The sequence below is a fragment of the Rhizobium sp. PK7-22 genome, assembly GCF_056530405.1.
This window is the reverse complement of the sequence record NZ_CP096514.1, coordinates 57,672-170,466: the sequence shown is the minus strand read 5'-3', so window position 1 is coordinate 170,466 and position 112,795 is coordinate 57,672. Positions and strand designations below refer to the sequence as shown.

Here is a 112,795-nt window from a genome sequence, read left to right as displayed (position 1 = left end):
TCACCAAGTCTCTGGCCAAGGGCGGACGGATTTCCTCCGTTGTCCCGATGGTCCCGCATGTCGATCACACCGAGCACGACGTGGACATCTTGGTCACCGAGCAGGGACTGGCGGATCTTCGCGAACTGGCGCCACGGGAGCGCGCCCTGCAGATCATCGAGCACTGTGTTCATCCCGATTTCCAGGAAGCACTCTCCGACTACTTTGGCCGCGCCTGCGCTCGAGGTGGCCATACGCCACATCTTCTGGAAGAGGCACTGTCCTGGCATGAGCAGGCTCGAACGATGGGCACGATGGTGCCAACGACGTAGGTGCAGGATTGAGGCAATTGACAGCCTGCATCTGGTAATTCCGGGCTGAAGCGCTAGTTTCCTGCCGTCATGAAGCCTGCCGCGAGATGTAACGTTTGTCTTGAGCCGGGTGGACGACGTCAACGCCGCCCGCCGGGATCTTTCAATGACCGCGTCCGCAACCGCATTTCTCAACCATGACGGCGAACTTGCCCGGCTGATCGCCGCGTTCGACTGGAGCGGCACGTCGCTGGGGGCGATCACTCAGTGGCCCGAGGGGACCAAGGCCGTGGTCTCGCTCATCCTGCAGTCTCCCGTTCCGATCGTAACCCTGTGGAACGAGGATGGGGTGATGATCTACAACGACGCCTATTCCGTGTTCGCGGGCGGACGACACCCGCAACTTCTTGGCTCCAAGGTGCGCGAGGGCTGGCCCGAAGTTGCAGAGTTCAACGACAATGTCATGAAAGTCGGGTTGACCGGTCAAACTCTCGCCTATGCCGACCAGGAGCTGACGCTCCACCGGCGCGGGGCTCCGGAGCAGGTCTGGATGAACCTCGACTACTCGCCGATCATGGACGATTCCGGCGCCCCCGTCGGCGTCATGGCCGTCGTCGTCGAGACTACAGGCAAGGTGCGGGCGGAACGGCAACTGCGTGGAGAACGCGAGCGGCTGCGCAAGATGTTTGAGCAGGCGCCCGGGTTCATGGCGACCCTAGTCGGTCCGGATCATGTGTTCGAGGAAGCGAATTCTGCCTATCTGTCGCTGGTTGGCAACCGGCCGATCTTCGGCAAGCCGGTCCGGGAAGCCTTGCCGGAGATTGTCGGACAAGGCTTTGTCGAGATGCTTGACGAGGCGCGGGAGACGGGACAGCGCCATATCGGCCGCAGCGTACCTGTCGCGCTTGCGCGCACGCCCGGATCTCCTCCGGAAGAACGGTTCATAGACTTCGTATTCCAGCCGATTCTGGACGAAGGCGGTCACACAGAGGGGATTTTCGTTCAAGGGAACGATGTGACAGAGCAGCGCCGAGCGGAGTTCGCACTGCTGCGCGAAAAACGGCATCTTGAAGTTCTGAACAGACTGGGGGCGGAGCTTGCCGCGGAACTTGACGTGGAGAAGGTCGTCCAACTGACAACCGATGCAGCGGTCGAACTGACCGGCGCAGCTTTCGGAGCATTCTTTTACAATGTGTTCGATGAGACGGGCGAGAGCTACCGGCTCTATGCTCTCTCGGGCGTCGACCGAGCGGCATTCGAGAATTTTCCGATGCCGCGCAACACGCAGGTTTTCGCACCGACCTTCAAAGGCGAAGGCGTCGTCCGTTCCGGAGATATTCTCGCCGATCCGAAATACGGCCATTCGGCCCCGCATTTCGGAACGCCCAAAGACCATATCCCCGTTCGCAGCTATTTAGCCATTCCCGTGATTTCCCGGTCGGGCGAGGCCATCGGCGGACTGCTGTTTGGCCATCCGGAGCCGCACCGCTTCGAGGAGGAGCATGAACGACTGCTGGTCGGTGCTGCTGGCCAGGTCGCGATTGCGCTTGATAATGCACGGCTTTTTCAAGCGGCGCAGAACGAGCTGGCCGAGCGGCGGCGCGCAGAAGAAGCTTTGCAGGAGCTCAATGCCCGCCTCGAGCAGAAGGTCGCGGAAGAAATCTCCGAGCGCCTGAAAGCTGAGGAGGCGTTGCGGCAAAGCCAGAAGATGGAGGCTCTCGGGCAACTGACTGGAGGCGTCGCCCATGACTTCAACAACCTGCTGCAGGTGATTTCCGGCAATCTGCAGCTTCTGTCCCGCGATGTCGCGGGCAACGACCGGGCCGGACAACGGGTCGAGAACGCTCTGTCCGGCGTCCAGAGAGGGAGCAAGCTCGCCAGCCAGTTGCTGGCGTTCGGGCGCCGCCAGCCGCTGGAACCGAAGGTGGTCAATGTCGGCCAGCTCCTGCGCGGCCTGGATGATCTGCTGCGGCGGACGCTCGACGAGGACATCGACATCGACATCGTTACGGACGGCGATCTCTGGAACACGTTCCTCGATCCGACGCAGATCGAGAACGCTCTGCTGAATCTGGCCATCAATGCTCGTGACGCCATGGACAACGGCGGCAAGTTGACCATCACGGCAAGCAATGCGGTTCTCGATCAGGTCTATACCAGGCAGGCAACGGATGTTGCTCCCGGAGACTATGCCCTGTTGACGGTTGCCGATACCGGAACCGGGATGAGCCAGGACGTGCTTGCGCAGGTCTTCGAACCATTCTTCTCGACGAAACCGGTGGGAAAAGGGACCGGCCTCGGGCTGTCCATGGTCTACGGCTTCGTCAAGCAATCCGGCGGGCACATCAAGATCGACAGCGAAGTCGGCCAAGGAACGACGGTAAAGCTGTACTTCCCCCGCATTCGTCGCCGGGAGGATGCCATCGCGGCTCCCGATGACGGGGCCATTGCCGGCGGGACCGAAACAATTCTTGTCGCCGAAGATGACGAGCAGGTCAGGGCAACGGTCGTGGAGATGCTCAGCGATCTCGGCTACCGTGTCCTGAAGGCGAAGGATGCGGCTGCGGCGCTCCAGGTTGTCGAGAGCGGGGAGGCGCTCGACCTCGTCTTCACCGACGTTGTCATGCCAGGGCCAGTCAAAAGCACGGAACTGGCCCGCAGGGTGCACGAGCTCTGTCTAGACACCGCCGTCCTGTTCACCTCCGGATACACCCAGGATTCGATCGTCCATGACGGCCGCCTCGACGCAGATGTCGATCTCCTGTCCAAGCCGTACTCGCGGGAAGCGCTGGCACGCAAGGTGCGTCAGGTGCTGAACAATCAACTACATCGCAATCGTACCCGCGCCACAGCCGAGACCGGCGATGCGGCTGCCACGAAACTGGATCCTACTGCCATGCCTGTCTACCGCGTTCTGCTTGTCGAAGACGACTTCCTGATCCGCATGAGTACTGCTGACATGCTGGCTGACTTGGGCCATCAGGTCGAAGAGGCAGCCAATGCCGAGGAAGCGCTGACGTTGCTGGAGAGCGGCAGCTTCGACATCCTGATGACCGACTATGGTCTTCCGGGCCTTAGTGGTGGCGAATTCGCACGCAAGGCCCGGAGCCTTGCGCCCGAGATTGGCGTTGTCTTCGCCACGGGAAGAGACCGGATCCCGGACGATGGGGCCGTGGAGGGCGCTGTGCTATTGAAGAAGCCGTTTGTCACCGAGGAAATCGCACGCGCATTTTCCGAGATGCGCAGCGCGAAGGTCTGATCGTCCAGGCGCCGAGCGCCCGGGCGGCGGCTCTCTTCACCACCAATGATGGAAGTGATGCACGGGCCCGTGCCCGGCTCCGACCGACAGGTCATCCGCGCGGGCAATCGCTGCGGCGATATAGGCTTTTGCCTCCGTCACCGCCTGCAGCGGGTCCAGTCCTTTTCCGAGCTCGGCCGTGATGGCGCTTGATAGCGTGCAGCCGGTGCCGTGGGTATTGCGCGTCTCGCTCCGCCTGCCTTCCAGCCAGGTGAGCCGGCTCCCGGTAGCGAGCACGTCTGGACTTTCGTCTGACGGAAGATGGCCTCCCTTTATCAAAACCGCACGTGGCCCCAGCGCCAAAAGCCTTTCGGCCTGACGGGCCATCGTTGTTCGATCCCCGGCCTCCGCTTCGCAGAGCAGCGCGGCGGCCTCCGGCAAATTGGGGGTGATCAGGGTCGCGAGCGGAAGCAGCCGCCGGTTCAGGGCCTCCACTGCATCCGCGGCCAGAAGCGAGGCGCCGCCCTTGGCGACCATCACCGGATCGACGACAATCGGAACGCCCTCGCCATGTTTCGAGAGGGCATCGGCCACGGCTTCGGCAATCTCGGCCGTTGCGATCATTCCGATCTTGACCGCATCCACACGGACGTCTGCGAAGACGGCGCGGATCTGATCGGCGACGAAGGATGCCGGCACGAGATGCACGCCGGACACTCCTTGGGTGTTCTGGGCTGTCAACGCCGTGATCACGGCCATGCCGTAGGTACTCCGCGCGGCAAACGTCTTCAGGTCCGCCTGAATGCCGGCACCACCGGACGGATCAGAGCCTGCGATGGACAGGATATTTGCGATCATCGGCGCGCCTCCTCGATTTCCAGGGCAAGAGAACGGGCCGCGGTCTCCGGATCCGGCTGGCCGCAAATGGCCGACACCACGGCAAGGCCATGCGCTCCGGCTGCAAGAACCGGCGCGGCGTGCCCCTGTTTCAGCCCGCCGATGGCGACGGCGGGGACGGGCGCTACGGCCACGATACGCGCGAGGCCATCGAAGCCTATCGGCGTCTTGTGGTCCGGCTTGGTGCCCGTGGCAAAGACCGGGCCGATGCCGACGTAGTCGACGAGACCCGCGTCCACCCGGCGCGCCAGTTCCACCGTCTCCACCGAAACTCCGAGGATCATCGTCTCTGGAATGCGTCGGCGTACTGCCGCGGCGGCAAGGTCGCTCTGGCCGACGTGGATGCCCTGGGCGCCGAGCGCGATGGCAGCCTCAACGTCATCGTTGATGATCAGGGGAACACCGGTACCGGCAAGCGCCTGCTGCAGCGCCCGACCGGTTTCGATCATGGCAGAGGTGGCCGCCGTCTTGTCCCGCAACTGCACCATGGTCACGCCACCGGCAACGGCCATTCTTGCGGTTTCCACCATTCCGATCCCGCGGCAGAGTTCGGGATCGAGCACCAGGTAAAGAGAGAGATCAAAGCGCTTCATAGCATGGTGATCCTTGCTTCGGCATCGAACCTCTCGCTGCCGAGCGCCGACAGAGCATCCAGAAACAGGGGCTGGAAGGATCCCGGGCCGCGGGCCTGTCCTCCGGCATCCTCGCCGCTGACGGCAAAGAGCGCGAGTGCTGCGATCGTCGCCTCGAAGGGCTGGTCCGGGGTGCTGGCGGCGAAGGCGCCGACCAGGCAGGTGAGCGCGCAGCCCAGTGCCGTCACCTTCGGCATCAGCGGCGACCCTCCTTCGATCATGGCGGATCTGGTGCCGTCGGTGACGAAATCGACATCACCCGTCACGGCGACGACGCACCCATGGCGTCGTGCCAGCGTCAGCGCAGCGTTCCGTGCCGTCGTGGCACTGTCGCCGCTATCGACGCCCTGGCCACGGGATGCTTCGCCAGCCAAGGCCATGATTTCGGAGGCATTGCCGCGCAGGATGGTGGGCTCCAGCGCCATCAGCTCAGCGACGACCCGCCTGCGGAAGCCGGTGGCGTAGTGGGCGACAGGATCAAGTACCCAGGGCTTTCCCGCGCCATTGGCCGCGTTCGCCGCTGCCAGCATGCCGGCCACGCCGCCGGCCCAGAGCGTACCGATGTTGATCGTCACGGCACCGGCGATCTGGGCGAACTCTCCAGCCTCTTCCTCGGCGCTGACCATAGCGGGCGATGCGCCCGCCGCGAGCAGTACATTGGCCGCTATGTTCATCGCTACATCGTTGGTGATGCATTGGACCAAGGGGTTGGTCTGGCGCATCCCCCCGAGAAGCTTGCCGCAAGAGGGTGTTGATATCGTCACTGGAAATGCCCTTTCTTGCGGGGCAGGCGCAGGCGCCATTTCTGAATTGCGCCGATGCGACTCCCTCCGCCAGCATGATCTGGTTCAGGTTCAAAGGGTCCATCTCAGCCCGCAATCGCGGACGCCCCTGTCAACGCGGAGATTTACAGGAAACGCTCCGATTGTCACCTGCCAATCCGGGCGATCCGGAAGCGTCTAGGCACTCTCGATGTCGCGGAGCAAGGCGAAGGCCTCATATGGCCGCAGGGTTACAGTTTCGCCGATCACGTCTCTATCGGCATAATTGCCGATGAGGCAGCGCCCACGCCCCTGCAACTCATCCGGGATCGTCACGGTCACCTCGTGCGGCCTGAAGTTGGCGAGAACGACCAGACGGTCGCCTTCCAGCGTTCGGCTATAGACAAAGACATCCTGGTGTTGATCGAGCCAGGACTGGTAGCGGCCGTAGACGATGACCTGATGGTGCTTTCGCAGCTCGATCAGCTTCCGGTAATGGCTCCAGATCGACTGGTCGTCGCCGACCTGCGTCTCGGCGTTCACGGTCGAGAAATTGGGATTCACCTCGATCCAAGGCGAGCCGGTAGTGAAGCCGCCCTGCGACGCACTGCTCCATTGCATCGGCGTGCGGGCATTATCGCGTCCGCTTTCATTGGCGCCCCGAATGAAATCGTCGGGAGACAAACCCGCCTCGACATGCAGACGGTGCATGTTGAGCGTCTCTATGTCCTTGTACTGATCGATCGAGGTGAACGGGACGTTGGTCATGCCGATCTCCTCACCCTGATAGACGAAGGGCGTGCCCTTCATCAGGTGCAGAACAGTTGCCAACATTTTCGCTGATTCCACGTGGAAGCCGGTGGTATCGCCATAGCGGGAGACGGCGCGTGGCAGGTCGTGATTGCCCCAGAACAGGGAGTTCCAGCCATCGTCGGCGAGCGCCGTCTGCCATTTGCCGAAGACGGCCTTCAGCGCAACGAGGTCAAACGGCCTTGGCCGCCACTTGCCGTAGGTCTCGTCCCAGAACTGGGTGACGTGCTCGAACTGGAAGACCATCGACAGTTCCTGCCGGTCTCGACCGGAGTAGAGCAGAGCGGATGTAGGCGTAGCGCTCCACGCCTCTCCCACGGTCAGCACGTCGCGGCTGCCGAAGGTCTCGCGGTTCATTTCCTGCAGATAGTCATGCAGATGCGGGCCGTCACTGGTGATACCGGCATCCACCTGCTTTCCGATCAGGTCGATGACGTCCATCCTGAAGCCGGCGATGCCGCGGTCGAGCCACCAGTTCATCATGCGGTATATTTCTGCCCGCACCTTCGGGTTTTCCCAGTTGAGGTCCGGCTGACGGCGCGAAAAGAGGTGCAGGTAGTATTCGCCGGTCTGCGGATCCAGCGTCCAGGCGGGACCGCCAAAGGTCGATTCGAGCGCGCTCGGCAGTCCGCCTTCCGCAGACGGTCGGCGCCAGACGTAGTAGTCGCGGTAGGGACTATCAGGCGAGCTTCGCGCTTCCCGAAACCAAGGATGCTCGTCGGATGTGTGGTTGACCACGAGGTCCAGAACGATGCCGATGCCGCGCTTCCTTGCCTCGACGACCAGTCGATTGAAATCGGCGAGCGTACCGAATTCCGGGGCAACGCCCTGGTAATCGGAGATGTCGTAGCCGTTGTCGTCCATCGGGGAGGTGAAGATCGGCGAGAGCCAGATCACCGTTATGCCGAGCGACTGAAGGTAATCCAGCCTGGAGATGATGCCAGGGATGTCGCCTACGCCATCGCCATCGCTGTCGCAGAAACTGCGGGGATAGATCTGGTAGACGGTGGCGGTGTGCCACCATTTGCGGTCGATCGCCGGCGTCGCAAGCGGCTGGGGTGCTGGCTGGCTCATGGACGGTCTCCGTTGCGGGGCTGTCGCAAACGAACGCTGCACAGCAGTCAGGGTTCCGCATGTCGGGAACATCAGTCTGGGCGGATGGTTGGAGGACTCGACACAACCGCAAGGAGGTTCCGATGAACAGCAAGCTCCCACCAGTCCCGGAAGAAAACCGCAGCCACAAGGGCTCAGGCGAACCGGCAACAGCGAACCCATCCGAGGCTGGCGCGATTGACCCTGGCGACAAAAACTTCGACAAGCAGGGTCAGCAGGGCAACACCAAGGTCAATACCACGAACCAGGGTTACCAGCAGGACCGTTGAAGCGTCAGTTCTCGGCTGCAGGCCATGCCGACGATTTCGGCATCTCAAGCCAGTTCTTGTGCCTGATCCGAGGACGCTGTGGCGGCCTCGCTCGCTTCATCACTGCTGCAAACGCGATTGCGCCCGCCTTGTTTAGCCCGGTAGAGGGCGCGATCGGCCCGGCGTAACAGTTCATCGGTGGTGGTTTTCTCGTCGGGCTCAAGGCTGAGGGCGCCGATGCTGATCGTCTGTCTTTGGGGGCTACCAGCAAGCGATGAGAGGTCCATCAACTTCACCGCCATCCTTGCTTGTTCGGCCGCGCGCAGAGCTTCCGTCGAGCCGGTGCCGGGCATCAGGACTGCGAATTCCTCTCCGCCGTAGCGTGCCACCAGACTTCCTTCGGCCCAATCACAGGACGCCAGGGCCGCGGCCACCTTCTTCAGGCATGCGTCTCCCATCTGATGCCCATAGCTGTCGTTGAACAGCTTGAAGTGGTCCACATCAATCAGCAGCAAGGAGAGCGGCTGCCTCTTCTCCGCGGCTTGTCTCAGGGAGGATGCCAGCTGCTCGTCGAGCTGACGTCGATTGGCAAGGCCAGTCAGACTGTCGGTGGTGGCAAGGACTGCGAGCCTCACGTTGGCATTCTCCAGCTCGCTATTCTTTTCCAGGATCTGCTCGAGCAGCATCTCGGACAACCGCTCAGCCTTCAACTGCCGCAGCCGCAGCTTCACCATCATGACAATGAACGAGATCAGGAAGACCAGGTAGACAAGCGCGGCGGGCGCCATGAGATAGGTGCCATCGAGAAAGGCTGCAGCGCTTATCGGACCGAGAATGAGCAGAAGGTTCAAGACGGCCGTCCCCGGCATCATGTAGGCCCGCGCGGCGACGCCCTGGGCGATGGCGCAGGCGACCGCCACAACAAGCAACTGCGTACCTTGCGTGGCGCCCATCAGGAGCACGCCTCCAGCCGCACCATAGCTGGCACAGGAAAACAGCGAGCCTGCCACGAAACGGTGGATCCACGCCTTTTGAAGGAGGTCTGCATCGCGCCGAGTGTAGTGCCACTGAAGCGTTGCCCTTAGTGCAAGTGATATCAGCACCGCTGCGAAGGCAATGAGGGCATTCAGCTTGGACCCAGCCATGGTGGCAGCGTTGATGGCTGCGAGCATCATCCCTGCAGTGGCCGCAAGGTGCGGCGTGAGGCTGAAGAGCTCCGCCAGCGTCTCCTGCTTCTGCTGATCCGAACTGATTTCGGCGCCGGAAAAAGCAAAGGGATTCAGCATGGATAGTGTCGGCATAGTCATCACTCCGCTACCCATGACTTAGCGATCGGTTGTTAACGGAACGTAAGGAGTCACCGGCATCTTGAGATTGGCACAGCTTTTTACCGGCCGCTGCGTTGAAACGTCCAGAGGCTAGCGCAACAGGCTTTGACCACCGTCAACAAAGATGGGAACACCGGTTACGTGACGGGCGCGGTGGGAAGCAAGGAAAAGGATGACGTCTGCCACGTCCACCGATGCACCAGCTTTGCCTTCGGTCAGCGGTATGTCGCCTTCCGACCATTCGACCGGGACTGCTGTCTCGTGTGCGTCCCTGATGTGGGTGTTGTCCTGGATATCCGTATCGATCTTGCCGGGGCAGACAGCATTGATGCGGATCTTGTGACGTCCGAGCTCTAGCGCAAGCTGCTGCACCATGGCCACCTGAGCAGCCTTCGTGGCCGAATATGCGGTCGCGCCCGGGGACGTAAATGTGCGGTTGCCGTTTATCGACGAGACGATGATGATCGAGCCGCCTCCGTGCGCCTTCATATGTGGCACCGTGGTGTTCAGCGTGAGATATGTGCCGCGGAGGTTGACGCGGATCGTCTGATCCCATTCCTCCGGCTTCAGATCGTCGATGGGCGCCCAGACGCCGTTGATGCCGGCATTTGCCACGACAATGTCCAGCCTTCCGTAGACCGCCACGATCTTCTCCACCGCAGCGTGCATGGCATCCTCTTCGGCAACGTCAGCATTCAGGGCAATTGCAGTGCCGCCCCTTGACGTGATTTCCGCCACCGTCTCGTCAAGCTCGCTGCGCGTACGACCAAGCACGCCGACTTTCGCACCTTCGCGTGCCAGCGTGACAGCCGTTGCCTTGCCGATGCCGGATCCGCCGCCGGTTACCAATGCTACCCGTGCCTGAAGTTCCATGCTGCTCAACTCTCTGCTGTTTGATGGCCGCCGTGCGGCGGCGCTCGGACGTGAGAGGATCGATCTACACGTCGAGACCGTGGTCCAGGAGCTCAAGCCCCTTCCGATATTTGTTGCCGTCAAGGCCCGCGCGTTCGGCTTCCCTCAGGTTGTCGGTGAGATCGGCGCGTTTCACCGTTCGCGCGAGCGCATCTCGTGCTCCGCGGCGGACAAGGTCGGCGTGATCCTCTCCCGGCCGTTTGGTTAGTGCGTTCACCGCTGCGATGACATCTTCGGCGAAGCCCGCCTGGCGCAGACGCGCCAGGCTCCAGTCCGGCGATCTTTCCAGGACGTCGTGAAGCCAGGCCACAGTTTTCTCCGCATCTCCAGACACAAAACCAGCGACCCGCGAGACATGGTCAATGACCAGTCCGCCGGTCTTTTTCGTCTGTCCCTGCAGAGACTGCTCCGCAATCTGTCGCGCCCTCTCGACACCCGCCGTCATGGCACTGTCCTCACGAGTCGGCTGGCCATGGCGGCTTCGAACAAGCGATCATATGGATCACGACAGAACAATCTCGCCGTCCTCCTCGCCTTGCCAATAGTGGATCCGAGTTGCGTGGACTTTGATCATTGCGATGCCCGGGGTCTCGATTCCGTTCTCGAACCATTTGTCGAGATCCGGGTTCCAATGGTCCTTAAATGCCGACCGGTCTCGAATGATCTCGGCTTTCCCTTCCACCGCGATCAGGAAGTGCTTGTCGCCCTGGAGGCCCAGAGAGACGTTGGCATCGCGCTCGATCTCGCCGACCATGTGGGAGTCTTCCCACGTGAAGTAGTAGGAGTCGCCATCGTAATCCACGTCGCGGTTGTTGCTCATCGGGCGGGCCGCGATGGCACCGTTTTCGGCGTGAGTGGACAACATCGTTATGTCAATATCGCGCATTACCGACGAAATGTCGGCCAGTGTCTTGCTGCTCATCAGGAAGCTCCTTTTTTGATGCGGCCACAACGGCAGGATCGGCGCATGTGTTCCGAAGTCGTGCCGGACAATTGAACTTGTCGGCGTTACGGGCGTTGTGGTGCCATCAATCTTGGAGGCTGATCTTGGACATTATCCGCATTCTGCTCGCATTTCTGCTGCCCCCGCTTGGGGTCTTTCTTCAAGTGGGGCTCGGCTTGCACTTCTGGCTCAACATTCTGCTGACGTTGTTCGGCTGGGTGCCAGGCATCATCCACGCCTTGTGGGTGATCCTGAAGAAGTAGGCCTTTATCGCAGCGGCAGGCTCACCAAGAGTTGAACCTGCCGCTGTACCAGGCCCTCACACCTGGAACCTCCTGTGTTAGGGTAGGCCACTGACGCTGCGAGGTGGCCATGCTTGCAACAATTGCATTGATGCTCAGTTTTTCGGCCGCACCGTCCCTGCTGGCTCAAACCACGGCGGTCGGTGAGGTGGACGTTGAGCTGGTTCTTGCCGTCGATGTCTCACGGTCCATGGATTACGAAGAAGTCCGAATACAGAGAGAGGGATATGTGGCCGCCCTCCGGCACCCCGACTTCTTCAATGCCGTCAGAAATGGCCTGATTGGCAAAATCGCCATCAGCTACTACGAATGGGCGGGCACTGTCGACGAAACCTCGGTGCTGGAGTGGCAGGTAATCGAGACTGCCGAAGACGCTCAAGCATTTGCTTCCAAGCTGGAAGATCGCCCCATCGCCACCCAACGGCGCACGTCCATCTCCGCGGCGATTGCCGAGGGTACCACGATGCTCCTCTCAAACGAATTCCGCGGTATGCGGCAGGTGATCGACATCTCAGGCGACGGACCCAACAATGTCGGGCAACCGGTTGCACCGGCGCGCGACAAGGCTGTTGACGCGGGTATCATCATCAACGGCTTGGCAATGATGCTGCGACCCTCCGGCGGCGCACCACTCGACAGCTATTATGAGGACTGCGTCACCGGAGGGCCCGGCTCCTTCGTACTGCCGGTCCACGAGATCGAGGATTTCGCCATCGCTGTTCGTCGCAAACTTGTCCTGGAGGTCAGCGGAAAAACGCCTGCCTCCGGCGTCCGCAAGGTCGCAGAAGACAGAACCGACTGCATGATCGGCGAGCGCCAGTGGCAGAACTACCTGGATCGGTAAACAGCGCCTCTTGTCTCCCGTCGAGCGGGCTCGTCCGAGACTCTCTTGCTTTTCGCGTCCATAGCCTGACGGGGCTTTGCCCAATCAGGTTGATCCAGACCGTGCCGATCTTTCCAATCGACACTCGTGTGCCTTGACGGTTACACGGCCGCGGCTACCTAACGTTCCATGGTAAAGCAAGACGTCGTGGGCGATCCGCTCTTTGAAGAACTCGCCGACAATGCTCCCGTCATGATATGGCGCGCCGGTACAGACAAGCTCCGCGATTTCGTCAACGCGCCGTGGTTGCAATTCACCGGCCGCCCGTTGGAGAAGGAGCTGGGTGCGGGGTGGTTGGAGGGCGTTCACCCGGACGATCTGGACCGTTGTCTTGAGGTCTATCGCGCCGCTCTCGACAGCCGCGAACCGTTCTCGACGGACTACAGGTTGCGGCGCCACGACGGTGCCTATCGGTGGGTCACCGACAATGGCAATCCATTCAACCGCAACGGCCAGTTTGCCGGCTATCTCGGGTCCTGCATCGACGTGCATGACCAGAGGGGAATCGAGAACGGCCAAAAGGATCTGCTCAGCGAGCTCAACCATCGGGTCAAGAACGTTCTGGCCACCGTACAGGCGCTGGTGCGGCAGAGCCTTTCGTCTGCTGCCATGCCGAAGGACGCGGAACAGCGCCTGACAACCCGTTTGATGGTGTTATCGACCACGCAGGAACTGCTGGCCGACAACGGCTGGCGGGGAGCAGAGCTGAAACGGCTCGCAGAACGCATTCTCCGCCTCACCGCTCCTGGTGCCGACCGAATCGTCGTCGATGGGCCGGAAGTCTTCCTGGTGCCGGCGCAGATGCAATCGCTCGCCATGGCGTTCGGTGAGCTTGGCCTCAACGCGCGCCAGCACGGCGCCTGGTCGTGCGGCGAGGGGCGAACAGAGCTTCGCTGGGAATGGCTTGAGCCGGACCGGCTTCACTTTCGGTGGCAGGAGTTCCATGGCCCGGCGGTCTCCATCCCGCAAAGACGTGGCTTCGGCCTGCGTCTCCTGCAGGGGATGCTGCCCGGCGAGGCGGGCGGCAAGACCGATATCCGGTTTGATCCCTCCGGTTTCTTCTGCGACGTAGCTTTGAACATTGCCAAACCGCCGGAAAGCAGTAGATCATCATGAAGCGGTCTGCGGCAGACGACGACATACTGACGGCAACCCCGGCAATCGCCTGATGCGTTTGAACATGGTGTGACCCGCGGAGAGAACCATGACATGACCCATCAATCCAGCCTGAGCCAGGGACAGGTTTCGCCAACATCGCAGGCCTCGCGACAGTTCCTTGTCGGCCTTGGCCGCGGCGGGGCCGGAGCCCTGATCTTTGGCCTTCCGATGCTGATGACGATGGAGCTGTGGTCGCTCGGCTTCTACATCGAGCGTTACCGGCTGCTTCTGTTGATGCTTGTCAACATACCTCTGCTTGTCATCCTCGCACAGCGGATCGGATTTGAGGAAACCTCCACCTGGCGCGAAGCCATACGGGACGCCACCGTCGCCTATGCCATTGCCATCGTCATGAGTGCTGTCGTCCTGTTCCTGCTCGGTATCGTCAAGCTCGAGGTGCCTGCCACCGAGATGCTTGGGAAGATCGCGATACAGGCTGTGCCCGCCAGCATCGGCGCGCTGCTCGGGCGCTCGCAGCTGGGCGGCCAGCAGGACGACGAGCCGTCGGAGGAGGAAGGCGAGACGGAGGGCGAAGTCATCACGAGCTACGGCCGCGAGCTTTTCCTGATGGCGATCGGCGCGCTGTTTCTCAGCCTGAACGTGGCGCCGACAGAAGAGATCATCCTCATCTCGTATAAGATGACGCCATGGCACGCTCTGGCCACCCTGGCGCTCTCCATCCTGATCATGCATGCCTTCGTCTATGCCGTCGCCTTCCGGGGCGCGCATCAGCTCAGCCGCGGCACCCCCCGCTGGCACGCCCTCGTGCGGTTCACATTGCCGGGCTATGTCATCGCGCTTGCCATCAGTCTCTACGTCCTCTGGACCTTCGGGCGACTGGACGACACTGCATCGACGCAAGTGCTGATGGCGGCGATTGTTCTCGGCTTTCCGGGCGCCATCGGCGCAGCCGCAGCCCGTCTGATCCTGTAGGAACCCCAGATGACGATTACCTCGAAGAGCCGCCATACGGAAGCGAGCAAGCCAGATTGGCTTGAATGGGTAACGGGCATCCTGTCGGCAATCCTCGTGCTGGGGATCGTGGGCTGGATCGCAGGCCAAGCCATCCTGGATCGGGATACGCCGCCCGAATTCCGGTCGACGATCCATTCCACCCAGGCTGTGGCCGGCGGATTCCGGGTCGAGTTCGAGTTGTTCAACGACGGATCGACCACGGCCGCCGCCGTGGAGGTGCGCGGCGAAGTGCTGAGTGGCGCCTCCGCCCTGGAAAGCGCCCAGGTCACCTTCGATTACGTTCCTGGGAAATCGAGTGCGCGGGGCGCACTTCTGTTTGCCGAGGACCCAGCCGGGGGAGAGATCCGGATCCGCGCCGTCGGCTATACCGATCCCTGAAGCCCATTCAATACGGTAGCCCGACGTAGTTTTCCGCCAGTGCGGTCGAGGCAGCCGTCGAATGCACCAGATAATCGAGCTCCGCTTCCTGGATCTTCTGGCCGAAGCCTTCAGTGTCCGGGAAACGGTGCAGCATCATGGTCATCGACCAAGAGAAACGCTCCGCCTTCCAGACGCGCTTCAGTGCCCGCGGCGAATAGGCCTCAATGCCTGCGGTCGACCGCTCGCCGTAAAACTCCTGCAGCCCTTCGAAGAGATAATGGACGTCGCTGGCGGCGAGGTTCAGGCCCTTGGCGCCGGTCGGCGGGACGATATGGGCTGCATCCCCGACCAGGAACAGCCTCCCGAAGCGCATCGGCTCGGCCACGAAGGATCGCAGTGGCGCGATGGATTTCTCGAATGAGGGCCCGGTGACCATGGCCTCGGCATGGGCTGGCGGCAGGCGACGGCGCAGTTCGTCGTAGAAGCGGTCGTCGCTCCAGTCCTCGATCTTCTCGTCCAGGGCGCACTGGACGTAATAGCGGCTGCGGGTTTCCGAGCGCATCGAGCAGAGGGCAAAGCCGCGCGGATGGTTGGCGTAGATCAGTTCGTGGCTGACTGGTGGCACGTCCGCTAGGATGCCGAGCCAGCCGAAGGGGTAGACCTTCTCGAAGGTCTTGATCGCCGCTTCAGGAACCGACTTGCGGCTGATGCCGTGGTAGCCGTCGCAGCCCGCAATGAAATCGCAGTCGATGCGGTGGGTCGTGCCGTCCATCTCGTAGGTGACATAGGGCTGGTCGCCTGCGAACTCGTGCGGCGTCACGTTGACAGCGTCATAGATCGTGACGCCCCCCGTCGCCTCGCGCTTGTCCATCAGGTCGTGGGTGACTTCCGTCTGGCCATAGACCGTCACGCGCTTGCCGGTCAGGCCGAAGAGGTCGATCCGGTGGTCCTGCCCGTCAAATGCCAAAAGAACGCCGTCGTGCGGCAACCCTTGCGCATGCATCCGGCCGCCGGCCTCGGCGCGGTCCATAAGGCCGACCATGCCCTCCTCGAGGACGCCGGCGCGCACACGGCCGAGAATGTAGTCCTTGCTCACGCGGTCGATGACGACGTTGTCGATGCCGGCATTGGTGAGCAACTGTCCGAGCAGCAGGCCCGAAGGCCCGGAGCCGATGATGGCGACCTGGGTGCGCATGTGATGGATCCTCCCTGAACTTGCGAAATGCTAATCGGCTGGAGGGGCAGCGGAAATGGACTTTCGCACCCTGTTATGGGACTATTGGAACATGGACAGGAGAGGCTTGCGATGGATCGGCAGGTTCCGACTTTCGACCTTTACGGCGAGCATGACGCGCAACGCCCTGATTTCTGGGTGCATTGCGAGACAATCGCCGCCCGCAGCAGCACCTATCAATGGGAAATAGGACTGCATCGCCACGAGCGGCTGTTCCAGCTCCTGTACATTCGAAACGGCGCCGGTGACGCCCTCTTCGAGGGGCGGACGGTTACGCTCGCGCCCCCATGCATCGTGGTGATGCCGCCTGGGATCAGCCACGGCTACCGTTTTTCCCGCGACGTGGAAGGTTTCGTCATCACCGTGGTCGCCGATCAGTTGCGGTTGATCGCTGAGCTTCAGAAGCGGCCTCAGGATTGGCTGACGACGCCCCACGTTCTGTCGCCTGAGGGGGAAGATGGCGGCTACATCGACGCGACCATCGTGCGTATTGCCGAAGAGTTCGAGGCACGTCGGACGGGCCGCAACGATCTCATCGATGCCTATATCACCACGGTGCTGATACTGATCGGCCGGCGTGCGGCGCCGCAACCAGCCGATGCCGGGAAGGATGCGCGCCAGCTCCGGGTCGAAACGTTGAAGGAGCTGATCGGCAGACATTTCCGCGAGCATCTGCCGGCAGCGCATTATGCCGGGCTTCTCAATCTTTCACCGACGCATCTAAACCGGATCGTGCGCGCCGTGACGGGAGCCTCGGTGCATGATCTCATCATGGCGCGTGTGATCGACGAGGCGCGGCGGGCGCTGGTGTTCACACCCTCCAGCATCCAGCAGGTCGCCGACACCCTCGGTTTTTCGGATGCCGCCTACTTTTCCCGCTGTTTCCGCAACAGGACGGGTCAGACCCCCGGTGCCTTCCGCCGAAGCGAGCGGCAGAAGCTCAGTGCGGCATGACTAGCGGATCAGGATTGCGCGGAAGTCATTGACGTTGGTGCCGGTCGGGCCGGTGACGAAGAGATCGCCGATCGCCTCGAAGCCGGAATAGCTGTCGTTGCCGGCGAGAAGTGAGCGACCGTCGAGGCCGTATGCTCGCAGGCGTCGGGCCGTCGTGCCATCGACGAAGGCGCCGGCGTTGTCCTGCGATCCGTCGATGCCATCGGTGTCGGCGGCAAGCGCGGTCACCGGAGAGCCATCGATTGCAAGGGCAAGCGCCAGAGCGAACTCGCCGTTGCGGCCGCCGCGGCCGACTTTACCGCGTAAGGTCACCGTCGTTTCGCCTCCCGACAGCAGAACCGCTGGGCGCGGGAAGGGCCGTCCCCGCAGGACAACCTCCCGGGCTAGCGCCGCATGCACCAGCGCCACATCGCGCGCTTCGCCTTCCATGGAGTCCGAGAGTATGACTGCCTGAAGACCGTGAGCTTGTGCAGCCTGTGCCGCCGCTTCCAGCGAGACGCCTGCCGAGGCGACGACATGATGTTGATTGCGGGCAAAAACCGGGTCATCCGGCTGCGGCGCATCGGCTGCGGAGGAGTGAAAGTGCGCGAGCACCCTGTCGGGCAGTTGCAGGCGATATTGCTGGATGACATCCAGGGCATCCTGTCGGGTCGTGACATCGGGGACGGTCGGACCGGAGGCGACGAAGGCGGGATTGTCTCCCGGTATGTCCGAGACGATGAGGGTCACAACCCGTGCTGCCGTGGCGGCAGCAAGACGCCCGCCCTTGATGGTGGAAAAATGCTTGCGCACGACGTTCATCGCCGAGATGGGGGCGCCGGAGGCGAGCAGCATCTCGTTCAGCGCGATCTCGTCGGCGAGATCGGAGCCTTCGGGCGGGGCGGGAAGGAGAGCGGAACCGCCGCCGCAGATCAGGGCGATGACGAGGTCGTCCTTGTCGAGGCTGCGGATGGTCGCCATCAGTCGACGGGCTCCGGCAAGGCCGGCCTCGTCGGGAACCGGATGAGCGGCTTCGACGATCTCAATGGAGCGGGTCGGACAGCCGTAGCCGTAGCGGGTGACGACGACGCCGGAGAGCGGCTGTGGCCACAGGCTTTCCAGCGCGGCCGCCATTTGCGCAGTACCCTTGCCAGCCCCGACCACGACGGTGCGCCCCTGTTGCGGCGGCTCGGGCAGATGCGCCCGAATGCCGGTCAGCGGATCGGCAGCCGCGACCGCGGCGCGGAAAAGCGCCGTTAGCAGATCCCTGTCATCCATCCAATCCTCCCTCACCAGCCGCCCACGCTCCCGGTCCGATCGCCCTGGTTGTTGCCGGAACAAACTCCGGGGCGACGGGTTGTCCGTGGAACCCTGCATCGAGGAGCACGAGAGCATGAGCGAATACCTCACGCAAGCCAGTTATCCGGGCGAAATCGATATCAACGGAAATCGCTCGCCTGCGTCCTACAAGCTCAAGGCCAGCAAGGAAGACGATGGGTCGATCCATGTTGCCATCAGTCTGACCGCACCACGCGACTGGCTTTTGAAGCACGGCTTCAGCCAGGAGGCGACGCTGCTGCGCAAGGGCGGCGAGACTGTTCCCGTGCGATCTGAAGATGCCGTGGACGTGACTGATAACGTCGCCATCACGCTGCGCGCCGACGACGTTGTGTGCGCTGACATGGACGAACTCAACCGTTCCTATCCGGAAGTCGCGGAGAGCTGATTTCTCGCGCACTTGGTCCTTCGCGCGACCGTGTATTCTCCCTCTTTAAAGGCGGGCTTTCGTGCTCCGTGGCGTGGCCAACAGAAGATTGGTCTCGCTGGCGGTAATGCCGGGCATCAGTCGGATGCGCCTCAGGACGCTGTCGAAGTCTGCCAGCGTGGCGGCGCCCAACTCTGCGATCAAATCCCAGCGGCCGTTCGTCGTGTGAATGGATGAAATCTCGGGGAGGGCACCCAGAGCGGAAATCACCCGATCCGTCACCCGGCCTTCGATCTCGATCATCATGATGCCGCGAACCGGCAGCTCCACCGCGTCGGCCCGCAGGATGACCGTGTAGCCGAGGATGCTGCCGTTTTCCTCCAGTTTCTCCATCCGGCCCCGCACCGTCGCGCGCGATACGCCGATTTCGATGGCCAGATCGGAAATGCTGCGACGAGCGTTGTGGCGCAACAGCGTGATCAGCTTGCCGTCAAGATCATCCATATCACTTTGCTCATTTCGACTGCCGTTTTGCTAACATCGGACCAGAAGATTGGCAATTCTGACTATTCAGATTGCCATGCCGATATGTTCTCCTGTGCTCAAAGGAGAACGCAATGCATTGCAAATTGATCGGTATACCCCTGCAGGACGGTGCGTCGCAGCTTGGCTGCGAAATGGGACCCAGCGCCTTGCGCGTCGCCGGGCTTGCTGCGGCACTGGCCGATCTGGGGCATGAGGTGAGCGATCTCGGCAATCTGTCGCCACCGCCGACGCGCGACGTCGCGCATGCAAATTCCGCGGTCCGAAACCTGCCGGAAATCGTGGCCTGGACGGAACTGCTGGCGGATGTCGCCTACCGCGAAAGCGCAGAGGGCATGCCGATCTTTCTGGGCGGCGACCACGCTCTTTCGGCGGGCACGGTGTCGGGAGTCGCACGCCGCGCCGCCGAAACGGCCCGGCCCCTTTTCGTTCTCTGGCTCGACGCCCATACGGACCTGCACTCGCTGACATCCACCGAAAGCGGCAATCTGCACGGCGTGCCGGTTGCCTATTTCACGGGTCAGCCCGGCTTCGACGGGACGTTCCCGCTGCTTGTCGCACCGGTCGATGCCGCCAATGTCTGCATGATCGGCATCCGCAGCGTTGATCCGGCCGAGCGGGCAACGCTTTCAAAAGCCGACATCACCATCCATGACATGCGCTCCATCGACGAACATGGCGTCGCGGCACTGCTGCGCGGTTTCCTCGAGCGCGTGGCCGATGCCAACGGTCTTTTGCATGTCAGCCTGGATGTCGATTTCCTCGATCCAGCCGTGGCGCCCGCCGTCGGCACGACGGTTCCCGGCGGCGCCACCTTCCGAGAGGCACATCTGGTGATGGAAATGCTGCACGACAGCGGCCTCGTCTCCAGCCTCGACCTCGTGGAACTCAATCCCTTCCTCGACGAGCGCGGGCGCACCGCGACCCTTCTCGTCGACCTGACGGCCAGCCTGATGGGCCGCAAGGTTCTCGATCGTCCGACCAGGAGCTTCTGATGCCGACCCCGAGCCTCAACCTCGTCCCCTTTGTCAGCGTCGAACACATGATGGATCTGGTGCTCGAGATCGGCATCGATCGCTTCCTGGTGGAGCTTGCTGGCACTATCGAGGACGACTTCCGGCGCTGGGAGGCCTTTGACAAGACGGCGCGCATCGCCTCCCATTCGACGGAGGGCGTGATCGAGCTGATGCCGACGAGCGACGGGCGGCTGTACGGCTTCAAATACGTGAACGGTCATCCGAAGAACACCAGGACGGGCAAGCAGACGGTGACGGCATTCGGCGTTCTGGCCGACGTCGAGACCGGCTATCCGCTGCTGCTCTCGGAGATGACGATCCTCACAGCGCTCCGGACCGCTGCCACCTCGGCGGTCGCGGCCCGTCATCTGGCACGCCCGGATTCGCGCACCATGGCGCTGATCGGCAATGGTGCCCAGAGCGAGTTTCAGGCGCGCGCCTTCCATGCCCTGCTCGGCATCGATCGGCTGCGATTGTACGACATCGACGCTGCGGCGACGAAGCGCTGCATCACGAACCTGGAGGGGCTGGGGCTCGACATCCGGGCCTGCGCCACGGCGGAAGAGGCGGTGGAGGGGGCCGACATCATCACCACGGCGACGGCCGACAAGCAGTGCGCCACGATCCTGTCGGACAACATGGTCGGGCCCGGGGTGCACATCAATGCCGTCGGCGGCGACTGCCCCGGCAAGACGGAACTGCATCGCGACATCCTGCTGCGGTCCGATATCTTCGTCGAATACCCGCCGCAGACGCGGGTCGAGGGAGAGATCCAGCAGCTGGCCGACGATCATCCGGTCAGCGAACTCTGGCGCGTCATCATGGGGCAGACGCCTGGCCGCTCGTCCGACAGCCAGATCACGCTGTTCGACAGTGTCGGTTTCGCGACGGAAGATTTCTCCGCCTTGCGGTATGTCCGGGAGAAACTCCGCGGCACCGGGCATTTCATCGAACTGGACCTGCTGGCAGATCCGGACGAACCCCGCGACCTCTATGGCATGTTGCTGCGCCGCCAGGCCTGGCTGAAGCAGTCTCAACCGGCGGATAGCGGACGCGTCTAGCGCCGGGGCATGATCTCCTCTGCCGCCTGGCGGATCGTCTGCATCAGGATCGCCTGCGGTGCGGAGGGCGGCGTGTCGGCCTTCAACGTCAGCCCGACCGGTCCCTTGGTCTCGCTCGTGTCCACCGGAAGCGCCACGAGCAGTCCTTCCGCAAGATCGTTGGAGACGACGCCCTGCGAGATGATCCAGACGGCATCGCTGGCGCGGACGAAGGCACGTCCGAAGGCATGGGACACCGTCTCCACCTGCGTCGGAATGTTGCCGACGCCGTTGGCGATCAGCAGTTGCTCGACCACCGGTCGGATGACGGAGCCGCGGGTCGGCATCAAGACTGGATAGCCGGGGAGGCCTTCGAAGACCGAGCGACCGCCGTCAAGAAGGGGATGTCCGGCTCGCACGGCAAACACCACCTGCTCGGAATAGAGATGCTCGAACGAGAAGCCGGTCATCTTCTCCGGTGCGGCAAGGCGGCCGACGACGAGATCCAGGTCGCCGACGCGCAGTTGTTCCAAGAGGACGGCGTTTTCACCGGTGACGATCTTGATGCGGCTGCCGGTCGCCTCCTGCAGGAAGAGCGTCATCGCGCGGGGCATAATCCTTGTGGAGACCGTCGGCAGCGCTCCGACGCGGACGGGTGGCGCTGAATCGGAAAGTTCCTGCGAGACGGAATCAATCCCCTGCTTCAGCGCCGACAGTGCTGCGCCGGCGTGCCGCAGGAAGACTTCGCCATAGCGCGTGATGCGGATTCCCCGACCGTCGCGCTCGAAGACCGCGACGCCGAGAGCCTCTTCGAGCTCCCGGATCGTCTTGGTGACGGCGGGCTGGCTGACATGCAGGACATTGGCCGCCTTGACGACGCTTTTCTGCCGGGCAACTTCAAGAAATGTATGCAGGTGCCGAAACTTAACCCGAGAATCGATCAACAGTCATAACCCTCCGGTTAATGGAAGCGTCTCGAAAGTCATTTTACCTAACCAGAATTATGGGGCATTGTATATCAGGGAGGAATTGGTTCATGCAGTTTGTACGCATCGAAGGCGTGGCGATCGCCTATGACGTGACCACGGCGGATCCCGCCAACCCCGTCCTCGTGCTGGTGAATTCGCTCGGGACCGATGCCCGCATCTGGCACCTCGTGGTGCCGAAGCTTGCCGAAGACTTCACCGTCGTCACCTATGACAAGCGCGGCCATGGCCTGTCGGATCTCGGCAATCCGCCCTACCGGATCGAGGATCACGTCGCCGATCTCGCCGGGCTGCTCGACCATCTCGAATTCTCCGATGCCATCATCTGCGGCCTGTCGGTTGGAGGGCTGATCGCACAGGGGCTCTACGCGCAAAGGCCTGATCTGGTCCGAGCGCTGGTGCTTGCGGACACCGCGCACAAGATCGGTACCGCCGAGATGTGGGACAAGCGCATTGCGGCTATTGAAGCCGGTGGCATCGCGTCCGTCCTGGACGACGTCATGTCTCGCTGGTTCACCGAGCCTTTCCGGGTTTCCGAGAACGCCGCCTACTCCGCCTATTGCAACATGCTGCTTCGCCAGCCGGTTTCCGGATATACGGGCACCTGCGCCGCGATCCGGGATGCGGATTTCACCAGGCGAACACAGGCCATTGCCGTTCCTACTCTCTGCATCGTCGGCGAGCAGGATGGATCGACGCCGCCGGATCTGGTGCGGTCGCTTGCCAATCTGATTCCGGGCGCGCAGTTCGAGGTCATCGAGGGGGCGGCGCATATTCCCTGCGCCGAAGCGCCTGCCGCTTTCGCTGCCGTCGTGCGCAGCTTCATCGTCAACGACGTCAAGGACTGAGATCATGGACGACACTCCTTCCCAATCGGAGCGCTATCGCCAGGGGCTGGCGACGCGCCGCTCCGTTCTCGGCGAGGCGCATGTGGATCGCGCGCTGGCGGGGCAAACTGATTTCGACCGCTCCTTCCAGACCTTCATCACCGAAGGGGCCTGGGGGACGGTGTGGTCCGGACCGGGCTTTTCCAAACGGGAGCGCTCGATCGTGACGATTGCCTTGCTGGCGGGGCTCGGCCACCACGAGGAGGTCGCCATGCATGTGCGCGCGACTGCCCAAACGGGTGCGACAAAGGACGACATCTGCGAGGCGCTGATGCATGTGGCCGTCTATGCCGGCGTGCCGGCGGCCAATCATGCCTTCAAGATCGCAAAGGCGGTCTACGCGGAAATGGAAGCAGAACAGGAGGCCGGACAAGACACCGGGGGAGATCACGATGAGAAACGCACCGCCTGAGACGACACCCTTCTTCGCCCGCGACCGGGAGATGCAGCCGCCGGCCTATACGCCCTGGTACAAGACCACCGTTCTGCGGTCGCCGCAGCGGGCGCTGATTTCGCTCGAAGGCACGAAGAGCGAGATCACCGGCCCGGTCTTCGGGCACAATATCATCAACGAGACCGACAACGACCTGATCGTCAACTACGCCAAGCCCGGCGAGGGGCCGATCGGCCAACGGATCCTGGTGCATGGCCGGGTGCTGGACGAGCGTGGGATCGGCGTGCCCGGCGCGCTGGTGGAGTTCTGGCAGGCCAACGCCGGCGGCCGCTATCGGCACAAGAAGGAAACCTATCTCGCGCCGCTCGATCCCAATTTCGGAGGCTTCGGGCGCACCCTCACCGACGAGAACGGCTTCTACTGGTTCAAGACGATCAAGCCCGGCCCTTATCCATGGCCGAACGGCGTCAACGACTGGCGTCCGGCGCATATCCATTTCTCGGTCTTCGGGCACGGCTTCGCGCAGCGGCTGGTCACGCAGATGTATTTCGAGGGCGATCCGCTGATCTGGATTTGTCCGATCGTCAAGACGATCCCGGACGAGGAGGCGATCAAGCAGTTGATCGCGCCACTCGACATCAACGCCAGCATTCCCCACGACATGAACGCCTACAAGTTCGACATCGTGCTGCGTGGCCGCCGCTCGACGCTGTTCGAGAACCGCAAGGAGGGCAACTGACATGGTCCAGCCACTCGGCTATCTCAAGGAATCGGCGTCGCAGACAGCCGGTCCCTACGTCCACATCGGTTGCACGCCGAACTTCACCGGCATCCATGGCGTCTATGACCAGGATCTCGGCTCCGGCTCGATGGTCAGCGAGCAGACGCGCGGCGAGCGGATCACCATCCGCGGCCATGTCTTCGACGGCGCCGGAACGCCGCTGAAGGACGCGCTCGTGGAGATCTGGCAGGCGGATGCAGACGGCTTCTACAACAGCCCCTCCGAAACGCGCGGCACGGCAGACCCGAACTTCTTCGGCTGGGCCCGTTGCCCGGGAGACATGGACACCGGCGAATTCGTCTTCGAGACGATCAAGCCGGGCCGCGTGCCCTTCCGCGACGGCAGGCCGATGGCGCCACACGTCAACTTCTGGATCGTTGCGCGCGGGATCAACCTCGGCCTCAACACGCGCATGTATTTCTCCGACGAGGAACAGGCGAACGGGGAAGATCCGATCCTGATGCGCATCGAGCACCGGGTTCGCGTGCCCACGCTGATCGGCAGGCGTGAGGGGAACACGGTGACTTTCGACATCCACCTCCAGGGTGATAAGGAAACGATCTTCTTCGACATCTGATCGGACGCCGATGACCCTATCCGCCTTCAGCCATCCCTATCTTTGCGGTCTTCTCGGTGACCAGGAGACCGCAAGGCAATTCTCCGCGGAAGCGGAAATCGCGGCCATGCTTGCCTTCGAGCGGGCGCTTGCCAATGCCGAGGCTGCGGCGGGCGTCATTCCGGCGGCAGCCGCGGAGCGTATCAACGCCGCGTGCGGCTCTTTCGTGCCGGATATGGCAGCCCTGGGCGCCGGTGTCGCCAAAGATGGTGTCGTCGTCCCCGAGCTGGTCCGGCAGTTGAAGGCTGCCGTCGGCGCAGAGGCGGGCAAGCACGTCCATATCGGCGCCACCAGCCAGGACGTGATCGACACTGCCCTGATGCTGCGGCTCCAGCGGGTCAGTACACTTTTCGTGAGCCGGCTCGAAGACCTTGATCATCTCTTCCGGGATCTCGACGATCGGTCCGGCAGCCGCACCCTGATGGGCCACACGCGCATGCAGGCGGCAATCCCGATCACCGTGGCGGACCGGATCCGGGCGTGGCGGGCGCCGCTCCAGCGGCATCAGGAGAGGCTGGAGGCGTTTTCGGTTGAAGGCTTTCCGGTTCAGTTCGGGGGGGCCGCGGGCACGCTCGACAGGCTCGGCGACAGAGGTGTCGTGATCCGTGCCGCCATTGCTAAAGAACTGGGGCTTGCGGATATGCCGCAATGGCAGAGCCAGAGGGATGGCATTGCCGAATTCGGCGGGATCCTGTCGCTCGTTTCCGGCAGCCTGGGAAAATTCGGGCAGGACGTGGCGCTTCTGGCGGAACTTGGCGGAGAGATCGAACTTTCGGGTGGCGGCGGGTCCTCGGCCATGGCGCACAAGCAGAACCCGGTGTCCGCAGAAGTCCTTGTCTCACTGGCGCGTTTCAATGCGGTGCAGATTTCGGGTCTGCACCAGTCACTGGTTCACGAGCAGGAGCGCTCCGGAGCGGCCTGGACGCTCGAATGGCTGCTCCTGCCGCAGATGGTCGTCGCCACAGGCGCGTCGCTGAGAATCGCCGCCGAACTTGTCCGAAACATCCGATCGTTCGGCCGCGCCTAACATAACCATTTCAATATGGTTTGCCGCCAGTAATTCATTTTACATTACCCCTTTGTGTGGCAAAGTCCCCGCACCAAGATGCTGATACGAGGACGTCTGAGCACAGGCGGTCGGCCAGGGAGGAACCATGAAGAAGCTCATCACCGCAACCATTGCAGCTGTCGTTCTGTCGAGCGCGGCCTATGCCGACACGATCAAGGTCGGCGTCGTCGGGCCGTTCTCCGGTCCGTTCGCCCTTCAGGGCAAGAACTTCAAGGCGGGTATCGACGCCTATTTCGCGCTGAACGGCAATACCGTCGGCGACGATACGATTGAAGTCATCTACCGCGACGTGCCGCAGGCAGATCCGGCGCAGTCCAAGGCGCTTGCCCAGGAACTGGTCGTCAAGGAAGGCGTGCAGTATCTCGCCGGCTTCTACTTCACGCCGGATGCCATGGCGGCGACGCCGATCCTGGAGCAGGGCAATGTGCCGATGGTGGTGATGAACGCCGCAACGTCCGCCATCGTCACCAAGAGCCCCTACGTCGTCCGGACCTCGTTCACAACCTGGCAGACATCGACCCCGATCGCCAAGGTCGCCAAGGATGCCGGCGTCAACAAGGTCATCTCGATCGTCAGCGACTACGGTCCGGGCGTCGATGCCGAAAATGCCTTCAAGGCAGCCTTCGAGAAGGAAGGCGGCGCTGTCGTCGAGGCCATCCGGATGCCGCTCTCGACCAACGACTTTTCGCCAATCATGCAGCGGGTGAAGGATTCCGGCGCGGAGGCAGTGTTTGCCTTCCTGCCGTCCGGTCCGACGACCCTCGGCTTCGTGAAGGCCTTCAACCAGAACGGCCTCAAGGATGGCGGTATCAAGCTGTTTGCGCCGGGCGACCTGACGCAAGAATCGGATCTGCCGGCGCTCGGCGATTCCGCCCTCGGGATGCAGACGACCTTCCACTATGCGGTTTCGCATGATTCCCCGGAGAACATGGCCTTCGTCGAGGCGGCCCGCAAGGCCATCGGCAATCCGGCCGAGCTCTCGTTTCCGGCCATCGGCGCCTTCGATGGCATGTATGTCATCACCAAGATGATCGAGGCCACCGGCGGAGAGCAGGATGCCGCGAAGGCGGTCGACGCGGTGAAGGGCCTATCGTGGACGAGCCCCCGCGGTCCGGTCACCATCGACCCGGAAAGCCGCCACATCACGCAGAACATCTATCTGCGCGAAGTCACCAAGGCGGAAGACGGCTCCTATTTCAACAAGGAGATCCAGACCTTCGAGAACCAGGGTGACCCAGGTCTCGCGGCTGCCAAGTAACATCATCTAGGCATTTCGTCAGGCGTGGGAGCGGATGCCGGTTCCGCGCCTGACGTCGAAAAGGGAGAGAGTGGCGCCGATGCAGACCGTGTTCAGCATAGCCGTCGACGCGCTGGCCTACGGAATGGTGCTGTTCGTGATTTCGATCGGCCTGTCCGTGACCATGGGATTGATGCGTGTCGTCAACCTTGCCCACGGCGCCTTCGCCATGATCGGCGGCTATATCGCCTCCTACGCCGCGCGCGACCTGGGGGTCGGTTATGCGGCCGCGGTGCTGCTTGCGGTCGTCGGCACGGTGTTGATTGCCATCCCCATCGAGCGCTTCCTGTACCGCCGCATCTATGGCGCGCCGGAACTGACGCAGGTGCTGATGACGATCGGCATCACCTTCTGCGTCATCGGCATCGCCAACTTCGTCTTCGGGCCGACGCTCAAGACCATTCCGCTGCCGGAAACGCTGCAGGGATCCATCGACCTCGGCTTCCGCTCCATTGCCACCCACCGCATCTTCGCCATAGCCTGCGGCCTTGCCGTGGCTGGCGGCCTCTGGTTCCTGATCGAGCGCACCGCCTTCGGCATCAAGATCAGGGCGTCCGTCGACAATGCCGGCATGGCGGCGGCGCTCGGGGTTCGGACCGAGATCGTCTATGCCGTCAGCTTCGCCGTGGCGATCGGCCTGGCGGCCTTCGGCGGCGTGGTGGGCGCGGAGCTCCTGCCGGTCGAGCCCTATTACGCCTTGCGCTACATGGTGACCTTCCTCGTCGTCGTATCGGTGGGCGGCGCAGGGTCCATTCTCGGCGCCCTGCTCGCCTGTCTCCTCCTCGGGGCGATCGATACCACCGGCCGATACCTTGCACCCGAGTATGGAGAGTTCTTCTTCTACCTCGCGGTCATCATCATCGTGATCCTCTTCCCCCGCGGTCTTGCCGGGCGGTTCAAATAATGGCTGCAAGCATGAATGATCCGATCCTTGCGGGCCCGCCGGTCCGCCGAAACATCCTCGGCAGCCTGATCGGCATTGCTGCTATCATCGCTGTCGGGATCATCGGCTACTACCTTTTCCCGAACAACCTGGCGCTGCTGACCCGGATCATCGCGATCGCGTTCCTGGTGCTGTCGGTCGATCTGGTGACGGGCTATTGCGGGGTTGCGACGCTGGGGCACGCCGCGCTCTTCGGTGCGGGCGCCTATGCGGCCGGTATCGCCTCGGCGCACTACGGAATATCGGACCCGCTGCTGATGACGGTCGTCGGCGCGCTTGCCGGAGCGCTGGCCGGGCTGGTCTCCGGCCTCATCATCCTTCGGGCTCATGGACTGCCGCAACTGGTGCTGTCGATCGCCGTCATCCACCTGTTCCATGAAGCCGCCAACAAGGCTTCCTCCTGGACCGGCGGCAGCGACGGCCTGTCGGGCATTGCGCCTGCCGCATTGCTCGGCATGTTCGAATTCGACCTCTGGGGGCGGACCTCCTACGTCTACGGGCTTGTGCTTCTCCTCGTCGTCTTCATCCTGCTCCAGATCCTCGTGCGCTCGCCCTTCGGCATGCTGGCGCGCGGCGTTCGGGAGGATCCGGTGCGGATTTCTGCGATGGGCGCCTCCGTGCAGTCGGTTCTGCTGCGGATGTACGTCATCTCGGGTCTCGTCGCCGGCATCGGTGGCGCGCTGAATGCCATCTCCACGCAAGTCGTGGGGCTCGACAGCCTGTCCTTCACCCTTTCGGCGGAGTCGCTCGTAATGCTCGTGCTCGGCGGGACAGGCAGCCTCTTCGGGGCGCTGATCGGGACGGTGGTCTTCATGTGGTTCGAGGACGTCGTTTCCGCCGCCAACCCGTTCCACTGGCTGACCATGGTCGGGGCGCTTCTGATCGCCGTCGTTCTGTTTGCGCCGAAGGGGCTCTACGGGACGGCCGCTGCCTTTGCCGAACGGATGAGGGGACGGCGCGCATGAGTGCCTTGTTCGAAGTCAACAGCCTCAACAAGAACTTCGGCGGGCTCGCGGTCACCAACAATGTGTCGCTGTCGCTTTCGGCAGGCGACCGCCTCGCGCTGATCGGCCCGAACGGGGCTGGCAAGACCACCTTCGTCAACATCGTCACCGGCACCCTGCCGCCCAGTTCCGGCAGCGTGCATCTCGCCGGGCGGGATGTCACCCACCTCAGCGCCATGCAGCGCGTCCGGCTGGGCCTGGTGCGCTCTTTCCAGGTGACCCGGCTTTTCTACGAGATGACCCCGGAAGAACATGTGGCGCTGGCAATCCTGCAGCGGGAGGGCAAGTCCGGCCGGGTGATCGGACGGTACCGGAACATGCCGGCCGTGATGGAGGAAGTGCGCGATATCCTCGACCAGCTCGGCCTGCTGGCGCTATCCCACCTCAAGGTCCGCGAGATCGCCTACGGGCAGCAGCGCCTTCTGGAGATCGCGCTGGCGCTGGCACTGAGGCCGAAGGTGCTGCTGCTCGACGAGCCCGCCGCCGGCGTGCCGCAGAGCGAAACGGCCCGGATCGAGCAGGCGCTGGACAGACTGCCGTCGGATCTGGCGGTGCTGATGATCGAACACGACATGGACCTGGTGTTCCGCTTTGCCAAGCGCGTCATCGTGCTGGCTGCAGGCACGGTGATCTTCGACGGATCGCCACAGGACGTCACACAGGACCCGCGCGTGCGGGAAGCTTACCTCGGGAGCTATGCGAATGCCGGCAGCGCCGCTTGATATCAAGGACCTGTCGGCGGGCTATGGTCCGACGCGGGTCATCGAAGAGGTCTCATTCTCCGTGCCGGCCGGTTCGCGGCTTGCCGTGCTCGGCCGCAACGGCATGGGCAAGACCAGCCTCTTTGCGACCCTGGCCGGGCAGACGCGCCGCTACGGTGGCGAGATCCGCCTCGGCGACCGCGACATCACCCGGGAGCCGAGCGCCGCTCGGGCTCTCCTCGGGCTTGGCTACGTGCCACAAACCCGGGATGTATTTCCGACCCTGACGGTCGAGGAGAACCTGTTCGTCGGTTTGAAGACCAGGCCGAAAACTGCGGTGGAAGAAGCCTACGAGATGTTCCCGCGGCTGAAGGAGCGGCGGCGCAACCTCGGCAGCCAGCTCTCCGGCGGCGAGCAGCAGATGCTGTCGACAGCCAGGAGCATTCTCGGAAAGCCGAGCGTGCTTTTGCTGGACGAGCCGCTGGAGGGGCTGGCGCCGGTGATCTGCGAGGAACTGATGGCCGCCTTTTCCCGGCTTGCAGCCTCGGGGGACATGACGATCCTGCTCGTGGAGCAGCGGATCCAGATGGCTCTCGATTTCGCCGACCACGTCATCATCATGGAACGCGGCAGGATCGCCTGGTCCGGCTCTCCGACGACGCTGGCGGGGGAACACGAGACCGTGGACCGACTGCTCGGCGTCGGCGGCCTTCACTAATAGATGGCCGCCCGCCGTGGGCTGCACTGAAGCTTAGACGCCGTAGCCTGACGCCGGTCCCTGCAGCACGATCACCCGGGTCTTGGGCGGCACGCGGCGGTAGAGGTCGATGATGTCCTGGTTCAGCAGGCGAATACAGCCGCTGGAGACCGCCTTGCCGATGGTCCAGTCCTCGGTGGTGCCGTGAATGCGGTAGAGCGTGTCCACGCCATTCTTGAACAGGTAGAGCGCACGCGGACCGAGCGGGTTCAGAGGACCCGGCTCCATGCCTGCCGCGAGCGGACCATAGCGTTCCGGTTCGCGTGCAATCATGTCCTGGGTCGGCGTCCAACGCGGCCATTGCCGCTTGTACTGCACCAGGGCCTCACCGGAGAACTCCAGTCCGGCCTTGCCGACGCCGATCCCGTAGCGCAGAGCCATTCCGTTTTCACCGACCAGGTAGAGATAGCGTGCCTGCGTATCGACCACGATCGTGCCGGTCGGTTCGGAGGTGCTGTAAGGGACCTCGCGACGAAGAAAAGCCGGATCAACGCGCGTCAGATCGGCCGCGTCGACCGGAAAGGGCTCTCCTTCGACGGCGGCGTACATGGACAGATATTCTGCCGGTATGGCCGGCTTCCTCACCACCGTCTCGCGGGTGGCCGTCGTGCATCCGGCAAGCACGAAAGGTGTCGATATCAGAAGGGCGCGGCGGGTCAGGTTCGGCACGGAGGAAAGTCCATCATTTCAGGGGAAGGGGAGGATCCGCTGTCGCTTATTGCGTTCCACGAATGCTGCAGACCCGCTGATAGTTGCCTCCCCCGGCAGGGGGCAACTCACAACACCTCACGGTTCCGTGACCGTCCTGATCGCCGCCTGCCGCCAGACTGGACGCTATGGGTCGATACTCACTGCAGCATAGGCTGGAGCGTCGATGCGACGGCCCGCAGGGATGTCAGAAACCGCTCCGCTAATTCCGTGGCGCGAAACTGCGCTGCCGGTGCACCGATATTGATGGCCGCTATCACCGCACCTCGGGAATTGACAAGCGGCACGGCGATGGAGCAGAGGCCGAGCTCCAGCTCCTGATCGATAACCGCAAAGCCCTGACTGCGCACCTGTGCCAGCTCGTCCGCCAACTGGTCAGGATCGGTCTTTGTCAAAGGGGTAAAGCTACGCAGCTCCGTTCGGCGGAGCAATTCGCGCGCATCCGGTTCCGGCAGAGCGGCCAGAAGAACTCGGCCCATGGAGGCACAATAGGCGGGCAGGCGGCTGCCGGCCATCAGATTGATGGACATGACCCGCCGCTGCGAGGCGCGCGCGATATAGACGATCTCGGTGCCGTCGAGGACACTGGCGGACGCACTCTGGCCGACCTCGTCCGACAGGCGATCGAGGAGAGGCTGGACGATCTGCGGCAAAGGGGTCGCCGAGAGGTAGGCATGGCCCAGCCGCAGGATCCGCGGCGTCAGGGCGAAGAACTTTCCGTCGTAGTCTGCGTAGCCGAGCTCCGCGAGGGTGAGGAGGCAGCGCCGTGCCGTGGCTCGATCAAGCCCCGTGGCCTTCGAAACGTCGGCGATGGAAAGGCGCGGGCTGGCTTCACCGAAAGCCTCGATCACCTTCAGGCCCTTGGCAAAACTCCCGATAAAATCCGTTTCTCGCATCGACTGCTCCTGGCCAGAGTTTGTGCGATATACAAACAAAAGTCAAATAACGCACAAAATCATTGACGACGGTTCCGTACGAGAGGCTAAGTGTTGCGACACCTGAACCACCGGGAGAGCATTTCGCATGGACAAGACAGTCGGGAGCACGGCGGAGGCCGTCTCCGCAATCCCTGACGGGGCCATCGTCATGATCGGTGGCTTCGGCGGATCGGGAGCGCCCATCGAGCTCATTCATGCGCTGATCGACCAGTATCGGAACACGGGGGGCCCGAAGAACCTCACGGTGATCAACAACAATGCCGGCAACGGGCGCATCGGCATTGCTGCCATGATCGACGCCGGCATGGTCAAGAAGATGATCTGCTCCTTCCCACGCTCCTCCGATCCGCGAGCCTTCACGGATCGCTACCTGGCCGGCGAAATCGAGCTGGAACTCGTGCCGCAGGGCACGCTTGCGGAGCGCATTCGCGCAGGTGGTGCCGGAATCCCCGCCTTCTACACGCCGACGGCCTACGGGACCGAGCTTGCGGAAGGCAAGGTGATCGCCGAATTCGACGGCCAGCCTTATGTGCAGGAGCGTTGGCTGAAGGCGGATTTCGCCATCGTCAAGGCGCAGCTCGGCGATACCTACGGCAACCTCACCTACAACAAGGCGGGCCGCAACTTCAATCCGCTGATGTGCATGGCAGCCGCGGTCACAATCGCACAGGTTTCCCGGATCGTGCCGGCGGGTGACATCGATCCCGAGCATGTCATCACTCCCGGCATCTTCGTCAACGGGGTCGTCGAGGTCGCCGATCCGCAACAGGAAGAAGAGCTCATCCGAGCCGGAGTGGCCTACGCATGACCCTCGATACCCGCGAAGACATCAAGCTCTCCAATGCCCAGATCGCCTGGCGTGCGGCGCAGGACATCGAAGACGACGCCTACGTCAACCTCGGCATCGGCTTCCCGGAAATGGTCGCGCGCTTCCAGCCGCCGGGCCGGCAGGCGATCTTCCACACGGAAAACGGCATCCTCAACTTCGGCGAGGCACCGCCCGCCGGCGAAGAAGACTGGGACCTGATCAACGCCGGCAAGAAGGCGGTGACGCTGAAGCCGGGGGCGGCCTTCTTCCACCATGCCGACAGCTTTGCCATGGTCCGCGGCGGACATCTGGATGTGGCCATCCTCGGCGCCTATCAGGTCGCGCAGAACGGCGACCTTGCCAACTGGCGGGTCGGCTCCAAGGGCGTACCGGCCGTCGGTGGCGCCATGGATCTCGTGCATGGCGCCAAGCAGGTCTTCGTCATCACCGAACACGTCACCAAGGACGGCAAGCCGAAACTGGTCGACACATGCACCTTTCCGCTGACGGGTGTCGGCTGTATCACCCGCGTCTATACGAGCCATGCCGTGGTCGACATCAAGGACGGCCGTTTCGTTGTGCGTGAAAAGCTTGCGGCGATGACCATGGACGAACTGCAGGCCATGACCGGCGCACCGCTGCACACGGATGGTCCCGTGGCCGAGCTCACCGTGCCGACACTCTGAAGGACCCAAGTCATGACGGAAGCCTATATCTGCGACTACATCCGCACCCCCATCGGCCGCTTCGGCGGCACGCTCTCCTCGGTGCGAGCCGATGATCTTGGCGCAGTGCCGCTGAAGGTGCTGATGGAGCGCAACGCCTCTGTCGACTGGGAAGCCGTCGCCGACGTCATCTATGGCTGCGCCAATCAAGCGGGCGAGGACAATCGCAACGTCGCGCGCATGTCTCTGCTGCTCGCTGGCCTGCCCGTTTCGGTCACCGGCACGACGATCAACCGCCTCTGCGGCTCCGGCATGGATGCCGTCATCACCGCGGCGCGCGCCATCAAGGCCGGCGAGGCGGAACTGATGATCGCCGGCGGGGTGGAAAGCATGTCGCGCGCGCCCTTTGTCATGCCGAAGGCGGACACCGCCTTTTCGCGCAACGCCGAAATCTACGACACCACCATCGGCTGGCGCTTCGTCAACCCGCTGATGAAAAAGCAGTACGGCGTCGATTCCATGCCGGAGACGGGCGACCATGTGGCGATCGACTTCAAGGTCTCGCGCGAGGATCAGGACGCCTTTGCAGTGCGCAGCCAGGAGAAGGCGGCAGTCGCGCAGGCGAATGGTCGGCTGGCCAAGGAAATCACGCCGGTCAGCGTGCCGCAGCGCAAGGACGATCCTGTCATCGTGGGCGCCGACGAGCATCCCCGCGTCACGTCCATTGAGGCGCTGGCCAAGCTGAAGCCGATCAACAAGATCGAGGGCGGCACGGTGACGGCCGGCAATGCCTCCGGCGTCAACGATGGTGCGGCTGCGCTCATCATTGCCTCGGAGGCAGCGGCGAAGAAATATGGTCTCACCCCGATTGCCCGCATTCTCGGCGGCGCGACGGCCGGTGTCGAGCCGCGCATTATGGGGTTTGGTCCCGCACCGGCATCGAAGAAGCTTCTCGCGCGCCTGGGCCTCAGCCAGGAGCAGATGGACGTGATCGAGCTGAACGAAGCCTTTGCCAGCCAGGGCCTTGCCACCTTGCGGGATCTGGGCATTGCCGACGACGACGGTCGGGTGAACCGCAATGGCGGCGCCATTGCGCTCGGCCATCCGCTGGGCATGTCGGGCGCCCGGATTGCCGGTACCGCCGCTCTGGAACTGCGGGAAACGGGTGGCCGCTACGCCCTCTCCACCATGTGCATCGGCGTCGGCCAAGGCATCGCCGTGGTGCTGGAACGCGTGTGACGTCCTCTCCTGAGGCAGATCCTGCAGCGGACAGTCCTACCAGGGGCGGTGGTCTTCGGAGCCGCTCCTGGATTGACCCACGCCGAGAAAATAGCCCACCAGCAGACCGACGGTTGCCGCGGCCAGCACCAGAGAGGTGGTGGCGGCGGGGTAATCGCGGGCGGCAGCGGCCGCCATGGCAGCATCGTCCCGCAGGGCGACGGCGGTGTCCTTGATGCGTTCGCCGGCGGTCGGCTGGTATTCCGGATCCCCGGTGTAACCCATTCGCGATGGTCGTGACATGGCGCTCTCCTTTCTCCGCTAATGGATCTGCCGCACCATCGGTTCCCTTCGCGAGATCGGCGTGGCAGGGATCAGCCGGCTAATCATCTGAGTAGAACGTACGTGCATCTTCAAACATCGCCCTGCGGTCCTCGTCGCGCGTGTAGAACATGTGGCCGCCGCGATAGACCTTCAGACCGAGCCGATCCCGTGCCAGATCCGGCGGCAGGTGGTCGATGACATATCGGCTCACGCCGTAAGGCGTCAGGATGTCGCTATAGCCATGGGCGATCATGAGCTTGAAGGAGGGAATGACGGAGAGCAGGTCGCGGATGTCGGTGGAAACGCCTGCCGTTGCCCGGCTGTCTCCGCCCCGGCCGCCGTTCCATTCCCAGCGGCGGTTCACGTCCTCGTTGAGGAGTGTGTAGGTCATGGGCGTGTCAAATCCCAGGGTGTCGCGCGCGTAGTCGGCAAAAGCCGAGCCATAGGCGCGGGTATAGCCGTCGAGCACGGGATCATCGTTTCTGCCGATGCTTGCCTCGGGGTAGGCGTCAGGAAGGCTCAGGCCCGCGTCATAGGGACTGACGATGCGACCGACCCCACCGGCCTCCTTCGCATAGGCATCGCTCACAAAGCCGCGCGTGCGCTCCACGACAGCCAGCGGCAGTCCTGTAAGGCCGGCGACGTGCGAATAGAATGCCTCTGCCTCCGGTCCTGTGGGCGCGGGGCCCGCGAGCGTCGTCAGATATTCGTTCATTGCAAAGCGTTCCGCTTCGCGCAGGGCTTCCCGGTCGAAGTTGCCTCGACGTTCCATCTCGGCTGCGGCAAGGGCGGGGAACTGCAGCGCGGAGGCGAGCGGATCCTGGTCGAGACCGAACAGGAAGCGTCCCTCGATCAGCGGCGAGACCATGATGATGCCGGCGGGAACCATGTTCTGGCTGTTCTTCATGGCGACGGCGACCTTGGCGGCGCGAAAGCCGCCATAGCTTTCGCCCAGCAGGTATTTCGGCGCCGCCAGCGCGTCATTCTTCTGAACGTAAAGGGCGATGGCCTTGGCGATGCTCTCGGCATCCTGGCGCACGTTGTAATAGCGCTCGGCAGCCTCGTTGTTGGCTGCCCGGCTCCAGCCGGTTCCGATCGGATCGATCAGAACGAGATCGGTGAAGGCCAGCCAGCTCTCCGGGTTGTCCTTCAGCTCCGGTCGGGTGCCATCGCTGTTTTCTCCCTGGAAAGGCAGGATCTTCGGACCGACAAGCCCGAGATGGAGATAGGCGGAGGCAGCGCCCGGTCCGCCATTGAAGGCGAAGGTCACCGGTCGGTCCGGGGCGCGGTCTTTTGCCTTGTAGGCGGTGTAAAAGATCTTGGCGGTTTCCTTGCCGTCCTGGCCATAGAGGCTCAGGGTCCCCGCCGTGGCCGTATAGGCAAGTTCGCCTTCTCCTGTTTGCAGGACATGCTCGGTGAGCGAGTCCGCTGGCAGGAGACCGAAGATGCCGTCTTGAGACTGCTGCTGCTGCACGTCATCCCGAGGCGGTTGCTCCTGACCCAGGGCGGGCAAGGCGAGCAATGGAGTGATCAGAACGAAGCAGGACAGGATGCGGTGAAAGAACAAGACGGTCTCCCTTGTTTGGTGCAGCGAGCACCAGGATGTAGGGCGCCCCGGTGGACAACTGCACCACTCGTCGGACGGATGTTTGTCCATCCTGGTCTTCTCGCGAAGACTTGATGAGAAACGCGTAGCGTCCTGCCGCTTCTCCGGCAGTCAGCGCATGGCAGCGACTTCGTCCGCCGTCACCAGACCCTCGCCGTTCCGGTCGATCCGGTCAAAGGCGAGCCCATAACGGCCCGCAGCCTTCACCTTCTGGGCCTGCGCTCGGCCGGCCTCCGCAAGTTGATCGATGAAGACCCTGAACTCGACCGGTGTCAGGGCACCGTCCCCGGTTTTATCGGCTCGGGCAAAGGCATCCTGCTGTCCCTGCACCGGCCCTGCCAGCAGCGCCGCCGCCAAAATAAGTGTCCACCTGAATTTCATGCACTCCCCCTCTTCGACAACTCCGGGACAACTATCTCCCGAAACGCCGTCCAAGAAAAGATCCGTCAGCTCGTTCCTCGCAAAGGGCTTGGCGACGGCGCAGCAGGGGGCATCTCTGAGGTTCCGAACGACAGTGGCTGGAGGTGGATGAGCCGCGGTTGGGCGACGGCTTCGAACGCCGAGCACCGGCCGATATAGATGAGGGTGGTATCAGCCATGCGCGACAGAACTTGCGCCAGCTCGTGCTGGGTCTCCTCTTCCAGCCCTTCCAGGATGTCGTCGAGCACAAGCCAGTCGGGCTCGATCAGCAGTGCGTTGGCGATCCGCAGCCGGATCTGGTCGTCCTCGGCGAGCTTTCGATCCCAACGCTCCAGAAGATCGAGCGCAGCAGCAAGGGGCGAAAGCCTTACCTCTTCAAGCACGGCCAGAAGCCGGTCTTCCTGAAAAGCTCCCGGATCGAAGGGGTAGGCCAGCGCCTCTCTCAGGCTGGCATGAGGGAAATAGCCCTTCTGCGGCATGAACAGCATTCTCCCATCGGTCGGCGTTGCGATCTCTCCGCTTCCCCATTCCCAGGCTCCCGCCAGCGCCTGGAACAGGAAGTGGCGGTCAGCTCCTGCCTCGCCGTTGATCATCAGCCGCTCACCGCGCCGGAAGATCTCATCGGTGTCCAGCCGCAGTCCGTGATTGCGCGATGAGCCGCCCTGCGCCGCATAGAGCTTCAGCCCCCTGAGCGCGATCGTTCCATCGCCGGTCGTCGAATAGCGGATGCCTTCCCGCTGCGGCTCCTTCTCCGGGGCGGTGAGGGCGTTTCGGAAGGTCGAGACCCGCATCAACGTCGCCTTCCAGTCGGCGATCTGGCGGAAATTGTCGACGTACCAGCGCAGGGCCGCATTGACCTGGTTGAAGGCGCCGACGGCCATCATCAGTCCCCCGAAAGTCAGGTTGCCGGCAAAATAGACCGGCGCCGCGATGAGAATAGGGGCAACGGTCGATAGCCAGCCGAAGCCTGCGGAGACCCAGGTGAGGTGCGTATACCCAACGGCCAGGCGGCGGATAACATGGAGGACCGTGCTGATTGCGCCATGGATGCGCTTGCGTTCGTTCTCCTCTCCCCTCGCCAGAGTGATGGCCACCAGGTTCTCGTTGGTGCGCATCAGGGCGAAACGCAGCTCCGCCTCCTTGGCATAGCGGTCGGCATTCAGAGCGGGAAGCCGGCGTCCGACAACGTTACTGAGCAGGGACGCCAGGCCGGCATAGAGCAAGGCCGCCCAGACCATGTATCCGGGTATGGCCACTTCTTCGCCGCCAAGGCGGAAGCGGAAGGTGTCGGAAATCACCCACAACACGCCGACAAAGCTGGCCAGCAGGATGGTAGAGTTGACCAGGCCGATCGCCAGCGATGTCGTCAACTCCGAGAGGTTGCGCGCGTCCTCGTGCAGGCGTTGGTCCGGATTGACACCGATGGCGCCGAGATGGGCCAGCTTGAGCGCGCGTCTGGGTTTGAGCCAGAGGTTGATCAGGTCGCGGGTCAGTCCCTCGCGCATGAACAGGGCCGTGATCTGGTTGAGCCAAGCCTGGACGACGTTGAGCACAAGAAGCGAGCCTGCGAGAACCGCGAAAACCTGCAGCTGCTGGACGAAGACGTCCAGGTCACGGCGTTCCAGGGCATTGAAGAAGGGGACGTTCCATTGGTTCAGGCGGTATTGCGCGTAGACCGTGGCAAGAATGACAGCGAGCAGCGCCACCGTATAGGTCAGGACGCGGTTTCGCACGCCGGATTGCCAGAAGGCGCCCAGCATCATGGCCATCTGCCGGGAGAAGGGGAGGGAAAACTCGCGAACCTCCTCGTTGGAGGCCCATATGGTGTCCTGATGCATCTCCCGATAAACCCCGACGGACTGGCCAACTGCGCATCATCTTGATATCCCACCACTGCTCAAGAAACGATGAAGCAGATCAAAGTCGCATCGCCCCGACTGTGCGCCGACCTGCTCCAACCGTGCCAACTTGTCCCGACCAATGCGGAGGCGATCAGGATCGACAGCATGCCGAAGAAGCAGAAACGTTTGAAGGATCGTGAGCGGCCGTCAAAAGAGGCTGAGCTGTCGCGGCTGGCAAAGCTGGAGAAGGCGTGGATCAAAGCGAGCACCGGAGAGCGGCTGCTGTTTCTGCAGACGGTTGCGGCCCAGGACGTCGAGGTATGGTCCGCCATCAATCCCGACAGGCAGCAGCTGATCGCCGACGGCCGCTATCTGTTTCCGTCGACGGTAACGCGGATCGAGCGGATCATGACGAAGCGGAGCGTTCGGCCCGACGGGGTTGCGTCCGAGATCGGGTATCCAGGTGAGGGAAAAGCACTGGTTCGGGCGCTGGCAAAGGGCGCAAGCCTGCGCCTGTCGATGGTGAAGGCGCTTGATGCGTGGCTTAAAAGGCAGGAGCGCGGCGACCAGTAACGTCGCCTCGAGTGAGCAATGGGCACAGTTGCATCCCTATTACATCTTGTTGCGCTTTCGCCTGCATTCCGTCTTTCATCTTGAAATCCTTGGCAGGAGAAACAGATAGATCACCGTTGTCTGCTTGTCAGGGAACGCGACGGGTGAGTGTCGATTGGTTGAAAGCAAAGAGGCCGCAGCATCATGAAAGTTCTGGTCCTGGAAGACGACGTGCTTCTAGCTATGGACGTTGAAGATCACCTGACTGAGCAGGGCGTGGGCGTGGTTGGGCCATACGGCCGGATACCCCAGGCCCTTGAGGCTGTGGAGCGCGTGCACCTGGATGGCGCCATTCTGGATCTGAACCTGAACGGTGAACTGTCCTTTCCAGTGATTGAGGCGCTGAAGGCCAAAGGCGTTCCGCTCATCGTATGCAGCGGTTACGCCGAACTACCGGAGCTGAAGTCGAAGCTTGCCGGCTTGCCTCTTCTTCCCAAGCCCTGGAACCCTCAGAAGCTCGCTAACCTGATGGACGAGCATTTTCCCGTAAAGCCGGAGCAGGGTGCTCGCAACGCGTAGCCTGGGGCGTTAATCGGCGGCTGCGAGTGGAAAGCTGATGTCGCAGAGCAGTCCCGTAGGATTGTAGCGGAGCGTCACGTCGCCTTCCAGCTCATAGCGGATACTGCGATCTATGAGCGTCGCGCCGAAGCCATGGCTTTCGGGCACGCGCACAGCGGGGCCATCAACTTCCTGCCAGCGTATAGCCACCCTATTTGCGGCACTCCGGTCCCAAGAGATCTTCACCACACCATGATCGTTTGAAAGCGCTCCATGCTTCACGGCGTTGGTGGCAAGCTCGTTGAGGACCATGCTCAGCGCAAGCGCTGCCTTGGGCGATAGCAGCGTGAGTGCCCCCGGCTCCAGTATAATGCGCGTGCCGTTACGATCCTGAGGTGCGATCGTTCGCTTGACCACTTGAAGGAGCTCCGCCTCACTCCAGTTCGTTTCAAACAGAAGAGCGTGAGCATCGGCCATTGCCCGCAATCTTCCCAGCAGGTTGTCGACATAGTCATCGACAGTGTCGCTGGTCTTGACGGTCCTGCGCACCAGCGACATGACCACCGCCATCGTGTTCTTGACCCGGTGACTTAGTTCCCGGACCAGGAGCTCCTTCTGGCTTTCAGCCCTTTGGCGCTCCACCCTTTCACGAGCCTCCGCCAGAGCGCGCTCGACTGCCGCCGGCAGTCGGATCAGCCGTTGCTTCAGCACGTAGTCCGTCGCCCCGCACCGAAACGAGTCAATCGCTACTTCTTCTCCCAGGACACCGGAGACGAAGATGAAGGGCACGTGTGGGACGGCCTCCCGGGCCATCTCCAGCGCGCTCATCCCGTCGAAGTCCGGCAGCGAGAAATCCGACAGAATGACATCGAAGTCAGCTGCCGCGAGTGCCTCTGCGTATTCTCGCCGATTCGTCGCATGATGAAGCACGGGCTGGGGGCTGATCGTCTCCAGCTGCTCACGGATCAACTCCGCGTCAAGACTACTGTCCTCAAGCATGAGGATGCGCGGTGGGCGCGGGGCCCTAGCTTGCGGCATTGTGCCGATATCCAGGTGGGGGTTCGTTCAAGAGCGCCCAGAAGACGCCAAGATCTTGAATCGCCTTGAAGAATTCGTTGAATTCGACAGGCTTGACGACAAAGGCGTTGACCCCGAGCTCGTAGCTACGCACGAGATCCTGTTCCTCGCGGGAGGAAGTCAACATGACGATCGGGATATGACGCAGCTTGGGGTCCTGCTTTACGCGCTCAAGGACCTCCAGGCCGTCGACCTTTGGAAGCTTCAGGTCCAGCAGGACTACGGTCGGGTCGCCCGCGTCCCGTTCGGCGTACTGGCCGGTCGAGAAGAGATAGTCCACTGCCTCTGCGCCGTCGCGTGCAATGACGATGTCATTGGCAAGCTGACATTTCTCCAAAGCGGCCAGCGTCAGTTCCAGATCGCGGGGACTATCCTCCACGAGCAATATCGGTCGCAGTTCAGGCAAGCGCGCGGCCTTTCTTCTCAGCTGTTGGCAGGGCGAAGGTAAAGGTTGCGCCCCTACCTTTTTCGCCGGTTGCCTTTACGGTTCCGTTGTGGCGTTCAACGATACGGCGAACGAGCGCAAGACCAATTCCTGTTCCGTCAAAGTCTTCGGCGCGCTGCAAACGCTGGAACACCCCAAAAAGTTTCGCTACGTAGGCCATATCGAAGCCGACGCCATTGTCCGAGATCGAATAGACGGTCAAGTCGTCCGCTGTCGAACCTTCAAGAGAAATGATCGCCGGCTCCCGATCACGCGTGTATTTCACGGCATTGTCGATCAGATTGTACCAGACTTGGCGCAGCAGTGTGGCGTCGCCCCAGGCGACAGGAAGGCGGTTTAGCTTCCATTCCACCTGTCGATCCGGCCGGCTCAGCATGACGCTCTTGATGACCTCCTCGACGAGCTTGTTCATATCGACCTTCTTCGCCGCTAACGATGCTCGTCCAAGCTGCGAGAAGTTCAAGAGATCGTCCACGAGGCGGCCCGCGGCCAACGCGGATTCCGAAATATTTCGCAGGTAATGCTGAGATTTAGCGTCGAGCGCAGTTTCTCGCTCCCGCAGCAGTTGTGCAAATCCAACAATATGGCGGAAGGGCGCACGCAGGTCGTGCGATACCGAATAGGAGAAGGCCTCCAGTTCCTTATTCGATCGGCGGAGCTCATTTGTCAGCTCGGCCAGTTCCTCCGCCTTGCGCAGGACAATGCCGACGATGGCAAGACGCAGATCGCGCGCTGCAGAGAGCTCAGATTCGGTCCATGGTATCGCCTGCTCATGAACCTGTTCACGCCAGGCCTCAAACGAGTTGCGCGGGTGAATTCGCCCTTCTTCCATTACGAGTTTATGCGGATTGCCGCCCCATTTCACCGTACTGACCAGTTCCTGTCGGAACCAGATGAGCCAGCTTGGGTAAAGCTCGGAAATGCGCACCGCCAAGACACCGCTTGCACATGCGGAGAATGCTGATGCCTGTGGCATTTCCGTCGCGAGGGAATGGCTGGCGTAGAGGTCAGCATCGCCTCGTTCTTTCTCGAGCCATTTGACGATGGTTCGGACGTGATCCTCGCCCGGACACTTGCCGACGGTCAGATAGTCGGTTTCCGTAATGATGGCCGCGCCATCGGCACGAACCTGAGCCAGCAGGTCGTCTCCTGCGCGTATCAGCTCCTCCGGCCAGCTTGTGCCGGACGACATCGAGGTGAGAAGGCGTGATGTAATCCGCCCGAGTTGAACGCGGCTGGCGGAGGCCACTTCACGCTGCTGTGCCGCGATGCGCATGGCAAGCGACTGGACGATGAGGTCGCAGATATCGCGCGTGACAATACTCACGTAGTGCGGCGCGGCGCTATGGCACGAAACCAGCCCCCAGAGCCGCCCTTCGATCATGATCGACACGGACATCGACGCGGCTGTCCCCATGTTGCGCATGTACTCAAGGTGGACGGGCGACACGCTGCGAAGCTGGGCAAAGCTCAAGTCCAGCGGCGCCTGTGTCTGAGGGTCGGCGGCTGGCACGATCGGAACAGCGTCATAAGTGGCATTGGGAATGATGCGGACCCGGTTGGTCGCATAAAGCGCCCGTGCCTGTGCCGGGATGTCGGAGGCTGGGAAGCGCAGATCGAGGTAGGAGGGCAAAGCGCCATTGCCGGCTTCCGCAACCACCTGCCCATTCCAATCCTCATCGAACCGATAGACGAGTGCGCGATCAAATCCGGTCAGCTTCTGGAGGAACCGGGCAGTCGCCTGCAGGGAAGATTCGATATCCACCTGATTCGTCAACGTCTGCACGAAGCTGCGAAGACTTGTGAATGTCTCCGATGCGCTTTGTGGCTCCTCCCGTTCGACTTCGACAATGATGGAGCGGTCTGAGCGATGAGCGACGGCGGTGAGACAATGCTCAGCTATCGAGATCTGAAGGGTCGGTTCCGGAGTCGGATGCCACCGGGAAATGGAATCAACCAAGCTGGCAAGGGCACCCCGCGGGCGTGCGCCGACCATGACGTCATCGCCGAGATGATCGCTTGTGTTGGTGCTTGCCTGAACGACGACCAAGTCCGTGGCACGCATCACGAAGAGCGCGCCATGTGGCTGGATCGCGCCCGGGATGTGGATCGGCTCGCGTTCACAGGCTTCAAGATCCGGTGTGGCGATATCTACGATTACTGTTCCTCCGCCCACCTTCCGATGGGTCGAACGTGTGTTGCGACAAAGGCGCCGGGTATCAGTCGCCAACGAGCGGGCCGCAGGATAACCATCGGACACACGATGTAAACACGCCTTCGGCTGCTCCGACTGGGTAGCTTAGCGCTCAGGCGAACTTCTGGGTGATGAAAAAGCCCATGACAGCTGCAAAGGACGTCAAGATTGTCCCCCAGGACATGTCAACAACCGTCATGATGATCGGCCAATTCTTCAGAGTCGCGAGATTGGTCATGTCATAAGTGCCGTACGCGATAAACCCGAGGATCGCGCCGGCGATCGCGGCTTGGCTCCAGCCACCGCCATTGAGGGCCGGCATCACTGCGAAATACACAACGCCCGCCACGTAGACGAGATAGAAGACTGCCGCCGCTACGAAATTCGGCTGATCCAGCATCATATTGCCGATCCAGCCGCGATAATAGGTTGTCGCTACCTTTCCGAGCCACAGGGCATCGATTCCGAGGAACACGATGGCGGTGGACACATATGCTACCACGGGCGTCAGCATTGTTGTTTCCTCATCGACAATCGGTCAGATCTTTAGAATCGGCTGGATCATGCGGACAATCCAACTCGTGAACCTCAGTGGCGCTTCGGTGACTGCCAGGCAAATGCAGTCTTCGCCTTCAGACGCGGTCGGCGTGTGCAGAAGATCGTCATCCGCTTCTTCTATGTCCCCACGCGCAAAGACGGTTTCTCCGTCACGAAAGCTGCCCGACAAAACCAGCGTCAGCTCGCGCCCGCTGTGCGTGTGCTCCGGCACGGGCTTGCCGGCGGGAATTCTCAAAAGACGGACTTGCGTCGAGGGGTCCTCGGTCGCAATTCGAATGTGATAGGCGCCGCGGCCCAATGCGCGCCACTTAAGACCCTCGACGTCGCTTCCCAAATAGGAGCGAAGTGGTTCAGGAATGACGGCAGCTGGCCGGCGTTCGCTCCGTGGCTGAGGCTTGCTTTCAAGCGGGGGTGCATTACCGACCTCAATACGGGCCCGCATCCGTTGCCACGACTCATCGTCTGAAACCGGCTCGACTGAGATCTTGTCGAGAAGAGCTCCGGCTGCGCCCTCCATCGCGTCAAGCTGGCGACGGCAGGCAGGGCACAAAGCCAGATGCGTGGCAACTGCAAGGCTCCAACCCTCCGACAGGGTGCCGGCTGCATAATCCAGCAACAGCTCGTCGCTGATGTGGTGATGAACACTCATCGCCGACCCTCCAAGGCATCGCGCAGCTTGGAAAACGCCAGCCGTATACGGGATTTCACCGTTCCGAGCGGCAGTCCCATCTGTTCGGCAATCGCGGAATGCGGCTTGTCTTCAAAGAAGGCCATCTTCAGCACATCCTGCTGCTCCGGTGGCAGTGTCGCCAGCGCGTTTTGAAGCAGCTTGGCTTCTTGCGTCTTTTCCAGTTCCCAGTCGGCCTGAGGTGCTTCCTCGGGCATCAATGCCTGGTCGTCAAGATCGAGAGCCGGGCGTTTGCGGCGATAGGCGTCTATGCGAATATTTCTTGCGATCGTGAAGATCCAGGCCGACGCATTACCGCGATCCGGATCGAACTGAGCCGCCTTGGTCCAAACCGAAGTCATCGTTTCCTGCATCAGTTCTTCTGCCGCCTGCCTGTCTTTCGTCTTCATCGCCATGAAAGCGCGAACCTTTGGCGCATAGAACCGGAACAAGGCTTCAAACGCTTTGACATTGCGGTGTTCTCCCACAGTCACGAGCAGGCGCGCCAACTCCGCGGGATCAACATCGCCGCCCTTGAGCTTGGGGGAATTGGATTGCGTCATGCCGATGTCACGCCTTAGGGATCGCCGCCGAAAGATGGCGAGCGTCTCGTTCTGGCATGTCTCCGACCCAATGTGAATGCTCAAGCTCATGGTCGCCTTTACGGCAGCCTTTCTGCTCCGGATCATTGGAAATTGTCTGCCGCAGAAAAAAATGCTCTCAGCAATCCGGCTACGCAGTGTAGCCGTAGATCGCAACACGACAGCAGAGAATTTGCGGGACATGGGGCAGAACAGCTTGGCCGACACGGCAGGAAAGCGCATCGCGGTTATCGGGGCTGGTATCAGCGGGCTTTCCGCCGCATGGCTGATGGCAAAGAGCCATGACGTCACTCTCTATGAAGCTGCAGGCCGACTGGGGGGGCACGCCAATACGGTGACGGTGCCCGCCGGGGAGGGCACGGTCAGCGTCGATACCGGCTTCATAGTCTACAACGAGCTCAACTATCCCAATCTTGTGGCGCTCTTCCAGCACCTGAATGTGCCGACAGCCGCTTCAGACATGTCGTTTGCCGCTTCGCTCGACGGCGGTGCCTTCGAATATTCGGGTACCGGCATCAGTGGCCTTCTCGGCCAGCGTAGCAATGTGGCCCGACCGCGGTTCTGGCGCATGATGTCGGACATCCTGAGTTTCTACAAAAAATCCCCGGAACTGCTCGCCGATCCGGCATTGGACGGCATCTCCCTCGGGGACTTTCTCGATCGTGGCGGCTATTCTCAGGCGTTTGTCAGCGATCATCTTCTTCCGATGGGAGCTGCAATCTGGTCGACCTCTTCCGGAGAGATGCGATCCTATCCGCTCAAGGCCTTCCTTCGCTTTTTCCTCAATCATGGACTGACCTCGGTGTCGGGAAGACCGAAATGGCGGACGGTCCAGGGGGGGAGCCGAGAATACGTGAAACGCCTCGAGAATGATTATGCAGGCACCATCCGGTTTAACAGCGCAGTCGTGGAATTGAAGCGCGACGGTGACCAGGTGGTCGTCGTCGATGCCGTTGGCGGCAACGAGCGGTTCGACGATGTGGTCGTTGCCACCCATGCGGACGACGCCCTTGCCATGCTGGTCGATGCTGACGATCTCGAGCGGCAGACCCTGGGGGCATTCCGCTATACGTCCAATACGGCTGTCCTGCACAGTGACCCGCGCCTGATGCCGAAGCGCCGGGCTGTCTGGTCGAGCTGGAACTACATCAGCGACAGAAAGGGGTCCGACAGCCTTCTCTGCGTGACCTACTGGATGAACCGGCTCCAGAATATCGATCCGCAGTATCCGCTGTTCGTGACGCTCAACCCTTGTCGTCAGATCCATCCGGATGCCATTCTCGGGACGTTCGACTATTCTCATCCACTTTTCGACGAGGCTGCGCTGCAGGCCCAGAGGCAGATCTGGGATCTTCAGGGTCGGCGGAATATCTGGTTCTGCGGCGCCCATTTTGGAAGCGGCTTCCACGAAGACGGGTTGCAGGCGGGCCTCGCCGTGGCGGAAGCGCTGACCGGGACACGCCGCCCGTGGCAGGTCGCCAATCAATCGGGCCGCATCTTCGCCCCGACCATGCTCGAGGCCGCCGAATGACGGAAGCTTCGGCGTTCTACCGGGGGGATGTCGTGCATCGGCGGCTCCGGCCGGCGTCGCACAAGATGCGATACCGGGTGTTTTCACTGTTGCTGGATCTCGATGAGCTCGAAGGACTGGACCGCCGACTTAGGCTGTTTGGTCACAACCGCGCAGCTGCCGTCAGCTTCCGGGATGCCGACCACGGAACCGGAGAGACGGGAACGCTTCGCAAATGGGTGGAAGATCACCTGGAGAGTGCCGGGGTCGGATGCGACGACATCCGTATCCGCATCCTTTGCTATCCGCGCATCTTCGGCTACGTTTTCAATCCGATTACCGTCTACTTCTGTGAAACGGGCCATGGGCGTCTGCTCGCAGTCCTTTACGAGGTCTGCAACACCTTCCACGAGCGCCATACCTATGTCATCCCCGTTCGCGATGGTGGGCAGCGCACGGTGAGGCATTCCTGCCAGAAGGAGATGTATGTCTCCCCTTTCGTTCCCATGGACTGCACCTATCACTTTCGCATCGGCCGCCCGGCAGAGGCCGTGATGATCGCGATCAACGAGAGCGACGAGGCAGGCCCGCTCCTCTACGCCAGCTTCGTCGGTGTACGCCGTCCCCTGACAGACTCGACGCTGCTGAAGGCGCTGGTCGCACTGCCGCTGATGACGCTCAAGATCATGGCTGGCATCCATTGGGAGGCGCTGAAGCTCTGGCTCAAGGGTGTGCCCGTCCACCGGCACAAGCCGAGCCTGCAGCGCAGGGCAAGTTCACTTGTTCCGGTCAATGAGTAAGCAGATGAGTCACGTTCCCGAAAGCCGCGTTTCCTTTGCCTCGAGATCAATGCCCATGTGGCAGAAGTCCCTTTGCCGCTGGGCAGAACGAATTGCCGTCGGGCACCTGACGGTGCGTTTTCCCGACGGGCAGGAGCGGCGCTTCTTCGGTGACGAGCGCGGCCCGACAGCGACGATCCAGTTGAACAATGCAAAGCCGGTGCGGCGGCTGCTCAGCGGTGGTGCGCTCGGGTTCTCGCGGGCCTACCTGGACGGCGATTGGGAGACGCCCGACCTGGGTGCGGTTCTGGAGCTGGTGGTTGCCAATGACCATGTCTGGCGGCCGGTCACGCTGGCGGGCCCGCTCAGGGCTGCCGTCGCCTTCCTCCAGCACCGGCTGCGCCGCAATTCGCGCGCCGGCAGCCGCCGCAACATCGCCTTCCACTACGACCTCGGCAATGAATTCTACCGGTTGTGGCTGGATGAGACCATGACCTATTCGTCGGCAATCTATACCCAGCCCGACATGACGCTTGCGGATGCGCAGCGGGAAAAATACCGGCGGATCCTGAGGGCCCTCAATATCGGGCCTGAGGATCATGTCCTGGAAATCGGCTGCGGCTGGGGCGGATTTGCCGAAATCGCCATCCAGGAGACCGGCTGCCGGGTCACCGGCCTCACGCTGTCGCGCGAGCAGGCAGCTTTTGCACGGGCGCGGCTGCAGCGGGAGGGGCTAGCCGACCGAGCCGATATCCGGCTGCAGGATTACCGCGACTGCGGCGGTTCGTTCGACAAGATCGTCTCGATCGAAATGTTCGAGGCCGTGGGCGAAGAAAACTGGCCTACCTATTTCGAGCGGGTGCGTGCGCTGCTGGCGCTAGGCGGCGAAGCTCTGGTCCAGACGATCACGATCGCCGAGGATCGCTTTGCGAGCTATCGGCGCAATGCCGACTTCATCCAGACCTACATCTTTCCGGGCGGCATGCTGCCATCGGTCACCGCCTTCTATGAACAGGCGACGGCGGCCAGGCTCTCTGTTCAAGACGAGTTTCGATTCGGAGAGGATTACGCCCGGACGCTTCTGGCATGGGACCGTGATTTCCGCGTCAACTGGCCTTCGATCGCCAAGTTCGGGTTCGATCAGCGGTTCTTCCGGATGTGGCATTACTACCTGCACTACTGTGCGGTGGGTTTCCGCACCGGCCGGATCGACGTGGTGCAGTTCAAGCTTTCGAAGCTCTGAACCTAAACGATCAGCGGCGCAGCATCTTGCGCGTGATCATGAACAGCAGCGGTCGCGGCAGGGCGTTCAGGAACTTGATGGCGACGGCCATCTTCCAGGGGAAGATAATCTCGAAGCGGCCGCTCTTAAGACCGTTCACAATCGATTCTGCCGCTTCGTCGACGCCGATCAGGAACGGCATCGGGAAATCGTTCTTCTGGGTCAGTGGCGTCTCGACAAAACCGGGGTTGACGACGGTCAAGCGCACACCTTCCTTCTCAAGCTCCGGGTATAGGCCCTCGCAGAGATTGATCAGGGCTGCCTTCGTCGCTCCATAGAAGGAGCCTCCCGGCAGTCCGACATATCCGGCCACGGAGGCGACGACCGCGATATGTCCGGCGCGGCGCGCGATCATTTTCGGGATGATAGCATCAAGGCAGTATCCGGTGCCGATGACGTTGAGGCTCATGACCTCGGCAAGGTCCTTGCCGTTGAAGCGGGTGGCGCTGTCGCGTTTGTAGCTGCCGGCGGAGAAAAGGGCGAGGTCGAGCGGCCCGAGCTTGTTTTCGATCTCGGCCGTTGTCGCGGCCACGGCATCCTGCTGTGTCACGTCGAGTGGAAAGGAATGAATAAGGCCCGGCCGAAGTGCCTCCAGTTCAGCAAGCTTGTCGGTGCTGCGGGCACTTGCGGCTACCCGCCATCCCTCGTCGGCCAGTCTGAGAGCAACAGCCCGGCCGATACCAGAGCTTGCGCCCGTGATCCAAGCGATCTTGCTTGTGCTGGAGGGAGAGGTGTCTGGGGAAGCCATGCTTATGTCTCCGGTCGTCATACGTTCACTTACGCAGCGATCACGGAGATGGTTCTGTCAGCTCATGTTTTTCGCGAGATCGGCTCTGAAGGAGATGCTCTCAGTCGTGGCGCGTCGGCTTGACGTCATCGCGTACGGCCTCGTCATGATACCAGCAACTGTCGAAGGCGAGGTCCGAAAACCTCGTCGCGTCATTGCCTTGCTCGCTCAGGGGGGTGCGCTTTGCCACCCGATTGATCGGGAACTGATAGATCTTCGCTGTTACACGCTCGAAACCTGCAGTCATGGCGCTGTTCCTCGTGGCGGTCCTGACATCAGTCCATTAGCACATATTTTGCGCAATTGCACTCATATTCATCATGAGCTGCAATGATCGGCATCAGTCGCCGTTTCTGTTGTCCACTTCGTCCAACGGGCGCGATGGCTGACAGTTCCATGGCCAAGCACTCGCCCACGATAACGAGACGAGAAGAATCAGGGAAAATCGTCAAATGTGTTGTGCTTCAGTGCCTCCTAACATGCCGCATTTTTGACCTGTCAGTCATTTGGTCGCGAATTGGCACGCCGTATGCATCATCTCGTTCATCCGGCGACTGCCAAGCCCTTCGAGAGTTCTCGGAAAGCGGGTGGCGCCACGAACGCAGCATGGTTTGAGAGAGAGTAAGATGACCAAATACAAGCTCGAATACATTTGGCTTGACGGCTACACCCCGGTCGCCAACCTGCGCGGCAAGACGCAGGTCAAGGAGTTCGACACGTTTCCGACGCTCGAGCAGCTGCCGCTCTGGGGCTTCGACGGCTCCTCGACGATGCAGGCCGAAGGTCACTCGTCGGACTGCGTGCTGAAGCCGGTTGCGATCTATCCCGATCCTGCTCGCACCAACGGTGCGCTGGTGATGTGCGAAGTCATGATGCCGGATGGCGTCACGCCGCACGCCTCCAACAGCCGCGCCACCATTCTGGACGACGAAGACGCCTGGTTCGGCTTCGAGCAGGAATACTTCTTCTACGAAAACGGCCGTCCGCTCGGCTTCCCGGAGCAGGGCTATCCCGCTCCGCAGGGTCCTTACTACACCGGCGTCGGCTACAAGAACGTCGGCTCGATCGCCCGCGAAATCGTCGAAGAGCACCTCGACCTCTGCCTCGAGGCCGGCATCAACCACGAAGGCATCAACGCCGAAGTGGCCAAGGGCCAATGGGAATTCCAGGTGTTCGGCAAGGGCTCCAAGCGCGCCGCCGACCAGATCTGGATCGCCCGCTACCTGCTGCTGCGTCTCTGCGAGAAGTACGGCATCGACGTCGAATTCCATTGCAAGCCGCTCGGCGACACCGACTGGAACGGCTCGGGCATGCACTGCAACTTCTCCACGAAGTTCATGCGCGAAATCGGCGGCAAGGACTACTTCGAGGCCCTGATGGCTGCCTTCGGCAAGAACTGGCAGGATCACATCGACGTCTACGGCCCGGACAACCACCTGCGCCTGACCGGCAAGCACGAGACGGCGCCGTGGAACAAGTTCTCCTACGGCATTGCCGACCGCGGCGCGTCGATCCGCGTTCCGCACTCCTTCGTCAACAATGGCTACAAGGGCTATCTCGAGGATCGCCGCCCCAACAGCCAAGGCTGCCCCTACCAGATCGCGTCCGTCGTCCTGAAGACGATCGCCGAAGTGCCGACGGCCGACTACGCCCGCAGCGCCGCCTGATAAATGAGATGGCGCCGGAAAATTCTGGCGCCATCTTTCTGCCCGGCCGGGTCCCGGTCCGCAGCGGCCCTTCGTGCCGACAAGCCGCGAAGACGCCAATTTCTCCCCAAAAGTCTGGACATCGCCAGCACGCCGCACGTATGGCTGGACCTATCGCGATGACATCCACGGGAGACCCAATCCATGACCAATCCGCTCTTCAGCCTCGCCGGCCGCACCGCCCTCGTCACAGGCTCCTCGCGTGGGCTTGGCCTCGCGATCGCCAGGGGTCTTGCCGAAGCGGGCGCCGCGATCGTGCTGAACGGCGTGAATGCGGAGCGGCTGGAAGAAACTGCTGCAGCGCTCAGGGCTGAAGGGTTCTCCGTCAGCAGTGCCGCCTTCGACGTGACCGACGAGGCGGCCGTCGTTGCCACCTTCGAGCGCTTCGATGCGGAGGGCGTGGCGATCGACATTCTCGTCAACAACGCCGGGATCCAGTACCGCAAGCCGATCGTCGAACTGGACCTCGCCAACTGGAGCCGCGTCATCGACACCAATCTGACCAGTGCCTTCCTGGTCTCGCGCGAGGCGGCCAAGCGCATGCTGCCGCGCAAGCACGGGAAGGTCGTCAACATCGGGTCACTGATGAGCGGTCTCGGCCGCGCGACGGTTGCGCCCTATACGGCGGCCAAGGGCGGCATCAAGACGCTGACGCAGGCGATGGCCGCGGAATGGGCCGAGCACGGCATCCAGGCGAATGCCATCGGACCCGGCTACATGCTCACCGACATGAACCAGGCGCTGATCGACAATCCGGAGTTCGACAGCTGGGTAAAGGGCCGGACGCCATCGCGGCGGTGGGGCCGGCCGGACGAACTGATCGGCGCCGCCGTCTTCCTCGCCTCGGATGCGTCCAACTACGTCAACGGCCAGATCATCTATGTCGACGGCGGCATGAGCGCGGTGATCTAAGTCGGCCATCTGCAACAAAAAAGGGGACCGTATCGGCCCCCTTTTTTTGTTCAGTGGTTGTGGCGTGGCGGCGACTTGGTGGCGATCTGGCGGAAGTCTGCCGCGCCCTCCAGGACGGCGCCGTCCGACAGCTGCGTTACCGATTGACGGTAGATCCGCTGCCAGGGCGTGGCGTCCGCGGGCACCGGCGGTATGCCGTCGGCGCGGCGTCGCTCGATCTCCTCGGGCTCCACTAGCATGTCGCAGCGGCCCTCGTTGAGGTCGATGCGGATGATGTCGCCCGTCCGCAGCCAAGCAAGCCCGCCACCGGCGGCGCTTTCTGGCGAAGCATTGAGGATCGACGGGCTGTCGGCGGTCCCCGACTGGCGGCCGTCGCCAATCGTCGGCAGGCTCATGATGCCGCGCTTCAGCAGGTGATCCGGTGGCTGCATGTTGACGACCTCGGCCGAACCCGGCCAGCCGAGCGGCCCGGCGCCGCGGATCACCAGGATGGTGTCCTCGTCGATGTCGAGAGCCGGATCGTTGATGCGGTGATGGTAGTCTTCCGAGCCGTCGAAGACGACGGCCTTGCCGTCGAAGATGCCTTCGCGGCCCGGCTCCTGAAGATAGCGGCCGCGGAAGGCCTCCGAGATCACGCTGGTCTTCATGATGGCGAAGTCGAAGAGATTTCCCTTCAGCACCAGGAAGCCGGCCTTGTCTCGCAAGGGCTGGTCGAACGGGAAGATGACCTCGCGGTCCGTCGCTTCGCGCCCCACGAGATTTTCCGCCATGGATTTGCCCGTGACGGTGCGGCAGCTGCCATCCAGCTTGCCGGCCTGCAGCAGCTCGCACATGATGGCCGGCGTGCCGCCGGCACGGTGATAACGTTCGCCGAGATATTTGCCGGCCGGCTGGACATTGGCGAGCAGCGGGATGTCAAAGCCGTGAACCTGCCAGTCCTCCGGATAGAGCTCGACGCCAGCATGCTTTGCCATGGCGGCGAGATGCGGCTGGGCATTGGTGGAGCCGCCGATCGCCGAGTTGACGCGGATGGCGTTCAGGAAGGCGGCACGGTCGAGAATGTCGGAGGGTTTGAGGTCTTCCCAGACGATCTCGACGGCCCGCTTGCCGGTGCGATAGGCCATCTGGCCGCGCTCGCGGTAGGGGGCAGGGATGGCTCCGCATCCGGTGAGCGACATACCGAGCGCTTCCGCCAGGGCGTTCATGGTCGAAGCGGTGCCCATGGTGTTGCAGTGGCCGACGGAGGGGGCGGAATCGAGTGCCGCCTGAAGGAATTCCTCGCGGTCGATCTCGCCGGCTGCGAACTTGCGCCGCATCCGCCAGATCACCGTACCCGACCCCGCGAGATCACCTTCGTGCCAGCCGTCGAGCATGGGGCCGCCGGACAGGACGATCGCCGGGATGTCGACCGTGGAGGCTGCCATCAGGGCAGAGGGTGTCGTCTTGTCGCAGCCCGTCGTCAACACGACGCCATCGAGCGGGTAGCCGTAGAGCACTTCGACGAGGCTCAGGTAGGCGAGGTTACGGTCGAGCGCCGCTGTCGGCCGCTTGCAGTTCTCGAACATCGGATGGGTCGGGAATTCGATCGGAATGCCGCCGGCGTCGCGAATGCCGTCCCGGACGCGTTTGACGAGTTCGACGTGCACCCGGTTGCAGGGCGTCAGGTCGCTGCCGCTCTGGGCGATCCCGATGATCGGCTTGCCGGAGCGCAGTTCCTCCGGAGTCACGCCGTAGTTCATGAAGCGCTCCAGATAGAGCGCCGTCATGTCGATGTGGTCGGGATTGTCGAACCAGTCCTGCGACCGCAGGCGGCGTGTCGGTGTCTTCTCAGCACTCATGATGTCTTGCCTGTCCTCGGGTTGAGCTTTTCCAGGTGCAGCAGAAGGCCGCTGTGGTCCCTCTCGCCGCCGCCCTGGTCCACGAAATCGCGAAATTCCTGACGGACCTCTCGGGTCAGCGGCAGCGTCAGCGACAGTTCCTCCGCCATGGCCATCACGGCGTCAAGGTCCTTCAGCTGGTTGGCGGAGGCGCCGCCCGGCACGAAATTGCGCTCGACCATGCGGGCACCGTGCAGATCCAGGATGCGGCTTTCGGCAAAGCCGCCGCGGATGGCGTCCCGGAAGGCGGCGCGCGATGCGCCACCGGCCTCCACGAGGATCATGGCTTCGGCGACCGCGCCGATGGTGACGGCGACGATCTGCTGGTTGGCGAGCTTGCAGATCTGCCCGGCACCGCTTGGCCCCACGTGGGTGACGCGACCCAGGGCGGCGAAAACGTCCTTCAGTTCGTCAACGTCGGCCGCGTCGCCGCCTGCCATGATCGCCAGCGTGCCGGCAGAAGCGCCGGCCGTGCCGCCGGAGACGGGCGCATCCAGATTGCGGATGCCGCGGTCGGCAAGTTTCGCAGCATTCTCGCGGGCGATCGGTGGCGCGATCGAGCTGCAGTCCACGACGATGGTGCCTTTCGCCATGGCATCGGCGACGCCCTTGTCGAAGAGGACATCGGCGACAGCTGCGCCATTGGTCAGCATGGTGAAGACGACATCTGCACCGGCTACGGCCTCGACCGGCGATTGCGCCTGGCTTGCGCCGTCGATGACAAGCGGTGCGGCCTTTGCCGGATCACGGTTCCAGACCGTCACCGGGTAGCCGGCCTTCAGCAGACAGCGCACCATGGGCGCGCCCATCAGTCCGGTGCCGAGGAAGGCGATCTGCTTCTTCTGCGGGTTACTCATGCAAGCTTGCCTCCGAGCTCGTCGTCGATGTGGACGCGAATGATCTCATCGAACGATGTTTCGGCCGTGAAGCCAAGCTCCGTTGCGCGCTTTGCCTCAAATCCGGGTGCCCAGCCGGCGACCATCTTCATGATCATTTCATCCGGCTCGCGGCGGATGAGGGCGACGGCCTTGTCCCCGGCGACGCGGCGCAAGGCCTCGATCTGTTCTCCGACGGTGGCGCTGAGGCCCGGCATCGACAGGTTGCGGCGAGGGCCGACCTTGTCGACGTCGATCGTTGCACCGTGAAGCAGGAAGCCGACGGCCGAACGCGGCGAGGTGTGCCAGTGGCGGACGTCATCGGAAACAGGCAGCACCGCTTCCTGGCCGACCAGCGGCTCGCGCAGGATATTGGAGAAGAAGCCAGAGGCTGCCTTGTTCGGCTTGCCGGGGCGGATGCAGATGGTCGGCAGGCGAATGCCGATGCCTTCGAAGAATCCGCGGCGGCTGTAATCGGAGAGAAGAAGTTCGCAGATCGCCTTCTGGGTGCCGTAGCTCGTCAGCGGTGTCAGGTGGAAATCGTCCGGGATCGGGAAGGGCAGTGGCGCGCCAACTACGGCGATCGAGGACGTGAAGACGACGCGCGGCTTGTAGCCGTCCTCGTTGTGGGCAAGGCGGATCGCATCGAAGAGATAGCGGGTTCCGTCGAGGTTGATGCGGTAGCCCTTGTCGAAGTCGAGCTCTGCTTCGCCCGACACGATGGCGGCCAGGTGGAAGATCACGTCGGGACGGCCCGCCACCAGCACCTCAGCCTCGCCGGGTGCGGACAGGTCACTCTCGCGGAGATCGACCTTGCCGGAGAAGCCGACAGGTGCGTCTGGCTTGATGACATCCACCAGCGTCAGCTTCTCAAGTGGCTTGCCGTCGAGGGCCATGTCGGCAACGAGGCGCTGGGTGAGTTTGCGGCCGACCATGCCTGCCGCGCCGATGATCAGGATATGCATGAGAGAGCTCCTCCACTGAAACTGCCAGCGGCGATCGAGCCGCTGAGGCAGGAAAAATCCATCTTGTAAGGTTGTCTGATAACTTTATATGGTCGCCTTGCAAATAGTTATTTCAGCACCCGCAGGTGATGCCCGAGAGTGATCCGGGCACCCCGCTGATGCAAGAGAAGGGCCTTGGGCATGACATCCGAAGTAAGTGCATCGGTCGGCGAATGGCGCACGGCTTTGCGGGCGAAACTGGGCGACGACCTGGTGCTGAGCGAGCCCGAAGCGATGATCCCCTATTGCCGCGACTGGCACGGCGACGTGACGAGCGAGGCGGTTGCGGTCCTGCGGCCCCGCTCGACCGAACAGGTGGCGGAGGCTGTCAGGCTGTGCCGCGAACTCGGCCTGTCGATCGTGCCGCAGGGTGGCAACACCGGTCTCGTGCTGGGAGGGATTCCTGACGCCGGCCAGAACCAGGTGGTTCTCAGCCTGGAGCGGATGAACAGGATCCGACAGATCGACGCCGATGATTTTTCCGCCGTTGTCGAGGCGGGGTGCATTCTGTCCGAACTCAAGGATGCGGTTGCCGAAAAGGGCATGTTCTTCCCGCTGGCGCTCGGTGCGCAGGGGACGTGCCGGATTGGCGGCAATGTGTCCACCAACGCCGGCGGCATCAACGTGCTGCGGTACGGCATGACGCGCGAATTGATCTTCGGGCTGGAGGTGGTGCTGCCGGACGGCAGCATCTTCGAAGGCCTGTCGACCTTGCGCAAGGACAATCGCGGCATTGACCTCAAGCAGTTGTTCATCGGCGCCGAGGGAACCCTTGGCATCATCACCGCCGTCTCCGTTAAGCTGACGCCCTATCCGGACCAGGTCGCGACCGCGCTCCTGGGGCTGGCCTCGCTCGAGGATGCGATCACGCTCTTCCGCAGGGCGCGCCGCGACTGCTGCGACCTGATGTCTGCCTTCGAGTTCATGCCGCCGCTCGCCTTCACGCTGGCCAAGGAAGCCATGCCGGACCTGCCGATCCCGATTTCGGCGGAGTATCCGGCCTATGTGCTGATGGAGATCTCCGGGTCGGGGCTCGTCGACATCGACGACCTGATGGGTCGTTTCCTGGAAGCAGTGATGGAGGAGGGCATGGTCGTCGACGGGACCATTGCTGCTTCCCAGGCGCAGGCCCGGAACCTCTGGCTGATCCGGGAGGGGATGAACGAGGGGCAGGCCAAGCGCGGCATGCATCTGAGAACCGACGTTTCGGTACGATTGTCGCAACTGGCGGCCTTCGTCGCCGATGCCGAGCGCGCGGTCGCTGATGCCGTTGCCGGCGTCACCTGTGTTTCCTACGGGCATGTCGGCGACGGCAATGTTCATCTCAACGTGCTGCCGGCCGCCGGTGCGACGCCGGAGCAGCAGCTCGAACAGATGTATAAGGCGAAGGGCGCGATCAACGCGGTTCTCGATCGCTATCAGGGAAGCATCAGCGCCGAGCACGGCATCGGTCGCCTGAAGCGGCAAGATTTCGAGGCGCGACTGTCGCCGGTGCGGCGTCAGCTGTTGACGGCTGTCAAACAGGCCATCGATCCGGATTTCATGATGAATCCGGGCTGCCAATTGAATTTCAACCAGAACTCATAGAAGAAGGAAGGGAAGCCAGGGAGGGCAGAGGTGGCGGTCGCCGATTTCAACCAGATCAGACGGAGCGAACATCTGCCTGCGCGCATTGCAGCGCAGATCGGTCGTGAGATCACGGAAGGGCGGATCGCCGCCGGTGAGAAGCTGCCGACAGAGCACCTGCTTGCCAAGACCTTCGGCGTCAGCCGCTCGGTCGTCCGCGAGGCGATCGCCCAGCTACGCAACGAAGGGCTGGTGGAAACGCGGCAGGGTGTCGGCGCCTTCGCCACCGAGTTCGAGCGGCGCCAGTCGCTGCGGATCGAGCACGGAGATCCGACCGATCAGCTCGCTTTCCACAATCTTTATCAACTGCGCATACCCCTGGAGATCGAAGCGGCCGGCCTGGCGGCCATCCATCGTACCTCGGCCGATCTGGCTCGCCTTGACGAAGCTCTGGAGCAGATGACGGGTGCGGAGAAATGGACCGATCAGGGGATCATCGCTGATCTGGCGTTCCATCGTGCGCTCGCGACCGCAACGCAAAATGAGTATTTTCCGCTGTTCACCAGCTTTATCGCGGAGCGGATAAGCCTTGCGATCCAGGCCGCCCGAGCAAAGGCTGTTCTGGAGGAAATCGTCGAGGTGACGATCGCAGAGCATGTTGTGATCCGCGATGCGGTTGCGATCGGGGATCCCGTCAAAGCACGCCACGCCATGCGCAATCATCTGATACAGGCGGCAATGCGGCTGGATCTTACTTTGGAAACGGCCAAGAACGAAATATGACTAGCGGACGTTCACGGACTTTTTCCCACATTGGTGCAGGACATCTGGACAGGGCTCAAAAGTCATACTAGAAAAGCCCACTTTTGTTGTCAGACATCCTGACAATCAGGGCGATTTCATCGCATGCCAGGGAGGAACTTGGTGAATTCTGAGAAAGTGTTGAGCGCGCAGATGATCCTGCCGCAAGACGTAAACGACGCACTCCTGGTCGGTCGGGTCTGGTCAAAGGACGCCGGCGGCCCATGCCCGGTGTTGTTCAAGGACGGCCGGCTGCTGGATCTGTCGTCACTGTCGTCGACACTGTCCGGTCTCCTGGAGATCGAAGACCTCACCGCACGTCTCAACGATACAACCCAGTTTGCCGACCTCGGCGCGATCGATGTGTTCCTGAATGGTACCGCGGGCGAGCTTCTTGCTCCTGTCGACCTGCAGGCCGTCAAGGCCGCGGGCGTAACCTTCGCCGACAGCATGCTCGAGCGGGTCATCGAGGAGCAGGCCAAGGGCGATCCGTTGCGGGCGCAGGAGATCCGTGGCCGTCTGGCGCCGGTTCTCGGCGACAACCTCAAGGGGCTGGTCGCGGGATCCGAGAAGGCTGCCGAGGTCAAGACGCTGCTGCAGGAACTCGGTCTCTGGTCGCAGTACCTGGAAGTCGGCATCGGGCCGGACGCCGAGATCTTCACGAAGGCGCAGCCCATGTCCTCCGTCGGCTGCGGTGCCCTCGTCGGTATCCATCCAAAGTCGGACTGGAACAACCCGGAGCCGGAAGTCGTGCTGGCGGTGACGTCCACCGGCAAGATCGTCGGCGCCACGCTCGGCAACGACGTCAACCTGCGCGACTTCGAAGGCCGCTCCGCCCTGCTGCTCAGCAAGGCGAAAGACAATAATGCGTCGTGCTCGATCGGTCCGTTCATTCGTCTCTTCGATGCCGGCTTCAGCATCGAAGACGTCAAAACAGCTGAAATTGCCCTGACTGTCGAAGGTGTCGACGGTTTCACCATGACAGGTGTCAGCCCGCTGGCCGCCATCAGCCGTACGCCGGAAGACCTGGTTTCCCAGCTGCTGAACGACAATCACCAGTATCCGGACGGCGCGGTCCTGTTCCTCGGCACGATGTTTGCGCCGGTCAAGGATCGCCGCGGCACGGGTCTCGGGTTCACCCACGAAATCGGCGACCGGGTAGAAATTTCTTCGCCACGTCTCGGCCGGCTGGTAAACTGGGTCGAACACAGCAATCGGTGCCCGCAGTGGACGTTCGGAATTGCTGCGCTGATGAAAAATCTTGCACAACGCGCGTTGCTTTAGGCGAGGCGGGGGGAGTCACATGCAAAGAGCTATCGATCTCTTCTACAAATGTTTGGAAATCCTGCTGATCCTGTTGCTCAGTAGCATGGCGGTCATGGTGTTCCTCAATGTCTTGCTGCGCTACGGGTTCAATTCCGGCATCAACGTTTCGGACGAGCTGTCGCGCTACTTCTTCGTCTGGCTGACGTTCATCGGCGCGGTCGTGGCGTTCCGGGAGCATTCGCATGTGGGCGTTGAAACGCTGGTGATGATGTTTGGCCGAACGGGTCGCATCATCTGCATGATCCTGTCGAATATCATCATCATCGGCGTTTCGGCGATCTTCTTCTGGGGAACCTGGAAGCAGGCGCCGATCAACGCCACAATGGACGCTCCGGTCACGCAGCTGTCGATGATCTGGGTCTATGGTATCGGCTTCTTTACCGGTGCAGGTGTCGTCATCATTGCGCTTGAGCGCCTGGTGCGTCTGCTGACAGGCCGCGTGACAGAAGAAGAAATTGCAGCCTTTGCCGGCGAAAACATGACGGCCGAACATCTCGCGGAGCGCAGCCTATGACACTCGGCGTCTTTATTGCGTCCCTCCTCGGGGCCATGGCCATCGGCGTTCCGGTCGCATTTTCACTGATGTTCTGTGGCGTCATGCTCATGTGGTACATGGGCATGTTCAACACGCAGATCATCGCCCAGAACATGATCGCGGGTGCCGATACCTTCACACTGCTGGCCATCCCCTTCTTCATTCTGGCCGGCGAACTGATGAATGCGGGCGGACTGTCGCGGCGCATCATCAATTTCGCGATTGCCTGTGTCGGGCACATTCGTGGCGGGCTCGGCATCGTCGCCATCATGGCTGCCATCATCATGGCCAGCATCTCCGGTTCTGCAGCTGCCGATACCGCGGCTCTGGCTGCGATCCTCATTCCGATGATGGCGAAGGCAGGCTACAACGTCCCGCGCTCCGCGGGTCTGATTGCCGCCGGCGGCGTCATCGCGCCCGTGATCCCACCGTCCATGGCCTTCATTGTCTTCGGTGTCTCGGCCAATGTTTCCATCACCCAACTGTTCATGGCCGGCATCGTACCGGGCATTCTGATGGGTCTCTCGCTGGTCGTGACCTGGCTGATCGTGGTCCGCAAGGACAACGTGCAGCCGCTTCCGAAGACCTCCATGAAGGTGCGTCTGAGTGAGACGGGCCGCGCTCTTTGGGCGCTGGGAATGCCTGTGATCATTCTCGGCGGCATCAAGGCGGGTGTCGTCACACCGACGGAAGCCGCCGTCGTGGCTGCGGTCTACGCCATGTTCGTCGGGATGGTGATCTACCGCGAGCTTGCGCCGCGTGATCTGCCACGCGTCATCCTTCAGGCGGCAAAGACCACCGCAGTCGTCATGTTCCTCGTCTGCGCGGCGCTGGTTTCGGCCTGGCTTATTACGGCTGCCAACATCCCGGCTGAAATCACCGGTTACATCGAGCCCCTGATCGACCGCCCGATGCTGCTGATGTTCGTGATCATGCTGCTGGTTCTGGTTGTCGGAACCGCTCTCGACCTCACCCCGACGATCCTGATCCTGACGCCCGTGCTGATGCCGATCGTCAAGCAGGCGGGGATCGACCCAGTCTACTTCGGCGTGTTGTTCATCATGAACACCTGCATCGGCCTTCTGACCCCGCCGGTCGGCGTCGTCTTGAACGTCGTCAGCGGCGTCGGCCGCGTCCCGCTGGGACAAGTCACCATCGGCGTCTGGCCATTCCTGGTCGCGCAGGTCCTGGTTCTTTTCCTTCTGGTTCTGTTCCCAGATATCGTCCTCGTGCCCGCACGGTGGCTCTACTAATCCGCAACCCCTCAACAACCTATCCTAGGGAGGATACTACCATGAGAAAACTGCTTCTTGCTTCGACTGCCATCGCTTTCGGCCTTTCGGCTGCAGCTCCGGCCTTCGCGGAATTCAACGATCGCAACATCCGCGTTTCGAACGGCATCAACGAAGACCACCCGGTCGGTAACGGCATCAAGGCTATGCAGGCCTGCCTCGACGACAAGTCGGGCGGCAAGCTGAAGCTCACCGCCTTCTGGGGCGGCGCACTCGGCGGCGACCTTCAGGCAACCCAGGCGCTCCGTTCGGGCGTTCAGGAAGCCGTCGTGACGTCTTCCTCGCCGCTGGTTGGCATCATTCCGGCTCTCGGCGTGTTCGACCTGCCGTTCCTCTTTGCCAACGCCCAGGAGGCCTATCAGGTCCTCGACGGCGACTTCGGCAACATGATGAACCAGAAGCTCGAAGAAGCTGGCCTCGTCAACCTCGGCTACTGGGAGAACGGCTTCCGTAACCTGTCGAACTCGGTTCGCCCGGTTACCAAGTGGGAAGACTTCGAAGGGATGAAGGTTCGCGTCATGCAGAACAACATCTTCCTCGACACCTTCCAGAACCTCGGCGCGAACGCTACTCCGATGGCTTTCGGCGAAGTGTTCTCGGCTCTGGAAACAAACGCGATCGACGCCCAGGAAAACCCCTACGTCACGATCGACACGTCGAAGTTCTACGAAGTGCAGAAGTTCGTCACCGAGACGAACCACGCCTACACGCCGTTCCTCTTCCTCTTCTCCAAGCCGATCTTCGACAGCTATACACCTGAAGAGCAGGCTGCTCTGCGCGAGTGCGCAGCCGTTGGCCGCGACGAAGAGCGCAAGGTGATCCAGGACCTCAACCTGAAGTCGCTGGAGAAGATCAAGGAAGCCGGTCTGGAAGTGAACGTGCTGTCTGAAGAAGAGCAGGCACGTATTCGCGAGAAGTCGATGGTTGTCTACGAAAAGCATAAGGCCGCTATCGGTGCCGACGTGGTCGACGCTATCCTCGCTAACCTCGAAGAGATCCGTAAGTAGTCTCTCGTGCCTCGCCGGCTGGGCCTCGGTCCAGTCGGGTTCCTTCAGAGCCCGTGGTCATCCCACGGGCTCTTTTCGTTTTCACCATGCAACAAAAAAAACGCCTCGTTGGGGAGGCGGTTTTTCTGTCGGCAATCAGGTTGTCGGCGCGGTCACGGGACCTCGATCGGCCGGTCCTGCTGCCGTTTCTTGAGGATCTGCTCCCGGATAAAAATGAAGAGGCCAGAGGCGACAATGAGGCCGGCGCCGATCATCATGCTGAGCCGGGGCACGTCGCCAAAGAACATCCAGCCGAAGATGACCGCATAGAGCAGCAGCGTGTATTGCAGCGGTGCGACCGTCGCCGCATCCGACATCTTCAGGGCGCGGTTGACGAGCATGTGCGCGCTCATGGCTACCACGCCCAGGAGGCCGAGCAGCATCAGGTCGATGCCGGAAGCGATCGGTGCCCAGTCGAAGGGGGCAAAGACAAGCCCGGCGAGGGCGGCGGCCGAGGTCTGGAAAAGGACCAGCGTGCTGTCGGGGGTGGCGCGCAGGAAGCGGCCGGAGATCATCATGAAGGCGAAGGCGGCGCTGCCGATGATCGATATGATCGCCGGGCCTGTAAACATGGCACTCGACGGCTCAAGCGTGATGATGACGCCGACGAAGCCGATGGCGATCGCCGTCCAGCGACGCCAGCCTACGGTCTCTCCCAGAAGAAGAGGGGATGCCGCCGCCACATATATCGGGGCGGCCAGCCAGAAGGTCATGACGTCGGCGAGCGGCAGGTACATCACCGCATAGTAGAAGCAGAATACCTCCAAGGTCGAAAAAATCACGCGGGCAAGCTGCATCCCCTTTCGCTCGGCTCCGAGGATCGGTGCCAGGCCGGCCTTCCAGAGAAGGGGAGACAGGATGATGAGCGCAGCGATGCTGCGGATCAGGATGACCTGGCCCAAGCCATAGGAGGAGACAAGCCATTTGCCCATGGCGTCGTTCAGGGCAAAAAACAGCATGCCGAGCAGCATTACCAGAGGTCCGGCGGCCGACGAGGTTCCCAGGCCGGCCGCGGCCGATGCGATCTTATTCAATTCTTCCTCCCAGAATATCGACAGTCGTCAGATAGCGGCGATGTCGGAGAATCGCCGGCTGACGGTGAAGTTCTCTTCTAGGTCGGGATGAAGTTCCATGCCAAGCCCTGGGCCGGGCGGAACGGTGATCATGCCGTTCTTTACCTCCGGCAGCGCCGTGACGAGATCCCGGTACCATGTGTTGTAGAAGGCGCGAACGCTCTCCTGTACCAGCGCATTCGGCGCGTTCAGCGACAGGTGGGTGGAGGCGCAGAGCACCACCGGGCCTGTGCAGTCGTGCGGCGCCACCGGCAGATGCCAGGCCTCTGCCATGGAGGCAATCTTGCGAGCCTCGGACAGGCCGCCGCACCACGAGATATCCAGCATGACGATGCCGGCGACACCTGTTTCAAGGTAGTCGCGGAAGCCCCAGCGGGTTGCCAGTGTCTCGGACGCCGAGATGGGGGCTGGCGAGGCGTCGGCATAGCGCTTCAGGCTCGACAGGCTGTCCATCTTGATCGGGTCTTCGTGCCAGAAGGTGTTGTAGGGCTCGAGCGCCTTGGCGATCTGGATGGCGGGCAGGAGCTGCCACATGGAGTGGAACTCGACCATGATGTCGATCTTGTCGCCGACGGCCTTGCGGATCTTCTCGAAGGGTTCGAGTGCGAGCTTCAGGTCCGGCATGGAGATGTACTGGCCGCGCGTCTTTTCGGCGGCCGCGTCGAAGGGCCAGATCTTCATCGCTGTGATGCCGTCGGCCAAAAGCGATTCGGCAAGCTCGTCGGCGCGGTGCAGGAAACCGTTCAGGTCGTCATGGGCGGTGCCGCCGGTCAGCCCGTAGTTGGCTGTCGTCTGGCCGCTGTTCTTCTTGATGTATTCTGTGCCGGCACAGGTGTTGTAGGTGCGGATCTCCTTGCGGCTGAAGCCACCCAGCAGCTGGGCGATCGGCTGGTTCACGGCCTTGCCGAAGATGTCCCAGAGGGCGATGTCGAAGGCCGAGTTGCCGCGAACTTCGGCGCCTGAAGATCGGAAGCCGATATAGCCGACGAGATCGCTGGCGAGGAGATCGATCTGCAGAGGGTCGCGGCCGAGCACGCGGGGCGCGACATATTCGTGGATGTAGCTTTCGACGGTCTCTGCGCCGAAGAAGGTCTCTCCCAGCCCGGTAATGCCTTCGTCGGTGTGGACCAGCACCCAGAGCAGGTTGGAGCGTTCCGCAATGCGGACGGTTTCAAGCTTGGTGATCTTCATGGAGTGTCCTTTGAATCTAGATAAGGCCTGCGGTGACGAGCGCCTTCAGGCTGGTGTCAAAATGCTGGTTCATGGCTGTGGTGGCAGCACCGGGGTCACCGGCAAGGATGGCCTGGCCGATCTCGCGGTGAAGCGCGTTCATCGCCTGCCGATCGGTATCGCTCGACCGGCTTCGCCAACCGATCGGCCACGTCTCACGAGTGACGTTCTGGAACGCTCCCAGAATAAGCGCAAAGACCCGGTTGCGGGAGGCGCGGGCGATCGCGAGGTGAAAGGCGATGTCATGCTCCATCACCTTCTCCGGCCGATGAAAATCGGTGGCCATCGCATCTGCGTGAGCGACAATGGCATGCGCCTCAGCCTCGGTGCGACGTAGCGCGGCCAGTGCCGCGGTGCGTGCCTCAATGGTGCGCCGCGCGTCATAGATCTGCTGGATGTCGATCTGGTCGATGACCACGCCGTGTTCGATCATCAGCCCGAAGGCATCGTCGTTGAGCCTGGCGACCGTCGGTCGTTTGCCTGCGCCCAGTTCGACTAGCCGGAGTGCGGCCAGGGAACGGAGAGCCTCGCGAATGACGGTTCTGGAGACCTGCAGATCCTTCGACAGGGCCGCTTCGGCAGGCAGACGGTCGCCCGGTTTCAGATCCTGTTCACGGATCAGCCGGGCAATAGCCGACACGGCGCTGCCGACGAAATCCGATCCCGTTCCATGGAGTTGTACCGCCAACATATCCTACCGCTTCCTAAAACCTCTCATACAGGTTGTAGGAGATTTCGTGCGTGGAGGCAAGACTACGGCAGGTTCAGGTTTTATAGGAGCCTAGCCGGCACGCGCTGCGTCGTAGGCAATCAGAGTCAGTTTTGCCCGTTCGACCACCTCGGCCGCCGTCATTCCCGGCTTGTAAAGGCTGGAACCAAGCCCGAACGCTGTAATGCCGGCGCCCATGTAGTCGGCAAAGTTCACCTCGGAGACGCCACCGACGGCAGCGATCAGCAAGTCCTTCGGCAGGACGGCGCGAATGGCGCTGATGCCGGCGGGCCCGAGAACATTGGCCGGGAAGAACTTCAGGCCGGTTGCACCGGCGCGGGCGGCAGCCAAAGCTTCCGTCGGGGTGAAGACGCCGGGGAGGGTGATCATGCCACGCGCAACGGCCGCCTTGATCACCTCCGCCTCGACATTTGGGCTGACCATCAGCCTTCCGCCGGCGGCATCCAGGCTCGCCACGTCTTCCACGGTCAGCACGGTCCCGGCGCCGATCAGGCATTCGGCGGGTGCCATCTTCGCGGCAATCTCGATGGAGCGGAACGGTTCGGGAGAGTTCAGCGGAATCTCGATGGCGGTGAAGCCCGCGTCGATCAGACCACCCACCACGCCCTCGGTCTCTTCCGGGCGCAGTCCCCGAAGAATGGCGACCAGCGGATATTGCATTGAGGGGAAGGGGATGCGGTTCATGGCTGTTCCTCGGGCTGGGCAAGCAGGATCTTGTGGGCGGCGACAGACAGGCCCCGCCGCACCGCGTCATCGGCGTCGATTGTCTGAAAGGGGAGCGAGAGGGCGGTAAACGCGCTCTCATAGAGCGCCCGCAGTTTCCCGGAGGCAACAAGCCGGATCATCGGGCGTTCGTCGGCAGAGCCCAGCGCGCCGGCGATCTCCAGCCCGATCAGCGTGCCGGACAGGCGCGCTGCAGCATCGGTCGGGGACAAGTCCTGGAGAAGCGTTCCGGAGCGGACGGTGAAGAGGATGTTGCTCACTCGCTGCGGCGTCCGGAAGGCAGCCTCGACTGCACTTTGGAACGCTGGGCGGTCCGCATCGAAGGATCCTGCCCCGCTGACGGAATGGGAAAGCACCGAGTGCTTCGAGAGAAGGTCGAAGAGTTCGCCGGTCATGAATGTCGAAAAGCCCGTCACGCTTTCAGCCGCGACCGTCACCCATTTGGAATGCGTGCCAGGCATGCAGACGATCTGGGGGCTTTCCGTTGTTGCTGACTGGAGCGCGCCCAGAAGCTGTGTCTCCTCGCCGCGCATCACGTCCGGGCAATCGGCGCGCCGCTGCGCAAGGCCAGGGAGGATGCGGACGTCACGGTCGATGCCGGGCACCTGCACAGCGCCGGCCAGAACAGACGGCAAGGGTGCCGGCACGTCGACATAGCCCGCCTCGACCCAGCCCTGCCGGGCGCCGGCCATGCCGCAGACGATTACCGGCAGATCCGCCGGTGCTTCCAATGCAGTCAGGTGAGCTGCGAGAACATCCGGGAAGCCTGCCTGCGCCGCAGACGTCATGCCTTCGCCGCTGCGCCGCTCCGCAAGTACCGTGTCCTCCGCGTCCATCAGCCAGAGGCGGAAGCTGCTCGTGCCCCAGTCAACGGCGGCATAGGCGGGTTGGGTCAAAGCAGTCCTCCATCGATGATCATGGTTTGCGCCGTCATACCGGCTGCAGCGGCCGATGCAAGGAATAGGCAGGGTCCGACGAGGTCATCGGCGGTCAGGGTCCGCTTCAGGCATTGGCGCCCGACGATCTCCGCAATGCCGTCATCCGTCAGCCACAGGCGCTTCTGACGCTCCGTCACGATCATGCCCGGCAGGATGGCGTTAACGCGGATGCCCTCGGGACCGAGGCGGCCGGCCAGGCTCTTCGTCAACCCGACAATGCCGGCCTTGGCCATCGCATAGGATGGAAGGTCCCCCATGTTGAGCAGATAGGAGATCGAGGAGAAGTTGACGATGGAGCTGCCGGTCGCCTTGCGCAGGTGCGGCAGGGCCGCCTGCGTGGTGAAGAACATCTGCTTCAGGTTGATTGCCTGGCTTTCGTCCCAATAAGCTTCCGTGACGGTGTCGACGTCATGGCGATCGTCCCAGCCGGCGTTGTTGACCAGTACCGAGAGCGATCCCGCGGCGCGGGCGGCCTCATCGACGGCGGACCGGATTTCCGCGACCTGCCTGAGATCGGCGTGCAGAAACGTGACCGGATGGCGGGACGATCGGGAAAGACGCGCTGCGAGCTCCCGCCCGGCTTCGTCCGCAATGTCGACGAAGGAAACGCGGGCACCTTGTGCTGCAAACGCGGCCGCCAGTGCCGCACCAATGCCCGTGGCTCCGCCGGTGATCAGGACGCCCTTGTCGGCAAGGTCAGGATGCTGGACGACGACATCGACCAAGGCTTTCCCTCCGGCATGCTGCAGCTGATCGTTGCCGATGTTCTAAGCAGCCACCCGCCGAAAGACAAGAGAGCGGCAGTGCTCAGGTGCTTTTGCATCGGGAGCAGGCCGCTGTGCTGGCGGCCTGCTCTGTCACCGATAGATCAGGCGGCAGTGCGTCGCCGGGCGGGAGCGGAGTGGCTCGCCTGCCGGGTCGCCGTGCCGGTGCGGAAGCGGCCAATCAGAGACGCCAGGCTGCTGCTGATCTGCGAAAGGTTTTGTGCCGAAGCATTGGTTTCCTCCATCAGAGCGGCGTTCTGCTGCGTCATCTGGTCCATGCTGCGAACGGCCGAGTTGATCTCGTCGATGCCGGCGGCTTGCTCCTGCGCCGATTTGGTTATGGAGTTGATGTTCTCGTTGATCGACCCGACGCGGTTGCCGATGGCCGTCAGCGATTCGCCCGTCAGATTGACCAGTTCGACACCGCGGCGAACGTCTGCGGACGATTTGTCGATGAGTTCCTTGATCTCCTTGGCAGCGGCGGCGGAGCGCTGCGCCAGTTCGCGGACTTCCTGAGCCACCACGGCGAAGCCCTTGCCCTGTTCACCGGCTCGTGCGGCTTCTACGCCAGCATTCAGCGCCAGCAGGTTGGTCTGGAAGGCAATCTCATCGATGACGCCAATGATCTGGGTCATCTTCTGCGATGAGCTTTCAATCTCACCCATGGCAACGATCGCCTGCTTGACGACCTGGCCCGACTTCTCGGTCTCCTTGGCGGATTCCTGAACCACGGTCTGAACTTCGCGGGCCCGCAGTGCGGACTGGCCGGAGATGCTGGTGATCTGCTCAAGGGCCGCGGCACTTTCCTCGAGTGCGGAGGCCTGATGTTCGGTGCGCTTGGCCATGTTGTCGGCAGCCGAAGCAATGCCGCCCACTTCGGCACGAACCTGATCGACCGAGTTGTGGATTTCCTGCATCGCCTCTTCGAGCGAAGCGACCGACGAGTTGAAATTGTGTTTTAGGCCCTCGAAGCTCGGTGCCAATGTCTCACGCAGCTCGGAGGTGAGATCGCCCTCCGACAGTCGAACAAGCGCGGCCTCAAGCGCCGACAGGGCAGTTTGCTGCTCCGCCTGATCCGTCTGGCGTAAGGCCTCGACGCGGGCCCGTTCCTCGGCCAGCGATTCGAGGTAGACAGAGATGGCGTAATCCATGTCCACCAGCGCGGCCTTGACGACAGCAGTGACGTCGTTGGCGACCTTTTCCGCCTTCCGGCCGTGAAGGAAACCTTTGAGTTCGTCGTTGATGATGGCGCGCATGATCCCGTCGAGAATGAGCGCATATCCGCCTATGTACCAGCGGGGTTCGAGACCGATCCTGGCATGGACCTGGCCGACGGTAGTGACGCCATCGACATAATCTTCCTGATATCTGCCCGAGGCAATCATCTCCCAATGTGCGGCCTGCCGGCTCTTGGCGTGTTGAATATGCGCCTGGTTCGAGAAGAACTTGGATGTCAGGGGATGCCGGGAGGCCTTGACGTAGAAGACATCGAGAGCCGCTCCTATGGAAGACGCGATGATCGGCTGAATGGCGCTCAAGCTGCGGCGCTGGTCGGCACCGAGTCCCACAAATTCAAGCCGGTCATGGAGGTCGGCGGTCTTCGATGTCTTGTTCATAGCGGCTCCTGGGGATGCGCCGGGACAGGCCGGCGAATCTGATGTCTGGATGTACAACAGATAGGCATCGGAGCTTAACTTCTCATTAGCGATGTCTTTAACTTAATAGGTGCATGAACTTGTAGTCGTTAGTAACATTTCGTTAGTAAATGTCGCTTCTCCTTCTCCTCAATTAGTCGATGTTAATTCGACGGCGGTTTAGGGTTTTGTGAAGAACCCCGCGACACACTGGGCACTCCTTTGTTGATTCGGTTCCTGTTCGCGAGTTTTTATGACCCTAGTCCAGTTCCCCACCCACCGCCGCAGCGGCGACATCATGCGTTGCGCGATGATCCTAAGAGATCTTCACGGTGCCGATGCGAACCATTTCTGGCGGGAGGAGATGACGAAGCTCGCGTCTTCGCTGCGTCGTATCGGTGTCGATGAAGCGCACATCGCCGAGCAGGCACGGCAGTTCATGGATGCCGTGCAGATGGAACTACAGTCTTTCTATGCCAGCGAGTCAGCAGGCTGAGCAATCATTCACACGAATGAGCTAGATAGATTTCAGACGCCGCCGTCCGTTTAACAGCGGCGTCATCCACCCGGTCCGTTCCGGCGTGAAGCTACAGCGTCAGGACGGTCTAATCCGGGCTTCCGAAGCGCGCCCTGGTGATGTCCATGCCGGTCGCGGCTTCGTTATTCTGATCGCCTTCGTTGAATTGCCTGGACGCCTCTTCGTTCACCTGTTGCACGTCCGGCTCGCCCAGTTCCTGTCGGGCGCGCTGCCAGTGCGCCATGTCATCGCCCTCGCGCCTGCCTTCGCTCTCCCAGATTTCATGCGCCCGCTCCCGGATGCGGTGTTCCTTGTCGTCCATGACGGTTCTCCTCGTTCCGTGTGAAGACCTCAACGGACGGCGAACCTTTTCACGCCGATAGGGTTCCGGACGATCCTAGGTCCGATTGTCGCGCAACGGCTTTTCGGCAAAACGTTCTTCGGTCAGGACACCCCAGGCTGAGATGAACAGTGCCGCAATCAGCGGGCCGATGACAAAGCCGTTGATGCCGATCAACGATATCCCGCCGATGGTGGAGATCAGCACCACATAGTCGGGCAGCTTCACCTCCTTGCCGACAAGCGGTGGACGCAGCAGGTTGTCTACGAGGCCGATCGCGAGGACACCGACGGCGGTCAGGATCACCGACTTGATCCAGAAGCCAGCCAAGGCAAGATAAATCGCCGTCGGAACCCAGATCAAAGCGGCGCCGACGGCCGGCAGGAGCGAGAGAAAGCTCATGACGACGCCCCAAAGCAGTGCGGGCTGCACGCCCAGCGCCCAGAAGGCGACGCCGCCAATGGTTCCCTGAATGATCGCGATGATGACGTTGCCGCGGACCGTTGCGCGAACGACGGAGGTGAACTTCGCCATGAACTTGCTCGTATGCCCGCTGCTGAGCGGGATCGATCGCCTGATTATCCTCGCCAGGGATCGACCGTCGCGAAAGAGGAAGAACAGCAGATACAGCATCACGCCGAAGGCGATGAAAAACTGAACGGTGTTCTGGCCAAAGCTCAGTGCCCGACCGGCAAAGAAACTGCCGCCGCTCATGACGGCGCCGGAAAACCTTTCCTGCAGTTCCTGAAAACCGGTAAGCTCGAGGGTCTCGATGCGCGTCTGGATGAACATCGGAAGCGCTTGTTGCATCTGGGTCAGGATCTGCCGGATGTCGATTTGGCCGCTGTCGATGCGCTGGTAGACTTCATTTCCCTGCTGGACCAGCAAGGTGAGGATGACGAGCCCCGGGACGATCACCAAGCAGAGGCAGACAAGCACCGAGAGCGCTGCGGCGGCATTCGAGCGCCCCTTCAGGGCGCGCTCGAACCTGACGTGGAGCGGGAAGAACAGGATCGCCAGCACAAGGCCCCAGAAGATCGCCGAATAGAAGGGCATGATCACGGCGACGAAGGCAACCGTTACCAGAACCAGAAGAACGTAGAAACTGACCCGTTCGACACCCATGCGACCCAACCCCCACGCTGCGCTCCGCAGCCTTGCAGATGTCCGTGCATTCGTCATCGAAAATCGCGCGAAACGATGGATGCACCGCTCCATAACGTCACCACTCTCGAAAGGTGCCGGAACAAAAAAAGGTGTCTCCCTTGGGGATGTTCCGTTAACGCTTTTTTGGAAGCTCCAGCAGAAACAGAAAAGCCGCCCTTTCGGGCGGCTCTCTTGTTAGGTTGTTTACATCGTGTGGATCAAGCTGCCTGTCTGGCGCTGGGCAGAGGGATCTCAACTTCGATCTCCAGGATCGAGACATGCTCATCACGATCCATCGTCACCTGCACTCTATCAGCGTCGACCTGCACGTGTTTGGCGATGACGGCCAGGATTTCCTCGCGCAGGATGGCGACCAGGTCAGATCCTATCGACGCTCTCTCATGAGCAAGCAGTACCTGGAGCCGTTCGCGCGCCATCGGGGCGGAACTTGTTCTGCGAAAAAGGCCGAAAATGCTCATGCCGCCTTCCTTCCGAAGATCTTGCCAAGAAGCCCGCGCTTCTCTCCGGGGATGACGATCGGCACGGTTTCACCTGCGAGCCGGCGGGCGGCATCGAAGTAGGCCATGGCGGGGGCGCTGCGGGCATCGGCCAGGGTAACCGGTGCGCCGACGTTGGATGCCTTCAGCACGTCCATGCTTTCGGGGATGATCCCGAGCAGAGGGATGGAAAGGATGTCGAGGACGTCTTCCACCTTCAGCATGTCGCCGCGCTCGGCGCGGTGGGCGTCGTAGCGGGTCAGCAGAAGATGCTTTTCCATACGCTCGCCGTTTTCCGCCTTCAACGTCTTGGAATCCAGCATGCCGATGATACGGTCTGAATCACGTACCGAAGAGACTTCGGGATTGGTGACCACCACCGCCATGTCCGCGTGGCGCATCGCAAGCGTTGCTCCGCGCTCAATGCCGGCCGGACTATCGCAGATGATCCAGTCGAAATACTTCTTCAGCTCGCCGATGATGCGCTCGACGCCTTCGGGTGTCAGGCTGTCCTTGTCGCGGGTCTGCGAGGCAGCCAGCAGGAACAGGGTTTCCAGTCGTTTGTCGCGGATCAGAGCCTGGGGCAGCTTTGCATCGCCCTGGATGACGTTGACCATGTCATAGACCACGCGCCGTTCGGCACCCATGACGAGGTCGAGATTTCTCAAGCCGACGTCAAAATCGACGACGACCACCTTTTCGTTCCTCTGCGCAAGGGCTGCACCCAGTGCTGCCGTCGACGTCGTTTTGCCAACCCCGCCCTTGCCGGAAGTAACTACGATCACCTTCCCCATTCTGCTCTCCTGTTTTTTTCCTGGCCGCCCCGGCTCAGCTAATTGTTTCGGCCATCATCACGTCGCCCTCGAGCCAGAGCTGGACAGGTTGTCCGCGAAGGCCCGGCGCCATGTCTTCTGCCATCTGGTATATTCCGTCGATTGCCAGCAACTCCGCCTCAAGCTTGCGGCAGAAGATGCGTGCAGAAGCATTTCCAACCGATCCCGCCATAACCCGCCCGCGCAGCGCCCCATAGATGTGCACGGATCCGCCAGCGATGATCTCGGCACCGGATGCCACCGATCCGATCACCGTCACATCACCTTCCGGAAAAATGACCGACTGGCCGGAGCGTACGGGTTCGTGGATGATGATCGACTGCAAGGGCGCCCGCGTTTCGGCGAGTGCCGATTTTGGCTGCGGCGCCGGCTGTGCTGCGGATGGCTCTGTCGACGGCTGCTCGAAATCCGCGACCGGGCGTCCGCCCTTGAGGATCGGCGGCATGCCCGGGCTCAGCATCGACGGCCTTGCGCCCTCGATGCCCATGATGCTGACATTGCGCTGGACAAGGCCTGCAATGAGGTCCGTGAGCTGTGTCCGGTCAATGTCCAGATCGGTAACGTCCAGAACGACGGGGCGTCCCAGGAAGAAGCCGGCGGAGCGGGCAGCAAGATCGTCCAGCCTGACCAGCCACTCATCCAGCGGCAGATCGGGAGACAGGACGACCGCCAGAAACGAGCGGCCTTTGATACGGATGGAGCGAGCGTCTGTTAGCACTTTGGTGATCTTGGTTAATGGTGTGTTGACCATGTCTACGGGCGATTTGGTTAACAAAAGGTTAACGTCTTCGCTGTCGATTAACACTACGCACGACCCTGACCATGGCGGACGCCAGCAGTGCCCAGAAAGTCACATCAGAGCCCGTGAAACGGCTGCCGATCCGCCGTCTACTCGGTCTGACAGGCGATGCGCAGTGCCGCATCATCGGGTTCGAGTTGCAGCCATTGTGCGCCGACAATCGCCCCATCCTCTGCGACGGAAATGTCGGAGCCGATCAGGTCTGCCCGTCTGTTGCTGTTGCAGTCATAGACGACCCTGACACGTGCCGACGGCTGCCAGCGCGCTGCAAGGATGAGGTCCACCATCACCTGGCCGGCCTGATCGGGATGCCGCTGCGCCGTTCGGGTGTCGACCGCGGACAAACGGCTGGCGACTGGGCGGTAGTATGACCAGGGACGCCAGAAAGCCCGGTCTTCGTTGTTCCAGGCGACGACCACACCCTCCGGCATGGCGCGCGTGATGCGGGACAGCCAGCTGTACTCGCTCCAGAGGGCATAGGAGAGCATCCCCAGTCCGGCTGCCGCAGGGACGATCCACTTCGGCAGGCGGCCGCGGCTTACCCACCGCAATGCCATTGCGACCCCCGCAATTGCGACACCGGCCACAATGGCAGCGATCAACTCGAACAGCATGGGATTTCCTCTTAGACTTTGGCGGCGCCGCCGTTGGCGAGCGCAGATTGCATGGTTCGTACGACAACGAAAGCGTCGCGAAGGTGGGAGCGCTCGAAATCGCCGAGGTCATAGGGGCCGAGGTAGTTGTTGGGACGCGCGCCGGACTTTACCTGGTTTGCCTGGTTGCGAAGCCTGAGATCGGCAATCAGATCATAGGCGGCAATCAGATCCCGCGCACCGCTTTCCGAGATGATCCTGGCTTCCTCCGCGGCAAGAAGACGGGCGCGGGTGTTGACCGGCGTCAGCCGGGCCATCAGTGCATAGACGCGTCCGAGGTCGACAACCGGAACCACGCCATTGTGCTTCATGTCGATCTGGTTGCGGTAGTCTCCGCTGCGGATGGTGGCAAATCCCCTCAACAATGAAAGCGGCGGGGCGTGGCTCAGGGAGTTGCCGATCATGTGCGCCACGAAGATCGAATTCCGGCTTGCCTGTTCCAACGTCTCCGCCTGAAGATCGTCGAAAAGAGAAAGCTTGCCGGCGATGGGCCGCAGGTCGAACATGACGCTCGCCAGCATCTGCGCCATGGGCTCCGGGGTCTCGATCCACCGGCGGAAATAATCGCGCCAGATCCTGACCGGCTGGCACCACCGTCGACTGGTGGCCATCATGTCACCGGGGCAGTAGATGTACCCGCATGTGTTCAGGCCATCACTGACAAACTGCGCGAGCTTCTCGAACCATGGCCTCTGGCTCTCCTGGAAACTGTCATCGATTATGATGCAATTGTCCTGGTCGCTTACTCCCGTCTGCTCCTGCCGGCCCTGGCTGCCGCAGGCGAGCCAGAGATAAGGGACAGGTGGGGGACCGAGTTCCTGTTCGGCAAGGACGATCAGCCGTCGGGTTGCGGCATCCGCAATGTCCGTTATCAGCCGCGTGACCACTTCGTGGGCGTGATTGCCGCCGACAAGCTGCACCAGCAGTTGCGGAATGCGGGCGGTTATCTTGCTCAGGTTCGTCGCACTCTCGGCGTTTGCCGCCTCGCCGATCATCGATGAAGAAGAAATGGCCTGGAATCGCGTCAGGTCCGTCTGCGTCACCATGCCGATCATGCGTTCGCCGTCGACGATCGGCAGATGAGCGATCTTGCGCTCCAGCATCAGATTGAGCACGTCGGAGACAAGGGCATCTTCGCCAAGACCGATCGGAGCGGACGTCATGATGGCGGACACATGCGTCGTGGCGGGGTCCCGGCCTTCGGCAATCACGCGGGCTGAAAGGTCGCCGGTGGTGATAATCCCGACCAGCCGCTCGTTGTAGACGACGCCAAGGCTAGAGACCTTCCGATCGCGCATCACGGCAGCGGCGTGTTGTGCGCTGTCATCAGGCGAGCAGACCAGCGGCGGCGTCGACATCAGGTCGCTCACCTTGCGCAGACTGAGGTCATTGCGCCGGTTGTCGCTCGTCTTGCCGCGGGTGAAGAACCGGCTGTAGACCGGATAATCGTTTATGAGGCGCTTGAAATCGGCTGCAGGCAACATCAACAGCACGACGTCGGTCAGTGCGCGCGCATTGGTGGCGGCGCGGCCATCGGCCAGAAGGCCGCGTTCGCCGAGGGTGTTGCGGGGGAAGAGCTGGGAGATCAGGCTGCCGGACGAGTCCCGGACTTCGACCTTGCCGTCCATGATCAGGTAGAGACCTGGCAACGGCTCGTTCAGATCGTAGATCTTGCTGTCTGCCTTCAGCTTGTGGCGCTGGAAGCGACCAATGACGCGTTCCAGTTCGTCCCGGGGCAGGCTGTCGTAGGGGTGGACGGTTTCCACAAACTTGGCGATGTCTGCAGCGGCATTCGCCATTGCTGAGCCTTTCGTGGTCCTTCGGTGCCCGTGGGAGCTTATAATGCGAACGGGCGGCCTGTGGCCGCCCGTTCTGTTTCGTGATGTCAGTGGCTGATTGCACCACCGGCGCCGCGCGGGACGCGGATCGATTCCACCAGTTCCTGAATGTGGCGTGGCGGAGCTGCCGTCATTGCCGACACTGCGTAGGCTGCAGCGAAGTTCAGCAAGGCACCAATCGGGCCGAAGGCGGTCGGAGGGATGCCGAACAGGTAGTTGGCCGGGATGTTCTCCATCATGTTCGTGCCCGGGATGAAGAACCATCCGAGATAGGTGAACAGGTAGAGGCAGGTGACGACCAGACCCACGAGCATTCCGATCGTCGCACCGGCCGAATTCACGCGCTTCGAGAAGATGCCCATCATCAGGACCGGGAAGATACTCGCTGCGGCAAGACCGAAGGCGAGCGCCACCGTCTGGGCCGCAAACCCGGGCGGGTTGAGGCCGAGCAAGGTGGCAACGAGGATGGCGCCGGCCATGGAAACACGGGCGACCATCAGTTCGTTCTTTTCCGAAATATTCGGAACCAGCCAATCCTTGATCAGATCGTGGCTGACCGAGGAGGAGATAGCCAGCAACAGGCCAGCGGCGGTTGACAGCGCGGCTGCGAGACCACCGGCGGCAATGAGAGCAATAACCCAGCCCGGAAGCTGTGCGATTTCCGGATTGGCCAGAACGAGGATATCGTTGTTGATGGTCAGCTCGTTGCCGGCCCAACCACGTTCCGTTGCCTGGGCGGTGAAGCCCGGAGCAGCGTCGTTGTAGTACTGGATGAGGCCGTCGCTATTCTTGTCATCATATTTCAGAAGACCGGTCACTTCCCAGTTGCGCATCCAGTCAGGGCGCTGCTCGTATGACACCGCCGGCTGCTCGACGCCGCCCGGGAAGATGGTGTCGATGATGTTCAGTCGCGCCATCGCACCCACGGCTGGAGCCGTCAGGTAGAGAATCGCGATGAACACCAATGCCCAACCTGCCGACCAGCGCGCATCAGCCACTTTCGGAACAGTGAAGAAGCGGATGATGACGTGCGGAAGGCCGGCCGTACCGATCATCAGCGAGAGCGTGAACAGGGTCATGTTCAGCATCGAACCCTGGGCCGTGTAGGCATTGAAACCAAGATCGGTCACAACCTGGTCCAGTTTCTGCAGCAGCGGTATTCCCGATTCCTGGTGAGTCGAGAAGAGGCCCAGTGGTGGGATCGGGTTACCCGTCAGCTGCAGGGAGATGAAGATCGCCGGAATGGTATAGGCGACGATCAGAACAACATACTGCGCAACCTGGGTGTAGGTGATGCCCTTCATGCCGCCGAGAACCGCATAGACGAAGACCACCGCGGATGCGATCCAGAGGCCGGTTGAAACCTCGACTTCCAGAAAGCGGGAGAACGCCACGCCTGCACCGGTCATCTGACCGATGACGTAGGTTACCGAGACGATGATCAGGCAGATGACGGCGACCAGACGGGCGCCCTGGCTGTAGAACCGGTCCCCGATGAACTGCGGAACGGTGTACTTGCCGAACTTGCGCAGGTAGGGAGCCAGAAGCAGGGCGAGCAGCACGTAGCCGCCGGTCCAGCCCATCAGATAGGTGGAGTTGCCGTAGCCAACGCCGGCAATGAGGCCGGCCATGGAGATGAACGAGGCTGCCGACATCCAGTCAGCGGCCGTCGCCATACCGTTCAGGACTGGGTTGACACCGCGGTTGGCCGCGTAAAATTCCGCGGTGGAGCCGGCGCGTGCCCAGACTGCAATGCCAATGTAGAGCGCAAAGGATCCGCCCACGATCAGCAGGTTGAGAGTATATTGGTCCATCTCTATCGCCTCACTGTTCTTCGACGCCGAACTTGCGGTCCAGCCGGTTCATGTACGCCGCGTAGTAGAAAATCAGCGCGATGAAGATGACGATCGAGCCTTGCTGGGCGAACCAGAAGCCGAGATCCGTTCCGCCGAACCTGATGCCGGACAGCATCGGCCTCAGCAGAATGCCGAAGCCGTAAGAGACGATCGCCCAGATCGCCAAGCAAATTGTGATGATGCGAATGTTTGCTGCCCAATAGGCATTGGACGAAGTATTGTCCGCCACGTGCGCTCCTCCCTTTTCCCAAAGAGCGTCCCTCAGGACGCCGGTCCCTCCTTGCCCACGCCGCCCAACGAATCCCACAGCGAAATAGGCAAGTAGCAAGCAGTAACCAATCGCTCGGTTTGCGTACATCCTCCGTTAGTCGTAGTCGCAGAGTCGCACGAAGGGTCTGTGGGTGCGATCGGATCGCTCGCAGGACAGGTTCCTCCAGCGTCTCCTCCAGATATTCGTCCTGCTCCTTGGCGTGCTCCTCGCGGGCCTTGGGCGCATCGGTACTGTTTGCCGCGGGACCGAAGTTTCCATCATTGTAGGCGGTTTGCAGGATTGCACCTGCCGATATAGTTGCAAGCAGCAGATCCCGCCCCAGCACCTGGGCAGGCACGGAATCACCATGGGGCGAATATAAGTGGTCATGACGTTGTCCGATCGACTGCGCCCGGAGGAACCTGAGACGATGAGCAAGTTCGAAGTCAGTGTGAGGCCCGAACGGAAACGTGGTTCGGGTGCGAAGGTCGTCTACGACCTGCTGCGCGACGAGATCCTCGACCTCGCCTTGCCGCCGGGCAGCCCGATCGATGAGGTTCAACTCGCCGAGCGTTTCCAGATGTCCCGGACGCCGATCCGGGAGGCGCTGGTACGGCTGGCCGGTGAGGGGCTGATCACGACGCTTCCCAATCGTTCGACGATGGTTTCGAACATCGACTTCCTCAACATGCACACCTTCTTCGATGCGCTAATCCTGATGTACAGGGTTACCACCCGGCTTGCGGCGCAGTATCATCGGCCGGACGACCTCGAGGCGATCGCGGCCCGGCAGCAGGAGTTTGCCGCGGCCGTCCGGGCGCAGGATGCGCTCGCCATGATCGCGACCAATGCGGCCCTGCACCTGGCGATCGCCGAGGCGGGACGGAACCCCTATTTCACCGCGCTCTTCAGCCGCCTTCTCGATGAAGGCCGTCGGATCCTGCGCCTCTATTATCAGTCCTACGACGACCGCCTGCCGCAACGTTTCGTGGAGGAGCACGACGAGATGATCGCGGCCATCGCTGCGCGGGACGTCGATTCCGCAGACCGGATCGCCAAAGAGCATGCCGAGCAGATCGTCCTGCAGATTCAGAAAATGTTCGTCCGCAAGGACAGGCTGGAGGTGCCGCTTTAGCTGCTGCACATTCTTGTCGACAATCTGAATACAATTGCGGTATTGGTAGAGTGAAAATCAAACCAGGGCGGTGTGGCCGCCTCCGCGCCATCAGGAGTTGTTGATGAAAGCCCCCATTTTTTCCGGCGTCGTTCCCGCATTGATGACCCCTTGCAAGCCGGATCGCAGCCCCGATTTCGATGCGCTGGTGCGCAAGGCCAAGGAACTGGTCGAGCTGGGCATGTCGGCTGTCGTCTACTGCGGCTCGATGGGCGATTGGCCGCTTCTGACCGATGCACAGCGCATGGAGGGCGTCGAGCGGCTCGTCAAGGCAGGCGTCCCAGTGATCGTCGGGACGGGTGCCGTCAACAGCGCGTCGGCGGTAGCGCATGCAGCGCATGCCCAGGCCGTCGGCGCACAGGGCCTCATGGTCATCCCCCGCGTGCTGTCGCGCGGCTCTTCGATCACCGCCCAGAAGGCGCATTTCAAGGCCGTCCTGTCGGCGGCGCCCGATCTGCCGGCGGTCATTTACAACAGCCCCTACTACGGCTTTGCAACCCGCGCCGACCTGTTCTTCGCGCTGCGCGCCGAGCACTCCAACCTCGTCGGCTTCAAGGAGTTCGGTGGGCCTCAGGACCTGCGCTATGCGGCTGAATTCATCACCAGCCCGGACGAGAGTGTTTCCCTGATGATCGGCGTTGATACGGCCGTGTTTCATGGTTTCGTCAACTGCGGCGCGACCGGTGCGATCACCGGCATCGGCAACGTCCTGCCCAAGGAAGTCCTGCATCTTGCCAACCTCTGCCAGGCCGCGGCCGGCGGCGATGCCGATGCGCGACTGCGGGCGCAGGAACTGGAGCAGGCGCTTGCCGTGCTTTCCTCCTTCGATGAAGGTCCCGACCTCGTCCTCTACTTCAAGCACATGATGGTGCTGAAGGGTGATGAGGAATACGCGCTCCACTTCATCGAGACGGACGCGCTGACCGACAGCCAGCGCGGCTATGTCGAGGCGCAGTTCAAGCTGTTCAATTCCTGGTACGCCGATTGGAGCAAGCTCCCGGGCGCGGTCCAGACCTGCAAGGGGTAACGGCCATTGCCGGCGAGCGCCCGCTTATGGGCGCGTCCGACGTCATCGTCATCGGGGCCGGCGTGATCGGCCTCTCCGCCGCCATCGCCGCGCAGGCCAGAGGTCTGTCGGTTACGGTTCTGGACCGCGAAGGTCCCGCCGCCGGTGCCTCGGCCGGCAATGCGGGGGCCTTTGCCTTCACCGATATCCTGCCGATGGCGTCGCCCGGCATCATGCGCAAGGCGCCCGGATGGCTCCTCGATCCGCTGGGCCCCCTGTCGGTGCCGCCGGCCTACGCGCTCAAGATCGCGCCGTGGATGTTCCAGTTCTGGCGGGCCTGTTCGCCGCGCCGGGTGAAGGCATCGACGGACGCTCAGGTGGCGCTGATGACGCTCTCCAGGGACGAGCTCGAGCCGTTTCTCGCCCGCACGGGCACGATGCCGATGCTGCGCAAGGAGGGCAATCTCCAGGTCTATGAGGGCGAGGCGGAGTTCCAGGCGTCACTGCCGGGATGGCAGCTTCGCGCCGAACACGATATCGAATTCCGGCATCTCGACACTGCCGCCATGGGTGAGATCCAGCCCGGCCTCTCGCCCCGCTTCACGCGCGGCACGTTCACGCCGGGCTGGTATTCGATCAGCGATCCGAAACTCTATGTGCTTGCGCTCGCGGATCACTTCCGGGCCATGGGCGGCAGCATCCAGCGCGCGGAAGTGAAGGCGCTTCGGCAGATCGGCGAGCAGGTGGAGATTGCCACCGAGTGTGAAACCCGGCGCGCAGGGCAGATGGTGGTTTCGGCCGGCGCCTTTTCCCACCAGCTTACCGCGACGCTTGGCGAGAGGATCCCACTGGAGACTGAACGTGGTTACAATACGACCCTGCCGCACAGTGCCTTCGACCTGCGGACGCAGATCACCTTCGGCGGCCACGGCTTCGTCGTCACCCGCCTCTCCTCCGGGATCCGGGTGGGCGGCGCCGTCGAACTCGGCGGTCTGAAACTGCCGCCGAACTTCCGGCGTGCCGAGGCGATGCTGAAAAAGGCGAAGGCCTTCCTGCCGGGCCTCGATGATCGCGACGGGACGCAGTGGTTCGGTTTCCGGCCGTCCTTGCCCGACAGCCTGCCTGCGATCGGCCGCGCCCGGGCTGCGCCGCGCGTCATCTACGCCTTCGGCCACGGCCACCTTGGCCTCACCCAGTCGACCGGGACGGCACGTCTTGTTGCCGACCTGTTGACGGATCAGCTGCTTCCGGTCGACATATCACCCTTCTCGCCCCAACGGTTCCGATAGAGACTGCAATCATGGCCACATACACCTTCTCCTGCATCGACGGACACACCTGCGGCAATCCTGTCCGCCTCGTCTCGGGCGGCGGCCCGCGACTGGAGGGCGCCAACATGCTGGAGAAGCGGGCGCATTTCCTGCGCGAGTTCGATTGGATCCGCACCGGGCTGATGTTTGAGCCGCGTGGCCACGACATGATGTCGGGATCGATCCTCTATCCGCCGACACGTCCCGATTGCGACGTCGCCGTCCTCTTCATCGAGACCTCCGGATGCCTGCCGATGTGCGGCCACGGGACCATCGGCACGATCACCATGGCCATCGAGAACGGCCTGATCACGCCGCGGGAGCCCGGCCGGCTGTCCATCGATGCGCCCGCCGGCAAGGTGGACATCACCTACCGGCAGGAGGGCCGGTTCGTGGAAGAGGTGCGCCTCACCAATGTCCCCGGCTACCTGCACGCCGAGGGGCTGACGGCCGAAGTCGAGGGGCTGGGCGAAATCGCCGTTGACGTCGCCTACGGCGGCAATTTCTACGCGATCGTCGAGCCGCAGAAGAATTTCCGCGACATGGCCGACCACACGGCCGGCGAGCTGATCGGCTGGAGCCCAAAGCTTCGCGCGGCCCTGAACGAGAAATACGAATTCGTGCATCCGGAACATCCGGAGATCCGGGGTCTCAGCCACATCCAGTGGACCGGGCAGGCGACGCATCCGGAGGCGCACGCCAGAAACGCCGTCTTCTACGGCGACAAGGCGATCGACCGGTCTCCCTGCGGAACAGGAACCTCCGCCCGCATGGCGCAACTGGCCGCCAAGGGCAAGCTGAAGGTCGGCGACGACTTCGTCCATGAATCGATCATCGGCTCGCTGTTCAAGGGAAGGGTCGAGGCGGCAACCACGGTTGCGGGCCGTGACGCCATCATACCGTCCATCGCCGGCTGGGCCCGGATGACCGGGATCAACACGATCTTCATCGATGACCGCGATCCCTTCGCGCACGGTTTCGTGGTGAAATGACACAAGCCTCGGCCTCCTTCAGCGTCCTGCCGGGCACGGCCGAAGGGCCTGTTCTGGCCACCATTGAGCCGCTGAGCTTTTGGGGCGGGGTCTCGCCCGACGACGGTCGGATCATCGATGTCCACCATCCGCTGCACGGACAATGCCTGACGGGCACCGTGCTGGTGGTGCCTTCCAGCCGCGGCTCGTGCAGTGGGTCCGGCGTGCTTCTGGACCTGGTGCTGACCGGTCGTGCGCCCGCGGCGCTCGTCTTCCAGGATGCCGAGGACGTACTGACGCTGGGCGCGCTCGTCGCGCACGAGATGTTCGGCAGGCTTCTGCCGGTGGTGCGGCTGCCGGCCAACGTGTTTGCGGCTGTGTCGGGCGCTGCACAGGTTACCATTACGCCGGATGCCATCGAAGCCGATGGCCTGACGATTGCGCTGGCACCGCCGCCTGTGGAGGCACTTGAACTCAGCGATGCCGATCGCGGCATGCTGGAGGGCGTAGAGGGGCCGGCGGCGCAGCAGGCGATGCGGATCATCTGTGCTGTGGCAGTCCAGCAGGGCGCCAGGCGCCTTCTCGATGTCACCCGGGCGCATATCGACGGCTGCATCTATGCCAGCCCTGCCAACCTCATCTTCGCGCAGAAGGTCGCGGCGCTCGGCGCGCGGGTGCGCATTCCCACCACCATGAACGCGATCTCCGTCGACCTTGCGAACTGGGCAGCGCAGGGCGTGCCGGCAGAGTTCGGCGGGCCGGCGGCGAAACTGGCTGAGGCCTATGTGGCGATGGGCTGCCAGCCGACATTCACCTGTTCGCCCTACCTCCTGCCAGCCGCGCCAGTCGCTGGCGAAGTGATCGCCTGGTCGGAATCTAATGCGGTCATCTTCGCCAATTCCGTGCTCGGGGCGCGGACGCCGAAGCATCCGGATTTCCTTGATCTCTGCATGGCCATCACGGGACGCGCGCCTGCCGCAGGTGTCTATCTCGACGAAAACCGGCGGCCCAGGCGGATCATCGACGTCGCGCTGCCGGATCGGCTGGACGATGCCTTCTGGCCGCTCCTAGGCTATGTCGCCGGCCAGCTGTCGCCGGACCGGATCCCGCTGTTGCGCGGCCTTGCCCATGCGCGTCCCTCGCCGGACGACCTCAAGGCCCTGTGCGCCGCCTTCGGGACGACATCTGCCGCGCCGATGCTCCATATCGAAGGAGTAACTCCGGAAGCCGACATGGCGCCTGCGGAGGATGCCGATCACGCAGTGATCGGGCGCGACGCGTTGCGGGAGGCGTGGGCGCATCTTCATGCCGGCCCCGAACAGGTCGACCTCGTCGCCATCGGCAGTCCGCATGCGTCGCTTGCCGAATGTCGGGCCTTCGCGGATGCGCTGGCGGGGCGCCGCCGGCATCCGGATGTTGCCGTGATCATCACGGCGGGCCGCGACGTGATTGCCGCAGCCTGCGCGGATGGGACCCTGACCCGCCTTCAGGACGCAGGCGTTCGGGTCCTCCAGGACCTCTGCTGGTGTACGATCAGCGAGCCGGTGTTTCCGCCGTCGGCGCGGACGGTGATGACCAATTCCGGCAAGTACGCCCATTACGGTCCCGGTCTCAGTGGCCGCACCGTACGTCTCGGCAGCATCGCCGACTGTGCGGAGGCCGCCACGACGGGGCGGGCGAGGGAGCGATTGCATGCGTAGCAGCAAGGTCATCCATGTGGTCTCGTGCCATGCCGAAGGCGAGGTGGGCGACGTTATCGTCGGTGGCGTTGCGCCGCCGCCCGGCGAGACGCTCTGGGAGCAGCGGAGCCATGTCGCGACCGACCAGTCGCTTCGCAACTTCATGCTCAACGAGCCGCGCGGCGGCGTGTTCAGGCATGTCAACCTGCTTGTTCCACCCAAGGACCCGCGTGCCACCATGGGCTTCATCATCATGGAGCCGGAAGATACGCCGCCGATGTCCGGTTCCAACTCCATCTGCGTTGCGACCGTGCTGCTCGACAGCGGGATCGTGCCGATGGTCGAACCGGAGACGCGCATGGTGCTGGAAGCGCCCGGCGGCCTCGTCGAGGTGGTCGCCCACTGCTGCAACGGCAAGGCCGAGCGCATCGCCGTCACCAACGTGCCGTCGTTTGCCGACAAGCTCGATGTGGCGCTGGAGGTCGAAGGGTTGGGTACCATTACCGTGGACACGGCCTATGGCGGCGACAGCTTCGTAATCACGGACGCGCGTTCGCTCGACTTCGCACTGACACCGGACGAGGCGCGCGAACTGGCCGAGACGGGCATCAGGATCACCAAGGCGGCAAACGAGCAGATCGGCTTTTCGCATCCTCTCAATCCCGACTGGGACCACATCTCCTTCTGTCAGCTGACGCTTCCCGTCGAGACAAAGGATGGGGCGCTGCACGGCCGTAACACGGTGGTGATCCAGCCGGCCAAGCTCGACCGCTCGCCGACCGGCACCGGCTGCTCCGCCCGCATGGCCGTCATGCATGCGCGCGGGCAGATCGCGGTCGGGCAGAGCTTCGTCGGGCACTCCATCATCGGCTCCACCTTCGACTGCCGCATCCTCTCGGAAACCTCGGTTGCGGGGCGACCAGCGATCGTGCCGCAGATCTCCGGCCGCGCCTGGATCACCGGAACGCACCAGTACATGCTGGACCCTGCCGACCCCTGGCCTGACGGCTATCGGCTGGCCGACACCTGGCCCCGCAGGGTCTGATCGCGCTACTTCGGGGCCGTCCCTGTATGCCGTGGACGCACCGAACGACACTTTTATCATGGAAAGTTTGGAACTCCGGGCGTCCGGTCCGGTTGGCCCTGTGTGTCCTAAAGGAGGCCGAAAAGAGGCTCCTGTTTGCTGCAATTGCGTCGGGCACGCTAGCAGAACCAGAATGGGAGAAGCGGATGAGACGAATAGTCGAAGCCGCAGTCTTATCGGCTGCGATACTATCGCCGGCAGCGGCGCAGGAGGCGACCGTGAGCCCAGACGTTGCGAGGGCAACATTTATCGACGCGGATGGAAATTCCATCGGAACCGCGACGCTCCAGGAAACACCCAGCGGCCTGCTTATCCAGGCCAAAGTGACCAATCTGCCGCCCGGCGTCCATGGCTTTCACGTGCATGAGACCGGTCAATGCGATGCCGAAGGCGGGTTCCAGTCCGCTGGTGGCCACTTTGCACCGGAAGGCAACGACCATGGCTTCATGGTCGAGAACGGTCCTCACGCCGGCGACATGGCCAATCAGACCGCTGGAGAAGACGGGACGATGGTCGTGGAGGTTTTCAACGAGAACCTTCGACTGACAGAAGGCGATGCGGCGGTGCTGGACGACGATGGATCGGCCATCGTGATCCATTCCACGGCTGACGACTACCGGAGCCAGCCTTCGGGCAATGCCGGCGACCGGATCGCCTGCGCGGTCATCGAGCAGCGCTGATTGCGTCCTAGGACGCAAAGGTAAGTGAACTCAACAGGAGCAAAGGGTCGGCGGGCGCGAGTTCGTGGATGGCGTAAACTCGCCACCTGGCTCCCACTAGAAGGAGAACGACATGAGAAAGCTAGAAACAGCACTCACCTTGATTCTTGCGGCGGCCGTTTCGCCATCAATCGCGAGTGCCCAGACCGCAACCACGACCGCCGCAGGAGGCGCCGATGAGATTCGCCGCGTCAGCGACAACGCGTTTTCCCAGTGGGACGTCAACAGCAATGATCGTCTGGAAGGTGACGAGTTTGTCAGTGGTTTGCATGGCGCGTGGAGCGGACAGGCCGGCCAGCTGAACGAGCAGGCTTTCAAGAGCAACTGGAACAACTGGTTTACCGCCGACGTTCCAGACTTCGCCGAGCTCGACGAGGACGACAACGGTATGTTGTCCCAGGAAGAGCTCCGTGTTGCTTTGAGCGACTCCGATCTCCGCGGCGAGTGGCAGGGCGCAGATGACGGCTATCTCACGCCGGAGGAATTCCGGCTGGGTCTCAACACCGTCAGCGACCGCGACCGCAGCGGCACTCTGGATCAGCAGGAAATCGATCAGTTGATCGCCGTCGTCGGCGTGCTGGTGCCGGATGATACCAGCACTGCAGCCACCGGTCAGCGGAGCGCTAACATGGATCAGCAGACTGCGGGCGCAACCCAGCAGTCCGGGACAGCTCAGCAGACCACAGCTGTCGAGCCAGGCAATGCCGGCACATCAGCTACGGCCAATCAGTCTGCGTCCAACGTCGAGGTCGGGCAAATCATCTCACTGAACGAGTGGGATGCTGAAGCGCTGTACCAGTCTGCCTGGAGCGCGGAAGCTCTCTTCGACCGCCAGGTTTTCGGCGAGAACGGCGAGGAAATTGGCGACGTCGAGGATCTGATCGTCGGCTCCAATGGCGAGCTCCTGGCACTGGTGGCCGAAGTCGGCGGATTCTGGGACATTGGCGACACGCACGTCGGCGTGCCGTGGGACCAGGTGGCCTTTCGTCAGGACGGGTCCATCACGCTTCCGGTGACGGAGGAGAACGCGGATGACTTCAGTGTCCTCGCCATTCCAACGCAGGAGCAGGTTTCGCAGAACATCGTGTCGAACCTCGATGACGAAGAACTGGGTCCGCGTGCATGGCGGGCGTCCGAACTGATCGGCGATATCGCCCGCATCCGTGGCGACAACGCCGGGCAGGCTGAGCCGGTGCAGGAAAATGCCGCCGCCCAGACGAGCCAGCGGATGCCCTACCAGGGCTTCGGGTATGTCAATGACCTGATCTTCAATGACGGCAAGATCGTTGCCGCAGTGGTGGATCGTGATGCGGGCTACGGAACACGCGGACGCTTTGCCTATCCTTTCTATGGCTATGGCTATGGCTGGGCTCCAGGCAGCCGGTACTACGACATGCCTTACAGCCGCGACGAGGCAACGGCGATCGAGCCCTTCGATGAAGATCGCCTCAACGGAGGTTGATGGAAACGTCAGGCCGCAGCCGCGGCGAGAGTTCCGACCGGCTCATGGGAGGCGGTCGGGATAGGGGCCCGGCGATCTATGCTGCCGGTCCGACAAGGGAGGTCACATGACCTTACTCAACAATAGTCATCATCAAGGAAGGAGAGATACCCCATGAAAACCATCGTAATGACAATGGCATTCGGCCTTCTCGCCGCTCCCGTGTTTGCCCAGACGAGCGGCAGCTCCAGCAGCGATGAGACCGCAGGACAGGCCGACCAGTCGACACAGTCCGGCACGTCGAGCGAGATGTCTGCGGCGTCGCAGCAGAAGGTTCGCGATCAGCTGACTCAGGCCGGCTTCCAGCAGGTCGAGATCCTCGATGCATCATACCTCGTGCGTGCGCAGACCGAAGACGGCAACACCGTCCTCATGGTCATCGACCCGCCGATGAGCGGCATGAGCGACGGCTCGACCTCCGGCTCCGGCTCGAGCAGCGGCTCGACTGAAGACTCCGCCGAGCAGGACTGACAACCTGCAGGGCATTTCGCCTAACCGGGACGCGACGGCAGCTTCTCCGTCGCGTCCTTACGCTTTCCTGGCCGTGTCGGCCGCCCCTCAGGGAGATACCATATGCGTGAGGCTGCCTTGCTTCCGGCCGTTCTGCTCTTCGTGATGATGAGCATCGTTCCCGGTCACGCACAGGACCCCGACGATCTGGAGATGTTGCGGGCCGAAGCGCTTGAAGAGGTCAATGACGACCGACAGGCGCAGGGTTTCGAACCGCTGGCGCTCGGTAAAGATCTCAATGAAGCGGCGCTGGCACATGCCAACGATATGATCAGCCGAGACTACTATGCCCATTCCTCACCGGAGGGGGATGATGTCCAGGATCGCTACATCGCTGCAGGCGGACGCCGGTGGGAGCTCGTGGCCGAGAACATCTCCCGTTGCGGGAACTGCGTGCAGACGCCTGACGTCGCGACCGTCGAGAGGCTGCAGCGGGGCTGGATGGACAGTCCGGGGCACAGGGAAAACATTCTCAGGCCCGGCCTGTCGCGGTTCGGCTTTGCGGTGGTCGTGGATCCCGAGCGGGGTCTTTATGCCGTCCAGACCTTTGCCGGCCCCGGTACTCCTCGCGGCGACGCCGGTGCGGCGACAAAGGCAATGGCGATGGATCGGCAGGTGCCGGTCGCTCTCGATGCGATCAATACTCTGAGATAGGAGGCGGGCGTTCCGACGTTGTCTGCCTCTCCAGCTCTCACCGACATTGCCCGTCGGCTCATTCCTGCGGATGTTCCGGACCCCGACGAACTTCCGGGACTGAAGTCGGCTGCTTTCGATCTGGATCGCAGCCGCTGGGAGGAGATTGCCACCATCGTCGGGGCCTGCGGCGGCTGTGGTCGCGAGCCTGCGCCAAGCGATATAGAGGCCTTTGTTGAAGATTGGGCCAACCAGCAGACATACCGCAGAAGCCTGCTGGACGCCGGTGCCAGCCACCTCGGCTTGGCCCTGAGGGCTAACGGGGAGGGCAAGAAAGTGGCGGTGGCGGTGTTTGGCACCGCACGGTAGCCGTCACACTGGCCCGCTGGACCGACCAGCTGGAACCGCATTCCCGTCAGGGGGTTGTATCGCCAAAGGGAGATCCGCATGAAGAACCTATTGATCCTGTCATTGTCGGCGTCTGTCGTCTTGCTGCCCGGAGCCGCTTTTTCGCAGTCGACTTGCCAGACGCAGGCCTGCGAGATGCCGCTCGAGGTGCTGGTGGCGCAGAATGAGGCAGCTCCCGATGCCGCCGAACAGCAATCGACCGTGTCCGCCGAAGATGCGGAAGGCGGTGACGGATGGCTGGATCGCGCCAGACGCGCCGTGGGAGAGGCAGGCCGTGAAATTGGGGAGGCGGCAACGGCGACGGGACGCTCTGCTTCGGAATATCTCGCCGACAACCCCGACCTCAATCGCGAAGTCATCGAGTTCGGGCAGAGCCTGGGAGTTCCAGGCTTTGAAGCCGCTCCCGCACGCGGCTCGGCCCTGGATGTGACCGCCACCACGGATGGCGAGCTGCAGATCGTGGCTGCCGGTTTGCCGGGTAGCCAGGAGGTTCGCCTCGGTTGGCTTGAGGACGGTCGCTTCGTCGAGCTGCAAAAGCTCACGAGCGATGACAATGGTCGCGTTGAGGCGGCCATCGCCATACCCGCGGCTCTTCCCGACAACGAGGAGGTAAGGCTCGCAATCGAGACGGCGGACCAGCGACTTCGGCTGGCCTCGGATCTCGTCAAGCTGCCTTGACCGCAGCCAAGCCGTTCATGCCACCGCATCTACGCGGGCATTGTCGCCAACGCCAAGCCGACCGGAGACGATTGTGACTCTACCAGCCTCAAGACCCGTCGTGGTCATTACGGGCGCATCAGCAGGCGTCGGCCGTGCGGTAGCGCAGGTGTTTGCTCGAAAGGGCTGGCGCGTGGCGCTTGTGGCGCGAGGGCTGGCGCGCCTGGAGGCGACGGCCGAAGATGTGCGCAGGCTGGGCGGGGAAGCGCTAGTCCTCCCTGCGGATGTGGCGGATGCCGACGCTGTCAATGATGTGGCCGACACGGTGCAGGCCGCCTGGGGCGGTATCGACCTCTGGATCAACAATGCCATGGTGACGGTCTTCGGGCCGGTCTCGACGATTGGCCCGGACGAATTCAAGCGGGTGACGGAGGTTACCTATCTTGGGCAGGTGCATGGCACCCAGGCTGCCTTGCGGTACATGCGGCCGCAAGGCCACGGCACGATCGTCTGCGTCGGTTCGGCTCTCAGCTACCGTTCCATCCCGTTGCAATCCGCCTACTGCGGGGCGAAGGCCGCCGTCCGGGGTTTCGTGGATGCACTGCGCTCCGAACTGATCCACGACGGCTCGCCGATCCGGCTGTCGATGGTTCATCTGCCGGCGGTCAACACGCCGCAATTCGACTGGGCTCGCTGCAAGGTTGACCGGCAGCCGCGGCCCGTCGCTCCGGTGTTTGCGCCCGAGGCTGTCGCAGCGCAGATCTATAGCGGTTGCCTGACTGCACCCCGAGAACTCTGGATCGGCCGGCCGACCGTGAAGACGATCATCGGCGGTCTTTTCGTGCCGGCACTGGCGGATCGTCTTGCGGCATCGCAAGCCTACGAAGGTCAGATGGATGACATCCGCAACGATCCCGCCCGAAAGGACAACCTCTTCGAACCCGTGGACCTCGATGTCGCTGCCAAGGGGCGGTTCGGCGGGGAGTCCTTGCCCTCAGTGGGCGCGATCTCGGGAACAGCAGCACGCGTGCTGATGGCCGGAGCGGGCGTCGCAGCATTGGCGGTACTGGCCGTGGCACGGCGGCAATTGCGTCGCTAGGGCGGGCCGGAGGTTCGAAATGGTAATTGGTCACCATCGGCAGATAGTTGCGAATTCTTAACCGCTTAAGTCAGTTTCCGGGTATGTTGTTTTGGCAATTGGCTTCTGGAGGGACGAATTTTCTATGGACATCGTAGTTCTCCTGGGTTAGGTAGACATCGCAGTCGCTGCTGGCCGGCCCTGGCGCATTTGTCGGGGCGGCAACAGTTTCGTGACTTATAATCAGCCTTGGCGCTCTCGAGACATTTTTCGAGGGCGTGTTGTTGTTGTGGCCGGCGCTGCGATAATCTGAGGATCTGACCAATTGCTTGGTGCGATACTGCGCCAATGATCACCGTTGATGGAGGGTTGCTTTGCCGTGGCGCAAGGCAGAAAAAATATGGAAGCCAATACTTCTGTTCCGGTGTCCGAAGAGGATCGCCGGCTCAAGATCAGCCTGAGGAATGTTTTCAAGGTCTTCGGCGAACGGCCCGACAAGGCGCTTGCCATGGTCAAATCCGGCAGGAGCAAGACCGAGATCCACGCCGAGACCGGCTGTGCGATCGGCGTCAACGATGCCAGTTTCGACGTCAAGGACGGCGAAATCTTCGTCATCATGGGGCTCTCCGGCTCGGGCAAATCAACCCTCCTTCGCCTTCTCAACCGCCTGATCGAGCCCACTGCCGGCTCCATCGAGATTGACGGTCGCGACATCACCAAAATGTCCCGCAAGGAACTCATCGATGTTCGCCGCCGCGACATCAGCATGGTGTTCCAGTCGTTTGCTCTGCTGCCGAACCGCACCGTGCTCAACAATGCCGCCTTCGGGCTGGAGGTTGCCGGTGTGGGCGAGGCGGAGCGGACAGAGAAGGCGATGGTTGCGCTGAGGGCCGTCGGGCTCGAAGGCTATGCCGACAGTCGTCCCAACCAGCTTTCGGGCGGCATGAAGCAGCGTGTCGGGCTTGCCCGGGCGCTGGCCAGCGAACCGACGATCCTGCTGATGGACGAGGCCTTCTCGGCGCTCGACCCGTTGATTCGCACCGAAATGCAGGACGAACTGGTGCGCCTGCAGTCGGAGCACAGCCGCACGATCGTCTTCGTCAGCCACGATCTCGACGAGGCGATGCGCATTGGTGATCGGATCTGCATCATGCAGAACGGCAGCGTCATCCAGGTGGGAACCCCGGACGAGATCGTGACGCAGCCGGCCAACGACTATGTCCGGTCCTTCTTCCGCAATGTCGATGTCACCCAGGTCTTCAAGGCCGGCGATATCGCGCGCAAGACGCAGGTGACGATCATCGACCGGCAGGGCGTTTCGGTCGCGGCAGCGCTTGAGCGCATGCAGAACTTCGACCGGGAATACGCGATCGTGCTCGGCCGCGACAAGAAGTACCACGGCATGGTCAGCCAATCCTCGCTGGTCGAAAAGGTCAGGACCGGTTCCACCGATCCCTACCGAAACGCATTTCTGGCCGACATCGAGCCGATTGCAGCGAGCGAACCTCTGGCCACCGTTCTGGGACGGGTCGCCGGCAGCGCCTGGCCACTTCCCGTCGTCGACGAGCAGGGCCGTTACGTCGGATCGATCAGCAAATCGGTTCTTCTCGAGACGCTTGATCGCGCCAACTGACACATTACGGATTGGAAGCAATCATGAATTTCGACATTGGTGACGGCGTCGATACGATCGTCAATTACATCCTTGACAACTTCTCTCCCGCCCTCGAAGGCATTGCTGCGGCCATCGGCTTCGTCACCGACGGCATTCAGGATACCTTGGCGGCAATGCCCATGCTCGTGGGATTGGCGATCTTCGTCCTCCTGTCGCTGTGGCGGGTCGGCGCGGGTTTCGCCATCTTCACGGCTGTTGCCCTTTGGCTGGTGGACACCATGGGTCTCTGGCCGGCGATGATGGAAACGCTGTCCCTCGTCATCGCCTCGACGGTGATCGCCATGCTGATCGGTCTGCCGCTCGGAATTGCCATGGCCGCCAAGGATTCCGTTGCCTCCAGCATCCGTCCCGTTCTCGACCTGATGCAGACGATGCCGGCCTTCGTCTATCTCATTCCGGCGGCGATGTTCTTCGGCCTCGGCGCCGTGCCGGGGACGATTGCGACGGTGATCTTTTCCATGCCGCCGGTCGTGCGTCTCACCAATCTCGGCATCCGTCAGGTCGACGTCGAATTCGTCGAGGCGGGTCAGGCCTTCGGCTGCACGTCGTCGCAGCTGCTCTTCAAGGTCCAACTGCCGAACGCCTTGCCGTCGATCATGGCCGGCATCAACCAGACGATCATGCTGTCGCTGTCCATGGTGGTGATCGCCTCCATGATCGGCGCCGGTGGTCTCGGAAACACCGTGTTGACGGGCATCCAGCGCCTGGATGTCGGCACCGGTTTCGAAGGCGGCCTTGCGGTCGTCATTCTCGCGGTCGTTCTCGACCGCATCACCCAGAGTTTTGGAAAGGAGCGGCCGGTCTTCTGGCGCAGCTTCTTCCCGAAGGCAGCGCGGCAACAGACCGAACAGGCACCAGCCTGATCGTCGCGATGCGTCAAAGCGGGCAAGACGCCCGATGCGAACCTTCCAAAAAGGAGCAGATATGATCAAGAAGATTCTTTCCATGGGCATCGCCGCAGCGATGGCAAGCAGTGTTGCAACCTCGGCACTGGCACAGGATGCAGAACCCGTGAAGATCGGTTGGGCCGCATGGTCCGACGCGGAATTCGTGACGAAGCTTGCCGCCAAGCTGATCAAGGATGAACTCGGCCAGGAAGTCGAACTGGTCCAGACGGATGTCGCGCCTCTCTACCAGGGCGTCAGCCGTGGCGACCTCGACGCCATGATGATGGCATGGCTGCCGCAGACGCATGCGGACTACTACGCCAAGATCAAAGACGACGTCGAAACGCTCGGCACCGTCTATGATGGCGCCAAGCTCGGCTGGGTCGTACCCGCCTATATCCCCGAAGACATGATCAGCTCGATCGAGGACCTGTCGAAGGACGAAGTCAAGGAGAAGCTGGACAGCACCATCCAGGGCATCGATCCAGGCGCTGGCCTGACGCGTCTCTCGCAGCAGGCCGTCAAGGATTACGGCCTCGACGACTACAACCTGCAGATCTCCAGCGAAGCCGGCATGCTGACGACCGTCGACCGTGCCATGCGCTCGGAAGACTGGTTCGTGGCCACGTCCTGGAGCCCGCACTGGATGTTCGGCAAATACGACATCCGCTACATCGAGGACCCGAAGAAGTCCCTCGGTGAGGCAGAGCATGTCGACATCCTGGCTCGCAAGGGCTTCAAGGAAGACAACCCGGACGTGGCCGGCTTCCTGTCACGCATGAAGCTGCCGATCTCCGATCTCGAGGCCGGCATGTTTGCGGCGCAGGATACCTCCTATGACGAGGCAATCGAGAAGTACATCGCCGATCATCCGGACCAGGTAAAGGCCTGGGTCGGCGACGAGTAACGAGTAAAACACCGGCCGGGCTTGCGCCCGGCCGGCGCTCTTCCGAGACCCTGGTGGAGGCTTCCATGATTCATGATCCCGAAATTGTCGACGACAATACGCTGGGCGGGCGGATCTCGCTGGCACGCGACGCGGCCGCGATGTCCGTCGAGCAAACGGCGGCGGTGCTGGGCGTCGAAGCGGCAACCTGGGCCAACTGGGAAAACGACCGAGCCGAGCCGCGCGCCAACCGTCTGGGCATGCTCGCGGGCGTGCTGCAGGTCAGCGTCGGCTGGCTGCTGGCCGGGCAGGGTCATGGACCCGGCTATAGCGCCTGAGCTTTATCCGCAAATGCGGCCAATGCCTTGTCATCGTAGATGACGGATCTACCTTATTTCCGAACCAGGCCAAATCGAAAGGATCTTCCCCATGAAGAGGCTGTTTCAAAGGGCGAGTTTCGCCGTTGCCTTCGCGCTGGCCGGCTTATCCGCGGCGGCTCAGACACCCCCGAATGTTCTGATCGTCGGGCAAATCGCCGAGCCGCAGTCGCTCGACCCGCACGCGGTGACGGCGACCAACGACTTCCGTATCCTCGTGAACCTCTATGACGGGCTTGTCCGCTACAAGGACGGGACGCTCGAGGTGGAGCCGGCTCTCGCGGAAAGCTGGACGATCTCCGATGACGGGAAGACCTACACCTTCAAGCTTCGGGAAGGCGTGACCTTCCATGACGGGTCGGCCTTCGACGCGAATGCCGTCAAGTTCAATTTCGATCGGATGCTGAAAGAGGACCACCCGTTCCACGACACGGGGCCGTTTCCGCTGTCCTTCAACTTCGCCTCGATCGACGCGGTCAACGTCATCGACGACACCACGGTCGAATTCCAGCTGAAGGAGGCCTTCGCGCCGTTCCTGTCCAATCTCGCCTATCCCACAGGCCTCATCGTATCTCCCGCCGCGGTTGAAGAGCATGGTCAGGAATTTGGGCGCAATCCGTCAGGCACCGGCCCCTTCCGGTTTGCGGAATGGCAGTCCAACCAGCTGGTCGCCGCGGAGCGGAACGAAGACTACTGGGACGGCGCGCCCGCGCTCGAGGCGGTCGTCTTCCGTCCGATCACCGATTCCAACACGCGCGTGGCGGAGATGCTGTCGGGAGGCATCGACGTGATGGTCGAAGTGCCGCCGGACAACCTCGCCTCTTTCAAGTCGGACGCCAATTTCTCGGTTGCCGAGCAGGCCGGCCCGCACGTGTGGTTCTCCATCCTCAACACGAAGGAAGGGCCGTTCGCCGACAAGCGGGTTCGCCAGGCGGCAAACTATGCCGTCAACAAGGAGACGCTGGTCAACGACGTGCTGCAGGGCACCGCGACCGTTGCCGCCGGCCCCATCCCGCCGGCGTTCAACTGGGTCGAAAACTCGGTGGAGCCGTATCCATACGATCCGGAGAAGGCGAAGGCGCTGCTCGCCGAGGCCGGTGTCGAGAATCCCGAGCTTACCTTTTACGTCACCGAGGGCGGCTCGGGCATGCTCAATCCCGTCACCATGGGAGCGGCCATTCAGGCGGACCTCCAGGCTGTCGGCTTCGACGTCACCATCGAGAGCTATGAATGGAATGCCTTCCTCGGCCGCGTCAATGCCGGGCTCGAAGGTCAGGCCGATATGGCCGAGATGGCCTGGATGACCAACGATCCCGATACCGTGCCTTATCTGACGCTGCGCACCGATGCGCAGCCGGAGAACGGCGGCTTCAACTCCGGCTACTACTCGAACCCGGAGCTCGACGCGCTTCTCGATCAGGCGCGGACCTCCACGGATCAGGCGGAACGCGGCAGGCTCTACGGTGAGGTGCAGCAGATCGTGCACGACGACGCGCCGTGGCTCTTCGTGGCCAACTGGAAGCAGAACGCCGTGACGACCGCGGCCATCCAGGGCTTCAAGCTTCAGCCGTCGTTCCTGCTGCATCTCAAAGACGTCAGCAAGTAATCACCGCTGCCGGTCCGGCCGCTGCGGCGGCGGGCCGGCACGCGTCTGCGGAGGCAGTTCATGCCGTCCTATATCCTCAAGCGGCTGCTTTCGATGATCCCCGTCCTGTTCGGACTGTCGGTCATCGTTTTCCTGGTGATGGCAATGATCCCGGGCGATCCGGCGATCGCCATCCTCGGCGCCTATGCGACGCCGGAGAATGTCGCGCGGATCAACAGCGATCTCGGCCTCGACAAGCCGCTCGTGCAGCAATACTTCATCTGGATCGGCAATGTCCTGCAGGGTGATTTCGGCCGCTCCTTTGCGCTCAATCGCCCGGTTCTGGACGAGGTGCTGGAGCGCTTCCAGGCGACGCTGGTGCTGGCCAGCGTCTCGCTCGTGCTGTGTTCGGTGATCGGTCTTGTGGCCGGCGTGGTTTCGGCAGTCCGGCAGTTCGGCTGGGTCGACAAGGTGATCACCTTTAGTGTGCTTGCCGGCATCTCCATGCCGTCCTTCGGGCTCGGCCTGATCCTGATCCTGCTCTTTGCCGTGAAGTGGCGGCTGCTGCCCGCCAGCGGCATGTATGCCGTCTACGGCGGTGGCGACCTGAAGGACCTCTTGCTTCACCTCATCCTGCCGGCCTCCACCCTTGCCGTGGTCGCGGCCGGCGTCATCGCCAGGCTGACACGCGCCGCCATGCTCGAGGTGCTGCGCCAGGACTTTATCCGCACCGCCAGAGCAAAAGGTCTGCCGGAACGCCGCGTCATCTATCGGCATGCCTTCCGGGCGGCGCTCGTCAGCGTCATTCCGGTGATCGGTATCCAGGCCGGCTTCGTGCTGGGCGGTGCCGTCTACATCGAGACCGTCTTCCAGTGGCCGGGCGTCGGGGCCATGCTGGTCAAGGCGATCTCCACCCGCGACATTCTCCTGGTGCAGGGCGGGGTGTTGGTCGTGGCGGGCAGCTATGTGCTTTTCAACCTCATCGCCGACGTGGTCCAGACGATGCTCGATCCGAGGATCCGCACATGAGCGATGCTCTCGCAACCCCATCGCAGCCGGCGGCAGGTTCCGGCCGCGTCTCCTCCTGGACGCTGCTCTTCAACAACCGGCTGGCGACCGTTGGACTCTGCATGCTGTCGGCGCTGGTGTTGCTGACGCTCCTGGCGCCGGTACTGCCGCTGCCCAATCCGGATGCCACGGCGCCCGCGGATCGTCTGCAGCCACTGTTTTCGCCAGGCCATATTCTCGGGACCGACCAGCTGGGCCGCGACATCCTCAGCCGCTTGATCTGGGGCAGCCGCGTTTCCATGGTCGTGGGCTTCTCGGCCACCCTGGTCGCGGCGGTGATCGGGTCGGCAATAGGCATCGTCTCGGGCTATGCCGGCGGGCGGACGGACAACCTGATGATGCGCGGCATCGACATGCTGATGGCCTTTCCCTACATCCTGCTGGCGCTGGCCATCGTCGCCGTGCTCGGCCCGGGGCTGATGAACGCCCTCTACGCCATTGCCGTCGTCAACATTCCCTTCTTCGCACGCAACGTGCGCGGCGTGACGCTGGGGCTCTCGCACCAGGAATTCGTCGATGCCGCACGGCTGTCCGGCAAGGGGCATCTGTCTATCGTCCTGACCGAGATCCTGCCCAATGTCCTGCCGGTCATCGTCATCACCATGTCGACCACCGCCGGCTGGATGATCCTGGAAACGGCCGGCCTCAGTTTTCTGGGCCTCGGGGCGCAACCGCCGCAGGCCGACCTCGGCTCGATGCTCGGCGAGGGGCGGGCGCAGCTCTTCACGGCGCCGCATGTCTCGGTGGTGCCGGGCGTGATGATCTTCCTGATCGTCATCAGCCTGAACGTGCTGGGTGATGGCATCCGCGACGTGCTCGATCCGCGTCTCAGGTCCGGCGCCCTCCTTCGTCCCAGTCCGGTGACGGCGGTCGATCCCGAACGCTCCCGGCCGAAGAACGGCATGCCGAGTGCGATCCTCGCGGTCGAGGGACTGGAAACCGGGTTCACGCGCAATGGTCACTATTCTGCGGCCGTCAGGGATGTCTCCCTGCATCTTCATCCGGGCGAATGCCTGGGACTGATCGGCGAAAGCGGTTCGGGAAAGAGCGTGACCGCCTTGTCCATCATGGGACTGGTCAGCTCACCGCCGGGGATCATCCGCAACGGGGCGATCTACCTGCATGGCGAGGACGTGCTGTCGATGCCACAGACCCGGCTGATCTCCGCCCGGGGAAGCCGTGTCGCCTATATCTTCCAAGACCCGTTGACGACGCTGCACCCGATGCATTCGATCGGCCCGCAGGTGGAGGAGGCGATCTCCGCGCACCAGACACTGAGCCGGCAGGCCCTGCGGGAGAGAAGCATCGCGCTGCTGGATCGCGTCGGGATCCCGGACGCTGAGAAGCGGGCGGGTCACTTCCCGCACCAGCTCTCCGGGGGGCAGCGGCAGCGGGTGGGGATTGCCATGGCGCTCGCCAATGATCCGGATGTCATCATTGCCGACGAGCCGACGACGGCGCTCGACGTCACCGTCCAGGCCCAGATCCTTGCGCTGTTGCGTGAGCTGCAACGGGAGCGGGGTATGGCCATGCTCTTCATCACGCATGATTTCGGGGTGGTGACGGAGATCTGCGATCGCGTCGCCGTCATGAGGGACGGCCGCATCGTGGAGACAGGCAAGACGCAGGCGGTGCTCGGCGACCCCCAGCACGACTACACGAAGCGCCTGATCGCCTGCGTGCCGGAGATCGGAACCGGCAAAAGCTTTCTCGACAGGGTGGCACCGCTCTTTGCAGCTGATGCGGAGGAACGATCATGAGCGGCAGCGCGATCGAGGTTCGTCATCTGACCAAGACGTTTGGCGGCGGGCGCTCGCTGTTCGGAACGGCGCGGCATGCGGTGAAAGCCGTCGATCAGGTTTCGCTCGTGCTGCAGCGGGGCGAAACGCTGGCGGTGGTGGGCGAGAGCGGATCGGGCAAGAGCACGCTTGCGCGCATGCTGGTCGGCCTAGAAGAGCCGACGTCCGGGGAGATGCGGATTGCCGGACGCGACGCCGGGGAGTTTCGTCGCGACGGCCCAAGGGCCTTCGGAAAGATGGTTCAATACGTGTTTCAGGATCCGGTCGCCTCTCTCAATCCGCGCAGGACGATCCGGCAGGCGCTGGAGGCGCCGCTGAAACTGCTTAACGGCTATGACACCGCCAAGCGGCAGGCGCGGATGACGGAACTGCTCGATGCGGTGCGGATGCCGAAGGACACGCTGGATCGCTACCCGCACGAGTTCTCCGGCGGTCAGGCGCAGCGCATCGCGATCGCAAGGGCGCTGGCGGCCGAGGCCGAGATCCTTATTCTTGATGAGCCGGTGAGCGCCCTCGACGTATCCGTACAGGCTCAGGTGCTGCTACTCCTGCGCGACCTGAAGCGGCAGTTCGGCCTTTCGTATCTGTTCATCAGCCACGACCTTGCCGTGGTGGAGGCGATCTCCGACCGCGTCGCGGTGATGCACCATGGTCGGGTCGTTGAAGAGGCGCCGACGGAGGAATTGTTCAAGGCTCCCCGCGATGCCTATACCCGCCAGTTGCTTGACAGTGCGCCGAAGATGAAGACCGGTTGAGGTCGACCAGTTGCTTCGGCGCAGGATCACGATAAACAGGATCGAGATGATGATCTTCGGCATCATTCTACTTGCCGGTGGCGGCGAACGCCCAATGTCACACCCAAGGCGAGAGATCAGACGAGGAGAGGCCAGGTCGTGAACGCGTTCTATTCCCTGTACAGCCATGAGTTCCTGCGCGTGGCGACATGTGTCCCTGCCACCGAAGTCGCGGATCCGGAGTTTGCCGTCGCTGAAACGCTGCGGCTGGCGGAGCTCGGACACGCCGACGGTGCGGCCGTCATGCTGTTTCCGGAACTCGGCCTTTCGTCCTACGCCATCGACGACCTGCTGCTCCAGGATGCGCTGCTCGATGCCGTCGAGCGGGCAATCGGCAGCATCGTCGAGGCCAGCAAGGATCTCTACCCGGTGCTGGCGGTCGGCGCGCCGCTGCGGGGCGACGGGCGGCTATACAACACTGGCGTGATCATCCATCGCGGCAAGATCCTTGGCGTCGTTCCCAAGGCCTATCTGCCGAATTACCGGGAGTTCTACGAGCGGCGCCACTTCTCTCCGGGCGCCGGCCTCACGGACGCCACCATCCCGGTCGCGGGACACCGCGTTCCTTTCGGCGTCGATCTGCTGTTTCGATCCGAGGGTTCAGTGCCCTTCACCTTCCACGTCGAGGTCTGCGAGGACTTCTGGGTGCCCCTGCCGCCATCGACGCGCGCGGCCATGGCGGGTGCGGAGGTGCTGCTCAATCTGTCGGCGAGCAATATCACCATCGGCAAGGCGGAGACCCGCCGGATGCTCTGCGCCAGCCAGTCCGCCCGCGCGGTTGCGGCCTATGCCTATTCGGCGGCGGGTCCGGGCGAATCCACCACCGACCTTGCCTGGGACGGCCACGCGGCCGTCTACGAATACGGCGACCTGCTGGCCGAGACGGAACGCTTTCCAACCGGCGGCACCTTCGTGACCGCCGACATTGATCTGGGTCGGTTGCGCCAGGAGCGGATGCGGCTCAACAGCTTTGCCGACTGCGCAAGGCAGGAGCTTCCGCAGGGACACGGCTATCGCAAGGTCGGATTCACGCTCGACAAGCCTGCCGACGTCGTGCCGCTCCGCCGCCGGATCGAGCGCTTCCCCTACGTGCCGTCGAACCCGGCGCGCCTGCGCGAAGACTGTTACGAGGCCTACAACATCCAGGTCCAAGGCCTCGCCAAGCGATTGGCCGCAACCGGCATCAAGCATCCGGTGATCGGCGTCTCCGGAGGGCTCGATTCCACCCAGGCGCTGATCGTCGCCGCGCGCGCGATGGACCTGATCGGCGAGGATCGCAAGAATATCCGCGCCTATACGCTGCCAGGCTTTGCCACGTCCGATTCAACCAAGAGCAATGCCTGGACGCTGATCAACAGTCTCGGCGTGACCGGTGAGGAAATCGACATCCGTCCGGCAGCGCGCCAGATGCTGGCCGATCTCGGCCATCCCTTCGGCGCCGGTGAGCCGGTCTACGACGTGACCTTCGAGAACGTGCAGGCTGGCCTGCGCACCGACTACCTGTTCCGTCTGGCCAACCAGATCGGTGGCCTGGTGGTCGGTACTGGCGATCTGTCGGAACTCGGGCTTGGCTGGTGCACCTATGGCGTCGGCGATCACATGTCGCACTACAACGTCAACGCGTCGGTCTCCAAGACGCTGATCCAGCATCTCATCCGCTTCGTCGCCCGTTCGGGCGATGTCACCCCGGAAACCGCCACGGTGCTGGAGGCCATTCTCGCCACCGAGATTTCACCGGAACTCGTGCCGCCGGGCGAGGAGGGCGTCCTGCAGTCGACGCAGGATATCGTCGGGCCCTATGCGCTGCAGGATTTCAATCTCTTCTATCTCACCCGCTATGGCTATCGGCCGTCGAAGATCGCCTTCCTGTCGTACAACGCCTGGAGCGATGCGGAGAGCGGCGGGTGGCCGCAGGACATTCCGGAAGACCAGAAGCGGGCCTATGCGATGGCGGACATCCGGCACTGGATGGAAGTCTTCCTGCGGCGCTTCTTCAACAACCAGTTCAAGCGCTCGGCCGCACCGAACGGCCCGAAGATTTCCTCCGGCGGCTCCCTGTCGCCACGAGGGGACTGGCGCGCACCGTCGGACGCCAGCGCGAAGGTCTGGCTTGCGGAACTTCGCGACAACGTGCCGACCGAATAGGCGCCAGTGAAAGGCGTCAATCGGTCTGTTGCGCCATCGACCTGCGCGGTCCGACGGACTGTCGCTCGATGATGTGGCAGGCGAGCTCTATCCGGCGCGGCAGTGCCGGCATCCCCGAGCAGATGTCGCGGAGCAGATCCACCGCGGTCATGCCGATCTCGCGCGCGGGGATGTGAACGGTGGTCAGGGGCGGGTTCAGGAAAGCGGCCTGCGGCAGGTCGTCCATGCCCATGACCGAGACGTCGCCGGGTACCGAATAGCCGGCGCTCTGGAGTGCCGCCATGGTGCCGACGGCCAAGCTCTCGCCGGCGGCCAGGACGGCCGTGAAATCCAGACCCCGCGCCGCAATCCGTTGGGCGATCGCCTGTTGCGCCAACTCCGGAAGCCAGTCGTCGACGGCCATGACCAGGTCTGGCGGGTGCGGCAGACCGCGATGCGCGAGGGCATCCTGCCATCCCTCCAGACGCCGCACGATCGTCCTTCGCCCCGGGCGCATCAGGAAAAGAACACGCTCATGTCCCTGCTCGATCAGGTAGTCGGTCGCCACCTGCGCCGCCGAGCGGTTGCAGGGCGTGACGCTGGAGAGGCGCATGAAGGGATCGTCGCCGTTGACGAGCACGACCGGTTTGCCGACATCGCGGGTGGCTGCGAGCATCCGTTCGTCATCGACGGTCAGAAACAGCAGACCCGCCACTTCCGGATCCGTGCGCGCTTCGTCCAGCACCCTTCGCTCCTCCGCTTCGTTGGCAATCGGCCGGGTGACGATGTCGATGCCGAGCGTCTGGGCGCGCTCCCGGATGCCCTCCAGCACGTAGAGGGTGAACTGATTGCGGACGTAGTCGATCATCGCGGCACTGGATGCGGCGAGAATCACCTTGGTGCCCGGCGTGGGATTGGGGAGTGCGTAATTCGCCGTCTTGGCGGCTTCGAGGATGCGGATGCGGACGTCGTCGCGCACGCCTTTCTCTCCGGAGAGCGCCCGCGAGACTGTGCTCAACGATACACCGACCTTCTTCGCGATGTCTTCAAGACGCACACGCCGTGGCTTTCTTCCTCGCTTGCCGGATCCCGTGTCCATGACTTCGCCCTCCCGTTTTGACAAACTGCAAAAAATTTTCAGATTGCGCAAGAATTTTTCAAATGCTTACATTCACTCGCCGCCTGGAGAGCGGTCTGTTCGGATAGCCTGAACAGTCTGGGAGGAAATGGCATGCATGAACCGGCGGGAGACATCCGTCGCAAGCTGGACCTGCTGGTGGCAGGAATGACGGGCTTGCGCCACGACGGACGTTTCGACGAGCCCAATCTCGACGGCACCGCCGGCGACTACATCTCCTTTGACAGCTGGGAATGGCCACAGGGCGTCGGCCTCTATGGGCTGATCCGCCTCTGGCTGTTCACCGGGCGGGAGGATCTGAAGCAGCTTGTCGAGGACTGGTATTCCGCACGACTTTCTGCCGGGCTTCCCTCCCTCAACGTCAACACGACCGCGCCGATGCTGGGACTGTCCGTCCTCTGGCGGGAAACCCGCGACCCCCGTTGGCAGAAGCCGCTGGACGACTGGGCCAACCGCGTGATGACCGATATGTCTCGCACGGAGGAAGGTGCCTTCGAGCATCACGTGTCGGACAAGATCAACCATCACGAACTCTGGGACGACACGCTCTACATGGTGGCGCTGTTCCTGGCCTCCTACGGTCAGGCCAGCGGACGACGGGAGCTGGTGGATGAGGCCGCGCGTCAGTTTATGGTGCATTCCCGCTACCTTGCCGATACCAGAAGCGGGCTCTGGTTCCACGGCTGGACCTTCGATGGTCGCCATAATTTCGCCGAGGCACGTTGGGCCCGCGGCAACGCCTGGATCACGGCGGGGATGCTGGACCTCTTCGATCTCGCCGAACTGCCGAAGCCGGTCGAGGATTTCCTGCGGGGCGTGCTGGTGGCGCAGGTCAATGCGCTGCTCCCCCTGCAGACGAGTTCCGGCGCCTGGCGCACTCTGCTCGACGATCCGACCTCCTACGAGGAGATTTCCGCCACCGCCGGGATCGGCTATGGCCTGCTGAAAGGCCACCGGCTGGGGCTCGGTGGACGGGCCTGGCAGGCCGCAGGTCTGAAAGCGGCACAGGCCGTCATGCGCAATATCGACGAGACAGGCACGGTGCTGAACGTCTCCTATGGTACGCGCATGGGCCACGACCTGCAGTTCTACAGGGACATCCCGATCCAGCCGACCGGTTACGGTCAGGCGCTATCGATCCTCTGCCTTTCTGAGGCGCTTCGCCACGCAGACGCAGGAGAACAGGCCGCATGACGATGAAGGTACTTTACGGAGCGGGTCCTGAGGACATCAAAGGCTATGACACCGAACGGCTGAGGGCGGAGTTCCTGGTCGAAGGCCTGTTCCAGCCGGATGAGGTTCGCCTCGTCTATACGCATGTGGATCGCCTCATCCTCGGCGGTGCCATGCCGTCCACCAAGACGCTGACCTTCGGCGGCGGCGAGGAGATCGGTACACCCTTCCTTTTGTCCGCACGCGAGATGGGGATCGCCAACCTCGGCGGCACCGGCACGATCACCGTCGACGGGCAGAGCTTCACGCTCGAGAACCGCGACGTGCTCTACGTCGGCCGCGGTGCGCAGGAGATCGCGGCATCGAGCGCGTCTTCGGACACGCCGGCGCGCTTCTACATGAACTCGGTCCCGGCCGGGGCCGAAATCCCGCACCGCCTCATCACGCAGGCGGAATCGAAGCCGCTCGATCTCGGCGAAGCCCGGCGGTCGAACAAGCGTCGGCTGCGCATGTATATCCATCCGCAGGTTGCGCCGTCCTGCCTGCTCCTGATGGGGATTACGGATCTTGCCGAAGGCAGCATCTGGAACACCATGCCGCCACATCTGCACGAGCGGCGGATGGAAGCCTACTGCTACTTCGATCTCTCGCCCGAGGATCGGGTCATCCATCTGATGGGACGGCCGGAGGAAACCCGGCATCTGGTCGTTGCCGATGGCGACGGCGTGCTCTCTCCGGCCTGGTCGATCCACATGGGAGCCGGCACCGGTCCCTATGCCTTCGTCTGGGGTATGACGGGAGAAAACCAGGAATACAACGACGTCGCCCCGGTGGCCCTTTCCGAACTGAGATGAGCAGATTGCGATGAACGCACAGACCCATTGGATGCAGAAGACGCTGAACGCCGGCGACCCGATCCGTTACTGGCAGATCGGAGCCGTCGCCGAAGAGCGCTTCGACGTGCCGGATGCGCCGATGAAGGGTGAGATGGACCCCTTCTTCTTCCTGACGAAGGTCAAGAACTTCATTCCACACGAATATCCGTGCCGGACGATCTTTGCGGATACCTTTCGTGGGAAGCGGCCTGAAGTCCGCGGGGAGTTCGAGCCCCAGCGCTGGTGGCTGCCGTTCGGGTCGCCGAGGCTCGATCTGTCGGGCTTCTGGTTCCGCCCGACCCGTCTTTCGACCTGGGTGCGCACCTACATCGACGCCGAAGCCGCCGGTACTGCCCGGATCCGCCTTGGAACCTGCGGTGGCGCGGTGATCTGGGCCAACGGCAGCGAGATCGGCTGGATGGCGCCCTACAGCCGCAATCTGGAAGTGAAGCAGGAGTTCGATCTGCCGCTGGTGGCGGGGCTGAACGAGGTTACCATCTTCTTCGACGATCTGGCGGAGCGCGACGCGCGCTACTTCTTCCAGCTCGACTATCTCTCCGGGCCGAAGGCCCGGCTGTCGCTGCCCGTGCCCGTCGCGGGTTCGGTAGCGGAAAGCCTGGAGACGGCGCTGGACGGCATGCATTTCGACCGGCCGCATTACTTCGGCGGTGACATCACCTTGCACCTTCCTAAGCCGCTGCCGGTGGAGGTTCATGCGAATGTCGCCATCGAAGGCGACTTCATGTCGAGGGAGCGCTTCGACGACGACTTCACGCTGCCCGCCGGTGCCAGGACGCTTGCCATCGGGCCGTCCGACCGCGCGCCCGCCGACTTCCGGCATTTCCGGGTCACCCTGAGCACGGGCGGGTTCGTCGCCTCCCGCTCGCTCGGCGTGGAGATCTGCCACACGGAGCGGCAGGGCAAGGCTGGGGCGACGCTCTCCGACCGGATCGTGGAAACGCTGGACGAGGTTTCGGAGCATTCCGAGCGCGATACCGTCCGCGCCTTCGCGCGCCTGGCGAGTGGTCGCGGCGGCGATGATACGGACGCGATGATCGAGGAGATCCTGCCGTCGATCGAGGATTGCCACGACTGCGCGGATTTCTCCCTGGTGCCGCTGCTCTGGTCGCGCACCGCCTGGGGCGGCGACATCGGCGAAGCGACACGGGACCGGATCGACGCCGCCATCCTCCACTATCGCTACTGGATGGATGAGCCGGGCAACGACGTGCAGTGGTATTTTTCCGAGAACCACGCGCTGCTGTTCCACACCTCCGCCTATCTCGCCGGCCACCTGCTTCCCGAGGCGACCTTCGTACGCTCGGGGCGTACAGGCGCCGAGCAGAGCAAGGTGGGTGCCGCCCGTGTGCGAGACTGGCTCGATCACTTCGAAAAGTGGGAGATGGCGGAGTTCAACTCGGCTCCCTATTTCCCGATCGACCTGAAGGGGCTGACCGCACTTGCGGCACTTTCGCCGGATCAGGACATCGCCGAGCGCGCCAAGGCGGGCATCGTGCGCCTGTGCGAGATCATCGCCCGGTCGGCACATCACGGCATGGTCACGGCGGCCCAGGGCCGATCCTACGAGCACACGCTTTGCGCCGGCCGCTCGCTGGAGCTTTCCGGGGTGGCGCGTCTGCTCTGGGGCAAGGGCTGGTACGGACGGCGCGTGCATGCCCTGCCGCAGCTGGCCGTCTGCCTGCGCGACCACGGGCTCGAGATCCCGCCGGCGCTGGAGGCCATCGCCGACCACCGGACGACCCAGCATCAGGAATGGCGGTTCGCGCAGGGCGACGGCAGCTTTGCGGCGCTCTATCACTACAAGAGCGAACATTTCGCCATGGGATCCACGGTCCACTACCGGTGGGACGAATGGGGTTACCAGGAAACGGTGCTTCACCTGCGGCTCGGCGAAAAGCCGGAGGCGGCCGTCTGGATCAACCATCCGGGCGAGAGCATCCAGTTCGGGTACGGGCGTCCGTCCTATTGGGGCGGATGCGGGACCGTGCCGCGGGTGCAGCAGTACCGCGGCCTTGCGGTCGCCGAATTCACGCTGAAGCCGGAGCAGCCGGATTTCACCCATGCCTGGTTTCCGCAAGGCGACTTCGATGAGGTGCGCGTGTCCGGCGATACGGCGCTCGCCAGAAGCGGCCGCGGGGCGCTGTTCCTCAAGGGCAGCGGAGATCTCGTGGCGGTGGAGGAGGGGCCATCGGCAGGAAATGAGCTGCGCCAACACGGGATGACGAGCCGCTGGATTGTTCGCGTCTGCGAGGCAGACGACCTGTCATCCGTCGAACATCGCTTTTCAACGCTCGCCGTCAGCCGAGAGGCCGACGGCATTCTGGTAATCGACGATCCCGAATACGGCGCCGTGCGCTTCCATCCGGACGGCTCCGTCGATGCGGAGGGGCGTCGGATTCAGCGAAGTGATTATACCGTCACGGGTGAAGCAATTATGCTTTGATCCGCAACAACCGGACGGGAGGAGGCCCTGTCCACCAAAGGGAGGAACTAGCATGCAGACCAAATCCATCATTGCGGGACTTGCGCTCGCACTTCTGACATCCACGGCCGCCAGCGCCGGCGACGTCCGGGTCATGTGGTACTCGGACGGCGTAGAGGGCGAAGTCATGAAGGATCTCGTCGATCGCTTCATGAGCGAAAATCCGGGCATCAACGTGATTCTCGACAATGTCGCCTACAGCGTCATCAAGGAGCAGCTGCCGGTGCAGCTCGAAGCCGGAAACGGCCCCGATGTCGCGCGCGTCACGGCGATCAAGGATCTGGCCAAGCACTGGCTGGACCTTCGTCCGCTCGTCAAGGATCCCGCCTATTGGGACGAGAACTTCGGCGACAAGGCCGACTGGATGCGACCCGACGGCTCCGACCAGATTTCCGGCTTCATGACGCAGCTGACGCTGACCGGCGGTTTTGCCAACAAGACACTGTTCGACCAGGCGGGGGTCGCCATGCCGGGTCCGCAGGCAACCTGGGAGGAATGGGCGGCAGCGTCCAAGCAGGTGGCCGACAGCCAGCAGGTGCCGTTCGCCATGGCGATCGACCGTTCCGGCCATCGGCTTACCGCTCCAATGCTGTCCTACGGCGTCAACTACATCGGAGAGGACGGCAAGCCCGCCCCTCTCGACCAGGGTGCCAAGGACTTCCTGACCAGCTTCGTCAACTGGACCGAAGAAGGTGTCTTTGCCAAGGACGTCTGGGTATCTGCGGCCGGCAACACCTATCGTGCCGCGGCCGAGGACTTCATCAACGGCCAGCTTGCATTCTACTACTCTGGTTCGTGGCAGGTGGCGAACCTGACCACCAAGATCGGTAACAACTTCGACTGGGTCGCCACCGGCAGCCCCTGCGGCCCCGCTGCCTGCACGGGCATGCCGGGCGGCGCCGCGCTTGTAGCGGTGAAATACACGAAGAACCCGGAAGAAGTGGCCACCTTCATGGACTGGATGGCGCGGGAGGAGATCGTTCGCGAGTTCTCCGAGCGCACGCTGTTCCTGCCTGCCCACAAGGGGGTCGTCGAGAAGGGCGGGTTGAACTTCCAGACGGACAACGAGCAGGCCAAGGCCGCGCTCGGGACCTTTGTGGAGGCGTCCAAGGCAACTTCGGAAACGGCGCTGAAGCTGCCGGCATGGCGTTGGGCCGATACGGTCTATGCCGCCATTGTCACCCGTGTCGGCCAGACGCTGGCGGGCGAGCTGTCGCTCGAGGACGCATTTGCCCGCATCGATTCCGACATCGCCCAGAAGGTCAAGGATGCCGGCCTCTGATGGCCATCACGCCTGATCTGCCAAGACTGGCTCTCCCCCGCGGGGGAGAGCTTCAACTCTGGATTCGTGATTATCTGCCCACTGGAGGAGCCGCATGACACCGCCCGCTGCCGGCAGCCCCGCGCCATCGCGCTCGTTCGGATCGATCCTTCTCGCGCCCGTCAAACTCGTCATGGGCGTGATCGACATCCCCCTGCGGGCACTGCAGAAGGCCACCGGCATTTCCGGCATGGCGATCTTCTTCCTGGCGCCGAACATGCTGATCTTCGGCATCTTCGTGCTGCTGCCGCTGGCGATCAACTTCGTCTACTCGATGACGGGCGGCACGGCCTTCTTTCTGGCCGACCGCACCTTCATCGGGCTCGACCAGTACGACCGCCTGTTCGAATGCTCCAATTACCTCGATCCGATGTCCTGCCAGGAGGATGCCTTCTGGACCGCCGTCGGCAATACCGGCTGGTTCGTCGTGCTGCAGGTGACGTTGATGATCCTGGTCGCGCTCGGTACGGCCCTGATCCTCAACCGTGAACTCAGGGCCCGCTCCTTCTGGCGTGCCGTCTTCTTCTTCCCCGTCCTGTTGTCGCCGGTCGTCGTCGGCCTGATCTGGAAATGGATCCTGCAGCGGCAGGGCCTGTTGAATTTCGCGCTGTTCGAAATGGGCATGGAGCCGCACAACTGGCTGACCGACCGCACCTGGGCCTTCGTCGCAGCCGTCGGCGTCTCGATCTGGGCGCATATGGGCTTCTACGCGCTGATCCTGCTGGCCGGCCTGCAGGCGATCCCCAAGGATCTCTATGAAGCTGCCGAAATGGACGGGACGAAGGCCTCACGCGTCTTCTGGCGCATCACGCTGCCACTGCTGGCGCCGAACCTGCTCGTCGTCGTCGTGCTCGCCCTGATCAAGGCGGTGCAGGTCTTCGACGAGGTCTATGTCCTGACCGGCGGCGGACCGGGCACCAGCACGATGTTCCTGACGCAGTACATCTACGAGACCGGCTTTGCCTCGCAGCTACGCAATCCAGGGCTGGCGGCTGCGGCCTCGATCCTGATGGGGCTGGTGCTTGTGGTCCTGACGCTGTTCCAGCTCGGTATTGGCCGCAAGACCGAACCCAAGAAGGGGAAGACATAATGGGCGCTGCTTTACGGTTCATCTTCCGCCGCCGGGGCGGCAAGGGCTGGCACTGGACGGATATCGTCACCTGGGTCTGGCTCGTCGGCGGGCTGCTGATCATGTTCGGCCCGGCCGTCTGGCTTGGCTTCTCCTCGTTCAAGTCACCCGCGGCACTTGCCGAGTTTCCGCCCACCATCCTGCCCTATGTGACGCAGCAGGTTCAGGTCGAGGGTTACGACCAGCCGCTGGCGCTCTACGAGGCGACCTTGCCGGACGGGAGCACGCAGGTGCTGGCCGAGGTGCGGCGGATCGGGATCGTCAGCCAGATGGTCGATCCGAATGCGCCGGGCGAGATCATCCGCGTCAACATCGGCGATCGGACGCCTGTTCGCACCATGTCGTTTGCCACCGAGAACTACACCGAACCCTTCGTGCAGTTCGATTTCGTCCAGTATCTCTGGAACTCGGTGTTCGTGACGGTGACGGCGACGCTGATCACCCTCGTCGTCAACTCGATGGCCGCCTTCGCTCTCTCGAAGTACGAGTTCAAAGGTCGGTCGGTGGCCATGCTGATCATCCTGGCGACGCTCATGGTGCCGCTCTCGGTGATCATGGTGCCGCTCTACTCGATCATCTCGGCGATCGGCCTGTTCAACAACCTCTGGGGGGTGATCCTGCCGACGGTCGCCACGCCGACGGGCGTCTTCATCCTGCGGCAATACATGCTGACGATCCCGGACGAGCTCATCGATGCCGCCCGCATGGACAAGGCCTCCGAGTGGCAGATCTACTGGCGTATCGTACTGCCGCTGGCGGCGCCCGCACTTGCGGTGCTCGCCATCTTCTCGGTGGTCTGGCGGTGGAACGACTTCCTGTGGCCGCTGATCGTGCTTTCGCGCCGCGAACTCTACACCCTGCAGGTGGGCTTGAGCATCTACGCGGGCGAGCTGAACGTGCAGTGGCACTTCATCCTGGCCATGACGGTCGTCACCATGATCCCGGTCGTCCTCGTCTTCATCTTCCTGCAACGCTTCATCACCACCGGCATTGCCGGCACCGGACTGAAATGAGGATCCGCAAATGGGCCAGATAACGCTCACCGACATCAAGAAGTCCTTCGGCGCCATCGACGTGCTCCACGATATCAACCTGCATATCGATGACGGCGAACTCATTGTCTTCGTCGGTCCGTCGGGCTGCGGGAAATCGACCCTGCTGCGGGTGATCGCCGGCCTGGAGAAGGTGACCGGCGGCAGCATCGACATCGACGGCCGGCGCGTCAACGACGTCACGGCGGCGGAACGGGGGCTCGCCATGGTCTTCCAGTCCTATGCGCTCTACCCGCACATGACGGTGCGCCAGAACCTCGCCTTCGGGCTGGAAAACTCCAAGATGCCGAAGGCCGAAGTCGCTGAACGGATCGGCGAAGCGGCCCGCATGCTGGAGATCGATGCCTATCTGGACCGTCGGCCCGGCCAGCTTTCCGGCGGTCAGCGCCAGCGGGTGGCGATCGGCCGTGCCATCGTGCGCCGTCCCGTCGCCTTCCTGCTCGACGAGCCGCTCTCCAACCTCGACGCCGAGCTTCGGGTCTCGACACGGGCGGAACTTGCCGCTCTCCATGCGCGGCTGTCGTCGACGATGATCTATGTGACCCATGACCAAGTGGAGGCCATGACGCTCGCCGACCGGATCGTGGTGATGCGGGCCGGGCGGATCGAGCAGGTCGGTACGC

General features: G+C 62.6%; 114 protein-coding genes and 1 riboswitch (2 of these 115 only partly in view). Of the genes, 68 read left to right on the top strand and 46 right to left on the bottom strand.

Annotated elements, in window-relative coordinates:
- Both scpC and M1E10_RS05660 read left to right on the top strand, forming a co-directional pair.
- On the top strand, positions 1–311 hold the end of the coding sequence (gene scpC / locus M1E10_RS05665) for an acetyl-CoA hydrolase/transferase family protein (RefSeq protein ID WP_499175416.1). It extends 1,186 nt beyond the left edge of the window; only the last 311 of its 1,497 coding nucleotides appear in the window; its start codon lies off the left edge, out of view; its stop codon occupies positions 309–311.
- A gap of 145 nt (positions 312–456) precedes the next feature.
- On the top strand, positions 457–3,549 hold the full coding sequence (locus tag M1E10_RS05660; protein WP_499175415.1) for a response regulator: 3,093 nt from the start codon (positions 457–459) through the stop codon (positions 3,547–3,549).
- A gap of 36 nt (positions 3,550–3,585) precedes the next feature.
- Here M1E10_RS05660 and thiD read toward each other — a convergent pair whose 3' ends face one another.
- From thiD to M1E10_RS05640, 4 genes are all read right to left on the bottom strand, one after another.
- Positions 3,586–4,386, bottom strand: a complete 801-nt coding sequence (gene thiD / locus M1E10_RS05655; RefSeq protein ID WP_499175414.1) for a hydroxymethylpyrimidine/phosphomethylpyrimidine kinase — start codon at positions 4,384–4,386, stop codon at positions 3,586–3,588.
- Positions 4,383–5,018 (bottom strand): thiamine phosphate synthase, encoded by a 636-nt coding sequence (gene thiE, locus M1E10_RS05650; RefSeq protein WP_499175413.1) that lies wholly within the window; start codon positions 5,016–5,018, stop codon positions 4,383–4,385. Before thiE ends, thiD begins: the two co-directional genes overlap by 4 nt.
- On the bottom strand, positions 5,015–5,779 hold the full coding sequence (thiM, locus tag M1E10_RS05645) for a hydroxyethylthiazole kinase (RefSeq protein WP_499177091.1): 765 nt from the start codon (positions 5,777–5,779) through the stop codon (positions 5,015–5,017). Before thiM ends, thiE begins: the two co-directional genes overlap by 4 nt.
- 86 nt (positions 5,780–5,865) lie before the next feature.
- Positions 5,866–5,960: riboswitch (TPP riboswitch) on the bottom strand.
- 56 nt (positions 5,961–6,016) lie between these two features.
- Positions 6,017–7,702: a glycoside hydrolase family 13 protein gene (locus tag M1E10_RS05640; protein WP_499175412.1), complete on the bottom strand. Its 1,686-nt coding sequence runs from the start codon at positions 7,700–7,702 to the stop codon at positions 6,017–6,019.
- Positions 7,703–7,824: 122 nt separating this feature from the next.
- Here M1E10_RS05640 and M1E10_RS05635 point away from each other — a divergent pair, with 122 nt between their 5' ends.
- A complete protein-coding gene (locus M1E10_RS05635) occupies positions 7,825–8,010 on the top strand; it encodes a hypothetical protein (protein WP_499175411.1) in 186 nt (61 codons plus the stop codon).
- A 44-nt stretch (positions 8,011–8,054) separates the two neighbouring features.
- Here the strand turns inward: M1E10_RS05635 and M1E10_RS05630 are convergent, their stop codons facing one another.
- From M1E10_RS05630 to M1E10_RS05615, 4 genes are all read right to left on the bottom strand, one after another.
- The gene (locus M1E10_RS05630) at positions 8,055–9,290 is read right to left on the bottom strand and encodes a GGDEF domain-containing protein (protein ID WP_499175410.1); all 1,236 of its coding nucleotides are present in this window, start codon (positions 9,288–9,290) and stop codon (positions 8,055–8,057) included.
- 117 nt (positions 9,291–9,407) lie between these two features.
- Positions 9,408–10,190 (bottom strand): SDR family oxidoreductase, encoded by a 783-nt coding sequence (locus M1E10_RS05625; RefSeq protein ID WP_499175409.1) that lies wholly within the window; start codon positions 10,188–10,190, stop codon positions 9,408–9,410.
- Positions 10,191–10,254: 64 nt separating this feature from the next.
- A complete protein-coding gene (locus M1E10_RS05620; protein ID WP_499175408.1) occupies positions 10,255–10,674 on the bottom strand; it encodes an HD domain-containing protein in 420 nt (139 codons plus the stop codon).
- A gap of 57 nt (positions 10,675–10,731) precedes the next feature.
- On the bottom strand, positions 10,732–11,151 hold the full coding sequence (locus tag M1E10_RS05615; protein WP_499175407.1) for a pyridoxamine 5'-phosphate oxidase family protein: 420 nt from the start codon (positions 11,149–11,151) through the stop codon (positions 10,732–10,734).
- 125 nt (positions 11,152–11,276) lie between these two features.
- Here M1E10_RS05615 and M1E10_RS05610 point away from each other — a divergent pair, with 125 nt between their 5' ends.
- From M1E10_RS05610 to M1E10_RS05590, 5 genes are all read left to right on the top strand, one after another.
- Positions 11,277–11,435, top strand: a complete 159-nt coding sequence (locus M1E10_RS05610; protein WP_037112597.1) for a YqaE/Pmp3 family membrane protein — start codon at positions 11,277–11,279, stop codon at positions 11,433–11,435.
- A 109-nt stretch (positions 11,436–11,544) separates the two neighbouring features.
- Positions 11,545–12,318 carry a DUF1194 domain-containing protein gene (locus tag M1E10_RS05605; protein WP_499175406.1) on the top strand — a complete coding sequence of 258 codons (774 nt, stop codon included), beginning with the start codon at positions 11,545–11,547 and terminating at the stop codon, positions 12,316–12,318.
- Positions 12,319–12,486: 168 nt separating this feature from the next.
- Positions 12,487–13,473: a sensor histidine kinase gene (locus tag M1E10_RS05600; RefSeq protein WP_499175405.1), complete on the top strand. Its 987-nt coding sequence runs from the start codon at positions 12,487–12,489 to the stop codon at positions 13,471–13,473.
- A 93-nt stretch (positions 13,474–13,566) separates the two neighbouring features.
- The gene (locus tag M1E10_RS05595; protein ID WP_499175404.1) at positions 13,567–14,448 is read left to right on the top strand and encodes a TIGR02587 family membrane protein; all 882 of its coding nucleotides are present in this window, start codon (positions 13,567–13,569) and stop codon (positions 14,446–14,448) included.
- A gap of 9 nt (positions 14,449–14,457) precedes the next feature.
- Positions 14,458–14,868 (top strand): TIGR02588 family protein, encoded by a 411-nt coding sequence (locus M1E10_RS05590; protein ID WP_499175403.1) that lies wholly within the window; start codon positions 14,458–14,460, stop codon positions 14,866–14,868.
- A 7-nt stretch (positions 14,869–14,875) separates the two neighbouring features.
- Here the strand turns inward: M1E10_RS05590 and pobA are convergent, their stop codons facing one another.
- Entirely contained in the window at positions 14,876–16,045 is a 1,170-nt protein-coding gene (gene pobA / locus M1E10_RS05585) for a 4-hydroxybenzoate 3-monooxygenase (RefSeq protein ID WP_499175402.1), read from the bottom strand.
- A 111-nt stretch (positions 16,046–16,156) separates the two neighbouring features.
- On the opposite strand from pobA, the gene M1E10_RS05580 reads away from it, so the two are divergent.
- Complete coding sequence (locus tag M1E10_RS05580) at positions 16,157–17,038, top strand: helix-turn-helix domain-containing protein (protein WP_499175401.1); 882 nt, start codon at positions 16,157–16,159, stop codon at positions 17,036–17,038.
- On the opposite strand, the gene M1E10_RS05575 is transcribed toward M1E10_RS05580, so the two are convergent.
- Complete coding sequence (locus M1E10_RS05575) at positions 17,039–18,295, bottom strand: glycerate kinase type-2 family protein (RefSeq protein WP_499175400.1); 1,257 nt, start codon at positions 18,293–18,295, stop codon at positions 17,039–17,041.
- A gap of 115 nt (positions 18,296–18,410) precedes the next feature.
- On the opposite strand from M1E10_RS05575, the gene M1E10_RS05570 reads away from it, so the two are divergent.
- Positions 18,411–18,743, top strand: a complete 333-nt coding sequence (locus tag M1E10_RS05570) for a hypothetical protein (protein WP_499175399.1) — start codon at positions 18,411–18,413, stop codon at positions 18,741–18,743.
- A 45-nt stretch (positions 18,744–18,788) separates the two neighbouring features.
- Here the strand turns inward: M1E10_RS05570 and M1E10_RS05565 are convergent, their stop codons facing one another.
- Positions 18,789–19,226 (bottom strand): Lrp/AsnC family transcriptional regulator, encoded by a 438-nt coding sequence (locus M1E10_RS05565; protein WP_499175398.1) that lies wholly within the window; start codon positions 19,224–19,226, stop codon positions 18,789–18,791.
- A 113-nt stretch (positions 19,227–19,339) separates the two neighbouring features.
- On the opposite strand from M1E10_RS05565, the gene rocF reads away from it, so the two are divergent.
- Both rocF and ocd read left to right on the top strand, forming a co-directional pair.
- Entirely contained in the window at positions 19,340–20,260 is a 921-nt protein-coding gene (gene rocF, locus M1E10_RS05560; RefSeq protein WP_499175397.1) for an arginase, read from the top strand.
- Entirely contained in the window at positions 20,260–21,342 is a 1,083-nt protein-coding gene (ocd, locus tag M1E10_RS05555; RefSeq protein WP_499175396.1) for an ornithine cyclodeaminase, read from the top strand. Before rocF ends, ocd begins: the two co-directional genes overlap by 1 nt.
- Here the strand turns inward: ocd and pcaQ are convergent.
- Positions 21,339–22,265, bottom strand: a complete 927-nt coding sequence (gene pcaQ, locus M1E10_RS05550) for a pca operon transcription factor PcaQ (RefSeq protein ID WP_499175395.1) — start codon at positions 22,263–22,265, stop codon at positions 21,339–21,341. The two genes, ocd and pcaQ, sit on opposite strands and share 4 nt — an antisense overlap.
- A 92-nt stretch (positions 22,266–22,357) precedes the next feature.
- Between pcaQ and pcaD the strand changes: the two genes are divergently transcribed.
- From pcaD to M1E10_RS05500, 10 genes are all read left to right on the top strand, one after another.
- Complete coding sequence (pcaD, locus tag M1E10_RS05545; protein WP_499175394.1) at positions 22,358–23,155, top strand: 3-oxoadipate enol-lactonase; 798 nt, start codon at positions 22,358–22,360, stop codon at positions 23,153–23,155.
- Positions 23,156–23,159: 4 nt separating this feature from the next.
- The gene (pcaC, locus tag M1E10_RS05540; RefSeq protein ID WP_499175393.1) at positions 23,160–23,606 is read left to right on the top strand and encodes a carboxymuconolactone decarboxylase family protein; all 447 of its coding nucleotides are present in this window, start codon (positions 23,160–23,162) and stop codon (positions 23,604–23,606) included.
- The gene (pcaH, locus tag M1E10_RS05535) at positions 23,587–24,327 is read left to right on the top strand and encodes a protocatechuate 3,4-dioxygenase subunit beta (protein WP_499175392.1); all 741 of its coding nucleotides are present in this window, start codon (positions 23,587–23,589) and stop codon (positions 24,325–24,327) included. Before pcaC ends, pcaH begins: the two co-directional genes overlap by 20 nt.
- Position 24,328: 1 nt before the next feature.
- Complete coding sequence (pcaG, locus tag M1E10_RS05530; protein WP_499175391.1) at positions 24,329–24,946, top strand: protocatechuate 3,4-dioxygenase subunit alpha; 618 nt, start codon at positions 24,329–24,331, stop codon at positions 24,944–24,946.
- 10 nt (positions 24,947–24,956) lie between these two features.
- Entirely contained in the window at positions 24,957–26,012 is a 1,056-nt protein-coding gene (locus M1E10_RS05525; protein WP_499175390.1) for a 3-carboxy-cis,cis-muconate cycloisomerase, read from the top strand.
- Positions 26,013–26,139: 127 nt separating this feature from the next.
- Positions 26,140–27,312: an ABC transporter substrate-binding protein gene (locus tag M1E10_RS05520; RefSeq protein WP_499175389.1), complete on the top strand. Its 1,173-nt coding sequence runs from the start codon at positions 26,140–26,142 to the stop codon at positions 27,310–27,312.
- A gap of 79 nt (positions 27,313–27,391) precedes the next feature.
- A complete protein-coding gene (locus M1E10_RS05515; protein WP_499175388.1) occupies positions 27,392–28,255 on the top strand; it encodes a branched-chain amino acid ABC transporter permease in 864 nt (287 codons plus the stop codon).
- An 11-nt stretch (positions 28,256–28,266) separates the two neighbouring features.
- Positions 28,267–29,259 (top strand): branched-chain amino acid ABC transporter permease, encoded by a 993-nt coding sequence (locus M1E10_RS05510; protein WP_499175387.1) that lies wholly within the window; start codon positions 28,267–28,269, stop codon positions 29,257–29,259.
- A complete protein-coding gene (locus M1E10_RS05505) occupies positions 29,256–30,020 on the top strand; it encodes an ABC transporter ATP-binding protein (protein ID WP_499175386.1) in 765 nt (254 codons plus the stop codon). Before M1E10_RS05510 ends, M1E10_RS05505 begins: the two co-directional genes overlap by 4 nt.
- Positions 30,001–30,717, top strand: coding sequence for an ABC transporter ATP-binding protein (locus M1E10_RS05500; protein WP_499175385.1), 717 nt, complete (start codon positions 30,001–30,003; stop codon positions 30,715–30,717). Before M1E10_RS05505 ends, M1E10_RS05500 begins: the two co-directional genes overlap by 20 nt.
- A gap of 33 nt (positions 30,718–30,750) precedes the next feature.
- Here the strand turns inward: M1E10_RS05500 and M1E10_RS05495 are convergent, their stop codons facing one another.
- On the bottom strand, positions 30,751–31,425 hold the full coding sequence (locus M1E10_RS05495) for a L,D-transpeptidase (protein ID WP_499175384.1): 675 nt from the start codon (positions 31,423–31,425) through the stop codon (positions 30,751–30,753).
- Positions 31,426–31,604: 179 nt separating this feature from the next.
- Positions 31,605–32,360, bottom strand: a complete 756-nt coding sequence (locus M1E10_RS05490) for an IclR family transcriptional regulator (RefSeq protein ID WP_499175383.1) — start codon at positions 32,358–32,360, stop codon at positions 31,605–31,607.
- 127 nt (positions 32,361–32,487) lie between these two features.
- Between M1E10_RS05490 and M1E10_RS05485 the strand changes: the two genes are divergently transcribed.
- The 3 genes from M1E10_RS05485 to pcaF are packed head-to-tail and all read left to right on the top strand — an operon-like array spanning position 32,488 to position 35,114.
- Positions 32,488–33,210: a sugar phosphate isomerase family gene (locus M1E10_RS05485; protein ID WP_499175382.1), complete on the top strand. Its 723-nt coding sequence runs from the start codon at positions 32,488–32,490 to the stop codon at positions 33,208–33,210.
- Complete coding sequence (locus M1E10_RS05480; RefSeq protein ID WP_499175381.1) at positions 33,207–33,896, top strand: sugar phosphate isomerase family; 690 nt, start codon at positions 33,207–33,209, stop codon at positions 33,894–33,896. Before M1E10_RS05485 ends, M1E10_RS05480 begins: the two co-directional genes overlap by 4 nt.
- 12 nt (positions 33,897–33,908) lie before the next feature.
- On the top strand, positions 33,909–35,114 hold the full coding sequence (gene pcaF, locus M1E10_RS05475) for a thiolase family protein (protein ID WP_499175380.1): 1,206 nt from the start codon (positions 33,909–33,911) through the stop codon (positions 35,112–35,114).
- Between the two features lie 36 nt (positions 35,115–35,150).
- On the opposite strand, the gene M1E10_RS05470 is transcribed toward pcaF, so the two are convergent.
- The 4 genes from M1E10_RS05470 to M1E10_RS05455 all read right to left on the bottom strand — a co-directional run bounded on the left by M1E10_RS05470 (position 35,151) and on the right by M1E10_RS05455 (position 39,281).
- On the bottom strand, positions 35,151–35,396 hold the full coding sequence (locus M1E10_RS05470) for a hypothetical protein (protein WP_499175379.1): 246 nt from the start codon (positions 35,394–35,396) through the stop codon (positions 35,151–35,153).
- A 79-nt stretch (positions 35,397–35,475) separates the two neighbouring features.
- Entirely contained in the window at positions 35,476–36,984 is a 1,509-nt protein-coding gene (locus M1E10_RS05465) for a S10 family peptidase (protein WP_499175378.1), read from the bottom strand.
- Positions 36,985–37,134: 150 nt separating this feature from the next.
- Positions 37,135–37,404: an EF-hand domain-containing protein gene (locus tag M1E10_RS05460; protein WP_499175377.1), complete on the bottom strand. Its 270-nt coding sequence runs from the start codon at positions 37,402–37,404 to the stop codon at positions 37,135–37,137.
- Positions 37,405–37,469: 65 nt separating this feature from the next.
- Positions 37,470–39,281, bottom strand: a complete 1,812-nt coding sequence (locus tag M1E10_RS05455) for an ABC transporter ATP-binding protein/permease (RefSeq protein WP_499175376.1) — start codon at positions 39,279–39,281, stop codon at positions 37,470–37,472.
- A 168-nt stretch (positions 39,282–39,449) separates the two neighbouring features.
- Here M1E10_RS05455 and M1E10_RS05450 point away from each other — a divergent pair, with 168 nt between their 5' ends.
- Both M1E10_RS05450 and M1E10_RS05445 read left to right on the top strand, forming a co-directional pair.
- Positions 39,450–39,857, top strand: a complete 408-nt coding sequence (locus tag M1E10_RS05450) for a hypothetical protein (protein WP_499175375.1) — start codon at positions 39,450–39,452, stop codon at positions 39,855–39,857.
- 183 nt (positions 39,858–40,040) lie between these two features.
- The gene (locus tag M1E10_RS05445) at positions 40,041–40,415 is read left to right on the top strand and encodes a response regulator (RefSeq protein WP_499175374.1); all 375 of its coding nucleotides are present in this window, start codon (positions 40,041–40,043) and stop codon (positions 40,413–40,415) included.
- Between the two features lie 9 nt (positions 40,416–40,424).
- On the opposite strand, the gene M1E10_RS05440 is transcribed toward M1E10_RS05445, so the two are convergent.
- From M1E10_RS05440 to M1E10_RS05415, 6 genes are all read right to left on the bottom strand, one after another.
- The gene (locus M1E10_RS05440; RefSeq protein ID WP_499175373.1) at positions 40,425–41,432 is read right to left on the bottom strand and encodes a sensor histidine kinase; all 1,008 of its coding nucleotides are present in this window, start codon (positions 41,430–41,432) and stop codon (positions 40,425–40,427) included.
- On the bottom strand, positions 41,419–41,877 hold the full coding sequence (locus M1E10_RS05435; RefSeq protein ID WP_499175372.1) for a response regulator: 459 nt from the start codon (positions 41,875–41,877) through the stop codon (positions 41,419–41,421). Before M1E10_RS05435 ends, M1E10_RS05440 begins: the two co-directional genes overlap by 14 nt.
- Positions 41,870–44,146: an ATP-binding protein gene (locus tag M1E10_RS05430; RefSeq protein WP_499175371.1), complete on the bottom strand. Its 2,277-nt coding sequence runs from the start codon at positions 44,144–44,146 to the stop codon at positions 41,870–41,872. Before M1E10_RS05430 ends, M1E10_RS05435 begins: the two co-directional genes overlap by 8 nt.
- Positions 44,147–44,222: 76 nt before the next feature.
- The gene (locus tag M1E10_RS05425) at positions 44,223–44,624 is read right to left on the bottom strand and encodes a DUF2177 family protein (RefSeq protein WP_499175370.1); all 402 of its coding nucleotides are present in this window, start codon (positions 44,622–44,624) and stop codon (positions 44,223–44,225) included.
- Between the two features lie 24 nt (positions 44,625–44,648).
- Positions 44,649–45,317, bottom strand: a complete 669-nt coding sequence (locus tag M1E10_RS05420; protein ID WP_499175369.1) for a cupin domain-containing protein — start codon at positions 45,315–45,317, stop codon at positions 44,649–44,651.
- Positions 45,314–45,898, bottom strand: coding sequence for a sigma-70 family RNA polymerase sigma factor (locus M1E10_RS05415; protein WP_499175368.1), 585 nt, complete (start codon positions 45,896–45,898; stop codon positions 45,314–45,316). The genes M1E10_RS05420 and M1E10_RS05415 overlap by 4 nt, the downstream gene beginning before the upstream one ends.
- A 220-nt stretch (positions 45,899–46,118) precedes the next feature.
- Between M1E10_RS05415 and M1E10_RS05410 the strand changes: the two genes are divergently transcribed.
- Genes M1E10_RS05410 through M1E10_RS05400 form a run of 3 tightly spaced genes read left to right on the top strand, consistent with a single transcriptional unit; the run spans position 46,119 to position 49,469 of the window.
- Positions 46,119–47,468 carry an NAD(P)/FAD-dependent oxidoreductase gene (locus M1E10_RS05410; protein ID WP_499175367.1) on the top strand — a complete coding sequence of 450 codons (1,350 nt, stop codon included), beginning with the start codon at positions 46,119–46,121 and terminating at the stop codon, positions 47,466–47,468.
- The gene (locus M1E10_RS05405; protein ID WP_499175366.1) at positions 47,465–48,247 is read left to right on the top strand and encodes a DUF1365 domain-containing protein; all 783 of its coding nucleotides are present in this window, start codon (positions 47,465–47,467) and stop codon (positions 48,245–48,247) included. The genes M1E10_RS05410 and M1E10_RS05405 overlap by 4 nt, the downstream gene beginning before the upstream one ends.
- A gap of 4 nt (positions 48,248–48,251) precedes the next feature.
- The gene (locus tag M1E10_RS05400) at positions 48,252–49,469 is read left to right on the top strand and encodes a class I SAM-dependent methyltransferase (RefSeq protein ID WP_499175365.1); all 1,218 of its coding nucleotides are present in this window, start codon (positions 48,252–48,254) and stop codon (positions 49,467–49,469) included.
- 10 nt (positions 49,470–49,479) lie between these two features.
- Here the strand turns inward: M1E10_RS05400 and M1E10_RS05395 are convergent, their stop codons facing one another.
- Positions 49,480–50,256 carry an SDR family NAD(P)-dependent oxidoreductase gene (locus tag M1E10_RS05395; RefSeq protein WP_499175364.1) on the bottom strand — a complete coding sequence of 259 codons (777 nt, stop codon included), beginning with the start codon at positions 50,254–50,256 and terminating at the stop codon, positions 49,480–49,482.
- A gap of 100 nt (positions 50,257–50,356) precedes the next feature.
- On the bottom strand, positions 50,357–50,542 hold the full coding sequence (locus M1E10_RS05390) for a DUF2735 domain-containing protein (RefSeq protein WP_499175363.1): 186 nt from the start codon (positions 50,540–50,542) through the stop codon (positions 50,357–50,359).
- A gap of 379 nt (positions 50,543–50,921) precedes the next feature.
- Between M1E10_RS05390 and M1E10_RS05385 the strand changes: the two genes are divergently transcribed.
- Positions 50,922–51,962: a glutamine synthetase beta-grasp domain-containing protein gene (locus M1E10_RS05385; protein ID WP_499175362.1), complete on the top strand. Its 1,041-nt coding sequence runs from the start codon at positions 50,922–50,924 to the stop codon at positions 51,960–51,962.
- Between the two features lie 183 nt (positions 51,963–52,145).
- Positions 52,146–52,913 (top strand): SDR family oxidoreductase, encoded by a 768-nt coding sequence (locus tag M1E10_RS05380; RefSeq protein WP_499175361.1) that lies wholly within the window; start codon positions 52,146–52,148, stop codon positions 52,911–52,913.
- A 50-nt stretch (positions 52,914–52,963) separates the two neighbouring features.
- On the opposite strand, the gene M1E10_RS05375 is transcribed toward M1E10_RS05380, so the two are convergent.
- From M1E10_RS05375 to denD, 3 genes are read right to left on the bottom strand one after another with little or no spacing between them, the layout of a single operon-like run.
- Positions 52,964–54,751 carry an IlvD/Edd family dehydratase gene (locus tag M1E10_RS05375; protein ID WP_499175360.1) on the bottom strand — a complete coding sequence of 596 codons (1,788 nt, stop codon included), beginning with the start codon at positions 54,749–54,751 and terminating at the stop codon, positions 52,964–52,966.
- Positions 54,748–55,647 carry an NAD(P)-dependent oxidoreductase gene (locus M1E10_RS05370; RefSeq protein WP_499175359.1) on the bottom strand — a complete coding sequence of 300 codons (900 nt, stop codon included), beginning with the start codon at positions 55,645–55,647 and terminating at the stop codon, positions 54,748–54,750. The genes M1E10_RS05375 and M1E10_RS05370 overlap by 4 nt, the downstream gene beginning before the upstream one ends.
- The gene (gene denD / locus M1E10_RS05365; protein ID WP_499175358.1) at positions 55,644–56,630 is read right to left on the bottom strand and encodes an SDR family oxidoreductase; all 987 of its coding nucleotides are present in this window, start codon (positions 56,628–56,630) and stop codon (positions 55,644–55,646) included. The genes M1E10_RS05370 and denD overlap by 4 nt, the downstream gene beginning before the upstream one ends.
- Positions 56,631–56,810: 180 nt before the next feature.
- Between denD and M1E10_RS05360 the strand changes: the two genes are divergently transcribed.
- From M1E10_RS05360 to M1E10_RS05335, 6 genes are all read left to right on the top strand, one after another.
- Positions 56,811–58,256, top strand: a complete 1,446-nt coding sequence (locus M1E10_RS05360) for an FAD-binding oxidoreductase (protein ID WP_499175357.1) — start codon at positions 56,811–56,813, stop codon at positions 58,254–58,256.
- Positions 58,257–58,286: 30 nt separating this feature from the next.
- Entirely contained in the window at positions 58,287–59,018 is a 732-nt protein-coding gene (locus tag M1E10_RS05355; protein WP_499175356.1) for a FadR/GntR family transcriptional regulator, read from the top strand.
- Positions 59,019–59,141: 123 nt separating this feature from the next.
- Positions 59,142–60,320 (top strand): fumarylacetoacetate hydrolase family protein, encoded by a 1,179-nt coding sequence (locus M1E10_RS05350; protein WP_499175355.1) that lies wholly within the window; start codon positions 59,142–59,144, stop codon positions 60,318–60,320.
- A gap of 19 nt (positions 60,321–60,339) precedes the next feature.
- Complete coding sequence (locus M1E10_RS05345; protein WP_499175354.1) at positions 60,340–60,876, top strand: TRAP transporter small permease; 537 nt, start codon at positions 60,340–60,342, stop codon at positions 60,874–60,876.
- Complete coding sequence (locus tag M1E10_RS05340; RefSeq protein WP_499175353.1) at positions 60,873–62,150, top strand: TRAP transporter large permease; 1,278 nt, start codon at positions 60,873–60,875, stop codon at positions 62,148–62,150. The genes M1E10_RS05345 and M1E10_RS05340 overlap by 4 nt, the downstream gene beginning before the upstream one ends.
- 41 nt (positions 62,151–62,191) lie before the next feature.
- The gene (locus M1E10_RS05335) at positions 62,192–63,196 is read left to right on the top strand and encodes a TRAP transporter substrate-binding protein (RefSeq protein WP_499175352.1); all 1,005 of its coding nucleotides are present in this window, start codon (positions 62,192–62,194) and stop codon (positions 63,194–63,196) included.
- Between the two features lie 152 nt (positions 63,197–63,348).
- Here M1E10_RS05335 and M1E10_RS05330 read toward each other — a convergent pair whose 3' ends face one another.
- From M1E10_RS05330 to M1E10_RS05300, 7 genes are all read right to left on the bottom strand, one after another.
- Positions 63,349–64,206 (bottom strand): DMT family transporter, encoded by an 858-nt coding sequence (locus M1E10_RS05330; RefSeq protein ID WP_499177299.1) that lies wholly within the window; start codon positions 64,204–64,206, stop codon positions 63,349–63,351.
- A 90-nt stretch (positions 64,207–64,296) separates the two neighbouring features.
- Positions 64,297–65,499: a mandelate racemase/muconate lactonizing enzyme family protein gene (locus M1E10_RS05325; protein WP_499175351.1), complete on the bottom strand. Its 1,203-nt coding sequence runs from the start codon at positions 65,497–65,499 to the stop codon at positions 64,297–64,299.
- A gap of 16 nt (positions 65,500–65,515) precedes the next feature.
- Positions 65,516–66,229 carry a FadR/GntR family transcriptional regulator gene (locus M1E10_RS05320; protein WP_499175350.1) on the bottom strand — a complete coding sequence of 238 codons (714 nt, stop codon included), beginning with the start codon at positions 66,227–66,229 and terminating at the stop codon, positions 65,516–65,518.
- 90 nt (positions 66,230–66,319) lie between these two features.
- Positions 66,320–66,952 carry a 2-dehydro-3-deoxy-6-phosphogalactonate aldolase gene (locus M1E10_RS05315; RefSeq protein ID WP_499175349.1) on the bottom strand — a complete coding sequence of 211 codons (633 nt, stop codon included), beginning with the start codon at positions 66,950–66,952 and terminating at the stop codon, positions 66,320–66,322.
- Positions 66,949–67,887 carry a 2-dehydro-3-deoxygalactonokinase gene (locus M1E10_RS05310; protein ID WP_499175348.1) on the bottom strand — a complete coding sequence of 313 codons (939 nt, stop codon included), beginning with the start codon at positions 67,885–67,887 and terminating at the stop codon, positions 66,949–66,951. The genes M1E10_RS05315 and M1E10_RS05310 overlap by 4 nt, the downstream gene beginning before the upstream one ends.
- Positions 67,884–68,654, bottom strand: coding sequence for an SDR family NAD(P)-dependent oxidoreductase (locus tag M1E10_RS05305; RefSeq protein ID WP_499175347.1), 771 nt, complete (start codon positions 68,652–68,654; stop codon positions 67,884–67,886). The genes M1E10_RS05310 and M1E10_RS05305 overlap by 4 nt, the downstream gene beginning before the upstream one ends.
- 143 nt (positions 68,655–68,797) lie before the next feature.
- Positions 68,798–70,309: a methyl-accepting chemotaxis protein gene (locus M1E10_RS05300; protein ID WP_499175346.1), complete on the bottom strand. Its 1,512-nt coding sequence runs from the start codon at positions 70,307–70,309 to the stop codon at positions 68,798–68,800.
- 271 nt (positions 70,310–70,580) lie between these two features.
- On the opposite strand from M1E10_RS05300, the gene M1E10_RS05295 reads away from it, so the two are divergent.
- On the top strand, positions 70,581–70,823 hold the full coding sequence (locus tag M1E10_RS05295) for a DUF6074 family protein (protein WP_499175345.1): 243 nt from the start codon (positions 70,581–70,583) through the stop codon (positions 70,821–70,823).
- Positions 70,824–70,932: 109 nt separating this feature from the next.
- Here the strand turns inward: M1E10_RS05295 and M1E10_RS05290 are convergent, their stop codons facing one another.
- The 9 genes from M1E10_RS05290 to M1E10_RS05250 form a co-directional block, all read right to left on the bottom strand.
- On the bottom strand, positions 70,933–71,166 hold the full coding sequence (locus M1E10_RS05290; protein WP_499175344.1) for a DUF2934 domain-containing protein: 234 nt from the start codon (positions 71,164–71,166) through the stop codon (positions 70,933–70,935).
- Between the two features lie 75 nt (positions 71,167–71,241).
- Entirely contained in the window at positions 71,242–72,309 is a 1,068-nt protein-coding gene (locus M1E10_RS05285) for an AI-2E family transporter (protein WP_499175343.1), read from the bottom strand.
- A gap of 239 nt (positions 72,310–72,548) precedes the next feature.
- Entirely contained in the window at positions 72,549–72,809 is a 261-nt protein-coding gene (gene minE, locus M1E10_RS05280; protein ID WP_499175342.1) for a cell division topological specificity factor MinE, read from the bottom strand.
- Positions 72,806–73,621, bottom strand: coding sequence for a septum site-determining protein MinD (minD, locus tag M1E10_RS05275; RefSeq protein WP_499175341.1), 816 nt, complete (start codon positions 73,619–73,621; stop codon positions 72,806–72,808). Before minD ends, minE begins: the two co-directional genes overlap by 4 nt.
- Positions 73,622–73,655: 34 nt before the next feature.
- Complete coding sequence (gene minC / locus M1E10_RS05270) at positions 73,656–74,387, bottom strand: septum site-determining protein MinC (RefSeq protein WP_499177298.1); 732 nt, start codon at positions 74,385–74,387, stop codon at positions 73,656–73,658.
- Between the two features lie 161 nt (positions 74,388–74,548).
- Positions 74,549–75,073: a hypothetical protein gene (locus M1E10_RS05265; protein ID WP_499175340.1), complete on the bottom strand. Its 525-nt coding sequence runs from the start codon at positions 75,071–75,073 to the stop codon at positions 74,549–74,551.
- An 11-nt stretch (positions 75,074–75,084) separates the two neighbouring features.
- Complete coding sequence (locus M1E10_RS05260; protein WP_499175339.1) at positions 75,085–76,911, bottom strand: DUF294 nucleotidyltransferase-like domain-containing protein; 1,827 nt, start codon at positions 76,909–76,911, stop codon at positions 75,085–75,087.
- An 86-nt stretch (positions 76,912–76,997) separates the two neighbouring features.
- Positions 76,998–78,764 carry a sodium:solute symporter family protein gene (locus M1E10_RS05255; protein WP_499175338.1) on the bottom strand — a complete coding sequence of 589 codons (1,767 nt, stop codon included), beginning with the start codon at positions 78,762–78,764 and terminating at the stop codon, positions 76,998–77,000.
- Between the two features lie 10 nt (positions 78,765–78,774).
- Positions 78,775–79,035, bottom strand: coding sequence for a DUF4212 domain-containing protein (locus tag M1E10_RS05250; RefSeq protein ID WP_499175337.1), 261 nt, complete (start codon positions 79,033–79,035; stop codon positions 78,775–78,777).
- A 451-nt stretch (positions 79,036–79,486) separates the two neighbouring features.
- Between M1E10_RS05250 and M1E10_RS05245 the strand changes: the two genes are divergently transcribed.
- From M1E10_RS05245 to M1E10_RS05140, 22 genes are all read left to right on the top strand, one after another.
- On the top strand, positions 79,487–80,191 hold the full coding sequence (locus tag M1E10_RS05245) for a GntR family transcriptional regulator (RefSeq protein WP_499175336.1): 705 nt from the start codon (positions 79,487–79,489) through the stop codon (positions 80,189–80,191).
- Between the two features lie 103 nt (positions 80,192–80,294).
- Positions 80,295–81,257, top strand: coding sequence for a dihydrodipicolinate synthase family protein (locus M1E10_RS05240; protein WP_499175335.1), 963 nt, complete (start codon positions 80,295–80,297; stop codon positions 81,255–81,257).
- A gap of 26 nt (positions 81,258–81,283) precedes the next feature.
- Positions 81,284–82,525: an NAD(P)/FAD-dependent oxidoreductase gene (locus M1E10_RS05235; protein WP_499177297.1), complete on the top strand. Its 1,242-nt coding sequence runs from the start codon at positions 81,284–81,286 to the stop codon at positions 82,523–82,525.
- Positions 82,526–82,536: 11 nt separating this feature from the next.
- Positions 82,537–83,538 carry a 4-hydroxyproline epimerase gene (locus M1E10_RS05230; protein WP_499175334.1) on the top strand — a complete coding sequence of 334 codons (1,002 nt, stop codon included), beginning with the start codon at positions 82,537–82,539 and terminating at the stop codon, positions 83,536–83,538.
- Entirely contained in the window at positions 83,535–85,217 is a 1,683-nt protein-coding gene (gene lhpI / locus M1E10_RS05225) for a cis-3-hydroxy-L-proline dehydratase (protein ID WP_499175333.1), read from the top strand. The genes M1E10_RS05230 and lhpI overlap by 4 nt, the downstream gene beginning before the upstream one ends.
- Entirely contained in the window at positions 85,210–86,241 is a 1,032-nt protein-coding gene (locus tag M1E10_RS05220; protein WP_499175332.1) for a proline racemase family protein, read from the top strand. The genes lhpI and M1E10_RS05220 overlap by 8 nt, the downstream gene beginning before the upstream one ends.
- Before the next feature lie 257 nt (positions 86,242–86,498).
- The gene (locus M1E10_RS05215; protein WP_499175331.1) at positions 86,499–86,960 is read left to right on the top strand and encodes a superoxide dismutase family protein; all 462 of its coding nucleotides are present in this window, start codon (positions 86,499–86,501) and stop codon (positions 86,958–86,960) included.
- A 112-nt stretch (positions 86,961–87,072) separates the two neighbouring features.
- Complete coding sequence (locus tag M1E10_RS05210) at positions 87,073–88,461, top strand: PRC-barrel domain-containing protein (protein WP_499175330.1); 1,389 nt, start codon at positions 87,073–87,075, stop codon at positions 88,459–88,461.
- Positions 88,462–88,614: 153 nt separating this feature from the next.
- Positions 88,615–88,971 carry a hypothetical protein gene (locus M1E10_RS05205; protein ID WP_499175329.1) on the top strand — a complete coding sequence of 119 codons (357 nt, stop codon included), beginning with the start codon at positions 88,615–88,617 and terminating at the stop codon, positions 88,969–88,971.
- Positions 88,972–89,073: 102 nt separating this feature from the next.
- Positions 89,074–89,664, top strand: a complete 591-nt coding sequence (locus M1E10_RS05200) for a CAP domain-containing protein (protein ID WP_499175328.1) — start codon at positions 89,074–89,076, stop codon at positions 89,662–89,664.
- A gap of 18 nt (positions 89,665–89,682) precedes the next feature.
- Complete coding sequence (locus tag M1E10_RS05195) at positions 89,683–90,012, top strand: spore germination YkwD domain-containing protein (RefSeq protein ID WP_499175327.1); 330 nt, start codon at positions 89,683–89,685, stop codon at positions 90,010–90,012.
- A gap of 78 nt (positions 90,013–90,090) precedes the next feature.
- Positions 90,091–90,729, top strand: coding sequence for a hypothetical protein (locus M1E10_RS05190; protein WP_499175326.1), 639 nt, complete (start codon positions 90,091–90,093; stop codon positions 90,727–90,729).
- A 73-nt stretch (positions 90,730–90,802) separates the two neighbouring features.
- Positions 90,803–91,807: an SDR family oxidoreductase gene (locus M1E10_RS05185; RefSeq protein ID WP_499175325.1), complete on the top strand. Its 1,005-nt coding sequence runs from the start codon at positions 90,803–90,805 to the stop codon at positions 91,805–91,807.
- A 379-nt stretch (positions 91,808–92,186) separates the two neighbouring features.
- The gene (proV, locus tag M1E10_RS05180) at positions 92,187–93,419 is read left to right on the top strand and encodes a quaternary amine ABC transporter ATP-binding protein (protein ID WP_499175324.1); all 1,233 of its coding nucleotides are present in this window, start codon (positions 92,187–92,189) and stop codon (positions 93,417–93,419) included.
- Positions 93,420–93,442: 23 nt separating this feature from the next.
- The gene (locus M1E10_RS05175) at positions 93,443–94,324 is read left to right on the top strand and encodes an ABC transporter permease (protein ID WP_499175323.1); all 882 of its coding nucleotides are present in this window, start codon (positions 93,443–93,445) and stop codon (positions 94,322–94,324) included.
- Between the two features lie 61 nt (positions 94,325–94,385).
- Entirely contained in the window at positions 94,386–95,255 is an 870-nt protein-coding gene (locus tag M1E10_RS05170; RefSeq protein ID WP_499175322.1) for a glycine betaine ABC transporter substrate-binding protein, read from the top strand.
- A gap of 65 nt (positions 95,256–95,320) precedes the next feature.
- A complete protein-coding gene (locus tag M1E10_RS05165) occupies positions 95,321–95,572 on the top strand; it encodes a helix-turn-helix domain-containing protein (protein ID WP_499175321.1) in 252 nt (83 codons plus the stop codon).
- A 91-nt stretch (positions 95,573–95,663) separates the two neighbouring features.
- On the top strand, positions 95,664–97,217 hold the full coding sequence (locus M1E10_RS05160; RefSeq protein ID WP_499175320.1) for an ABC transporter substrate-binding protein: 1,554 nt from the start codon (positions 95,664–95,666) through the stop codon (positions 97,215–97,217).
- A 60-nt stretch (positions 97,218–97,277) separates the two neighbouring features.
- Positions 97,278–98,225, top strand: a complete 948-nt coding sequence (locus tag M1E10_RS05155; RefSeq protein WP_499175319.1) for an ABC transporter permease — start codon at positions 97,278–97,280, stop codon at positions 98,223–98,225.
- On the top strand, positions 98,222–100,024 hold the full coding sequence (locus tag M1E10_RS05150) for an ABC transporter permease subunit (protein WP_499175318.1): 1,803 nt from the start codon (positions 98,222–98,224) through the stop codon (positions 100,022–100,024). Before M1E10_RS05155 ends, M1E10_RS05150 begins: the two co-directional genes overlap by 4 nt.
- Positions 100,021–100,818 carry an ABC transporter ATP-binding protein gene (locus M1E10_RS05145; protein ID WP_499175317.1) on the top strand — a complete coding sequence of 266 codons (798 nt, stop codon included), beginning with the start codon at positions 100,021–100,023 and terminating at the stop codon, positions 100,816–100,818. Before M1E10_RS05150 ends, M1E10_RS05145 begins: the two co-directional genes overlap by 4 nt.
- A 138-nt stretch (positions 100,819–100,956) precedes the next feature.
- A complete protein-coding gene (locus M1E10_RS05140) occupies positions 100,957–103,002 on the top strand; it encodes a glutamine-dependent NAD(+) synthetase (RefSeq protein WP_499175316.1) in 2,046 nt (681 codons plus the stop codon).
- Positions 103,003–103,018: 16 nt separating this feature from the next.
- Here the strand turns inward: M1E10_RS05140 and M1E10_RS05135 are convergent, their stop codons facing one another.
- The gene (locus M1E10_RS05135) at positions 103,019–104,080 is read right to left on the bottom strand and encodes a LacI family DNA-binding transcriptional regulator (RefSeq protein WP_499175315.1); all 1,062 of its coding nucleotides are present in this window, start codon (positions 104,078–104,080) and stop codon (positions 103,019–103,021) included.
- 132 nt (positions 104,081–104,212) lie between these two features.
- Here M1E10_RS05135 and bglB point away from each other — a divergent pair, with 132 nt between their 5' ends.
- The 7 genes from bglB to M1E10_RS05100 all read left to right on the top strand — a co-directional run.
- Positions 104,213–105,313 carry a glycoside hydrolase family 88/105 protein gene (gene bglB / locus M1E10_RS05130; RefSeq protein WP_499175314.1) on the top strand — a complete coding sequence of 367 codons (1,101 nt, stop codon included), beginning with the start codon at positions 104,213–104,215 and terminating at the stop codon, positions 105,311–105,313.
- Positions 105,310–106,146 (top strand): 5-dehydro-4-deoxy-D-glucuronate isomerase, encoded by an 837-nt coding sequence (gene kduI / locus M1E10_RS05125; protein ID WP_499175313.1) that lies wholly within the window; start codon positions 105,310–105,312, stop codon positions 106,144–106,146. Before bglB ends, kduI begins: the two co-directional genes overlap by 4 nt.
- A 10-nt stretch (positions 106,147–106,156) precedes the next feature.
- Positions 106,157–108,631 carry a hypothetical protein gene (locus tag M1E10_RS05120; RefSeq protein ID WP_499175312.1) on the top strand — a complete coding sequence of 825 codons (2,475 nt, stop codon included), beginning with the start codon at positions 106,157–106,159 and terminating at the stop codon, positions 108,629–108,631.
- Positions 108,632–108,683: 52 nt separating this feature from the next.
- On the top strand, positions 108,684–109,952 hold the full coding sequence (locus M1E10_RS05115) for an ABC transporter substrate-binding protein (RefSeq protein WP_499175311.1): 1,269 nt from the start codon (positions 108,684–108,686) through the stop codon (positions 109,950–109,952).
- 94 nt (positions 109,953–110,046) lie between these two features.
- Entirely contained in the window at positions 110,047–111,081 is a 1,035-nt protein-coding gene (locus tag M1E10_RS05110; RefSeq protein ID WP_499175310.1) for a carbohydrate ABC transporter permease, read from the top strand.
- Positions 111,081–112,133: a carbohydrate ABC transporter permease gene (locus M1E10_RS05105; RefSeq protein WP_499175309.1), complete on the top strand. Its 1,053-nt coding sequence runs from the start codon at positions 111,081–111,083 to the stop codon at positions 112,131–112,133. The genes M1E10_RS05110 and M1E10_RS05105 overlap by 1 nt, the downstream gene beginning before the upstream one ends.
- A gap of 10 nt (positions 112,134–112,143) precedes the next feature.
- A protein-coding gene (locus tag M1E10_RS05100) for an ABC transporter ATP-binding protein (protein ID WP_499175308.1) crosses the window boundary here: on the top strand, positions 112,144–112,795 show its 5' portion. Its footprint extends 455 nt past the window's final position; 652 of the gene's 1,107 nt are visible here — the first part of the coding sequence; it begins with the start codon at positions 112,144–112,146; the stop codon falls past the right edge of the window.

Excerpts from the sequence above, each read along its gene's own strand:
- M1E10_RS05660 (WP_499175415.1), top strand. The coding sequence starts at position 457 with ATGACCGCGTCCGCAACCGCATTTCTCAACCATGACGGCGAACTTGCC.
- thiD (WP_499175414.1), bottom strand. The coding sequence starts at position 4,386 with ATGATCGCAAATATCCTGTCCATCGCAGGCTCTGATCCGTCCGGTGGT.
- thiE (WP_499175413.1), bottom strand. The coding sequence starts at position 5,018 with ATGAAGCGCTTTGATCTCTCTCTTTACCTGGTGCTCGATCCCGAACTC.
- thiM (WP_499177091.1), bottom strand. The coding sequence starts at position 5,779 with ATGCGCCAGACCAACCCCTTGGTCCAATGCATCACCAACGATGTAGCG.
- M1E10_RS05640 (WP_499175412.1), bottom strand. The coding sequence starts at position 7,702 with ATGAGCCAGCCAGCACCCCAGCCGCTTGCGACGCCGGCGATCGACCGC.
- M1E10_RS05635 (WP_499175411.1), top strand. The coding sequence starts at position 7,825 with ATGAACAGCAAGCTCCCACCAGTCCCGGAAGAAAACCGCAGCCACAAG.
- M1E10_RS05630 (WP_499175410.1), bottom strand. The coding sequence starts at position 9,290 with ATGCCGACACTATCCATGCTGAATCCCTTTGCTTTTTCCGGCGCCGAA.
- M1E10_RS05625 (WP_499175409.1), bottom strand. The coding sequence starts at position 10,190 with ATGGAACTTCAGGCACGGGTAGCATTGGTAACCGGCGGCGGATCCGGC.
- M1E10_RS05620 (WP_499175408.1), bottom strand. The coding sequence starts at position 10,674 with ATGACGGCGGGTGTCGAGAGGGCGCGACAGATTGCGGAGCAGTCTCTG.
- M1E10_RS05615 (WP_499175407.1), bottom strand. The coding sequence starts at position 11,151 with ATGAGCAGCAAGACACTGGCCGACATTTCGTCGGTAATGCGCGATATT.
- M1E10_RS05605 (WP_499175406.1), top strand. The coding sequence starts at position 11,545 with ATGCTTGCAACAATTGCATTGATGCTCAGTTTTTCGGCCGCACCGTCC.
- M1E10_RS05600 (WP_499175405.1), top strand. The coding sequence starts at position 12,487 with ATGGTAAAGCAAGACGTCGTGGGCGATCCGCTCTTTGAAGAACTCGCC.
- M1E10_RS05595 (WP_499175404.1), top strand. The coding sequence starts at position 13,567 with ATGACCCATCAATCCAGCCTGAGCCAGGGACAGGTTTCGCCAACATCG.
- M1E10_RS05590 (WP_499175403.1), top strand. The coding sequence starts at position 14,458 with ATGACGATTACCTCGAAGAGCCGCCATACGGAAGCGAGCAAGCCAGAT.
- pobA (WP_499175402.1), bottom strand. The coding sequence starts at position 16,045 with ATGCGCACCCAGGTCGCCATCATCGGCTCCGGGCCTTCGGGCCTGCTG.
- M1E10_RS05580 (WP_499175401.1), top strand. The coding sequence starts at position 16,157 with ATGGATCGGCAGGTTCCGACTTTCGACCTTTACGGCGAGCATGACGCG.
- M1E10_RS05575 (WP_499175400.1), bottom strand. The coding sequence starts at position 18,295 with ATGGATGACAGGGATCTGCTAACGGCGCTTTTCCGCGCCGCGGTCGCG.
- M1E10_RS05570 (WP_499175399.1), top strand. The coding sequence starts at position 18,411 with ATGAGCGAATACCTCACGCAAGCCAGTTATCCGGGCGAAATCGATATC.
- M1E10_RS05565 (WP_499175398.1), bottom strand. The coding sequence starts at position 19,226 with ATGGATGATCTTGACGGCAAGCTGATCACGCTGTTGCGCCACAACGCT.
- rocF (WP_499175397.1), top strand. The coding sequence starts at position 19,340 with ATGCATTGCAAATTGATCGGTATACCCCTGCAGGACGGTGCGTCGCAG.
- ocd (WP_499175396.1), top strand. The coding sequence starts at position 20,260 with ATGCCGACCCCGAGCCTCAACCTCGTCCCCTTTGTCAGCGTCGAACAC.
- pcaD (WP_499175394.1), top strand. The coding sequence starts at position 22,358 with ATGCAGTTTGTACGCATCGAAGGCGTGGCGATCGCCTATGACGTGACC.
- pcaC (WP_499175393.1), top strand. The coding sequence starts at position 23,160 with ATGGACGACACTCCTTCCCAATCGGAGCGCTATCGCCAGGGGCTGGCG.
- pcaH (WP_499175392.1), top strand. The coding sequence starts at position 23,587 with ATGAGAAACGCACCGCCTGAGACGACACCCTTCTTCGCCCGCGACCGG.
- pcaG (WP_499175391.1), top strand. The coding sequence starts at position 24,329 with ATGGTCCAGCCACTCGGCTATCTCAAGGAATCGGCGTCGCAGACAGCC.
- M1E10_RS05525 (WP_499175390.1), top strand. The coding sequence starts at position 24,957 with ATGACCCTATCCGCCTTCAGCCATCCCTATCTTTGCGGTCTTCTCGGT.
- M1E10_RS05520 (WP_499175389.1), top strand. The coding sequence starts at position 26,140 with ATGAAGAAGCTCATCACCGCAACCATTGCAGCTGTCGTTCTGTCGAGC.
- M1E10_RS05515 (WP_499175388.1), top strand. The coding sequence starts at position 27,392 with ATGCAGACCGTGTTCAGCATAGCCGTCGACGCGCTGGCCTACGGAATG.
- M1E10_RS05510 (WP_499175387.1), top strand. The coding sequence starts at position 28,267 with ATGAATGATCCGATCCTTGCGGGCCCGCCGGTCCGCCGAAACATCCTC.
- M1E10_RS05505 (WP_499175386.1), top strand. The coding sequence starts at position 29,256 with ATGAGTGCCTTGTTCGAAGTCAACAGCCTCAACAAGAACTTCGGCGGG.
- M1E10_RS05500 (WP_499175385.1), top strand. The coding sequence starts at position 30,001 with ATGCCGGCAGCGCCGCTTGATATCAAGGACCTGTCGGCGGGCTATGGT.
- M1E10_RS05490 (WP_499175383.1), bottom strand. The coding sequence starts at position 32,360 with ATGCGAGAAACGGATTTTATCGGGAGTTTTGCCAAGGGCCTGAAGGTG.
- M1E10_RS05485 (WP_499175382.1), top strand. The coding sequence starts at position 32,488 with ATGGACAAGACAGTCGGGAGCACGGCGGAGGCCGTCTCCGCAATCCCT.
- M1E10_RS05480 (WP_499175381.1), top strand. The coding sequence starts at position 33,207 with ATGACCCTCGATACCCGCGAAGACATCAAGCTCTCCAATGCCCAGATC.
- pcaF (WP_499175380.1), top strand. The coding sequence starts at position 33,909 with ATGACGGAAGCCTATATCTGCGACTACATCCGCACCCCCATCGGCCGC.
- M1E10_RS05470 (WP_499175379.1), bottom strand. The coding sequence starts at position 35,396 with ATGTCACGACCATCGCGAATGGGTTACACCGGGGATCCGGAATACCAG.
- M1E10_RS05460 (WP_499175377.1), bottom strand. The coding sequence starts at position 37,404 with ATGAAATTCAGGTGGACACTTATTTTGGCGGCGGCGCTGCTGGCAGGG.
- M1E10_RS05455 (WP_499175376.1), bottom strand. The coding sequence starts at position 39,281 with ATGCATCAGGACACCATATGGGCCTCCAACGAGGAGGTTCGCGAGTTT.
- M1E10_RS05450 (WP_499175375.1), top strand. The coding sequence starts at position 39,450 with ATGCCGAAGAAGCAGAAACGTTTGAAGGATCGTGAGCGGCCGTCAAAA.
- M1E10_RS05445 (WP_499175374.1), top strand. The coding sequence starts at position 40,041 with ATGAAAGTTCTGGTCCTGGAAGACGACGTGCTTCTAGCTATGGACGTT.
- M1E10_RS05440 (WP_499175373.1), bottom strand. The coding sequence starts at position 41,432 with ATGCCGCAAGCTAGGGCCCCGCGCCCACCGCGCATCCTCATGCTTGAG.
- M1E10_RS05425 (WP_499175370.1), bottom strand. The coding sequence starts at position 44,624 with ATGCTGACGCCCGTGGTAGCATATGTGTCCACCGCCATCGTGTTCCTC.
- M1E10_RS05420 (WP_499175369.1), bottom strand. The coding sequence starts at position 45,317 with ATGAGTGTTCATCACCACATCAGCGACGAGCTGTTGCTGGATTATGCA.
- M1E10_RS05415 (WP_499175368.1), bottom strand. The coding sequence starts at position 45,898 with ATGACGCAATCCAATTCCCCCAAGCTCAAGGGCGGCGATGTTGATCCC.
- M1E10_RS05410 (WP_499175367.1), top strand. The coding sequence starts at position 46,119 with ATGGGGCAGAACAGCTTGGCCGACACGGCAGGAAAGCGCATCGCGGTT.
- M1E10_RS05405 (WP_499175366.1), top strand. The coding sequence starts at position 47,465 with ATGACGGAAGCTTCGGCGTTCTACCGGGGGGATGTCGTGCATCGGCGG.
- M1E10_RS05400 (WP_499175365.1), top strand. The coding sequence starts at position 48,252 with ATGAGTCACGTTCCCGAAAGCCGCGTTTCCTTTGCCTCGAGATCAATG.
- M1E10_RS05395 (WP_499175364.1), bottom strand. The coding sequence starts at position 50,256 with ATGGCTTCCCCAGACACCTCTCCCTCCAGCACAAGCAAGATCGCTTGG.
- M1E10_RS05390 (WP_499175363.1), bottom strand. The coding sequence starts at position 50,542 with ATGACTGCAGGTTTCGAGCGTGTAACAGCGAAGATCTATCAGTTCCCG.
- M1E10_RS05385 (WP_499175362.1), top strand. The coding sequence starts at position 50,922 with ATGACCAAATACAAGCTCGAATACATTTGGCTTGACGGCTACACCCCG.
- M1E10_RS05380 (WP_499175361.1), top strand. The coding sequence starts at position 52,146 with ATGACCAATCCGCTCTTCAGCCTCGCCGGCCGCACCGCCCTCGTCACA.
- M1E10_RS05375 (WP_499175360.1), bottom strand. The coding sequence starts at position 54,751 with ATGAGTGCTGAGAAGACACCGACACGCCGCCTGCGGTCGCAGGACTGG.
- M1E10_RS05370 (WP_499175359.1), bottom strand. The coding sequence starts at position 55,647 with ATGAGTAACCCGCAGAAGAAGCAGATCGCCTTCCTCGGCACCGGACTG.
- denD (WP_499175358.1), bottom strand. The coding sequence starts at position 56,630 with ATGCATATCCTGATCATCGGCGCGGCAGGCATGGTCGGCCGCAAACTC.
- M1E10_RS05360 (WP_499175357.1), top strand. The coding sequence starts at position 56,811 with ATGACATCCGAAGTAAGTGCATCGGTCGGCGAATGGCGCACGGCTTTG.
- M1E10_RS05350 (WP_499175355.1), top strand. The coding sequence starts at position 59,142 with ATGCCAGGGAGGAACTTGGTGAATTCTGAGAAAGTGTTGAGCGCGCAG.
- M1E10_RS05345 (WP_499175354.1), top strand. The coding sequence starts at position 60,340 with ATGCAAAGAGCTATCGATCTCTTCTACAAATGTTTGGAAATCCTGCTG.
- M1E10_RS05340 (WP_499175353.1), top strand. The coding sequence starts at position 60,873 with ATGACACTCGGCGTCTTTATTGCGTCCCTCCTCGGGGCCATGGCCATC.
- M1E10_RS05335 (WP_499175352.1), top strand. The coding sequence starts at position 62,192 with ATGAGAAAACTGCTTCTTGCTTCGACTGCCATCGCTTTCGGCCTTTCG.
- M1E10_RS05330 (WP_499177299.1), bottom strand. The coding sequence starts at position 64,206 with ATGCTGCTCGGCATGCTGTTTTTTGCCCTGAACGACGCCATGGGCAAA.
- M1E10_RS05325 (WP_499175351.1), bottom strand. The coding sequence starts at position 65,499 with ATGAAGATCACCAAGCTTGAAACCGTCCGCATTGCGGAACGCTCCAAC.
- M1E10_RS05320 (WP_499175350.1), bottom strand. The coding sequence starts at position 66,229 with ATGTTGGCGGTACAACTCCATGGAACGGGATCGGATTTCGTCGGCAGC.
- M1E10_RS05315 (WP_499175349.1), bottom strand. The coding sequence starts at position 66,952 with ATGAACCGCATCCCCTTCCCCTCAATGCAATATCCGCTGGTCGCCATT.
- M1E10_RS05300 (WP_499175346.1), bottom strand. The coding sequence starts at position 70,309 with ATGAACAAGACATCGAAGACCGCCGACCTCCATGACCGGCTTGAATTT.
- M1E10_RS05295 (WP_499175345.1), top strand. The coding sequence starts at position 70,581 with ATGACCCTAGTCCAGTTCCCCACCCACCGCCGCAGCGGCGACATCATG.
- M1E10_RS05290 (WP_499175344.1), bottom strand. The coding sequence starts at position 71,166 with ATGGACGACAAGGAACACCGCATCCGGGAGCGGGCGCATGAAATCTGG.
- M1E10_RS05285 (WP_499175343.1), bottom strand. The coding sequence starts at position 72,309 with ATGGGTGTCGAACGGGTCAGTTTCTACGTTCTTCTGGTTCTGGTAACG.
- minE (WP_499175342.1), bottom strand. The coding sequence starts at position 72,809 with ATGAGCATTTTCGGCCTTTTTCGCAGAACAAGTTCCGCCCCGATGGCG.
- minD (WP_499175341.1), bottom strand. The coding sequence starts at position 73,621 with ATGGGGAAGGTGATCGTAGTTACTTCCGGCAAGGGCGGGGTTGGCAAA.
- M1E10_RS05265 (WP_499175340.1), bottom strand. The coding sequence starts at position 75,073 with ATGCTGTTCGAGTTGATCGCTGCCATTGTGGCCGGTGTCGCAATTGCG.
- M1E10_RS05260 (WP_499175339.1), bottom strand. The coding sequence starts at position 76,911 with ATGGCGAATGCCGCTGCAGACATCGCCAAGTTTGTGGAAACCGTCCAC.
- M1E10_RS05255 (WP_499175338.1), bottom strand. The coding sequence starts at position 78,764 with ATGGACCAATATACTCTCAACCTGCTGATCGTGGGCGGATCCTTTGCG.
- M1E10_RS05245 (WP_499175336.1), top strand. The coding sequence starts at position 79,487 with ATGAGCAAGTTCGAAGTCAGTGTGAGGCCCGAACGGAAACGTGGTTCG.
- M1E10_RS05240 (WP_499175335.1), top strand. The coding sequence starts at position 80,295 with ATGAAAGCCCCCATTTTTTCCGGCGTCGTTCCCGCATTGATGACCCCT.
- M1E10_RS05235 (WP_499177297.1), top strand. The coding sequence starts at position 81,284 with ATGGGCGCGTCCGACGTCATCGTCATCGGGGCCGGCGTGATCGGCCTC.
- M1E10_RS05230 (WP_499175334.1), top strand. The coding sequence starts at position 82,537 with ATGGCCACATACACCTTCTCCTGCATCGACGGACACACCTGCGGCAAT.
- lhpI (WP_499175333.1), top strand. The coding sequence starts at position 83,535 with ATGACACAAGCCTCGGCCTCCTTCAGCGTCCTGCCGGGCACGGCCGAA.
- M1E10_RS05220 (WP_499175332.1), top strand. The coding sequence starts at position 85,210 with ATGCGTAGCAGCAAGGTCATCCATGTGGTCTCGTGCCATGCCGAAGGC.
- M1E10_RS05210 (WP_499175330.1), top strand. The coding sequence starts at position 87,073 with ATGAGAAAGCTAGAAACAGCACTCACCTTGATTCTTGCGGCGGCCGTT.
- M1E10_RS05205 (WP_499175329.1), top strand. The coding sequence starts at position 88,615 with ATGAAAACCATCGTAATGACAATGGCATTCGGCCTTCTCGCCGCTCCC.
- M1E10_RS05200 (WP_499175328.1), top strand. The coding sequence starts at position 89,074 with ATGCGTGAGGCTGCCTTGCTTCCGGCCGTTCTGCTCTTCGTGATGATG.
- M1E10_RS05190 (WP_499175326.1), top strand. The coding sequence starts at position 90,091 with ATGAAGAACCTATTGATCCTGTCATTGTCGGCGTCTGTCGTCTTGCTG.
- proV (WP_499175324.1), top strand. The coding sequence starts at position 92,187 with ATGGAAGCCAATACTTCTGTTCCGGTGTCCGAAGAGGATCGCCGGCTC.
- M1E10_RS05175 (WP_499175323.1), top strand. The coding sequence starts at position 93,443 with ATGAATTTCGACATTGGTGACGGCGTCGATACGATCGTCAATTACATC.
- M1E10_RS05170 (WP_499175322.1), top strand. The coding sequence starts at position 94,386 with ATGATCAAGAAGATTCTTTCCATGGGCATCGCCGCAGCGATGGCAAGC.
- M1E10_RS05165 (WP_499175321.1), top strand. The coding sequence starts at position 95,321 with ATGATTCATGATCCCGAAATTGTCGACGACAATACGCTGGGCGGGCGG.
- M1E10_RS05160 (WP_499175320.1), top strand. The coding sequence starts at position 95,664 with ATGAAGAGGCTGTTTCAAAGGGCGAGTTTCGCCGTTGCCTTCGCGCTG.
- M1E10_RS05155 (WP_499175319.1), top strand. The coding sequence starts at position 97,278 with ATGCCGTCCTATATCCTCAAGCGGCTGCTTTCGATGATCCCCGTCCTG.
- M1E10_RS05150 (WP_499175318.1), top strand. The coding sequence starts at position 98,222 with ATGAGCGATGCTCTCGCAACCCCATCGCAGCCGGCGGCAGGTTCCGGC.
- M1E10_RS05145 (WP_499175317.1), top strand. The coding sequence starts at position 100,021 with ATGAGCGGCAGCGCGATCGAGGTTCGTCATCTGACCAAGACGTTTGGC.
- M1E10_RS05135 (WP_499175315.1), bottom strand. The coding sequence starts at position 104,080 with ATGGACACGGGATCCGGCAAGCGAGGAAGAAAGCCACGGCGTGTGCGT.
- bglB (WP_499175314.1), top strand. The coding sequence starts at position 104,213 with ATGCATGAACCGGCGGGAGACATCCGTCGCAAGCTGGACCTGCTGGTG.
- kduI (WP_499175313.1), top strand. The coding sequence starts at position 105,310 with ATGACGATGAAGGTACTTTACGGAGCGGGTCCTGAGGACATCAAAGGC.
- M1E10_RS05120 (WP_499175312.1), top strand. The coding sequence starts at position 106,157 with ATGAACGCACAGACCCATTGGATGCAGAAGACGCTGAACGCCGGCGAC.
- M1E10_RS05115 (WP_499175311.1), top strand. The coding sequence starts at position 108,684 with ATGCAGACCAAATCCATCATTGCGGGACTTGCGCTCGCACTTCTGACA.
- M1E10_RS05110 (WP_499175310.1), top strand. The coding sequence starts at position 110,047 with ATGACACCGCCCGCTGCCGGCAGCCCCGCGCCATCGCGCTCGTTCGGA.
- M1E10_RS05105 (WP_499175309.1), top strand. The coding sequence starts at position 111,081 with ATGGGCGCTGCTTTACGGTTCATCTTCCGCCGCCGGGGCGGCAAGGGC.